This is a genomic window from Arcticibacter sp. (assembly GCF_045629565.1).
Taxonomy (GTDB): Bacteria; Bacteroidota; Bacteroidia; order Sphingobacteriales; family Sphingobacteriaceae; genus Arcticibacter.
In genome coordinates this window covers 1-90168 of record NZ_JAZQRL010000093.1, presented here as the reverse complement: position 1 = coordinate 90168, position 90168 = coordinate 1, and the positions used below count along the sequence as shown (strand labels likewise).

Genomic DNA, 90168 nt, shown 5'->3' with positions numbered 1-90168 from the left:
GAATAATGCTGCAGGAAGACGGTTCAAATCAGCGATACCTCCAAGAAGGGTCTCTAATTTAATACGCTCACGCTGAATCATTAATTTCTCTTTCTTTGATAATACATCGTATGTACCGTCTTTAGTCATCTTGTCGATGTTAGACATCTTCTTGATTGACTTACGTACTGTAGCGAAGTTAGTTAACATACCACCTAACCAACGTTCAGTGATATAAGGCATGTTAACTGATTTTGCCTGCTCGGCCACGATATCCTTCGCTTGTTTCTTAGTTGCTACGAAAAGCACCTTACGACCAGACTTTACAATCTGTTTGATAGCTGCTGCAGCTTCTTCAACTTTTATTAAAGTCTTGTTTAAATCGATGATGTGGATGCCATTGCGCTCCATGAAAATGTACTGAGCCATTTTCGGATCCCATTTGCGGGTAAGGTGGCCAAAGTGTACACCTGCATCCAGTAAGTCCTGATATGTTGTTCTTGCCATTGTTTGATCCTCCTGAAATTAACGTTTACTGAATTGGAATTTTTTACGAGCTTTCTTACGTCCTGGTTTTTTACGTTCAACCATTCTGTCATCACGGGTCATAAGACCTTTTGCTCTTAATCCTGATTTAGCTTCCGGATCTAACTCAACAATAGCCTTAGCGATTGCTAAACGAACTGCTTCCGCTTGTCCTTTAACACCACCACCTGCAACGTTTACAGTGATATCAAACTTTCCGGCAGAACCAGAAACTTCTAAAGACTGATTAACGATGTATTGTAAGGGTAAAGTTGGGAAGTACTCTTTGTAATCTTTGCTGTTAACGGTGATGTTGCCACTGCCATCGTTTAAATAAATGCGGGCAACTGCAGTTTTTCTTCTTCCTGAAGTGTTTGTAGTCGACATTTCTTTCTTCTAATTAAAGTTTGATTTCTTTTGGACTCTGAGCGGCATGAGGATGCTCACTACCTGCATAAACATACAGATTGCCGAATAATGCACGGCCCAAACGATTTTTAGGTAACATACCACGAACCGCTTTCTCAATGATGCGGTTTGGATGCTTAGCTAACAACTCCTTAGGAGAAATAAAGCGCTGACCACCTGGATAACCAGTGTAACGAACATAAGTCTTGTCACTTAGTTTGTTTCCTGTCAGTTTTACCTTGTCTGCATTGATAACAATAACGTTATCACCGCAGTCTACGTTTGGGGTGAAAGTAGGCTTGTGCTTACCACGGATCATCATCGCGATCTTAGTAGACAAGCGCCCCAAAATCTCGCCTTGTGCGTCAACAACTACCCATTCTTTGTTAACGGTTTTTTTGTTGGCGGAGACAGTTTTGTAACTTAACGTATTCACTTGCTTGATATTAAATTAATTAAACAATATACTATACCCCTAAAAAGGGTCTGCAAAGATAGAGTAAAATGTTTAATTATCAAAGGGTTGCTAAGAATTATTCAGTTTAGGAGATTTTATTCCAGTGGATACCGGGCTGGCGCACCTGAAAGTATTCCCTGAGCAGCTGATTTTCTTCCGCTTCAAGCCCCGGGTCAGCTTCAAAAATCGCGATAACTTCGTTTCTGGCAACCTGAAGAATCTGCTGGTCCTGAGCCAGATCGGCCAGCTTTAGATCCAGCACACCACTCTGCTGGGTACCCTCAATATTACCCGGCCCCCGGAGCTTCAGGTCTGTTTCTGATATCTCAAACCCATCATTGGTGCGCACCATCGTCTCCAGACGTACTTTCCCGTCGGCGCTAAGCTTGTTCGTACTCATCAGGATACAGTATGACTGTTCCGCACCCCGGCCTACCCGGCCCCGCAACTGGTGAAGCTGCGACAAGCCAAAGCGTTCCGAATTTTCAATGATCATCACACTTGCATTCGGCACATTTACGCCGACTTCAATAACGGTTGTCGCCACCATAATCTGCGTTTCATGCTTTACAAATCGCTGCATCTCAAATTCTTTGTCGGCTGCGCTCATCTTTCCATGAACAATACTGATCCGAAACTCCGGTAGCGGAAAAGCCCTCGAAATGGCTTCAATACCCGCCTCGAGGTGCAGCAGGTCCAGCTTCTCACTCTCTTTAATCAACGGATAAACAACATATACCTGCCGCCCCTTCGCTATCTCCTGACGCATAAAACCGAACATACGCAGTCGTTGGTTTTCATATAAGTGCAAAGTCTTAATAGGCTTTCTGCCGGCGGGAAGCTCATCAATAACCGATACGTCAAGATCTCCATATAAAGTCATTGCCAGTGTTCTTGGAATAGGCGTAGCTGTCATGACCAGCATGTGAGGCGGAACACTGTTCTTACGCCACAGCTTAGCCCGCTGCTCCACGCCGAAGCGGTGCTGCTCGTCGATGATAGCCAGTCCCAGATTCTGAAATTGTACCGGATCCTCAATCAGCGCATGTGTTCCTATAAGAATATTCAGGCTGCCATCCAATAACGATTCATGTATCCGCTTCCGGTCTTTCTTCTTGGTAGAACCGGTAAGCAGCTCTACCTGAACAAAGTCGACGCCCACTAACTGCTGAATAGACAGATAATGCTGGCGGGCCAGGATCTCCGTAGGTGCCATAATACAAGCCTGATAGCCATTATCAACTGCCAATAACATCGTCATCAGGGCCACAACTGTTTTGCCGCTCCCTACGTCCCCTTGCAGAAGACGGTTCATCTGCACCCCGCGCTGGGTATCGATCCGGATTTCCTTCAAGACCCGCTTCTGAGCATTGGTCAGATCAAATGGCAGCTTCGAAGAATAGAATTCATTGAACTTCTCACCCACCTTGCCAAAGACGCAGCCCCGGAACTTTTCTGTACGAAGCAACTTATTGCGAAGCAGTTTCAGCTGAATAAAAAAGAGTTCCTCAAACTTCAATCGCCTCACAGCCGCATCAAGCTCTTGCTGATCAGTAGGGAAATGCACTCCCCTTATAGCTTGAGCCCTCGATATTAAATGATACTTATTTAAGATATATTCAGGGATAGTCTCCCTAATCAGCGAGACCGGGAACCCGGTCAGATTTTCGAGTAACTTCTGAATTCCCTTGCTGTCCAGCTGATTCTGCTTCAGCTTCTCGGTAGAATTATATACAGGTTGAAGGCTCAGATTACCCAGCTTCTTTGCAGCCGGATTATAAATTTCTACCTCAGGATGAGATATAGACACCTTGCCATTAAAATCGGTTGGTTTTCCAAACACAACGATAGCTAGCCCTGGATGCAAAATGCGATCGATCCATTTCAGCGCACGAAACCATACCAGCTCCATACTCCCTGTATCATCCCGTAGCTGCACAACCAACCGCCGCGCCTGCTTTTCGCCGACTATTTCCTTGGATACCACCCTTCCTATGATCTGTATAAGAGGCAGGCTTCCGTTTACTTCTCGTATTTTATAAAATCTGGTGCGATCGATGTATCGAAAGGGATAGTGATACAAGAGGTCTTGAAACGTAAAAATGGAAAGCTCCTTTTTTAACAGTTCAGCTTTATGCTGACCGACACCTTTCAGATACTCTACAGGAGTAATTAAACTAATTTCTGCCACAGGGCATCACATTAGGCTTTCGTAGCAATTACAGAAATTTCCACATTTACCCCTTTGGGCAGTCCTGCAACAGCCACTGTTTCCCTGGCAGGAAACTCATCAATAAAGTAAGACCCGTATATATCATTTACTATAGGAAACCAACTCATATCAGATAAGAAGATCGTTGTCTTAACAATGTCTGAAAAGCCAAAACCTGCTTCGTCCAATATGGCAGTCAGGTTCGCCATCACCTGTGTAGTCTCCTGTTCAATAGATGAAGTGACCAACTGATGGGTAGCTGGGTCTATTGCAATCTGGCCTGATACATATAAAAAACCATTTGCCAGCACAGCCTGATTATAAGGACCTATAGGAGCGGGCGCCTTGTCTGTATTAATTATCTGCTTCATACTATAATATATACCAGTCAATAATCTTATAAAGTATTCCCAATGCAAACAACAGAATAGCAGTCGCATTAATAAAATGCATTACCTTCAAATTGAAACTCTGAGGCCGGTCCGGATCATTTTTCCTAAAGAAATACATAAAGCAAATTTAATAAAAATATAAGCGAAACCTACTCCACAAAAAAAGAGGGTCCTTAATGGGACCCTCTTCCGATAATATGCTTAAATACTATATTATCAAAGATTATTTAATCTCAACACGACGATTCTGCATGCGGCCTTCTTCAGTTGTGTTTGAAGCAATTGGACGGCTTTCACCGTAAGCCTTAACAGTTAAACGGTTTGCGTCAACACCAGAGTTTACTAAGTAAGTTTTTACAGAGTTAGCTCTGTCTCTTGATAAGCTCATGTTGTACTCGTCAGAACCTTCAGCTGAAGCATGACCTTCTAAAGATAATACTATAGAAGAGTTAGCTCTTAAGTCAGAAGAAACCTTATCCAAAGTAGGGTAAGAAGAAGTCTTCAATACTGAGCTATCAAACTCAAACTGGATAGTTCCATACTGTCCTGCAGCTGCAGTATCAGCAGTAGGAATTACTAGAGGACAACCAGCTCCGTCAACAACAGTACCTGCAGGAGTTCCTGGGCATTTGTCGAATCTGTCAGATACGCCATCACCGTCAGCATCAGCAGAAAGTTGGTTCACAGTGTTCTCTAAAGTGCTTACGCGAGTCTTTAAAGCTTCAACTTCCTGACGTAATGTAGGATCTTTCAATTCATCATACATTAAAGCAACAGGGTTTGACCACTGAAGGCTTGGTTTTGATTTGTTACCTAAAGTAAACTCAAGACCAGCATATCCATAAGACCATTTGTCTTTGTTAGATGCACCGTTAGCCCAAGTTCCGTCTAAGTTGTCAGCATCAAGGAAGTTCATGTCATATCCTAAGTTGAAGGCAACAACTTCTCCTAATTTGAAGTTAATACCAGCACCTACAGGGATAAACAATTCAGTTCTGTCATTTGCATCAGGAGAATAACCTGTCAAACCAGCACCCGCCTGAACGAAGAATCCAACATTTTTCTGTCTGCTTAAGAAAGAAACTGTTCCAACGTTAACAACACCTTTTAAAGATACTGCATAGTCTAAATCAGTTTCAAACTCTGGAGATCTTCCGCCAATTGGAGTTCTTCCGTCGTTAGTATCATAAGTTCCGCTCAATTTACCTCTGTGCGCATCTAATTTCAATGCGAAAGAAGGAGCTAATTGTTTCTTAATGAAAAGACCGTAACCGAAGTTAGCGTCCCAGTCATTGTAATCGTTGGTTCCGAAAGGAATAACTGGTGCTAAAACACCGCCGTTAACTCCGATTGACCATGTTCTGTACTGAGATCTCCCGCCAAACACCGTGGCAGCAGATGTTGAAGTAGTCGTAGTTTCCTGTGCAGTAGCTGCTAATGTAGCAACTGACAACAGCGAACTAGCAACAACTTTCTTAATTGTAGAATAATTCATGTTTTTAGTTTGTTTTAAGGTTAAACAAATTTTTAATTGTGCAATTTTAACAAAAATAAATATAAAGCCAAATAGTCAAACTCTATACCACTTTGTCCAATTAAAACAGAATTATGTGCATTTGGTTTGCTTGAGTTTCCAAAAGACCCATCAGCTAATGCTAAATTAGCACTATACTCACACAATAATATCACGTACAACACGTTGACAAACAGATAAATACACCAACATTAACAACATTCTAAGATTATTGTAAATATTTTTTCGTTCTAGGGTAAATAATATTTCACACTCCATACTGACGATCGAATCTCTGCCTGACATGCCATACGGTCACTCAGACAGTACTTTTTTTAAGACAGATTTCGTAACGCTACAAATAAGTTACTTGAAATTAAGGTGTTTTACTTTGAAACAGAACGCATGCCTGACCTATTATCAGGACATGTTATAATATTTCCTCACATACCTTAGATTTTATTTACTTTCGCATAACATACATCTCCAAGGCCTCGCCTTATATTATATTAATCAAAACAGGCGTAAGTGAGGCCACTAACTGTAGCGTTTATTAAAAATAGCCCGTACTGTTCATATCTGTGGAAATTAACTACAAATTGCTTTTAGATGCCACTACCGTCGTCTTCATTAATTATATCTACATACAACTGGCCTGAGGCTTTAGAATTATGCCTGCTTAGTGTAGCACATCAGAAAATGCTGCCCACTGAGGTCATAATCGCCGATGATGGCTCTGGGGAGAACACCCGAAAAGTTATCGAAAGGTTTAAGAAGACACTTCCGGTCCCAGTTATACATGTGTGGCATAATGATAGAGGATTCAGGAAGACAGAAATTTTAAACAAGGCTATAAAAGAAAGCTCGTCCGTCTATATCATACAGGTAGATGGCGATGTTATCCTCCATCCATGCTTTATATCGGATCACCTCGAGATAGCCGAGAAAAACGCGTTCGTCAGAGGGACCAGAGCGCGTCTTACCAAACAGATGACTGAAGAAACTATTCGTTCCGGAAAAACAGGCTTCCATGCTCTTTCAAAAGGAGTATACCACAGACTGAATGCGATACGGTTACCCATTTTCAAAACTCTGGGTATTCGTAAGGAAATGCGCAGCAGAAGCGTACGCGGGAGCAACCTCGCTTTCTGGAAGTCAGACTTTGTTTTGGTCAATGGCTACAATAACGACCTGCAAGGATGGGGGCATGAAGACGAAGAACTCGCTGCACGGTTCATTAATAACCGGATAATAAAGAAAATCGTTAAACTTAGCGCTGTACAGTACCATCTACATCATGAAGAAAGCGCAAGAGATCAAGAATCTTTTCATTCAACAACATTAGATAACACCGTAAAGAATACCCTTAAATTCTGCGCTAACGGATATAGCTGCAATTAATATGAGAAAAGAAGCAATCAAAACATCCCTAATTATCTCAACTTACAACTGGGCCGAAGCACTTAATTTGTGTTTATTAAGTGTATCCAGGCTGTCTGTACTTCCCGACGAAGTGATTATTGCCGACGACGGTTCCAGAAGGGATACTTATGAGTTAATCAAACTTCATCAGCAATCTTTCAAAGTTCCCCTAATTCACGTTTGGCATAAAGATGAAGGATTTCAGCTGGCCAAAATCAGAAACAAGGCAATTGCCAAGGCAAAATATCCGTATATCATCCAGGTGGATGGAGATCTTATATTACATAAACATTTTATTAAAGACCACATACAGATCGCCAGGAAAGGCACCTTCGTCACAGGCAGTCGCGTTTTGATGAACGACGAACTCTCAGTCATGATGATGTCCAGCGAAAAAACCACCGCAAACATCTTTACTCCCGGAATCCGCAACCACTTCAATAGCCTTAGAATTAAACCCCTGAGAAACTTTTTAGCAAATCGTTATCACCAAAAAGACATCGATTCCATTCGCGGATGCAATATGGCTTTCTGGAAAAGTGACATCATCAGGGTTAACGGTTATAACGAGGAATTCGAAGGATGGGGCGGAGAAGATCAGGAGATCGCCGTGCGCATGCTTAACGCCGGGATAAAAAAGAGAGTACTAAAAATGGGTGGCGTAGTGCTCCATATCGCACATACTCAATACTGCAGATCCAAACATGCCGAAAATGATCATCGCATGCTGAAAACGCTGAGAGAAGAAATCACCTATTGCCGCCAGGGCATTAGCCAGTACTTGAATAACAACCGCATTCCGAGATTGGGTAATCTAACCTAGAAACGCATTAGTACTAGCTGCGATGAGTTCAGCTAGTACTCTTAAAAGATCCGCTAAAATAACATAAGCAATAACAGCATCGTCACCGTAAGCTTCACAATCTTCCATCTGTTCAGTCGAAAAGGACTTGGATAGGCCTTTTTAAAACCAAAGTCGATCATTCTACACATCGACAGAAATCTCCTTTGCCTCAACAGCGCATAAAAGAAACCAAGCTCTTGCGCATTCTTGTGCAGCATCATTTGCCAAATCAGCGCAGGACTAACTTTTTGCGAAACGGTTATTGATCGGGCCGCATTTGTAATAAGTTCTGCTGCTAGAACGATCCCAAAAAGAGTTAAAACCGTTCCGAAATGAATTCCTCCGATTAGCATAAAAGGGGTTAGGAGCACCAAGCCAAAAAGCGTCTCAATGGTAGTGGAAAAGTCGAGACAACTATACGTTCTAATATGAGGCAGCTGCAGAATAGTTGCGTTACCGTAACCATATCGAAACATTCTTCTAACCTGGCTTTTTCCTTCATTCCACCATGGATGGCAAACGACAGCATCGGGCAAACTAAGGTAACGCTTACCATTATCCTGACTATTCCTTGTCATCAGCTCCACATCTTCACCTCCAAGAGTCAACTCCTCACGAAAACGCCGATCTCCGAGCAAAGACCTGTTAAGCATCAAATTCGCAGTCGGAGCCCAGGCTTGTTCTTTTTTAAACCTGCTCATTTTGAAGAAGCCAACAGCACCATTTAAATCCAGTGCATTGGTAACGTCATTAAACGGTTCCGGAAACTCCGTAACGCCTACAAAACCCAGGCAGTCGGGATGAGCTTTAATTGCCTGGGAGTAAGCACTCAATAAATCCTGTGACGGCACGATATCATCATCCAGAAATAAGATCCATTGACTTTTGCCTTCCTCTATCCCCCTATTACGTGTATAAGAGGGGCCTCTATTAACTTCGTTCACCAAAAGCCTGATACTCCCCTCATCAGCCAAACTTTGTATAGCAGGAGGAACCTTCACCTGCGGGTTGTCACAGATTAAAATATAATTTGCCCTGAAGCCAGCTGGAGAAGGCAAATTTAAAATCTGCATAAGCAAATGCTCCTCCATCCGAAAGGAGGGAATAATAATATCTATTCGCTTCGTAAGATCAGCTGGCATGTGTGGGGGAATTCGAATTTTATTTTACCGTTGTGAGCCAAATATACTTATAACCGTAGAATACTTAATTTTGCGCTTATTCAATGTACTTATGATTACATATCCAACAGGAGGAAGCCGGGAGCAACATTACCCATCTGATCCAGCAAAACCTCTCGTCAGCATTGTCATTGTCACGCTAAACGCAGAAGCCTGTTTACGCACCTGTCTGCTTTCGATTATCAATCAGCAGTATAAAAATATAGAACTTTTAGTCTTTGATGGCTTAAGCGGAGATTCAACCCTTAAGATTATAAAAGAGTATGACACTCACATTAGCTACTGGCAAAGCAGTCCGGATCAGGGCATCTATGACGCCATGAATAAAGCCATACAGAAGGCCTCGGGTGACTGGATCTATTTTATTGGTGCAGACGATAAACTATTAAAAGGGTTTTCCCAAATGTGTATGAGACTAGTAAACCCATACTCCATCTATTACGGGGACATGGCTTATAATGGAAAAGCAACCAGCAGAAAAGAATATACCACATACAGACTTTCGAAAGAAACAATCTGTCACCAAGCTATTCTTTATCCAAAAAAGGCCTTTAAAAAGTACAATTATAATTTAAGATATCCTTTGGCAGCAGATTGGGTACTGAACATACAACTATGGTCTGACAAACAATTCAGTTTTCAGTTCTTCCCATATGTAATTGCAGACTTCTCCCTCGCCGGTGCTTCTTCCAGTGCCATAGACGTAAACTTCTATCTCGACCAAAGCAAACTGATCAAGCGTAATCTGGGATTCACTACATACGTACGTTTTCTGGTAAAAAAGCTCAGAAATAAACTTTCACATAACATCTAATGGAAAAAAAGAGTCAGAGATTTAATTTATACAAGCTTTCCATCGACATCCCCCAGCACTTCAATCCGGCTCATTTTTAACACTTTGCAGATAAGCCGAATAGATGAAGACATATTTCCTCCTACTATCATTCGTAGCATTCAACACACTGAACCTTGCGTTGATCGTACCTTCACTGACGTTCCTTTTCAATACCTCCGGCAGCTCAGAAGTATATGCCAAGCCTGATAGCCTTTGGAACGTGATGGGCAACTTCAACTACTACTCGCAGGACATTAACAGAGCGTATCAACCTACGGAGCCTTTCTGTTTATCTGTGTTGTGATCGCTGTATCGATTCTTCCTGAGTAACGTATTTAAATACCTCTCACAAAGGATCATGGAAAATGATCCATACGCTATCGAACATCCGCAAAGCTGTATTCAATAATGTAGTGGACATGCACCTTGGTTTTTTTAACAACGAAAGAAAAGGACACCAACAATGTTCAGGTTGTGCAGTTTACCGTCAATGGCACGCTCCAGGTGATCTTCGGGAGCCGTTCTAGCTTATTGCATACCTTGTGACTTTGTTTTACATCTCTAAACTGGCATTCTTTTCGATGCTATCTATTCCTATATCAGCAATTTTATTGAGCGTCTTGTAAAACAGTTGCCGGCCCTTCGGGGGGGCAAATCAACCGTGATGGACTTGATTCGCCGTTTTCATCGAACCACAGAGCAAAACCATCAATTTTCGATGACGTCGATATTAAAAAAACAAACGTGGACTTCTTACGCACACGACCTGGCTTTGTCAACCAGAAATCCATCCTCTTTAAGGATTCCATCTTCAATAACATCGCCTTCGGAAAACCAGACGCTACTTCACAAGCCGTGGAAGCCACAGCACGCATTGCTATTCCCACGATTTTATCATGAATACCGAAAATAACTATCAAACCAATATCGGGGATAGAGGGAATAAACTTGTCAGGAGGCCCTAAAAAAATCAATAGCCGACGCTGTTCTGAAGATTTCATCAACCATGTTGCTTGACGAAGCGACCTCAGTTCTTGATACCGAATCTAAAAAGCTGGTACAGGAAGCTCTGAATAACCTTATGGAGAACAACAGAACTACCCTCGTTATCGCGCACCGCCTCACACTATTCAAAATGCTGACCTAGTTCTGGTATTAGATGCGGGACGACTTATAGAGAAGGGCCCCCCGCGGGGTTAATTGCAAAACAACGGTGTCTATAGATGTTCGGTAGAAATGCAGACATTTATGGAATAAAAATGCCGATCGTCTCTACATCAATATCTTAAATTAACTTAAATTCCCTATAATCACTTACCAAGTTGGGCATTCCGGAGAAATATCTTCCGGAATACCAACAGGTAACAACATCGTCAAGCCATCAAGAAGGAAAACATTTTAAAAAAGAGGGCAATCATATTTATGATAAACCTCCTTCCGCCATTGAAATCAGTTCTCGCAAGAGAATCCGCTTATACTTGTTCAGCTGAGAGTCCCCTACCAATCTAATTAGTTGGGGTATGCATAAAACAGTACCCCCTCATTTACCCATCCTTTTGTCCTGTTTAGATAACTTATAAGTTCGATATTTGTGGCTGCAGCTAAGATGTGATCTCTGCCTTTATCGTCGTAGTATTGATAGACCGGAATTGTACCTGAAACTTGGTTTGGATATACATAAAAAACTATCTCGCCTCCGTCATTCCAATAAGACGGATTCTGCAGCGGATGTGTTAGATCTACCAGAATCACATGATCCATAACCTTTGTTGCATAGTACCGATAAGCGGGAATCGATCCGGGAGCTTGATCTTTAAGTGCTCTAAACTTCTCGCCTTGAAATCTCCACCAAGAGTCGCTGTCAAGATATCTCCCAGTCGTAAAGTAGTGATCATTATTTCTTTGATGATAATATTCATAAACATTCAAGAGTTCCCATCCCATTACAAGTTGGTTATTTATGATATACTGAGTAATATAGGCCTCTACGGCATTTCTCTTAGCTGGATCAGAAATAAATTCCCACAAAGGAATAAAGCCATTCTGACCTATTTCAATTAGCGCAACATTGGAATCATTGAGGCCACTTTCCCAGTTGGCGATATTAATGGCAGGTACAGAATTATCGAGATTTATTTCTCCGTTTAAACTGCGGGAGATGTCCCCACCTACAGTACTGTATTGCAGCGTTTGATTAAAGTTCGAAAGGAGCTCTTCATGCTTGTAATTAACATCAACATCTAACGAGAATGTCTTCCACATCCCGTTGACAACAGCACCTGCGATAACAGCGTCTAGTCTCCGAGAACTATTAGTTTCTGATCGGTATTGTACGTCCAGCTTCCCCCCCAACGTGATATCCGCTAACACGTGAGTACCGTACAGTGCCACGAGATCTGCGGGTGTCCTTGTTTCTACATCTTGTATGAATTTGTCGTTCAAATATTGTGATCTTAACAACTCTGTGCTCACCGTAAAGGCAAACTGCTTTCTGCGAATATTCTTAGAAATTTTCGCGTAAGCATGCTTAGAGGTGACTGAATCATTGTTTGTAAATGTACTTTTAACTTCAGCTTTAAAACCTACCCACTTAGCGATACCAGAAACATTCAAATTGTATTTTTGAGTTAAGTTGTTTATAAACTCAGAAGCATTGCTACCGAAGAATTGTTCATAATCCGTACTAGATGATAGGTTTCGCCTAATATTATCGTTATTATCCGCAAATAATCTCTCTGTATTAACAACTTCTGATCGTCCTGAGATCGGATGTGCAAACCTGCCTGTTATATCATATCCACATCCAAGTAGGTCAAACCTCCCATCTCCAGCAAATTTCATTGGCGATAGGCCTTTATTAGTCGCAATCTTATCGACGTCGACTGCCTCTTTGAATTCGTCTTTTTTACAGCTAGACACCATTGTTGTTCCGAAAGCTAGGAGCACGCCTGCTAGTAGCATTTTAATGTTGAAATATTTCATTATGTATTAATAAGTGATTCGCAGAAAACGTCTCTTCAACACTGGATTCTGGCCTTTTTTATAATTAGGGCTATAAGTAACGATAAAAAAGATAAGGCGACGATATTTTCAATAACTTGACGAATGTACAAGTATTTCTCAAATCCTGTAATAAATTGCACGTATTTTCACATAACTAACTAGAATAGACGATCTTCATTTTGATGCCGATCATAACTTAAAACCCTCTTCGAGATGAGATAGCAAACAATAAGATTCATAGACAGGCCGCCGATCCTTTGCGTAGTCAATAATTGTATCGCCTATTTCCGGAGGAGGAAACAGGAATGCCAACATCTCGGTTGGCTCACTTACATCCGTTACCTATACAAAAGAAACAGAGAGCTGCGCAAGCCGGGAAGCACGTTCTTCTAACATTTAAACCCATAGCTACCGGCAATTTTAATACTTTTGCAGATTGATTTATTAGATGAAGACATATTTCCGATTACTATCCTTTGCAAAGCCGATCGAAAAGTTTGCAATTCCCTACGTCATCACCACATTACTTGCTGTATTTTTTAATACGCTGAATCTGGCATTGGTTGTCCCTTTACTTACATTCCTTTTTAACACCACCGGCTCAGCCGAAGTAGTTTCTAAACCCGATAGTATCTGGAAGATGATGGATAACTTTAATTACTATTCGCAGGTAATTAGGGAAGAATATGGAATGTATGGCGCCTTACAATTCATATGTGTAGTGATAGTTGCTTCTGTTTTGTTAAGTAATGTCTTTAAATATATCTCCCAACGCATTATGGAGAACTTAAGAATACATACACTTCTAAACATCAGGAGATCCGTATTCAACAATGTGATGGACATGCACCTGGGTTTTTTTAACAACGAGAGAAAAGGCGACATTTTATCAAAGATCACCAACGATGTTCAGGTGGTGCAGTTTACGGTAACCGGCACACTCCAGGTTGTATTTCGTGAGCCCTTCCAGCTGATAGCTTACCTTGTCACATTGTTTGCCATTTCTTATAAACTCACCTTTGTATCCATTCTGTTCATTCCCATCTCAGCAATTTTCATCGCCAGACTGGTAAAAAGTCTAAAAAATGTAGCCTCTAATTCGCAGTCGTCATTTGGAGTGATGGTAAGCAACCTTGAGGAGGCTCTATCCGGAGTTAAGATTATCAAAGCATTCAATGCTTCTTCATTCATTAAGCAGAAATTCAATGCTGAGAATGAAAACTTTTCAGAGATTGGCCGCCAGATTGCGAAAAAACAACAGCTAGCCTCCCCCATTTCAGAATTCCTTGGAGTCCTCATGGTAGCATTTATCGTATTGTACGGAGGTAGTATTGTACTAAGCGGCGACGCCAGCTTAACAGCTCCTATGTTCATTGGGTATATCGCCATTTTCTCCCAACTAACACGCCCGGCGAAAGCGCTCTCAGATTCTTTTACAGGCGTTAACCTTGGCTTAGCGGCTGGAGAGCGTATTCTTGAACTCATCGATATGAAGCCAGGCATTCAGGATAGCCCGAACGCGAAAGAAGTAACAGGATTTAAGGAAAAGATAGTTCTAGACGATGTCGTATTCGCATATGGTGACAGAACCATCCTCAATCATGTATCACTTGAAATCCCGAGAGGAAAGACCGTTGCCCTTGTTGGCCCTTCAGGCGGTGGAAAATCAACCTTAATGGACCTCATACCTCGATTTATTGAACCCCAAAGCGGGACCATCTATTTCGACGGAGTTGACATCAAGGAGATAAAGATTGACTCTCTTCGTGCGCAGCTCGGCTTCGTTAATCAGGAGTCCATCTTGTTTAATGACACGATTTTTAACAACATCGCTTTCGGCAAGCCTGATTCTACACCTGAGGACGTAGAAGCAGCCGCACGCATCGCGAATGCCCATGACTTCATTATAAATACCGAGGAAGGGTATCAAACGAACATTGGTGATCGTGGGGTGAAGTTATCAGGCGGACAAAAGCAACGCATCAACATTGCCAGAGCAGTTCTGAAGAACCCTCCAATCATGTTATTAGATGAAGCAACCTCAGCACTTGACACAGAGTCGGAAAAGCTTGTACAAGACGCACTGAATAAACTCATGAAGAACCGAACTACCCTTGTCATCGCTCACCGTCTCAGCACCATTCAGGACGCAGATCTCATTCTGGTACTGGATTCAGGGCGAGTAGTAGAGAAAGGAACGCATTTTGAACTAATGGCAAATAATGGAGTGTACCGCCGTCTTGTGGAAATGCAGACGTTTGCTGAATAAACATTATGCGATTGCCTATGCTACCGAATTATCAATAGAATTGATGTCGTTGATATCGTAACCAAATGACTTTATAATCGGGATATAAAATCCTTTGTTTCCCTCATATTCATTTGCATCTCTAAACCAGCCGTGGCAACCGAAGGGCAAAGTATGATTATTTAATTGATAATACATCTCCGGTGATGTGTCTAAGGAAAACAAGCTCGCCTGCTTTACGGACGGGATTGAGAAGAAAGGATTAAATATAGGTAGACAATGGCTAATGAACGTATCCTCGTTATGGTCCCAGTTTTTAACCGAATACCTGAATAAGGAAAGATTTTTTATGAAACTACTAACCTTTCTCAGGGAAAGGCCTCCATTTCCAACATTAGGAACTCTATTCTTTCCTATCGTACGATAGTACTTTCTCGCAAGCCACGGATAGTGGTGGCCGATCCAGATACCTGTATCAAATGGCCATGGAGCGCCCACATAGTCGTAATTCTTATCACACCACTGCTCAAGCTCATCTTTAAAAACAAAGCAATCTGTTTGATAAATCAAAATGAACTTGTCAGAGGAGAAACGTCTGTAAAAGTCAACATTAAGCATCAGTTTATTATACCCACTAATACTTGCAAAAAAGACAGGATCAAATCTCTCGACGTCCAACTCAACACTATATTCAACAGCTATATTTCTATAATCATTGACGTCAAATACCTTTGAACAGATGAGGGTAATGGGATAGCCTTTTAACACTCTCAAACATTGCCGAAAAGAAATACATTCCAAATGGTTCGGCGATTTGTAAACGGGAATAACAACCCTTACTTGATCTTTAAAATGCATATTCAACAAATGTATTACCTTTGAACATGATATCGATCATCATATCGACCGTAAATGAGAATCATTTAAATGCAGTAAGCAAGAACATAGAAGCTACAGTTGGTGTCCCATACGAAATCATAACTATTAGTAATCATGCTGGCTTGCGAGGACTATGTGAAGCGTACAATTTGGGTGTTTCACAGTCCAAATTCGATATCCTTTGCTTCATGCATGAGGATATCGAATTGAAGACATTCGACTGGGGGAAAAATGTAATTAAGCACTTCAGCGACGATAAAGCATTAGGATTGCTCGGCGTCGTTGGTAGCACCTACAAATCCAGTATCTTCTCAGGTTGGGCTCCGTATGGTAGTCGAAAAAGAGTGGACTATGCAAATCTACTGCAGGCATATAAGTTCAAGAAAGCACCCACCAATCACTATTATCATAATCCAGAAAACAAGACTCTAAAAGAAGTTGCAGTCCTTGATGGCGTTTTTTTATGTTCAAGAAAACAGATAATCAAAAAACACCCGTTTGATCAAGAAACTTTCAAACGATTTCATTGCTATGATATAGATATTAGCTTAAATATCGGAAGATACTACAAGGTTGCAGTAACTTACGACGTCTTGTTGGAGCACCTTTCTGAAGGCCGCTTCGAGAGAGAGTGGGCAGACGCCACTATGGCTCTCCATAAAAAGTGGAGAAATGAACTCCCTGTTAACAAAGCCGGATTTTCGAAGAGTGATATCATATATTCTGAGAAAAACTCCTTTCGCAATCTTCTTCCACAGCTGATTGAACAAGGATACTCTCTCAAACAATTATTAATAATTCTTGATCTTTCAAAGCTTTGGGAACTCAGTCGTTTCGTATATATAAAACTATATATAACGGCCATCAAAAAGTTTGTCTTTAACAGATAAAATAGACGTTAACGGCGCCCGCCCAGGTATATAACTTCTATGTAATCTACTGTTAGAGTAAGAGACCTGCCTAATTTCAGTGAAAGCAAATGAATATGTAGCGTCTAAAAGATTACTATCGTACTTATATAAGTCGTGCCTCCAAAGGCATATTATTATTATTATTATTATTATCAAAATGGTATTCGTCAAGAAAGGTCCGATCGAAAAACTCTATCTTAAATTATCGAACTATAACGCCTATCGTCAATACAAACAGGAGCTTAGAAGCTATGAATTAAAAAATCAAAAGAAAAACAATAGCAGAAGACCTGTTAAAAATATTCATGTTGTAAAAAGTTTAAAAGAAAAGGCGGAGCTGCGAGTACTTCATAGTGGACATGCAGGTGACATCATTTATGCATTACCAACATTAAAGAAGATTGCGGAACTTAAGACAGCACGTATCAATGTATATCTAAAAGTAGGTCAAGCGGCCGCTCTACCATCTCATTATCATACTCATCCTCAAGGCATGTTTCTTTTAAACGACAACATGGCTAATAATCTCATTCCGCTTATCCAAGATCAACCATATATACAACATTGTAGTGTATATAATAATGAAGAAATTGATATTGATTTAGACGCTTTTAGAGACGGAATTTTCAATGTAAGCTCCGGGAGTATTCCAAAGTGGTACGGATATGTAACAGGGGTAAATCCAGACCTATGGAAAAAATGGATTTTCGTTGAGCAAGATAACGTCGCAAAAGATTCCATTATTATTTCCAGAAGTGCGAGGTATCTCAACCAAAATATAGATTTCTCTTTTTTAGACAAATACGATCGTATCAAGTTCATTGGTTTGCAAAGTGAATATGATACGATCTCTAAAGCAATTAAGAAGGTTGAATGGATACAAATCAAAGATTTTGCTGAAATGGCAAGCATCATCTGCGGATGTAGGCTATTTATAGGAAATCAGTCACTTCCATATGCACTCGCAGAAGCCTTGAAGGTGCCTAGAATTTTAGAAGTATTTCCGGATGCTCCAAATGTTGTCCCTGAAGGACCAAATGGATACGATTATTATCTACAGGAACATTTAGAGCTTCTTGTTGATAGGTTGTATAGTTGATTTATACCAAATGCATAAAAATAAAGTTGCCATAACCATCCCATTTTACAAGGAGACACTTTCCGATTTTGAAGAGATTTCATTGAAGCGCTGTTTCGAGGTTTTAGGAAAGTACCCTATAATAATATTCAAACCTGCTTCGTTAGATCTATCGTGGCTCGTCTCAAAGAATTCACACATAAGGCTTCTGAATTTCCATGACTCCTATTTTAGTGATATTCAAGGGTACAATAGATTGATGTTATCGGAGCACTTCTACCATCAATTTCTAGAGTTTGAATACATTTTAATTTATCAACTTGATGCCTTCGTATTCAAAGATGAGCTTATGTATTGGTGCTCGAAGAACTTTGATTATATTGGTGCTCCCTGGCTAACCGACTATAAGTATCCGGACATTTTTAAAAGAATGAAAGAACACATATTGCAGATTATTCATATCTACTTCAACATAAAAGAAAAGAGCAATAGTCTTTATCCAAGTCTAAGACAGTTCCGTAATTCGGTAGGAAATGGCGGATTTTCATTGAGACGAGTAAAGAAGTTTTACGACGTTTGTAAGAATCAAAAAGAATTGATTGACTACTATAATCAAAACGATCATCACTTCTTTAATGAAGATGTTTTCTTCAGTCTTGAAATCAATCGAAAGATCAAACATCTCAGAATTCCAAACTATAAATTAGCTGCAAAATTTGCTGTTGAAACCTTTCCCCAAGTCGGATTACAAATAAACAACCATGATCTCCCGTTTGGTTGTCATGATTGGGATAGATTTTCAGACTTCTGGAGACCCCATTTTAAACGAGCTGGATATCACATTTAAGGACTTAAATGTACACAATCTATTTAAGATCTTGATGTAACTGAGATATCTCCCGGTAGCAAAAAACATTTATAGCCATGTCATATGTGTCACAAATCAGTTCATCATCAACGAACGGTCGTTGCCGGGTACCTGACTCTTTGATATAATAGTGAAAGCCTTCCGACTGTGCTAAGTGAAGCAATTCATGCAGAGTTTGCTTCTTAGCAATGTCATTATGATATTCAAAAAAAATGTGTTTAGCAAGTCTAAGGCTGCCCAAACAAGACTTCAACACCCTGTCTTCCGCACCCTCTATATCTATCTTAAGGAAGTCGACATCTTCTGTAAGAAAATCCATCAATCGCACTGCTTCTACAGACCTCGACTCTTGATTTGCATATACATTAAGAACCCTGCCGCCCATTCCTCCATCTGTATAGAACGTTAATACTTCATCTCTCTCCCAAACGGCCTTGTTAAACAGTTTAACATTTCTCAAATTGAAAGATCTTACGTTCTCATCAAGCAATCTAAAAATATCAGGATCTGGCTCAAACGCTAAAATATTATGATGGCTATAATTAACCGCGAAATACAATACACTTAATCCTATATTTGCTCCACAATCGAGTATGGTTCTCGCATCCCCGGACTGGTTGAATCGGTATATTTCCCTCTCAAAGATCTCTTTATATGTTACAACAAAGCTCAACCCGTCATGAAACTTGAAGGGGATTCCCAAGATGTTTGTTTGACCTGCCGAAAAACGTGGCAATGACGCTATTCGCTCAAGTTCATCACGAGTAACGCATTTCAAACCATCGCCGGCACATAAGGCTTTCCTTTTAGCTCTATCTAAACCTATTATTTTTTTATATAAAGAGTGGAAGTGGAAATTTTTCAAACTATCATTCCTCCATTTGTTTTAGTATGTTAGTCAACTTTTCCGTATCAATAGTCAGATTGCATCCGTTTCCCTCTAATACAAGGTCATCGTCATCAGGCGAACCAAATAAGTAAAAGTAGTTAAGGTTTAGTGCATCAGCCAAATGCCAGTAACATTGATTATGATAAATTCGATCTCTCCTAAATTCCAATACATTGCTACCTTCCAGCATAAAAACAATATTTGTCAGCCCCGCTCCATGTATCGAAACAATTGATTTCGCAGAGGCCGTTATTCTAATTTGTTCCATCAGGCTCATGTCTTCATATCGGATAACCTCATAACCGTAACTTTTAACAACCTCTTGCACCTCATCTTCATTTAATACCTTCCGATAACCTGCCCCCTCCCGAGATATATAAAGCTTACGAAAAGGTTCAGCTCGCTTTATTCCCGAGCCATGAATAATATCTTCAGAAATCTTCTTCAATATCCTGTCATTAACATAACCTGACTTACAGGTTTGGGTAACTATTGACAGGTTCTCAACACGCAGAAGTTCGTCATCGTCGATAAACTCAATACCTTTTGGACGTAACCCTAATAAGTCTAATGTTTCTGTTGCAACACTCTTAATATAAGGAAAATTTCCCGGAAGCAACAAGTAGTAATCCTTAAGAAGATCTTTTACACTATAGATGCGGGGAAGGGTATCACAGAACCAGTGATAATGTGTATGCCCCCACTCGTCGAACGCAAGCAAATACTTATGGTCATGATTAACAGTCCTCTTGCTCTTGAAAAGCACCTTCTTTAGGTAATGCTTGATATTGAACTGACCGGCATAATAGGCAGGACTAAGCAACGACTTTTCATTTATTCTAAAATACCCGTCATAAACAAATCCTCTATGGTTCACGAAACAGTTCCTACATTCAACTAAACTTACGTCTAGAGTATCGTAGGAAAACTCAGAACTACAGAAATCCAATTCGCCTTCTGTATAATTCTTCGGAGGGTTTCTCTGCACCAGATAAGATTCAAGAAGTGCCTTGTTTGATTTCATCTAAAGTTAAATTCATTGTTTGCTACGGATACTGCTTCTAGTAAGATCAAGCATACTGAGCCCTTTCCTCCTTGCCTATCCTTTTAATCTACGGACATAAAACAGATGCTCTTGCAAACATAGCGATACATTAGCTTTATACATAATCTTCCAAAAAAGACCCAGAAATGCCGTATGGATAAAGCAGATTCATGAACGATTTAACAAGTAGGAGTTAGCAGTCTAACTGTACAACAAACCAGCCCTGCACATGTCATTACTTTAGAATCATGAACCTATCGCTTAGCCTTGTGTAAGGCTAAAACTTGCAGTACCTTTGTCACATGCTTTTTCAAGAGTTGATCCACAAGATCAGAAGAAATAAGGTATTTTACTATGCGAAGCACTATCTTCTGCTAGCAGTTCCTCCGACTTTATTTAGAAGAACCCTTTCCCGTAAAATGGCGAGCCTTCGCGAATTTGATAAGACATCTATCATTAAGCGAGTAAACTACTACAATAAGCTGAATACGTTCAGCGAGGCCAGTGACTTAGACACCTTTCTGAAGGACATCCCGTCTATCAAAACCAACAGTGCATACCGCGTTGACACACTAGAATACAGCCGGTATTTCAGCCCTAACTTCAAAGCGAACTTCCTTTTTGGTGATGTAACCACGGTTGCAGACGTACCATCCATACAAAAAAGCAGGCCGATCAACGGAGACAACACCAATGCCGTGATATTGAAGCTTGATAAAAAACGTCACTTCTTTTTCTTAAAGGATCACAAAAAGTTCTCAGAAAAAAAAGACATGCTAATTGGCAGAGCCTACATCAGCCAGCCTCACAGAATGAAGTTCATGGAGATGTACTTCGATAATCCATTGTGCGACCTGGGCCAGGTGAATACAAACTTAGGAAACCTCAAGTGGCTCAAACCGAGAATTTCTATTGCAGCCCACCTGGACTATAAATTCATTCTCAGCCTGGAAGGAAATGACGTAGCGACAAACTTAAAATGGATCATGTCATCCAATTCAATTGCCGTCATGCCTAAACCAAAATACGAGACCTGGTTTATGGAAGGAACCCTGATCCCCGACTTTCATTACATTCAGATTAAGGATGATTATACGGATCTTGAGGAAAGGTTACAGCATTACATTGACCATCCGGGAGAGGCCCAGAATATCATAAACAACGCTCAACAATATATAAAGCAGTTCCTGAACCCCGAACAGGAAGACTTGATATCTCTGCTTGTCTTGCAAAAATATTTCTACTACACGTCGCAGACGAACGACAATCCATTAGACTAGCTAACTCTCAGAGCTTTCAGCTATAAAGTTTAAATAGTTAATACGCAAAAAAGGCGGCCTTTAGGGCCGCCTGTATAGTTATCATGAAGACAATCAATTGTCGTCACTTAAAGAACGTTGTAAGACCTTACAACTTCCTCTTTACCTCAACATTTTCGTATGCCTCAACAATATCACCTTCTTTAATATCATTAAAGTTGTGAATGTTCAGACCACACTCGTAGCCCTTAGTAACTTCCTTCACGTCATCTTTATAACGTTTCAATGAAGCCAGCTCACCAGTGTAAACAACCACACCGTCTCTTACGATACGAACCTTGCTGTTACGGGTGATCTTTCCATCAAGAACCATACATCCTGCGATAGTACCCACTTTGCTGATCTTGAATGTCTCACGAATCTCAACGTTCGCAACGATCTTCTCTTCAAACTCAGGAGCAAGCATACCTTCCATCGCTGCTTTCACTTCGTTGATCGCATCGTAGATGATTGAATACAGACGGATGTCTATCGCTTCCTGCTCAGCCAGCTTACGCGCACTTGCAGAAGGTCGAACCTGGAAACCGATGATGATCGCATCAGAAGCAGAAGCCAGCAATACGTCTGATTCTGAAATCTGACCTACTGATTTATGAATGATGTTCACCTGGATCTGCTCAGTCGACAGCTTCAATAATGAGTCAGATAATGCCTCAATAGAACCATCCACGTCACCCTTAACGATGATGTTAAGTTCCTTGAAGTTTCCGATAGCCAAACGACGGCCGATCTCATCCAGTGTAATATGTTTCTGTGTACGAAGACCCTGCTCACGCTGTAACTGCAAACGTTTGTTTGCGATGTCACGTGCTTCACTTTCAGTCTCCATTGCGTTGAACTTGTCACCCGCAGTAGGAGCGCCCGACATACCCAACACCTGAACCGGCGTTGACGGACCTACTTCAGTTACACGCTGTCCGCGTTCGTTGGTCAATGCTTTTACACGACCGCTATAACTTCCTGCAAGGATTGGATCACCGATCTTCAGCGTACCCGCCTGGATCAATACCGTAGTGACAATACCACGTCCCTTATCAAGTGCTGCCTCGATAACCGTACCTGTAGCACGTTTATTCGGATTTGCTTTCAGATCAAGTAATTCAGCTTCCAGCAATACCTTCTCCAGAAGAAGATCCACGTTCATACCCGTCTTACCGGATATTTCCTGGCTCTGGTATTTACCACCCCAGTCTTCAACCAGAATGTTCATCTGAGAAAGCTGCTCACGGATTCTGTCAGTATTAGCCCCCGGCTTATCTACCTTACTAAAGGCAAATACAATCGGAACACCTGCTGCCTGAGCGTGGTTGATCGCCTCGCGAGTCTGAGGCATCACGCTGTCGTCAGCTGCGATCACAATGATCGCGATATCTGTGATCTGAGCACCACGGGCACGCATCGCCGTAAAGGCCTCGTGACCGGGAGTATCCAGGAATGTTACCTTACGACCGTCTTCGAGGCTCACTGCATATGCACCAATGTGCTGCGTAATACCCCCTGCTTCACCACCTAGTACGTTCGTTTTACGCACAAAGTCAAGCAATGATGTTTTACCGTGGTCAACGTGACCCATAACGGTAACGATCGGAGCACGAGGAACCAAGTCAGCCGGATCATCTTCAATCTCCAGACTTGCCTCTTCATCCTCAGGTTTTATAAATTCAACGTTATATCCGAATTCATCAGCAACGATAGTCAGCGTTTCCGCATCCAGACGTTGGTTGATCGACACGAACATCCCCAAGCTCATACAAGTGGAAATAATCTGTGTCACCTGCACATCCATCATGCTGGCTAACTCATTCGCCGTAACGAACTCGGTAACCTTAAGCACCTTAGACTGTGCTTCTTTCTCCATTGCTGCCTCTTCAGCTGATTGCGCAACATCGTCACGTTTCTGACGGCGGAATTTAGCCCGCTGAGCAAATTTGCCCGACTTACCTGCACCACTTAAGCGGGCAAGCGTTGCTTTGATCTGATCCTGGATTTCTTTCTCTGTTGGCTCCTCCTTAGGACCCGATGAAGCTCCATGATTTCTGGAACCACCTCTGAAGTCTGGCCTTGCACCTCCCTGGTTCCGGGCACCGCCACGAAAATCGGGTCTCGGTCCGGTATGTGGAGCTGGAGCTGGACTTGCAGCACGTGGCTGACCAGTTCCCTGCTGTCCCTGCCCAGGCTGACCCGGAGCATCTTTGCGCTTTCTTTTACGCTTATGATCATTGCTGGCTGCACTTGACGACGACGCTACAGGTTGATCCTTGCGGCGCGGCGGCTGTTGGGCAGACAAATCGATTTTACCGATAACATTTGGTCCGGTAAGTCGTTGCGCCCTGGCGCGTATGACTTCATTTTCCGGGGCATCTTCTGCCTTGGGACGTTGCTCAACAGACGGAGCAGCTGGAGTTTCCATATTCTGACTAGCAGAAGCAGCTGGTTTTGCGGCTTCTATATTTTCTTCTTTAACCGGAGCAACGCTCTCTGGAGCTGCTGCCGTTTCTGCCTGCTTTTCAACAGGTGCAGGAGTAGTGACCGCAGCGGGTTCAGCTTTCGCTTCTTCCACCGGTGCAACTTCAGCAGCCTTTGGCTCTTCCTTCACTACCGGAGTTTCAACCACAGGACTTACTTCCTTAACTTCTTCCTTCGGCTCTGGCTTAGGACCTTCCTGTTGCGGCGCTACAGGTTCAGGCACATCCTGCTTAGGCTCTGGCTTGATTTCTTCAGGCGCTTTCGCTTCCTGCTTAGGTCTGCGGTTTAGCGCATCAAGATCAATCTTACCAACCACCTTTACACCCGAAACAGGCTTTTCTTCCTTCGGTGCTTCCGGAGCTGGTTTTTCTGCCGGAGCCTCTTTTGGCTTCTCAGCAGCTGGCGTATGCCCAAACGATGATCCTGTGTTCTTTATAAGAATCTCTTCCTGTTCGAATTCCTTTTCTCTACGAGGTTCCTGTCTTTCGGGAGCCGGAGATGCAGCGTCATCACGACGTATCTTCCCTATTACAATTTGCCTTGCTTCCTCCCGGACAATCTTGTCGCCCTGATACTCCTGCAATAAAGCACCATACATTTCTTCTGAAAGCTTTGTATTGGGCTTTGCATCAACCTTAAAGCCTTTTTTGCTCAAAGATTCGACCGCAGTTGACAAACCAATATTAAGCTCCTTTGCAGCTTTTAGTAAATTTATACTTTTACCTTCTGACATTTAAAAAAATTACCTCACTAAAAATTTTAACAAAAATACGACATTTATCCCGTATTTAATAGAAGGAACCCGAATTCAGTCTTATCTTATTCAAATTCCGCTCTTAATATACTTAACACTTCTTTTACTGTGCTATCTTCCAAATCAGTACGCTTAACCAGCTCTTCAACACTCAATTCAAGTACTGATTTTGCTGTATCAAGTCCCACTCTTTTGAACTCATCAATAATCCAGCCATCTATTTCATCTGAGAATTCTTCCAGATCCACATCCTCGTCATCAGCGTCAGCTTCACGATACACATCAATCTCATAACCAGTAAGTTTACCGGCTAATTTGATATTGTGCCCGCCACGTCCGATTGCCAGAGAAACCTGGTCAGGTTTCAGATATACAGCCGCACGTTTATCCGCTTCGTCTAACTTGATCGTAGTGATCTTAGCCGGACTTAATGCACGCTGAATGTATAATGACGCATTATTAGTGAAGTTAATCACATCAATGTTTTCATTTTTCAACTCTCTTACAATACCATGTATACGGGATCCCTTCATACCTACGCAGGCACCAACCGGATCGATACGATCGTCGTAAGATTCAACAGCAACTTTTGCTCTTTCTCCTGGCTCGCGAACAATCTTCTTGATGGTGATCAGACCGTCGAAGATTTCAGGAACTTCCAGTTCAAACAAACGCTGAAGGAACTCAGGAGCAGTACGGGAAATGATGATCTTTGGATTGGTATTCATCATATCCACCTTCAACACTACAGCTCTTACTGTATCACCTTTCTTATAATAATCCGCAGGGATCTGCTCTGTTTTAGGAAGCAATAACTCATTCCCTTCGTCATCCAGCACAAGGGTCTCTTTCTTCCATACCTGATAAACCTCACCGGTTACAATCTCGCCAACGCGGTCTTTGTACTTACGGAAGATCTCATCCTTTTCCAACTCAAGCACTTTCGAAACCAGCGTTTGTCTGGCAGCGAGAATAGCCCGGCGACCAAACGTCTCCAGCTGAATTTGCTCGATAAAGTCGTCTCCAACCTCCAGATCAGGATCGATCTTATGTGCGTCAGCCAACTCAATTTCCAGGTCGTCATCTTCTGAAAAACCGTCTTCCATCACGGTACGGGTTCTCCAGATTTCAAGGTCACCGTTATCGGGATTCACAATCACGTCACAGTTCTCATCTGTTCCGTACTTTTTACGGATCATACTCCTGAACACTTCTTCCAACACACTGATGACGGTAGGACGGTCAATGTTCTTAAATTCTTTAAATTCCTGAAAAGAATCAATTAAATTGATATTGCTCATTTCTACTTAAATGAAATTAAAACCTTTGTTTCTGTTATCTGGTCAAAGGGAATGAGGTTCTGTTCCAAAACCGCCTTCTTTCCTTTTTCCTTTATGCTTTCTTCTATTAAAATCCCTTCTTCCTGCACTTCAAGAAGCTTACCTTCTCTTTTATTTGGCACATCTGCAAGTTTGACCGACAAACTGCGACCAACATTTTTCTGATACTGTCTCCTTGTACTAAGCGGATAATCCAAACCTGGAGATGATACTTCAAGATGGTAAGCCTGCTCAATTACATTTTCCTCTTCCAGGTGAAACCCTACAGTTCTGCTTATCGCTGCACAATCTGCTATTCCGATGCCGTTATCTCCGTCCATCAGAATAACCAACCTGCCGTTCGGGTGCATCTTTATATCCACTATAAAGAGTTCCGGGCGGTCGGCTATTTTTTCTTCAACTAATTCTCGTACCCTTTGCTCTACATTCATAACTACCGGTAAAAGAAAAGAGGGGACGTACTGCCCCCTCTTTCGATTTATGCAAATATAGTAATATTTATAGATTTTGCAAATAGGAATGTTACAAATGCTTTATTACTAATGAGTTTTGAACCTGACCCAATACGGATCTGGTATCGTGAGGGCATGAACCAGAAGGATACTTAGCCTGTACTCCTCCCGGACTCCGTTTGGGCAGGCAGGGACTAGCTTCAAAACAGCGCCGTATCAGACTCGGACTTTGTTCGCATTTTCTCGAAGCTGGTACGAAGCTGGTACGTAGTTGGTACGTAGTTGATAGGGCGTTGATAGAAGGATGATAGAAGGATGGGGTGGCTCTCTTTTGTTCAGCGTGCGATCAGTACAAACCCAGAAATCCTCTTCGTTCCATCCATGACTGAAGTATGATGGTAGCCGCCACCGTATCGACCAAAGCCTTGTTTTGCCGGTCAACTTTCTTTAATCCGCTCTGGGATATAGCCGCTGAGGCCATTTTAGATGTGAAGCGTTCATCGATCTTCTCAACTGGAATCCCCGGGAAGGCCTTCTTCAGAATGGTGATAAAGCCTTTTACATGAGGCGCAGACTGCGAAGCCGTACCGTCCATTTGCCGGGGCTCGCCTACAATGAAGAGTTCTACCTGCTCGGTCTGCATGTAGTTTTTCAGAAACTCGACGACATCCTTGGGATGAACGGTAGTTAATCCGGTTGCTATGATCTGCAATGGATCAGTCACGGCAATTCCTATTCTCTTGGTACCGTAATCAAATGCTATAACTCTGGCCATTGCGCAAAGCTATTCATATTCTCATATTTGCTATCTATTTCTTAATTTGCACGATGCTGTTTAGTGAAATTGTAGGACAGAAAGACATTAAGCGTCAATTGATTCAGACCGTTACTGAGCAAAGGATCAGTCACGCACGCTTGTTTCTTGGCCCCGAAGGCTCAGGAAGTCTTGCCCTTGCTCTGGCCTATGCACAGTATATCTCCTGTGAAAACCGCAATAAGGAAGACAGTTGTGGCGAGTGCTCGTCATGCCGAAAATACAACCGTCTGATACACCCGGATCTTCATTTCTCCTATCCTTTCTTTGCCAAGCACAGGGATGACACCGCCCTTACCTTCATCGAAGAGTGGAGAGAGGCGTTTCTGAAAAACCCATACTTAAATTTGGATGAATGGCGCCTTCAGCTGGATGCTGATAACAAACAGGCCAACATCAATATCGCGGAGTGCCACCAGATTATCCGAAAGCTTAGCATGAAACCGTTTGAGTCAGAATACAAGGTGCTGATCATGTGGTTGCCTGAATACCTGGACAAGGAGGGAAATACACTGCTGAAGATTATCGAAGAACCTCCTCAGAAGACACTTTTTCTTCTTGTGGCTCAAAATCAGGATCAGATCCTGAATACTATTCTTTCGAGAACTCAGCTACTGAAGATCAACCGGCTGAAAGATGAAGAAGTGAAACAGCACCTCATCGATAAAATTCATGTGCCTTCATTACAGGCTGCCCGCATTTCTTACCTGAGTGAGGGAAATATCCAGATGGCCATCCAGCTCAGCCGTGAGGAAAGCGATAATACATTCGGCAAATTCACGGAATGGCTGAGAAACAGTTTCGGCAACAAGGGACTGCAGCTGATCGAATTTTCTGAAGCAGCATCGAAATGGGGCCGCGAAAACCAGAAGAACTTTCTGCGTTACGGGTCCAAGCTGCTGAGGGAGGTAATGATGGTACTTTCGGGTGCTGAAAACCTGATTCACCTTCCGGAGAATGAAAAAGAATTTGTCGTCAAGTTTAGCCGGTCTGTAGATTTAAACAAAACGGAGGCCCTTATTTCGGAGATCGAAAAGGCACATTATCATATTGAGCGCAATGCAAACCCTAAAATTTTATTTTTAGACGTATCTTTGCAATTTACAAGAATTCTGAAGTTTAATACGCTCCCCAAGGGGACTCACTATATATATCAATAAATGGGATGTGGATCATGTTCGACCGGCGGCGGCTGTACGCCGGCAGGCTGCAAAAGTAATGGCTCGTGCCTTACTGGTGGATGCAGCAAATTAGATGTTTACGATTGGTTGGCCCATATGGACCTTCCAACTAACTATAAGCCTTTTAATGTCATTGAGGTTAAGTTCAAGGGATCGCGCAAAGATTTTTACATTAATCATGAGCATGCGTACCTGGAGATGGGCGACCTGGTAGTTGTGGAAACCACAACAGGCGGATATGACATCGGCCATGTTTCGCTTACCGGCGAGCTGGTCAGGATGCAGATTAAAAAGAAGCATCAGAAACTGGATGATATTACCAGAAAGGTGATCAGAAGAGCGACACCTGCTGATGTCGATAAATGGAAAGCGGCAAAGGATATGGAATGGGAGACGATGCATAAAGCACGTACTCTTGCCTTAAACCTGGGCTTATCTATGAAGATCAGCGACGTGGATTATCAGGGTGATAAAACCAAGGCAACTTTTTACTATACCGCTGAAGGGCGTGTGGATTTCCGTGAGCTTATCAAGAAAATGGCGGAAAGTTTCCGTATCCGTATTGAAATGCGCCAAATCGGGATGAGGCAGGAAGCCAGCAGATTGGGCGGATTAGGATCATGCGGCCGCGAATTATGCTGCAGTACCTGGCTTACCGACTTTAAAACGGTTTCTACGTCAGCAGCAAGGTATCAAAATCTTTCTTTAAATACGCTGAAACTGGCTGGACAGTGTGGTAAGCTGAAGTGTTGCCTGAACTACGAGCTTGACACGTATATGGATGCGCTGAAAGATATTCCGGATGATGTGGATCGCCTGGAGACGGTTATTGGTATGGCTCGTCTTCAAAAGACTGACATTTTCAGAAAGCTTATGTGGTTTAGTTATCCAAATCAGGAAAACTGGATTCCTATTGAGATTTCGAGGGTTAAGGAAATCCAGAAATTGAACAAGGAAGGCATCAAGCCTGAAGACCTGAAGGATGAAGCGGCTGAACTAGAACCGGTACAACCTACGAAGATCCTGGATTATGAAAACGTTGTTGGGCAGGATAGTATTACCCGGCTAGACGAGCGTCAGAATAATAAAAAGAAGAAGAAGCGCAGTGGCAAGAGCAGACCTAAACAGGATGGTGCTGCGGTTGCTGTCGCGGCTCCCGCTCCGGCGGCAAAGCCGGCGAGACCTGCTGGCAATAATCAAAGAAAAGAACAGAATGCTGCGCCTCAGGCTGCCAATAACCAAAAGAGGGAACAGAACGCGGCTGTTCATGCTGCAAACAAGCAGAAGAGAGAGCAGAAAGCTGATGCGCAAGGCGAAGGTGCAGAATCTGCAAACAAAAAACCTAATGGAAACCGTCATTTCCGGAGGAACAAGAATAGCAACAAGCCTAAACCTAATGCAGAATAAGTACCGGCATTTATTTACCGCAATACTTTTGCTTTGTATAGGCCTGCAGAGTTGCAATGAGACTGCGATTGTCGATGTGAATTTACCCATCGACAATCGTTCCTGGTCTTATGCAGGCAAGGTGAGAATTCCTGTCATTATTGAAGACCCTGATAAATCGTACAACCTGTATCTTAACCTGCGCCATACTGCCGATTATAAGTATTCCAACATATTTGTGCTGATTCATCAGTCGGCTACAGGCTACGAAACGATAACGGAACGCAAAGAATTTAAGCTTGCTTATCCTGACGGCGAATGGCTGGGTAGCGGAGCGGGCAATTTCTATTCTTATCAGATTTTGTTCCGTAAGGGGTATAAATTCCCAGCTAAGGGCAGTTACATCTTCGAGATTGAACAGAATATGCGAGATAACCCGCTGCCCGAGATAACAGACGTAGGTCTGCGGGTAGAACCGGTACAGGAGAATTAAAACATTCTCTACCATTGTGATACCTGTCACTTTTCGTCCAGAAACAAGAGTGTAGATTTACAGGTATATCCAGTTAACCAATGCCTATCAAAACCTTTTCAAGTGCTGTCTTTGGAATAGAGGCAACAACCATCACTATTGAAGTAAATATTACGAGCGGTACGCGGTACTATATCGTTGGCTTGCCCGATACGGCGGTTAGGGAAAGCCTGCTCCGCATAGAAAGTGCTATTTGCAACTCCGGATACCGCATGCCCAGACAAAAAATTTTGGTAAATATGGCCCCCGCAGACATACGCAAGGAGGGGTCTTCGTTTGATCTGGCCATTGCCGTGGCAATTCTTTGTGCTTCGGAGCAAATCGATGCAACGCAGATCAGTCAATATATGATACTGGGCGAATTATCGCTGGATGGTACAATACAGGCTGTTAAGGGGGCGCTTCCGGTATCCATTCAGGCGAGGAAGGAGGGATTCAAAGGGCTTATCGTTCCGGTATTGAACGCTCGGGAAGCGGCGATCGTTAATGATATTGATGTTTTAGGCGTTCGGACGCTGACAGAGGTTCTGGATTTCTTCAAGGGAACGACAGAGGTCAGGCCTACGATGGTTGACACCCGTGCGGAATTCTATTCAAACATTTCCAACTATCCGACAGACTTCTCCGATGTAAAAGGTCAGGAGAACATCAAACGGGCACTGGAGATTGCAGCTGCAGGAGGACATAATGCTATTTTGATTGGTCCGCCGGGTTCTGGCAAAACTATGCTGGCAAAAAGATTGCCGAGTATCCTGCCACCGCTTAATTTACAAGAAGCATTGGAGACCACTAAGATCCACTCCGTAGCAGGAAAGTTGGCCGCGGCGGATTCACTGATGACGGCCAGACCGTTTCGCTCTCCACATCATACGATAAGTGATGTGGCCCTTGTGGGAGGCGGAGCCTCTCCACAGCCAGGGGAAATATCGCTTTCTCATAACGGCGTACTTTTCCTCGACGAGCTGCCTGAGTTTAAGCGCTCGGTACTTGAAGTGATGCGTCAGCCCCTGGAGGAACGGAGAGTGACGGTATCGCGGGCCAGGCTTTCTGTGGATTATCCCGCGAGCTTTATGCTCATTGCTTCCATGAACCCTTGTCCTTGTGGCTTTTATAACCACCCGGAAAAAGACTGCAGCTGCCCCCCAGGTGCTGTTCAAAAATACTTAAGCAAGGTATCGGGTCCGTTGCTCGACCGCATCGATCTTCACGTAGAAGTAACCCCGGTCAACTTCACAGAATTGGCTTCTGCAGGCAAGTCGGAAAGCAGTGCCGATATACGGGCCCGCGTGATTAAAGCACGTGAACGGCAAAGTGAACGCTTCAGCGCAAGCAAAGACGTTTATTGCAATGCACAGATGAGCTCCAAGGCAGTTCGTGATGTTTGCTGTATTAACGAGGCGGGACAAATGCTGTTGAAAAAGGCGATGGAAAAACTGGGACTATCGGCCCGTGCTTACGACCGCATTCTGAAGGTATCGCGGACTGTTGCTGACCTGGCAGATTCTGAAGAGATCCGCATCGAACATCTGGCAGAAGCGATACATTACCGGAGTCTGGACCGCGACGGCTGGGCAGGATAATGTTTTGAGGCTGTTTACGTTATTGAAACATGAACAGCATTAAAGTGGTGGTTGCGGGATTGGGGATGAGCGTGCTTTTAGCATGTAATTTATCCGGGCAGCAGAAGGGAACCAAGGAAATAAACGTGAAGTCGGATAAGGGCAAATCTATCGCAGCATTTGCTGAGGGCTGTTTCTGGTGCTCTGAACATATCTTTGAGGAGCTCGCAGGGGTAGATTCTGCGGTGTCGGGCTATGCCGGCGGACATACCAAGAATCCAACGTACGAGGAAGTATGCACAGAAACGACGGGGCATGCAGAAACCATATTGGTGTATTATAATCCTGAAGTGATCAGCTATGAGCAGTTGCTGGAGGCATTTTTTAGTTCTCATGATCCTACCACCTTAAACAGACAAGGGCCAGATGAAGGGCCTTCTTATCGCTCAGCCATTTTTTACGTGGATAAGGAGCAGGAAAAGCTGGCTACTGAGGCGATTAAGAAATGGACTCCAAAGTTTGAGATGCCTATCGTAACAGAGGTAGCGCCGCTCAATGCCTTTTATCGTGCTGAAGAGTATCATCAGAACTACACCACCGAGAACCCCTATAATTCATACGTGAGAGCCGTTTCCTTACCCAGATTTGACAAGTTTCAGAGAGCCTGCAAGCTCAAAATGAAAAACTAGGCATTTTATTTTCTTACCTTTGCCTTTTAAATGGATTACGAGGTCTTCACACTGCCTAACGGCATTCGGTTATTATTTAAGCCATCAACTTCTTCTGTATCACATGCCTGCATTGTTATTAATACAGGTTCCAGAGATGAGCCTGAAGGCAAGGATGGCCTGGCACATTTCATCGAACACCTGCTGTTCAAGAAGACGGAAAGAAGAAGTACCAGTCAGATTCTGAACTACCTTGAAGCGGTAGGAGGGGATTTGAATGCTTATACCACTAAGGAGTATACTTGCATCCATGCCTCTATCTTAAATCCTTACCTGAGGAAGGCACTTGATCTGTTTGAAGACCTGGTCTTTCACTCACAGTTTCCTGTAAAGGAGATGGACAAAGAGAAAGGCGTTGTTCTCGACGAAATAGCATCCTATCAAGATCAGCCTGAAGAAGCGATTCAGGACGACTTTGAAGACCTTCTTTTCTCTGGTCATGCTCTGGGGCGGAACATCCTTGGTACACCTGAATCGGTGATGGCTTTTGAGCAGCAGGATATATTTTCCTTCCTTGCAGCGAATTATAACACTGAAGAAATCGTCATCGGCGTTAACGGAAGCTATACTTCGAAAGAGATCAGCAGACTTTTTACGTCTATCTTTGAGAAGATACCAGCCAACCTGAATAAGCCTGTCAGAACTGCACCGCAGTATACTCCGGTAACACGTTCAGTGGACAAGGCCATTTCGCAGACGCATTGCGTAATCGGGAATCAGGCTTATTCTATATACGACGAAAAGAAAACGGGGCTTCTCCTGTTGAACAATATTCTGGGAGGAAATGGCATGAGTTCTATACTGAACCTAACCATCCGGGAGAAATATGGTATCGCCTATACCATTGAATCCAATTTTACGCCGATGTGCGACAGCGGAATCTTTTCCATCTACTTTGGTACTGATGCTGAAAAGTCTGATCGCGCGTTGAAGCTGGTGCATAAACAACTTAGGCTCTTAAGGGAGAATAAGATGAGCGATATTACGCTGGACAGGGCAAAGAAGAAGATAAACGGTCAGATTGCATTGGGTGAGGACAACAGAATGGGTCTAATCATCGGTATGTGCAAGAGTTTGATCGACCATAGCCGCGCAGAGTCCCTGGAGGAGATTTTCGCAAGGATTAACGCTATCACTCCCTCCTCGGTTCGGGATATAGCAAACGAGATTTTTGATCCGGCCAGCATCAGCACGCTTACTTTTGTGCCGAATGAGGCTGAATAATTTATTAAATTTATAGTATGAAGTTACCAATAGTAGCATACGGTGATCCTATCTTAAGGAAGAAGGCGGAAGACATCTCTGCTGAGTACCCTGAGCTGCAAACACTTATTTCGAACATGTTCGATACGATGTACAATGCGAGCGGTGTGGGCCTGGCTGCGCCACAGGTGGGTCTGGCTATCCGGTTGTTTGTTATTGATCTTTCAGACAAAGATGAGCCTGGATATGAGAATTTTAAAAAGGTATTTATAAATGCCCGCATTCTGGAAGAAAAGGGTGTATTATGGGATTTCAATGAAGGCTGCCTGAGCATACCAGACATCAGAGAAGACGTAAGAAGGCTTGATACCATAGTAGTTTCTTACTATGACGAAAACTGGGTACAGCATGAAGAGACGTTTGATGGTATGGCTGCCCGTGTGATCCAACATGAATACGATCACATTGAAGGTAAATTGTTTACTGATAAATTGAGCCCGCTTAGAAGAGCTATGCTAAAAAGCAAATTTGAGGCTATTAAGAAAGGGGCTGTAAACGTAGATTACAAGATGAAGTTCCCTCAGGCTAACAAGGGCAAGAAGAAGTAAAGATTAATTGCTCTTACTTTTATCTCCGTTGATAATTTGTTGAATAAAGGAACCCCAGGCGAAGGGATTTAAAAGCGGATTAGCCATCCGCTGATTTATTGCCTTGTTGGTCAGGGCAATATGGTTGTTCTGGAAATTAACTCCCCTCATCTCCTGTCCGTCTCTCGGCAGGTCGCGCGCCATGGCCAGCAACGAAGATCTTGCCACATTCTTTTTAGCGATTTCGAGATCATCATCTGCGAACTTCATAGACATGAACTCCTTGGTAAATTCGTCGACACTGGCCCACGGCAGTACGGATACCATCGGGAGGTTGACAACAATTGGTTTCATTTTAACAACTACGGTATAGCTTTTTTCACCTTCCATGTCTGGAATGACGAGAGCCTCCCGGCGATAACCAACTGAACTAAATAGGATGGTGTCGCCCTGAGCGGCTACGAAAGAGAAGTATCCCTGAAAATTGGCTGATACCGTTTTGTTGTTTTTATTTTTATTGGTAACGGTAACGTAAGGCACCACAACGTTTGAGTCGACATTATATATTATCCCTGAAAATTGCACAAGCGGCTTTTCCTGAGCCTGTGCAAAACCAGTTGCAAATATCATGATCAATGCTGTGATAACTATTCTCATCGACGTAAACCTATCAATAATTGTGCTATTATTTAGTTAAAATCTGTTAAAAGCCAAAAAAGCGAAACATGTTACATGATTCGCTTTTTTGGGTATGTTAGCTGTTTTTATTGTGCTACATTCGGCATAACTGCATTGGGGTCGTCCATATCCGTGAGGTTAATGGCCTCAATTCCCTCAATTTCAGGAACTGACCTTTTGATGGCCTGTTCAATCCCTGCTTTCATCGTCATCACGCTCATGGGACAAGATCCGCATGCGCCCAGCAATCTGACTTTAACTATATTTTCAGGAGTTATTTCTTCCACCGACACATTGCCACCGTCTGCTTCCAGGTACGGCCGAATGCTATCTAACGCACTTTCCACTCTTTGCAACAAATCCATAATAATCTTTTTATAAAATTACACAATAATCTCCAATTATACAGAAGCCGGCTTGGCATTATGGATAGCAACCTGCTGGGCAACCCGCTCCGCAACACTCATGAATGCCGCTGACATCGGGTTTTCGTCCTGCAATATCACGGGTTCGCCACCGTCTCCCGCCTCACTGATGGCTTGCACCAGGGGAATCTCTCCCAGGAACGGTACATTAAACTTCTCAGCCAGCGATCTGCCTCCGCCTTTCCCAAAAATATAATATTTATTCTCAGGAAGCTCAGCAGGCGTGAAATAGGACATATTCTCAACAATTCCAAGAACCGGAACATTGATGGCATTCATCATGAACATACCGATGCCTTTTTTAGTATCTGCCAAAGCAACTTTCTGTGGGGTAGTTACGATCACTGCTCCTGCTACCGGATAGGTCTGCGTCAAAGTGATGTGTATATCGCCAGTTCCCGGAGGAAGGTCTACTACTAGATAATCCAAATCCCCCCAATCAGCGTCATTGAATAGCTGTTTGACAGCGTTTGAAGCCATTGGTCCTCTCCATGGAATGGGCTGTTCGGGATCGGTAAAGAACCCGATAGAGAGCAGTTTGATCCCAAACTTCTCTATTGGCTGAATACGGGTCTTGCCCTCGGGAGTCTGGATGGCCTCCGGCTTGGCATCTTCTACTCCGAACATGATCGGGATGGAAGGGCCGTAGATATCCGCATCAATTAAACCGACTCTGGCACCCTTCTTAGCTAATCCAAGAGCTATATTGGCTGATACAGTTGATTTACCAACACCGCCTTTACCTGACGCTACAACGATGATGTTACTGATGTTATTAAGGGGCTGGTTCTTTTGAGTGGTTACACGGGATGTCATCTTTACGTCGACTTTAGCGTTGGGACTAATAAAGTGAGCGATGGCATTGCGACAAGCGTTCTCAATCAAGCCTTTTAGCGGACATGCTGGTGTGGTGAGTATAACCGTAAATGTAACATGGTCACCTTCTATAATTATATCTTCAATCATGTTGAGGGTTACCAGGTCTTTTTTGAGATCCGGTTCTTCAACATGGCTTAAGGCATGTAATACCTTTTCCTTTGTAATCATCTGATGAATATTAAAAAACAAAATTAATGAAACCTACCCGCTTAACTGCCTGTTTCTTTATGTTTTTACAGATATTTACACTTTGGAAACTAATCTTTTCCGATTAGCGTTTCCTTTATGCGTCTAATAATTAAATATGTCCGGATACATGCGTATTCCTACGAACTATAAAAAGTACTTAAAAATTTCGGGTATTGTTCTGCTGATCTTACTGGTAATTGCCGGAATCCTCGGTTTTATTGCATATTCAAAGCGGGAAAGTTTGCTGAAGCAGATGGTTGCTAAGGCGAAAGCCAAAGCGAAAAGGGACTATAACTTAAATTTGAACATCAATAATCCGAGATTTGAAGGGCTGCGGACAATCGCTTTCTCGGACATTTCCATCGTACCAGAAAACCGGGACAGCCTCCTCTCCGTTCAGGATCTGCATGTGGGGGTTAAACTTATGCCCCTGTTATTCGGCGACATAAAGCTGCTCGGGCTCCGGGTGAACAAAGCATATATCCATCTTATCAAGCGGGATACAGTACGTAATTACGATTTCCTGTTCAAGAAGAAAAAACCCAGCTCTACTGATAAAGGCAAAGCGGATTATGCGGAACTGGCGAATAACCTGCTCAACCAGCTTCTGTATAAGATTCCTGATGAAATGGACGTAAAAGACTTCAAACTTACGATCATCAGGGATGAAGAGGAGCTGAGCTTTCATACAACTTCAGCCGTTATTGAGAGCGGAGAACTTAAATCGACCATTTTGGTTAACGGTGATGAGTCCGTCTGGCACATCGACGGAAACGTGGATGCTGATGATAAGAAACTGGATATAAAGCTGTATGCTGATAACAAGAAAGTGGAGTTGCCAATGCTCGAGAAAAAGCTGGGGGGGAAGATCAACTTTGATACTGTATATACGCAGCTAAAGAACACACGGAAGAAGGGTGATGAGTTTCATATTTACGGTTCATGGGCAATCAGCAATCTGCTGATCAATCATCCGAGGATTGCGGCTAATGACATCATACTCCCAAGCGGTTCCATTGATGCAGACATTCTGATCGGGAAAGACTTTCTTGCTATTGACAGTTCCTCAGTGATTCATCTGAAGAATATTCAGGCAAATCCTTACATCAAGTACACGATGGGCAAGAACAAGTCTTACGCTCTTAAGCTAAAAACAGGCGATATGGATGCTCAGGAATTGTTTAACTCCTTTCCTATCGGCCTGTTTGAGTCGCTTGAAGGCATTCAGGTGGAGGGTAAGCTTCGGTATGAAATGAGCTTTTTTCTGGATACCCGCCGGCCAGACAGTGTTCAATTTAGTTCATCAATGAATCCGTCAGGCTTCAGGATTGTAAAATGGGGTAAAACCAATCTTGCAAAAATCAACGCTCCGTTTGTTTATACACCTTATGAGTATGGCAAACCGATGCGAGATATCATTGTTGGTCCCGAAAATCCAGACTATACACCTATCGAGCAGATATCACCTAATTTACGTAATGCATTATTGACTGCTGAGGACCCATCCTTTTATTCTCATAACGGCTTTGTTGAGATGTCAATAAAACGGTCTATTGCTACCAACTTTAAAGAAAAAGCCTTCAAAAGGGGCGGAAGCACCATATCTATGCAGCTGGTGAAAAACGTCTTCCTGATCAGGCAGAAGACGCTTGCCCGCAAGATTGAGGAGATGTTAATTGTATGGTTGATTGAGAACAACCGCGTATCGACCAAGAAGCGAATGTTTGAAGTCTACCTGAATATCATCGAATGGGGACGTAATGTGTACGGTATAGGTGAAGCTGCACGGTATTATTTCAATAAGCACCCATCTGAACTGACATTAGGAGAAGGGATCTACCTGGCGAGCATAGTTCCGAAGCCTAAGTCGTCACTCTATTATTTTACGCATGACGGTGGTTTGCGAACGAGTTTACGAGGTTATTTTAAACTTATCGGCAATCTGATGGCACAGCGTGGATACACATCGCGTGATACCAATGCATACGGATTTTATGGTGTAAGGGTACGAGAAGCACTTCGTCCTGCAGCACCGGTCGTGGATACCATGGAAGTGGATTCACTTTTTGAGGCAGAAGACGATATGGATGGGGGAGATCTGCTCAGGGATATTTTCAAGATCCAGAAAGTGGATACTGTAAAATCGATTTCAGAAAGAACAAAGGAAATAGCCAGGGACACCACTTTGACGCGTGCCGAGAAAAGAAGGTTAAGGCGGGATCTGAAGCGGAAAGAGAAAGAAGCAAGTAACTAAATACCTTTAGGAACGTAAAATGATTAGGGTGTATGCCACCGGGCTGCCGGCAATATGCGGAGCATGGAAGGCGCCTTTGTTAACCTATTGAAAACTAACGAATAGCCAGATGAAAATTGAAATTGAAGATAAAGAATTTACCTGCTTCCTGGAGTATGAGCAGATAAGGAAGCGCACACGCCTCCTGGCCATTCAAATGAACGTAGACTACGATAACCGGTTGCCTGTTGTGATCGCTGTACTGAACGGAAGTTTCCTGTTCATGGCCGACCTGATGAAGGAGGTGAGCATCCCGGTTGAAGTAGCATTTGTAAAGCTTGCCTCCTATCATGGTGGCGAATCGACTTCGGGAACTGTAAAAAAGATGATCGGGTTGGAGATAGACCTTAAAGGCAGAGATGTTATCATTGTGGAAGACATTGTAGATACAGGCATAACACTTTCATACCTTCTTGCCCAGGTTAAAGAACAGAACCCTGCATCAGTGGCCGTATGCACGCTTCTTATTAAACCAGACTCGCTCCAGAAAGAATTTGATGAGATTGCCTATGTCGGTTTCGAGATCGCTAATGAATTTGTTGTGGGCTATGGCCTTGATTATAAAGGACTGGGCCGGAATTTGAAGGATATCTACCGGGCAATTTCCGTTCCCTCGGAAACTTAATAACATTTTTAGCATATTTGCGGTTAAAATTTATTTTAAATGACAATCCACAAAGAAGGCTATACGTCAATAGCGCTTTCCATTTTGCTGATCTTTATAATGAACGCCGTTGCTCACTATTACTGGCCGGATCAAAGTGTAGTCAAGTGGATTATCTATATCGTTTCTTTTCTAATCTTTATTACGGTGCTTCAGTTTTTCAGGCACCCAACACGGAAGACGGTTTTAAATACAGAACATATAATATGTCCTGCCGACGGCAAAGTTGTTGTTATAGAAGAGACGGAAGAAGGTGAATACTTCAAGGACCGCCGCCTACAGGTCTCTATCTTCATGTCGCCTATAAACGTGCATGTCAACCGCAATCCGATTTCAGGAATTGTAAAATACTTTAAATATCATCCAGGCAAATATCTGGTGGCATGGGATCCTAAGTCGTCTACAGACAATGAGCGGACAACCGTCGTTGTTGAACATGAAAATGGCATCGAAATACTCTTCAGGCAGATTGCCGGAGCATTGGCCAGAAGAATTGTTTGGTATATAAAAGAAGGTGATCAGGTTCAGCAGGGCGAACAGTTTGGATTCATCAAGTTTGGTTCGCGTGTGGACGTTTATATGCCCATTGGAACAGATGTTAAGGTTGCCCTGGGCCAGGTGGTTACAGGCGGCGTTACTGTCCTTGCTGACGTCACAAAAGCCGTTGAAGTAAAAGAAAGTTAAGCTTATCGGGAAAACTATATCCCGGCAATTGATTGAACATACAGAAAAGGCTTCAAGGAATGGTGTAATAACATTCCTTGGAGCCTTTTCTTTTATACGCCCGTACACGCTGTATACGTTACCCTAAAGCATTCCCCCAATACAGGGACATAAAAAATCCCGTTCATGGGAATGAACAGGATATGAATTTCTTTAACCGAAGAAGAATTACTTGGTAACTCTCTTAGATTTGATTCTGGCAGCTTTACCAGTTAACGCACGTAGGTAGAACAATTTGGCTCTGCGAACTTTACCAACGTTGTGAACCTCTATTTTGGCAATGTTAGGTGAGTTAATTGGGAAAATACGCTCAACACCAACACCATTAGACATTTTTCTTACAGTAAAGGTTTCGTTATTTCCAACACTATTGCGCTGAAGAACAACTCCCTGGTAGATCTGGATACGCTCTTTGTTTCCTTCGCGGATTTTATAGTGAACGCTTACTGTATCGCCAGATTTGAATGCAGGCACTTCTTTCCTGGCTACAGCCTGCTCTTCAACAAATTTTACTAAATCCATGATTTTATTTATTAAAACGGCATTAAACCTTAATATCCGCCCCTTTTTTCGGAGTGCAATATTAGGCATAATAATTAACATTTGAAAGAATGATTTTCAAATAATTGCAAATTATTCAAATCATTCTTTACCTATTCCATCGAATAGTATATCACTGAACGTAAGATGTTTCAGTTTTACAACGACCTTTTTATTCTAAAAGGTCAGGGCGACGCTGCTTAGTGCGCTCCAGAGCCTTCTCATGCCGCCAATTGTTGATCTTCGCCTGGTCACCACTTAAGAGAATTTCGGGCACCCGGATACCTCTCCATTCGGCTGGCCGGGTATAAACAGGTGCGTCAAGGAGTTCACCCTGAAATGAATCTGAGAGAGCGGACGTTTCATCAGACAGTACTCCCGGAATAAGCCGAACGATAGAATCTACCAGGACAGCGGCGGGAAGTTCTCCGCCGGACAAGACATAGTCTCCTATGGAAATCTCTTTGGTTACGTAGAGATCGCGAATTCTTTGATCGATTCCTTTGTAGTGACCACAAAGAATCATCACGTTCTCGCCGAGAGAGAGCTGGTTGGCTATGGTCTGGCTGAGGGTTTCTCCGTCAGGAGTCATAAAGATAACTTCGTCATATTGACGTTCCGACTGCAGCTTTTCGATACATGCCGCAAACGGCTCAATCGACATCACCATTCCGCTTCCCCCCCCGTAAGGGTAGTCGTCCACATTCTTATGCTTATTGCTCGAATAGTCTCTCAGGTTATGCACCTGGATTTCGACTATACCTTTCTTTTGGGCCCTTTGCAAAATGGAATGGGCAAAAGGACTATCCAATAAACCGGGAAGTACTGATATTATATCAAATCGCATAGTTACTAAGCTAAATATACGTCCAAAAGCCCGTCGGGCAGCCTTACATGTAAGTTTGATTCTTCCTCGTCAATTGATACAATCATATCGTCATTAAGCGGGAACATGATCTCTCGGAACTTGTAAGATACCACTGCGATGAACTGCTGCGGATATTCATGAACCTCCATGATTTCTCCAAGTTCTCCCAGCTTCTCGTCGTGAGCAATATACCCCTTGAGGTCTGTGTAATAAAACTCGTCATCTGATCTTTCAGGTTTCTTTGAAAGAGGCAGATAGAGTTTCTTCTTGAGTAACTTTTCTGCCTTTTCAATGACATCAATGTCTTCGAAGTAGAAATAGCCGGTGGAGTTTGAATGCAGCTTGTAGGAGGCAGAAAAAAATGGGATAAGCTTCTTATTGATTTCGATGAACACCGAATCTAATTCGAGATCTTCATAATCGTCGAATTCAAAGTACACCTGCACTTCGCCCTTAAGCCCTTTAGTTTTAGTAATATATCCGATGTAAAAGCTTTCTTCTAACGTCATAGCCTTGAAATAAAAATGTCATTTCAACAAAAAGAATTGCCTGAATCAGGGAACTCAATCTGCCAAAATGACATTTGATGTTTTTGTAAGAAAAACTATTCAGCGTTTTCTGAAGTTTCTTCTGACGCAGCCTCTTCAGAAGCAACTTCTTCTGCAACTTCTTCTGCTGGAGGAGTGTTCTTTGCAGCGATTGCAGCAGCTCTTTCTTCCTTTTTCTTCGCTTCAGCAGCTAAAGCGGCTTTTTTAGCAGCATCTTTAGTTTGGTTGAAGTTCTCTTTCTTTCCAAGAGCTTTATCTTCTTTGCTCTGAACCCACTCGTTAAATTTAGCTTCAGCTTGTTCAGCAGTCAACGCGCCTTTCTTTACACCACCGTTGAGATGTTTCATGTAAAGGACACCTTTATCTGAAAGAAGTGTACGAACAGTATCGGTTGGCTGAGCACCTTTGTCCATCCAGTCCAATGCTTTATCAAAGTTCAGATCGATTGTCGCTGGATTGGTGTTCGGGTTGTAAGAACCTAAACGCTCAATGAAACGACCATCTCTTGGTGCACGTGCATCTGCTACTACTACATAGTAAAAAGGCTTACCTTTTTTACCGTGTCTTTGCAATCTAATTTTAGTTGCCATTTTTTTAATTTATATTTATGTATACAACATAGTTCCCGGAGTATCCTTCTGCGGGGTCGCAAATGTAGTGATATTTAGTTACATTTAAAACATATTGGGCTGTTTTTTAGGCAACAAGAAGTGATAACTAAAGAAGACTAACCAAATACTATAGGCTGCGATTAACTTTGATAGCTCCTTGTGTGTGAATAAACAAATATAGACCATTTAGAAATAGAAATTTCAGGACTTAATAACAGCGGCATGGATCGGCGAGCATTGGAAACCTTGACAACAGTCCTTGATAACTTAAGAGATGCAATCTGGAGCTTTGATCTGATCAAGCAACAATACATTTATGCAAACCGGCGATTCAATGAAATGTACGGCGCTTCTCCGGATCAATTGCTGGCTGAGCCCTTTAAATGGAGAACTACAGTACATCCTGAAGACTATGCTTTTGTGAACAGGGAAACACAGCGGCTATATCATGGTGAGAGTGTGGAACTGGAATTTCGAATCGTCGTCAACGGGCAGATAAGGTGGGTAAGCGATCGTAAGTCGCCTGTTTTCGACTCGGGAGGTAAGCTTTTCGCCGTCGTAGGAATCACCACAGATATTACGGATAAAAAACATGCGGAGCTCGTTCTGAAAGACTCCGAATATACGTACCGGTATCTTTTCCTCAACAATCCTAATCCTTTATGGATTTATGACCGGGAGACCCTTGCTTTTATGGCTGTGAATAACGCTGCTATTTCTGAGTATGGATTTACGGAAGAAGAGTTTCTTTCTATGAAAATCACCGAGATCAGGCCGGAAGAAGAAGTGCCCAGACTGCTTTCATCTATTGTCGGGGTTAAAGGAGTGCACAGTCGCACTAAAGGCTGGAAACATCGTACGAAAAACGGAAAGCTTCTGGATGTGATTATATCAGGACACGGTATCGTTTACAATGGCCGGGAATGTGAGATCATCATGGTGCATAATGTGACGGAAATGATGAGGGCACGCGAGGAAGTGATCATTGCTAAAACCAACCTGGATGCGTCTATCAATAACATCAATAATCTAATCTGGTCTGTCGACTCCGAATACCGAATCCTTTCAATGAACACGGTTTTTAAAAGGCAGATTAAAGCAAGTTATAATCTGGAACTTTCGGCAGGGGACTCCATTTTGCTGGAGGCCCTGGACCCCGAACAGATCAAAAAATGGAAGACTCTTTACGACAAAACTCTGGCCGGAGAAGTAATCGTATTTAATACGAGCGTGATTGGACTAAAAAACACCTATGAGATTAAGATGAATCCTATATATCATGACGATAAGATCATCGGCGTTGTAAGCCAGGGCCGTGACATTCAGGATGCTTTGAATGAGGCGATTCGTGCGCAAAAGCAAAACGAAGAACTACGTCAGATAGTTGAACTTGCTTCTCATGACATCAGAGGACCGGTAGCATCTCTGATGGGAATCGTACCCCTGTTCAATGAATCGCAACCTGATGATCCCTTCAATGCTGACATCATTAATCATGTAAGGACCCTGGCCACTCAGTTGGATGATATCCTTCACAAGATCGTAGATAAAAGTTATCTGCTTCAGCAGGAAAATGACCTTACAGATGTCTCTCCACAAAGTCGATCAGGGAATGAATGACTTTTATATGGATTTCCTGGGCATGATCAGCGTATTCTGACCAGGGAGCCCTGATCTCGACATCGCAAAGCGCAGCCATCTGTCCACCATCTTTTCCTGTCAGTCCGATGATTTTCATTCCACGATCTTTAGCCGCGACGATCGCTTTTAGTACGTTTTCGGAATTTCCGCTTGTACTGATCGCCAGTAAAACATCATTCCGGTTTCCGATTGCTTCGATCATGCGGGAAAAAACATGCGCATAGCCATAGTCATTGGCGACACAAGATATATGGGAGGGATCAGATATAGACAGGGCTGCCAGGGCTTTTCGATCATCTCGGTAACGTCCGCTCAGCTCTTCAGCGAAGTGCATGGCGTCAGACATGGAGCCTCCATTGCCGCAAGACAAGACCTTGTTCCCAGAAGCAAAGGCTTCGGAAAGCAAACGTCCTGCAGCTTCAATTTTCTCAAAGTTCGATTCATCGCCTAGAAAAGTGCTTAGCACCGCATGAGCTCCTAGAAAGTGCTGTTTAACTGATCCCATTTAATATCCGGAAGTTAGGTGTTACAATGAAAGTATGTTTACAATCTTCAGAAGTCGTGGGTCTGCTTCTGAAAGATGTTTTACTGCATTGTAAAATGGTGTATAATGAATGTTATGATTAACTAAACCAACCATCATACTTTTTTGCCCGTTCAGAAGGGCTTCAACTGCTGCTACTCCGAGGCGGCTGGCCAGAACCCTGTCCATACAACTAGGCCTTCCCCCGCGTTGAATGTGTCCGAGGATAGAAAGTCTCGTATCGTAGTTAGGAAATTTTTCCTTGATTAACTCGGTAATTTCGAAACCGCCAATCTCGTCTCCCTCTGCTACAATTATGATTTTTGATGACTTGTCTTTACGACCACTGGCCAGTCTTTTAAATAACTGATCGACATCAGTACGCGACTCGGGAATAAGAATGGCTTCGGCACCAACGCCGATACCACTTCTTAAAGCGATCAGGCCTGAGTCTTTTCCCATAACTTCAACGATGAATAGCCTGTCATGCGATTCGGCAGTATCTCTGATTTTGTCTACTGCATCAATAACAGTATTAATAGCTGTGTCATATCCGATTGTAAAATCGGTGCCAATGAGGTCATTGTCGATCGTTCCAGGCATTCCGATAACGGGAATATCAAACTCCTTACCAAATATATTCGCTCCTGTAAAAGTACCCTCTCCGCCAATAGCTACCAGAGCATCAATATTGTTTTTCTTCAGGTTATCATAAGCCTTTTGTCTTCCTTCTTTCGTATAGAAAGAATCACTTCTGGCCGTTTTAAGGATGGTACCTCCGCGTTGAATGATATTCGCCACCGACTTCCGGTTCATGGGAATAAACTCGCCGCCGATAAGGCCTTCGAAACCTCTCATAATACCCGTAACCTGGATATCATAATAAAGGGATGTTCTTACAACTGAGCGGATCGCCGCATTCATTCCTGGTGCATCACCTCCTGAGGTGAAGACCCCGATATTTTTTATTGTATTCTTGTCCATTGTAGTCTCTAAAATTCCGCTGAAAGTTTAAACCAATTCAGGCGATGTAAAATTTTATATAAATATCGCTCAAATATACTTAAGCTCCTTCAATCCAAAGCACCTTAACCCATCCTTGGTTTTAAGTTCGAGCAGCCCGGCCTCTGTAACTCCTGTAATTTCAGCATCAAAGCGTACTCCTTCCCGTTCGAATGCAGCAAGAGTATTCAGACGGTATAGCTTGGTTGTGTACTCCTCGCGTTGTAGAACCAGCTCGCCATTCTTCAACTGACCGAATCTCTTTTCAATAGCGGTGCAAAGGTGCGTTAATACATCGTTAAGAACCAATTCTCTCTTGGTTATGAGCGCAGTGGACGTAATATTTTTGATACTGCCAGGGAAGCTGGTCTGATTGACGTTCAAGCCGATTCCGACTATGGAGTACTTCCAGTTTGCACCGCGCACAATATTCTCAATCAGCACACCTCCGAGTTTTTGATCATGGAAAAAAATATCATTTGGCCACTTAATCTTACATTCTGATCCAATAAAAGAACATAAAGCATCGTTAATAGCTAAACTTATGGCTATATTAAGAGAAAACTGCTGCGAAAGCGGTAAGAAAGTGGGAGATAAGAGAATGCTGAATGTTAAATTTTTACCTGGCTGGCTCACCCAGTTGTTGTTAAACTGGCCCCGGCCTGCGAATTGGTCTTCTGCCAATATAACAGTTCCTTCGGGCAATGGCTTGGAATTTGCCACTTGTTTTTTAAGATAATCATTTGTTGAATCAACGCGCTTTAATGAGACAATATTTTGACCGACAAATAATCCTGAAAATGTTTTATTTTGCAAAGCGTTAATTGACTAATTTTAGCCAAACATAATTTTTTTTAATGATAAAAAACCAAGGACGTAATGAATCCGCTTACATTTCTGAATTAGCCATATATGGAATTCAGGAAAAAAAAGGAAACGAGATTGTAAGGCTGGATTTAAGAAATATTCATAGTTCTGTAGCAGATTATTTCGTTATCTGCCATGCAGAATCTACCACTCAGATCCGGGCAATTACCAGGAGCATTGAAGAAGAGGTCCACAAGGCTACAGGCGAATGGCCTGCCAGAGTAGAGGGTCTCGAATTTGCAGAGTGGATCCTTCTTGACTATGTTGATGTCGTTATCCACGTCTTCAAAACAGATAAACGTGAGTATTACGGTATTGAAGACCTGTGGGGCGATGCTGAAACGATGCACTACCAGAGTGCATAAAAAAGTTAAATAAAACTGATAATGAAAGACGTAAATACCGATAATAAAAAAGGGTTTATCAAGAAAACAGGGAAGAAGATGGTTCCCAAACCTCCAAGATTCAATATCATGTGGGTGTATGCGGGAATTATTCTGCTCCTTTTTGTAGTGCAATGGTTTTTCAATAACCAGACTATAAAAAAGATCACCTATCAGCAATTCGAAACCGAATATCTGCGGCCGGGAGACGTAGAAAAGATTGTCGCCTATAAAAGCAATGATTTAGTAGTTGCTGAGGTGTATATCAAAAAAGACAGGCTGAAGGATCCTAAATACAAAGATGTCCGCACAGAAGACAACTTGAACATGGGCAACGCTGCTGGTCCTCAATTCCAATTCACTGACGGATCATTTGACGGGTTGGAGGCTAAAATAAAAGAGGCCGAGAAAGATCTGCCAGCAAATCAGCGCACACCTGTAACTTTTGATACACGCGAAAATTTCTGGGCGAGCTGGTTTATGTCAATTATCCTTCCTGTGCTGTTGCTTATTGGATTCTGGGTGTTTATTATGCGCAGAATGGGCGGCGGAGCCGGTGGTGGTGCGGGAGGCCAGATCTTCAATATTGGAAAGTCTAAGGCTACTCTTTTCGACAAAGAAGCGCAGGTATCTGTAACGTTCAATGACGTAGCGGGACTTGAAGAAGCCAAGCTTGAGGTAATGGAAATTGTAGATTTCCTTAAGAATCCTAAAAAATATACCAATTTGGGAGGAAAGATTCCAAAGGGAGCACTGCTGGTCGGTTCGCCGGGAACTGGAAAGACTTTGTTAGCTAAAGCCGTCGCAGGTGAGGCACAGGTACCTTTCTTTTCACTTTCAGGATCTGACTTTGTCGAGATGTTTGTAGGTGTCGGAGCTTCCAGGGTGAGGGATTTGTTTAAGCAGGCAAAAGATAAAGCTCCCTGCATCATATTCATCGATGAGATTGATGCTATCGGACGTGCAAGAGGCAAAAACAATATTGTAGGAGGAAACGATGAGCGGGAAAATACGCTCAATCAGTTGTTGGTGGAAATGGATGGTTTTGGTACTGACTCCGGTATCATCATACTTGCCGCAACCAACAGGCCAGATGTTCTTGACTCTGCACTATTGCGCCCGGGACGTTTCGACAGACAAATTTCTATTGACAAACCAGATTTGGTTGGTCGTGAACAAATATTCAAAGTTCATCTTCAACCAATCAAACTTGCAGAAGAGGTTGACCCTAAGAAGTTGTCTGCGCAGACTCCTGGTTTTGCCGGCGCTGAAATTGCCAACGTATGTAATGAGGCTGCTTTGATAGCTGCCCGTCGGAACAAAGAGGCGGTTGACATGCATGACTTCCAGGACGCCATTGATCGTGTTATTGGCGGATTGGAGAAGAAGAATAAGATTATCTCTCCCGAGGAGAAGAAAATCGTTGCTTACCATGAAGCTGGGCACGCTATAGCAGGTTGGTTCCTGGAACATGCTGATCCTCTGGTTAAAGTGTCGATTGTTCCACGTGGAGTAGCTGCACTGGGGTATGCACAGTACCTTCCTAAAGAGCAATTTTTGTATACCACTGAACAGTTAACGGACAGTATGTGCATGACTCTTGGTGGACGAGTTGCAGAGGATATTGTTTTTGGTAAGATCTCTACCGGAGCTCAGAACGACCTGGAACGTATTACAAACCTGGCATACGGGATGGTGTCTGTATATGGTATGAATGATAAAGTTGGAAACATCTCATTCAATCAGCAGGATCAGTTTACGAAGCCTTATTCGGAAACGACCGGTGAGTTAATTGACTCGGAAGTACGGGTTCTGATTAAGTCAGCTTACGATCGTACGAAACGCTTGTTAATTGAAAAACGAGATGGCTTAGAAAAACTTGCTGCCAAGCTTCTTGAGAAAGAGATTTTGTTTCAAAGCGACCTGGAGGAGATTCTTGGGAAAAGGCCTTTCAGTCATCGGACAACTTACGATGAGTTCGTTAACGGCGATGATACAGGCAACCAGAAACTGGCTGCGGAGAACCTGCACCCTGAACCTTTCGGGGATTCTACGGAACCTCTCCAAAAGAACGAATCAAACAATTAAATATGAAAGCTCCGGTAAACGGAGCTTTTTTTTTCAAAAGGATAATGCATATCTTCGGTTTTTGCTGATCGCCAGTACGGATAAGAATGAAAGAGACTACCTCTAAAGAAAAAATGCTCAAGAGAATACGGAAAGCCTTGCTTGAAAAGCGGGACAATCCACATCCTAACCTTGAAGAAGCACCTTTATATGAAGATTATACTGGCTACCTTGACGTTCTCTTTGCCGAGCAGCTGAGCCTTGTCGCTGGTAAGTTCATCTTTTGTGAAGATGAAATGCAATTTGTCGAAAATCTCCTCCTCCTGGCAGATGAAAAAGGATGGCGGAAAATATACTGCTGGGAGCAACCCCTTCAAGAGCTGCTCACACACTTTGAATTTCCATTTTACAGCACCGACACCGACTTTATGGATGCAGAGGTCGGAATTACATTGTGTGAGTCATTGATCGCACGAAACGGGAGCGTTCTTGTATCTAATGCCAATACAGCGGGGAGAAGATTAAGTATTTATCCGCATTGCCATATTGTTGTCGCTTACACGTCTCAACTGGTTTTGGATCTTAAAGACGGGTTTAAGCAGCTGAAACTGAAATACGACCATAAGGTTCCCTCCATGATATCTACAATTACTGGTCCCAGCAGAACGGCGGATATTGAAAAAACACTAGTTCTAGGTGCCCACGGGCCTAAAGAGTTTATCGTCTTTCTGCTTGAAGGCTAAGTATATTAAAATAGTGACTATACAAGAAATGCGGGTTAAGCCCGCATTTCTTGTATAGTCACTATTTTTCTTTGTTAGCTTAGCTTAAGCAACGCTTCTTTAATCCGTGGAAGCATCTCCTGTATATCACTTAACGAACAAGCACCAATAGAAGACCTGAACCAGTTAACCGAGCTGTCTGCGCCAAAAGCTGAAAATGGAACAAATGCAGTTTTTGCTTCTTTTATTAAATAGAAGTTGATGTCCTCGCTGTTTTGAAGAACTTGTCCGTCAGGCGTGGTTTTTCCCGAGTAATCGATCTTAATGGTCAGATAAATTGCGCCCATAGGTTCGATAACATCAACATTTAAGCCTTCTGCACGGAATTTCTTGAAGCCGTGGTAAATCGCATCAAGGCTATCCTGAATCTTCCGTTTGAAAGCGGTAAGATAGGTTTCTACCGCTGCTGAGTCCTGAAGGAACGCAGCCATGGCAAACTGCTCCGCCTTTGGAGCCCAGGCTCCCATATGCATGACGAGTGTCTTCATTTTGTCAATAATCAGCTCGGGACCGAATCCCCAACCGACACGCACCCCTGTAGAAGCAAAGCATTTAGAAGCGCCGTCAATATATACAACGTAGTCTTTGATGGCGGGGCGAAGCGATACAGGATCATAATGTCTATGCTCACCGAACGTCAGCATGGCATATATTTGATCGTATATTACATATAACGGCTTTTCAGATTCGCCGCGACGGCTATTTTCCTCAAGAACCAGGTCGCAGATTTCTTCCAGGTCTTTTTTCGAAAACATAGTACCAGTAGGGTTCAGCGGGGAACATAGTGCTATAAGACTAGCATTCTTAATATGCGGACGAAGGTCATCTGCAGTCGGCATGAAATTATTCTCCGGGTTCGTGGTAATGGGAATCCCTTTAGCGCCGGTTAAGGAGCAATAGTGATCATTGTTCCAGGAAGGAGCGGCATAGATCACCGTATCACCCGGATCGATAAGTGCAAGATAGGCTGCATAAATCAACGGACGGGAACCACATGATATCAGAATTTCGCTTGTGTTGAAATTTAATTTATAAGCATTTGCCAGGTAATCGCTTACACCTTGTCGTAGCGAAAGGATTCCGTCAGCCGGTGGATAGTTAGTCTGATGCTCGTCATAAGCCTGTTTTATGTTACTTTTCAGAACATCCGGAATTGGGAAAAGAGCAGGATCAAAATCGCCGATCGTAAGGTTTGCGATCTTTTGTCCTTGTTTTTTTAATTCGTTAATCTCTCCAGCAATCTTGATAATTTCGGAGCCTTTTAACTTTTGTGCTAAACGTGATACACTCATTTCTTCTCTTTATGGTATTAAGATACTAAAGCATCTATAGCGTCCTCTACCTTTTTAAAATTAAAATTGTTGACTACGGATTTATATGCGTCGGTGATTTGCGCATTACAAAGGTTTCCAATGCTCCCTTCATGTACGTGCTTTACCGAAGCTGGTGCTTGAAAATTCCCACTTTCGATCTCCAGTCCAACCTTCTTATATGCTTCTCTGAAAGGCAGTCCCTTAAGCACCTCTTCGTTCACTGCTTCCACACTAAACAGATACGCATATTTTGGATCATCCAATATGTCTGCTTTAATAGAAATGTGCTTCAGCATGTATGTGGTCATTTCCAGACATTCGTTTAATGAAGTAAAGGCTGGAAAGAGACTTTCTTTTAATAGCTGCAGATCTCTGTGATAACCTGAGGGAAGATTGGTGGTCATCAGTGTGATCTCATTGGGGAGGGCTTGTATTTTATTGCAACGAGAACGGATCAGTTCAAACACATCCGGATTCTTTTTATGCGGCATAATGCTTGAACCTGTGGTCAGCTCGTCGGGAAACTTAATGAATCCGAAGTTCTGATTGATGAACAGACATACGTCCATAGCCAGCTTAGCCAAACTAGCAGCAACAGACGACATGGCCTGAGCCAGGATCCGCTCCGTTTTACCCCTACCCATCTGCGCGTAGACCACATTATAATTCATGGAATCGAACCCAAGGAGCTGAGTGGTCATAGTGCGGTTGAGAGGGAAGGATGACCCGTAACCGGCAGCAGATCCAAGCGGATTTTTATTACACACCTTCCAGGCTGCCAACATAAGCTCCATATCGTCTACAAGACTTTCAGCATACGCGCCAAACCACAATCCAAAAGATGAAGGCATGGCAATCTGAAGATGTGTATAGCCAGGAAGAAGCTTGTCTTTATGTTGTTCACTGAGATTTACCAACAGCTCAAATAACGATGTTGTGTTCTGTACCAGGTTCTTTATTTCAGCCCTGAAAAAGAGCTTAAGATCTACAAGTACCTGATCGTTTCTAGAGCGTCCGCTATGTATTTTTTTTCCCGCTTCACCAATTCGCTTGGTAAGAAGCAGCTCCACTTGAGAATGTACGTCTTCAACTCCCTCTTCGATCTGGAACTTACCTTGAAGGATTTCCCCGTAGATAGACTTTAACTCTGCCTGAACTGCTTCGAGGTCTTCCGCATCCATCAGTCCTATACTAGCTAACATACGTGTATGCGCAAGCGAGCCCAGAACATCGGCTTCGGCAAGGAACTGATCTAACTCACGATCCTTTCCTACGGTAAAATGTTCGACCGAACCTGATACTTCTTTATCTTTTTGCCAAAGCTTCATTTATGATTATTTTATTCAGTAATGTGATGTAAATCGATATTGCCTCTTCTATCTCTCTAACGTAGATATACTCGTCTGCCATGTGTGATCGTCCAGAAAATCCTGGTCCCATCTTCAGGGAAGGAATATTTAGCAGGGCCTGGTCGCTTGTTGTGGGAGATCCATATGTCTTTCTGCCCATTCCAAGACCGGCAAGCACGATAGGATGGTGCTTATCTATAGAGGAGGGTTTTAGACGCATGGAGCGCGGTTGTACCTCGCTTGACACGTGTTCTCTGATTATTTGCAGGACTTCCTCCATGCTATAGGCATCAGTCAGGCGTACGTCAACGGTAAAATTACAGGTTGCAGGTACAACATTGTGCTGCGACCCGGCATTAACAATGGTAACCGACATTTTGATTGGTCCGAATACTTCCGACTCGCGGGGGAACCTGTAGGTACTGAACCATTCGATATCCTTAATAGCCTTATATATTGCGTTATCCCCCTCATCACGAGCTGCATGTCCGGCCACTCCTGTGGCGACGCAGTCAAGCACCATAAGCCCCTTCTCCGCGATCGCAAGGTTCATTTCAGTCGGCTCTCCTACTATTGCAAAGTCAAGTGTCCCCAATTCAGGCAAAATGAGTTCAATACCATTTAATCCGGATATTTCCTCTTCTGCGGTAGCGGCAAGGCAAAGGTTGTATTGAAGATCAGGGTTCGGATAAAAGTATCTGAAAGCAGCTATCAATGATACCAGTGCGCCCCCGGCATCGTTACTCCCCAGGCCAAAGAGCTTACCGTCTTCCATATCTGCAGCAAAAGGATCTCTGGTATAACCGGGATTAGGTTTCACGGTATCATGATGAGAATTCAGAAGGATTGTAGGCTTGGACGGATCGTAATGAGCATTATAAGCCCATATATTATTAGCTTTCTCGTGAAAACGAATCTGATGCGTTCTGAAAAAAGACTTCAGTAAGGCGGCTGTCTGATCTTCCTCCCGACTTAGAGAAGGTATCTTAATTAGTTCCCTCAGTAACTTAATACTATCCTCTGCAAGCTGATCAATCATCTACTTTTCTTCTGAGTATAAACCACCGGCTTTCAGTGCTGAGAGCTTTATTCCTTTTATCAGCGAGGAACTGAACCCGTGATATTCCATTTCATTCAGGCCTGCAATAGTACAACCTTTAGGTGATGTGACTTTATCAATTTCGCTTTCAGGATGGCTCTCGTGTATCAATAGCAGATCTGCCGCTCCTTTAGCTGTCTGTACAGCCATCTTAAGTGCATCCTCTGCATGAAAGCCTATCTCCACTCCACCTTGCGAGGCGGCACGGATAGCCCTGAGGAAAAACGCAATACCACATGCACAAAGTGCAGTTGCTGATGTCATCAGCTCTTCGTTTATGACGACTACAGAACCAACCGTCTCAAACATTCCTTTTACCAGATCAACATTTTCAGCTGTGGCATTTTCTGAAGCTATGCAGGTCATGGACTGACCGATCGAAATAGCTGTGTTAGGCATCGCCCTTACCACCTGCACATCCTCTCCAAGCTTGGATTTAATATCATTACAGGAAACACCGGAAATGACCGAAATTACAGTATGTTTCTTTGCTTCGATAACCGGTTTAATTTCGTTAAGCAAGCCATTCAATTGCTGGGGCAATACAGCTAAAATAATGATAGAAGCGTTTGAAACTGCTTCGCTATTATCGCGTGATACCTGGTAACCAAGCCCTGACTGCTCAGATAATCCAGAGACATTCCGTCGAGTTAATATGATAGACGAAGCGGTCTGGTAATTTGACTTTACCAATCCATAGGCTAACGAAAGCCCTATATTTCCGCTTCCGAGGATAGCGATATTACCGATTATACTTTTCATCAATATATGGTTATAAATAGCGATGCATCATACATGCAGTTCTCCATGGATTGCAATCACTTCGTTTAAACTTTTGCTAAGCAAATAGTCGCGTACCAAATTGTGCTATACCTAACATCTCAAGTTCTTCAGACTTACCGATATAAACCTCGCTAACCCCGCTATTTATTGCCTGAAAAGCATTCTGAAGTTTAGGTAGCATTCCACCTGCAATAATATTATCCGCTTTAAGGCGGTCAAATTCCGAAGAGCTTATCTCTCTTATAACTGAGCTGTCGTCAGTAACATCTAAAAGTACTCCCTTTTTTTCAAAGCAGTAGACAAGACTCACCTGATAAAGAGAGGATAGCGCAATGGCAAGAGTTGATGCGATTGTATCTGCATTCGTATTGAGAAGTTGCCCCTGTCCGTCATGGGTAATAGCCGAAAATACAGGAACGACGCCTGTCTGCAGAAACCCTCGCAGTTTATCCCGATCTACTGACAATGGTGTTAGATCACCCACAAAGCCGTAGTCTATATCATTTACAGGTCTTTTGATAGCCTTAATGAGGTTTGCATCAGCTCCGGTTAGCCCGATTGCATTACAATTGTACCTTTGCAGTTGAGCAACTATGTTCTTATTGATAAGACCAGCATAGACCATAGTTACTACTCTTAACGTGTCTATGTCAGTAATCCTCCTGCCATCAATCATCTTGGGTTCAATTCCCATCGTATGAGACAGATCAGTTGCAATCTTGCCGCCACCATGGATAAGTATTTTATCGCCTGGCAGAGCGGAGAAGTCTTTTAAAAAATAATGAAGGTTTTCTGAATTGTCAATGACATTTCCTCCGATCTTAATGACATATAGCGGTTTCTTATTATCCATCATCTCTCTATATTGATGAAAGCAAGTTCTTTAGAACTGTTTGAGCTGCCCAGAGACGATTTGCGGCTTCCTGTATGACAATGGACTCCCCGCTATCCAGTATCTCCGAAGAAAGTTCAAGATCTCTCCGAACCGGAAGGCAGTGCATAACTTTGGCTTCATTAGTAATTTTCAATCTTTCAAGGTCAAGCATCCATCCATCTCCTGAGGAGATAATTTTCCCATAGTCCTGATAGCTCGACCAATTCTTAACATAGACAAAATCTGCATTCTTTAGCGCCTCATTCTGATCGTACGTTATCTGCGCACCGGAGGTAAACTCGTCAGCAAGCTCATAACCTTCGGGATGCGTAATAACAAAGTCAAGCAAACCTTCAGCCTGGGCACGGCACATCCACTCGGAAAATGAGTTTGGAACTGCTTGAGGCAAGGGCTTTATATGGGGAGCCCAGGATAATACCACTTTCGGCCGGGCTATCTTTTTATGCTCCAGAATAGTGATCAAATCGGCAAAGCTCTGCAGCGGATGCCGGGTCGCGCTCTCCAGACTTACCACAGGAATGCCACTGTACTTGATGAACTTGTTGAAGATTTCTTCGCTGTAATCCTCCTCCCTGTTTTTTAACCCAGGAAAAGAGCGGATTCCCAAGACATCGCAATACTCACCAATTACCGCTGCCGCTTCGCGAATATGCTCCACAGTTGTACCGTTCATGATCACCCCATCGCGCGTTTCAAGAGCCCAACCTTCCTTATCCATGTTCATCACCATTACATTCATACCCAGATTAAGAGCCGCTTTTTGGGTACTTAAACGAGTACGGAGGCTGGGATTCAGAAAGATAAGTCCTAAAGTCTTATTCTTTCCGAGACTTTGGTCAGCATAAGGGTTTGCTTTAATTGCAAGAGCTTTCTTTACCAGCTCACTTACATCAGCAACGTCATTAACAGAAGTAAATAGATTCATCTTTGGGTGTTCTCTCCCTTTAGGGATTTAAAGTTCTATTGAATGCCTCCAGAAACCTGTCAGCATGTGCTTTATTTAAATTCAGCGCAGGAAGCAAGCGAATAACATTCGGCTTGGCTTCCCCCGTAAAAATATGATGTTTAAATAATAAATCCTTCTTAACGTGAGAAAGTTCTTCAGGAAGATCGATCCCGATCATTAACCCCTTGCCCCTTACTTCGCGCACCTGTTGAAACTTTCTCAGTTCTTCCATCAGGTATTTACCTACTGTCGATGCATTTAAAAGTAAATTTTCGTCCTCCATAACCTCTAACACAGCAAGCGCAGCGGCACATGCCAGATGGTTTCCGCCAAAAGTGGTGCCGAGCATTCCATGCCAAGGCTTAAATTTGGCTGCTATGGAGATCCCTGCTACTGGAAAACCATTTCCCATACCTTTTGCCATGGTGTATATATCTGCATCTACCCCGGCGTGGTCATGAGAGTAAAATTTGCCAGATCGGGCGTAACCGCACTGAACGGAATCAGCTATATAAACAGCGTTATAGGTGTCACACAAAGTCCGTATGAGCCGCAAAAAATCATCATTTGCCGGCTTAATTCCTCCAACGCCTTGAATTCCTTCGATAATAACCGCAGCTATCTCATTACCATAAGACTGAAAAGCTTCATTGAGCGCATCAAGATCATTGAAGGGAAGGAATACTATATTAGACGTTTCATTAACGGGAGCAACGATTTTAGGATTGTCTGTAGCTGCGACAGCCAAAGATGTGCGCCCGTGAAAAGCACCTTTGAAAGCGATGATCTTCTTTCGTCCATTGTAGAAAGAAGCAAGCTTCAGGGCATTTTCATTTGCCTCCGCTCCTGAATTGCAAAGAAACAATTGGTACTCCGATTTTCCCGAGCTTTGCCCAAGTTTCTCCGCTAGTTCTTCCTGCCCCTTTATACGAATCGAATTTGAGTAAAAACCGATTTTATTTAGTTGCTCAGTTAGCCTCTTAACATAATGAGGATGGCTATGACCTATCGATATAACAGCATGGCCTCCATAGAGATCCAGATATTCCTGACCATTGTTATCCCAAACAAGGCTTCCCTCACCTTTTACGATCTCGATTGGATTTAAGGGATATACATCAAATAATTTCATTGGCATTATCTATATAATTACTCCTCCGATAAGCTTTTGCTATTCGGTCATTAGAAAGCTGCTGCTTTCAGCCTTAATCCGGCTTGCTCATCAAATCCAAAAAGCAAGTTCATATTCTGTACTGCCTGCCCGGAAGCACCCTTAAGAAGATTATCAATTATGCTGATGATAAGCAACTTATTGTCGTGTTTCTCCAGATAAAGGAAGCACTTATTGGTATTGACAACCTGCTTAAGATCAATGTTCTTTTTAAGAACATGTGTGAAAGGATGATCCTCGTAATATTTTGAGAAAAGTTCTGAAGCCTGCTCTAAACTAAGGTCAGACTCCGTATATAAAGAAGCGATAATGCCCCTGGTAAAATCCCCTCTGTAGGGGATAAAGTTCATATCGTCCCTGGTAATTAATGAGCCTGCCTGGTTCAGCGACTGAGTAATCTCTTTCAGGTGCTGATGGGCAAACGGCTTATATACAGATGAGTTGTTATTTCTCCAGCTGAAATGAGAAGTGGGTGATAAGCTCTGCCCAGCTCCCGTCGAGCCTGTGGTCGCAGAGATATGGACTTCTTTATTCAGATTACCAGATTGCGCCAGAGGCAGCAAAGCTAATTGTATGCAAGTAGCAAAACAACCCGGATTAGCAATATTACGGGCCGTTTTTATTTTCTCCTTTTGAAGTTCCGGCAAGCCATAGACAAAGCCACCTCTAAAATCAGCATTCTCTTCTAATCTGAAATCCTGACTCAGATCGATTACTCTGACTTTGGGGTCTACTGGATTTTTATCCAGGAACTTTTTCGCATCCCCATGTCCGACACAAAGAAACAGCACATCTATATCCTGAGATAAAGTGTCAGTGAAAGCGATAGAAGTTTCGCCTGTAAGGTCCGTATGAACGTCAGAAACCAGATTTCCTGCGTTGCTATTACTATGAACGAAATGTATATCCACATGAGGGTGATTTACCAGCAGGCGAAGCAATTCACCTCCCGTATAACCAGCGCCGCCAATAATTCCAGCCTTAATTTTTTGCATAATATAATTTATGTAAACTTTTCTTCATAACGCGTCAACCTTCCGGCAGCCCGTTCACTATATGATAACGAAAGATTACGAGATCCCTTCATTAACCTTATGCCAGATAGAAACCTGGTTTCCGAAAATCTTAGAGAAGCCTTTCACATCCTCTCCAGTATAGCCTTCGTTCATTTCTCCATAGCTACCAAACTTGCTGCTCATCAGATCATTTTCAGATTCGATACCGATAACAAGGAAACGATAAGGAAGTAACTGAACAAACACTTTTCCATTTACCGTTTTCTGAGCACTTGTCATGAATGCCTCAATGTCCCGCATGATCGGATCATGAAACTGACCCTCATGCATCCAGTTTCCATAAAACATTGCCAACTGATCTTTCCAGCTCAATTGCCATTTGGTTAAAGTATGCTTTTCTAAAGCATGGTGAGCTTTGATAATGACCATTGGAGCTGCAGCCTCAAAGCCTACACGACCCTTAATCCCAATGATGGTATCGCCTACATGTATATCCCGTCCAATTCCGAAGGGAGCTGCGATCGCTTGAATTGCTTGTATCGCCTCCACCGGATGTTCATACCTCTGCCCGTTAACTGCTACGAGCTCCCCCTGCACAAATTCAAGCTCCAGATCTTCTGCTATACTCTTGGTAACCTGTGTAGGCCAGGCTTCTTCAGGAAGCATTCCTTTTGAGGTAAGCGTTTCCTTTCCACCTACTGATGTTCCCCAAATACCCTTATTTATGGAGTATTTTGCTTTCTCCGCATTAATTTCCACACCATGCTGATGTAAATATTCGATCTCGGCTTCGCGACTAAGCTTCTGGTCCCGTATAGGTGTTATTATGCCGACCTTGGGAACAAGGATATTGAAAATCATATCAAAACGCACCTGATCGTTACCTGCGCCAGTACTTCCATGAGCAACAAAATCTGCGCCTATTTCTTTCGCATAGTTGGCGATAGCAGTTGCCTGAGTAACTCTTTCGGCACTTACAGACAAGGGATAAGTATTATTTTTAAGTACGTTTCCGTAGATCAGATAACGTAAAGAACTGTCGTAATAGCCTTTAACTGCGTCAACAGCATGATGAGAAGCAACTCCTAACTCATATGCTCGTTTTTCAATTTGTCTAAGTTCTTCCTCACTGAACCCACCGGTATTTACAATTACGGAATGAACTTCAAGATCAAGATCTTTTGACAAGTAAATCGCACAGTAAGAAGTATCTAATCCACCACTGAAGGCTAAAACAACTTTCTTTTTCATTTAATATTCATTTAGTAACAGGAAGACGGTCAAAGAGCCCGGATCTTCCAGATTGTTATATATAAACGGGTCGCATTGCCCGCGTTGATTGTCAGTTTATTACGAATGAACGGCTGCTAAAAGCACTTTCGCAGAACCTTTAAGCTTAGCCTCAATCCGTTCGAACAGTGAGGCCTTTCGAGTCACCTTACTGAGCTTTTCGTTCTGTATACGCTGCTGCTCTTCTAACTCTTTCATCTTCTCCACCGGATCATAGAGCATGGCGGTGCAGAGACAATTTTTGCGCTCCTTCATGGTAAGGATATCATAATTCACACAGCTTTTGCACCCCTGCCAAAACTTATCATCCTGCGTAAGCTCTGAATAGGTGACTGGTTCATACCCAAGTTCAGAGTTTATCTTCATTACGGCCAGACCCGTAGTTAAGCCAAATATTTTCGCTTCAGGATATTTCTCCCGGGAAAGTTTAAATATCCTGTTTTTGATTGCTTTTGCCAATCCGCATTTTCTAAATTGCGGATTCACGATTAGACCCGAATTCGCAACAAAGCTTTCATGCTGCCAGGTCTCTATATAGCAAAATCCTGCCCACGTGCCATCCTGGTGAAGCGCAATCACAGCCTTCCCTTCCCGCATTTTGGTGGCCACATACTCCGGACTTCTCCGTGCAATCCCGGTTCCACGAGCTTTGGCAGATTCTGCCATCTCATTACAAATTTGCTCTGCATAACCAGTATGGATATCCGAAGCTACTATTACAGAAAAATCTTTTTCGTTCATTTTAAAGAAATCCGCTCTTAACGGACGAAGACTCCGCGTCTTGACAATTTTCCAGAAAAATTATTGATTTGACTCTGACGATACCAAGAGCCTTTAAGGGGAGGAATGCCGGCAGTTATCAAACTCTCGGCATAAATGGTCGTCGGTGCCTGAACACCAATTTCCCATTGATATTCTTTTCACCTATCACTACAGGAACATGCCCGGATAACGAGGGACATGCTGAAGTAATGTTAAAAAGAGAATTGTTCATTTCAGTTAACTTACGATATGTAAAACCTATAATTACAATACAAAATTATTGAATTAAATGTAAGTATTGCAACATCAATAAACATTTTTATTCATCTGTGAGTCAAGATATAAGCAATTCACTTTTTATTTTGCGTTCCGCGGAGAAGGATTTAATCATAGGATAGCGTATCACCCGAACTTAGAATGGCAAATCATCTGAGGAATCAGCAGAATAATCTACCTGCGGTTCCTGATAATCAGAAGCACTTTTGTGGCTCGAAGTATCAGTGCCTTCATCGCCTGATGCTCCCCTCCTTCCTAGCATATTGAAATTATCCGCCACAATCTCCGTCACATATCTCTTCGTGCCGTTTTTATCATCATAGCTGCGCGTCCGAAGCTTCCCTTCAACGTAGACTAGCTCGCCTTTTTTCAGATATTTTGCGGCTACATCGGCAAGTCCCCGCCAAACAACGATGTTATGCCACTCGGTCTGTTCAACTCTTTTACCATCTCTGGTATACGTTTCTGACGTGGCTAGCGTAAAATTAGCAACGCTGGCGCCGCCTTCTAAGTGTCGGATCTCAGGATCTTTGCCCAAGTGCCCAACCAAAATGACTTTGTTAACTCCTGCCATAATTTAACTTTTTAATTATGAAGTCAATGTAGGAAGTTTCTAAGAAATGAGAAAATTATTTTTGGCTGTGCTAGCATCTGAAGCTCATCCAACCCTACAAATTGCCAGCCCTTTTCAGCTATTAGTCCAGGCTTATTCGTTTCTATTACCACAAACTGTGCATGGATCGTCTGATGACTTAACTGATGCTTCGTCGGACCATGAACCGAAAGAACAGTAACCCCTTCGCCGAAAGCCCTTACAAAATCTGGTAACACAAGCACCTCCGATACATCAAGTGGTCTTTCCGATTCAAAAAGAGGGAACTCATATAAATTTTCCCAAATATCTTTCGGCCCGCGCTTATTTAACAATATCAAATCACCCGACAGAACAACTGCATAGTTGAAATGCCTCGGTCTGGGAGGCTGTGCTTTCTTCTTGACGGGTAGTTCGGCAATCCTATCATTTCGCAAGGCAAAACATTGCTGGCTTAACGGACATACACGGCAGTCAGGATTACGAGGTTTACAAACCATGGCACCGAACTCCATCATAGCCTGATTGCTGGTTCCCGGATCATTCTTATCGATGACGCTGTTTGCAAGTTCAGTAAACGCTCTCTTTCCTTGCGGACTATTGATGATTTCCTGAAGCCCAAAAAAACGTGACAACAATCTGAAGACATTTCCGTCGACTACCGCCCTTTCCTCATCAGCAGAAAACGAAGCAATCGCAGCGGCAGTATACTCGCCTACTCCCTTCAACCTTAAAAGGTCGTCGTACCGGTGCGGAAAATATCCTCCATGTTCTTCCATCACTATTTTTGAGGTTTTATGCATATTCCTACCTCTTGAATAATATCCCAGACCCTGCCATAGTTTAAGTATTTCATCCTCATCTGCAGCAGCAAAGTCTGCAACAGTGGGGTACTTTTCCAGGAAGCGGTTAAAATAGGGAAGCCCTTGTTCCACTCTGGTTTGCTGTAGAATTATCTCAGAAAGCCAGATAATATACGGGTCCCGCGTATTTCTCCATGGCAGATCTCTTTTGTTCATCCTGTACCAGGCAACAACCTCGTCAATAAATTGCATATGCGAAGTTCCTAAAAACTTAAAGAATTTTGACACAGGAGACATGAATATGACGCCCAGCGCGCCCACGAAAGAATAAGAACGAGCTTCAACAGAAATCATAAGCGGCATTTGAGAACTCGCAACAATGATACATAAGGCCAATTCGCTGGCTCAGAAAATGCATTTAAACCACTGCAGAACGCAGATTTTCAGACTATTTACACTATTTTAACAAAATAAAAAGACCATTTTTTCGTGCTATCTATCTGGCATTTCAGAAGTTAAAAGAAAAATAAACGGATTTATTTTACGAATTCGAATTAAACCAATACTTTTGCAACCCCAAAACAATTAAGAGTTTACGAAAAAGTTTAACCCAATAAGATATGACTAAAGCAGAAATTATCGCAGAGATATCCACCAAAACAGGAATCGAAAAGCTAGATGTGCAGGAAGCGGTAGAAGCATTTTTTAAAGTAATTAAAAACTCAATGGTTAGTGGCGAAAATGTCTACGTGAGAGGTTTTGGGAGCTTCGTTGTAAAGAAAAGAGCAACAAAGACGGCACGTAACATTTCAAAAAACACTGCTATCATCATCCCTGAGCATTTCGTTCCAAGCTTTAAACCAGCAAAGGTTTTCGTTGAAAAAGTAAAGAACGGCAATGTAACAAAACTGGCTGCAGCAGCCGAAGAAGCAAAAACGGCAGCAGAAGCATAATCTCTGAATATGATCAATGGTAAGCAAATAGCAGTAATCGGACTCGTTGTTGTTCTAATGGGACTTCTGTTTTCATTAGACATCAAAGGTTTGGTTAAGGATGGCCAGCACTCGGGGGAAGCTGCCGAAAACGCCTCACAAGCCTCTTTAGTGACAGTTCAAACTGTTTCTGAAACGGCTAAACTAACGCTAAATGCTAACTTATCTGCTCAGATATCCTCTCTGGAAACTCAGCTCAAATCAGCAGGAGAATCAGAGAGGCTACCTCTTTTAAAAGAACTTGCTCAGAAATGGGATGATGTTAATCAACCAGCTCCCAGCGCGTTTTATAATGAAGAAATCGCTGAAAAAGAAAACACATTGTCTGGATGGCTGAAAACAGGAGACCTTTACACAAGTGCTTACAGCACCACTAAAGATTCACTGATACAGCCGACACTTGTTGCTAAGTCTATCGTGGCCTACCAGAAAGCACTGGACCTCGATGCCAACAATCTGAATGCAAAAACAGGGCTAGGCGTAGCATATGTCAGCGGAACACCTGAACCAATGAAAGGGATCACTCTCTTACTTGAAGTTGTCAAACAAGATCCTAAAAATATCAAGGCCAATATGAACCTTGGTTTGTTTTCGATTAAGTCAGGCCAGTTTGATAAAGGAATCAATCGCTTTAAGACTATCATCGAGCAGGAGCAAATGCCCGAAGCTTGGTTCTATCTGGCAACATGTTACGAGAATATCGGACAAAACGCGGAGGCCATACATGCCTATGAGCAAAGCAAGATACTTGCTGCTGACCCTGGCTTCAGTTCCTACATTGATCAGCGTATCAACACATTAAAAAGTAATTAATTAACAATAAAAACATTTAAAAACTTAAAATTATGCCAAGCGGTAAAAAAAGAAAAAGACATAAAATGGCTACCCACAAACGTAAAAAACGTTTAAGAAAGAACAGACACAAGAAAAAGTAGTCTAACTACTTAGTCAGTGAAAAAGACCTCCACGCTCATGCGACCGGAGGTTCTTGTGTTATAATCATTTCTTGTGTCAAACATTGACAGGTAAACTGTCATTAAAAAGGTAGCTGTTGGTAAAAGAATTAATAATCAATTCAGCCCCTAATGGGGTAACTATAGCTTTACTGCAAGACAAGCAACTCGTAGAACTGACCACAGAGCACATTAACAACAACTATGCTGTTGGGGACATTTACCTTGGGCGGATAAAAAAAATCATGCCCGGGTTAAATGCTGCTTTTGTTGACGTGGGCTATGAAAAGGATGCTTTCCTGCACTATCTTGACCTGGGGCCTCAGGTTCAGTCGCTGATTAAGCTGACGAAGATTGTAAAGAACGGCAGTTATAAAGAAAAATTGCTGAATAATTTTAAGCTGGAAGAGGACATTAATAAATCCGGCAAAATTTCCGAAGTGCTAAACCGCAACATGCTGTTGCCCGTTCAGATCGCTAAGGAACCTATATCAACTAAAGGCCCACGCTTAAGTTCAGACCTTTCCATTGCAGGACGATTTGTAGTATTGGTTCCATTTTCGGAGTCTATATCTATTTCAAAAAAGATCAAAAGCAATACAGAAAGAGTTCGTCTTAAAAAAATAGTTGAAAGCATTAAGCCAAAGAATTTTGGCGTTATTATACGTACTGTTTCTGAAGGCAAGGGCGTTGCAGAACTACAAAAAGATCTACTGGATCTGATATCCCGTTGGGAAACCATTTCTGCAAGATTAGAAGCCACTGAGCCTTCAAAAAAAATCCTCGGAGAAATGGGACGTACGTCTACAATTCTCCGGGACTTACTAAACGCAGACTTCACCAATATCCATGTCAATGACACGGCCATATTTGAAGAAGTCCGTATGTATGTCAGAGACATATCTCCCGAACTGGAGAAGATCGTAAAACTCTACAAACACAAAGAGCCAATATTCGAGCACTTTGGGGTAGAGAAGCAGATCAAATCAACCTTCGGCAGAACTGTCAACCTCCCGGGTGGTGCTTATTTGGTAATTGAGCATACCGAAGCGTTGCATGTCATTGACGTAAATAGTGGAAACCGAACGGCCAACCCTGAAAATCAGGAGGAAAACGCCTTCATGGTAAACAAGGAAGCAGCTAAAGAGATCGCCAGGCAACTGCGTCTGAGAGATATGGGAGGTATAGTTGTTGTCGATTTTATCGACATGCACAAACCCAATAACCGTAAAGATCTTTTTGACTACTTAAAGCAACAAATGGCTCTTGATCGTGCCAAACATACCATACTGCCTCCAAGTAAATTTGGACTTGTCCAGATCACCAGGCAACGGGTACGACCAGAGATGAATATTGTTACCAATGAAAAATGTCCGGCCTGTGATGGAACAGGAGAGATTAAAGCCAGTATTGTCTTGATGGACGACATCGAGAACAATCTGAACTATATCTTAAGTGAGCAGAATGAGAAAAGTGTTACGCTCACTGTACACCCTTACATTGAGGCCTACATTAAGAAGGGAATCATCTCCAGACAATGGAAGTGGTTCTTAAATTACGGCAAATGGATTAAAGTTAAATCCTCGCCATCCTACTATCTTACCGAATTCCACTTTATGAATTCAAAAGACGAAGAAATTAAGCTTTAGCTTCGAAAGGACCCGGAAACACGCCGGGTCCTTGTTTTTTGTACCTTTTCCAAGCCCGGGCCGTCTGTCTTTGACATTCTCCTGATGCGGCTCATCCGCCACACGTGACCACGCTACCAACAAATAGTAAGCAATTGCCGATACATAATGCTATTTTCGTGTGAAATAGATTATATACAATTGGCAAAAATAAAATCCGCATACTTCTGTCAAAGCTGTGGCTACGAATCAGCAAAATGGCTGGGTAAGTGTCCGTCATGCAATGAGTGGAACTCGTTTGTTGAAGAAGTGATACAAAAACCAGGCAACTCTGTGCCTGAATGGAAAGGCTCTGGAGCCCTCTCCAAAGTTGCAAAACCATCATCCATACACGAGATAACTTACAAAGAGGAGAGCAGGTGGGTAAGTCCTGATGCTGAATTCAACCGGGTATTAGGTGGCGGCATTGTACCAGGATCGCTCGTACTTATTGGAGGAGAACCAGGCATCGGGAAGTCAACCCTGATGCTTCAGCTGGCATTGCAACTGAAGATGAAAAAGATACTTTATGTATCTGGAGAAGAAAGCGAGCATCAAATTAAGATGAGGGCTGAAAGGCTTAGTCCGCAAACTCTTCCGAAAGACAAGAACGGAGTGTTCATTCTCACAGAAACATCCACACAAAATATATTCAAACAGATTGAAATATTAGAGCCAGGCCTGGTAGTAATAGACTCCATCCAAACTCTCCACTCAGCACACATCGAATCAACGCCCGGCAGCGTCTCACAGGTACGGGAATGCACTGCTGAACTCATGCGCTTTGCTAAAGAAACCTCTACCCCTGTTTTCCTCATTGGCCATATCACGAAAGATGGATCCATTGCCGGACCCAAAATCCTGGAACATATGGTTGATACCGTTTTGCAGTTTGAGGGAGACAGACATCATGTTTACCGTATTTTGCGAGCCGTGAAAAACCGATTTGGCTCCGCTTCAGAGCTCGGAATATACGAGATGCAGGGGGCAGGCCTGCGAGAGGTCTCCAATCCCTCAGAGATTCTCCTTTCTCAAAGAGATGAGGAGCTGACGGGCATCACCATCTCAGCCATGCTGGAAGGTGTCAGACCGATGCTTATTGAGACGCAGGCATTGGTCAGTCCCTCAGCCTACGGAACCCCTCAGCGGTCCGCTACAGGCTTCGATACACGAAGAATGAATATGCTCCTTGCCGTTCTGGAAAAACGCTGTGGTTTTAGATTGAGCGCGAAGGACGTATTCCTCAATATTGCCGGCGGTTTACGCGTCGAAGACCCCGCTGTAGATCTTGGAATTATCGTCGCGATAATCTCCTCTCACGAGGATATAGCAGTATCCTCTAAAACATGTTTCGCGGCTGAAGTCGGATTATCCGGCGAAGTGAGAGCCGTCAACAGGATAGAACACCGTATCGCGGAGGCAGAGAAGCTCGGCTTTGAGCGAATCTATATCTCCAAATACAATAAAAAAGGTTTGGATCTTAGCAAGTATTCGATCAAAGTAGAAACTGCTTCCAAGATTGAAGATGTATTTGCTTCCCTCTTCGGATAGAGAGCATAAAAAAGGCCGCTAAACGCGGCCTTTTAATCTATTTACTTAAGTACATCGATTTCTCTTTGTATAATTTTACGAAATACGGATCTTCCAAATCCTTTATAAACCGAATCGCTTCACCCGTAGACTTCATCTCAGGTCCCAATTGCTTTTCAACTTCCGGGAACTTATCGAAAGAGAATACTGGCTCCTTAATGGCATAACCCACCAGCTTGCGCTCAATCTTAAAGTCCTTAAGTTTATTAGCACCCAACATGATCTTAGCCGCTATATTGATATAAGGAACGTCGTATGCCTTTGCGATAAACGGAACGGTCCTTGAAGCTCTTGGATTAGCTTCAATCACATATACATCCTCACCTTTGATCGCGAACTGTATATTAAGCAATCCTCTCACATCCAGCGCCTTTGCAAGCTTAACAGTATATTCCTCCATCAGATCAGTAACCTTCTTCGGTAAATTAAACGGAGGAAGTACTGCACTTGAGTCTCCGGAATGTATGCCCGCAGGTTCGATATGCTCCATCAAACCAACGATATGTACGTCTTCACCGTCACAGATGCTATCTGATTCAGCTTCTTCTGCACGATCGAGGAAATGGTCAATCAATACTCTGTTACCCGGCAAATCACCCAGTAATTTCACCACCGCTTTTTCAAGATCTTCATCGTTGATAACGATACTCATACCCTGACCGCCCAATACATAACTCGGACGAACAAGAACAGGATATCCTACCTGGCTTGCAACCTCGATAGCCTCTTCAGCACTCTCCGCTACACCGTATTTAGGATAAGGAATGTCAAGATCCTTCAAAAGGTCAGAGAAACGCCCCCTGTCCTCAGCGATGTCCATGTTATTAAATGAAGTACCGATGATCTTGATGCCCTTTTCATGAAGCTTTTCTGCCATTTTCAAAGCAGTCTGGCCACCCAGCTGAACAATCACACCTTCGGGTTTCTCAAGGTCAATAATCTCGCGTACATGCTCCCAAAACACAGGCTCAAAATAAAGCTTATCTGCCATGTTGAAATCGGTAGACACCGTTTCAGGGTTACAATTCACCATGATCGATTCATAGCCGGCTTCTTTAGCTGCCAAAAGACCATGAACACAAGAATAATCAAACTCGATACCTTGTCCTATGCGGTTAGGCCCTGATCCAAGTACGATAACCTTCTTCTTATCAGACGGGAAAGATTCATTCTCGTCCTCGTATGTAGAGTAGTAATACGGTGTTTGTGCCTGGAATTCTGCAGCGCAGGTATCAACCATTTTATAAACACGTTTAATACCCAGCTCTTTTCTACGGTCGTAGACATCGTCTTCAGTGACAGAATTACCCAGCAACCAGGCAATCTGAACATCAGAGTACCCTTTCTGTTTTAAAGTCAGGAAGAAATCTCTTGGGATGTTAGTCAGAGAATAACGTTTGATCTCCGTCTCCAGAGCAACAAGTTCCTGAATCTGAACAAGGAACCACTTATCTATCCGGGTAACCTTACGGATCGACTCCAGCGGCACACCCATGCTCATCGCATCCTTGATCAGGAACAATCTGTTCCAGCTCGGATGCTCCAGACCATGCATGATCTCATCCAGGTTACGACACTGCCTGCCATCCGCACCTAATCCAGAACGTCCAATCTCAAGGCTTTGAGTGGCTTTCTGGAGAGCCTCGATAAACGTACGGCCTATAGCCATAACCTCACCAACAGACTTCATCTGAAGTCCTAGCTCCGTATTAGCACCCTTGAACTTGTCGAAGTTCCATCTCGGAACCTTTACAATAACATAGTCAAGCGTAGGCTCAAAATAAGCCGAAGTAGTCTTTGTAATCTGATTTTCAACTTCATCCAGATTGTATCCAATGGCTAGCTTAGCAGCAATCTTCGCGATAGGGTAACCTGTCGCTTTCGATGCAAGAGCGGATGAACGGGAAACCCGCGGGTTGATCTCAATAGCTATAATCGATTCATCTGCAGGATTAACTGAAAACTGAACGTTACACCCTCCGGCAAAATTACCGATCGCACGCATCATCTTCATCGCCTGATTACGCATCTCCTGGTAACAACGATCGCTTAAGGTCATAGCCGGAGCAACGGTAATCGAGTCGCCGGTATGTACGCCCATCGGATCGAAGTTCTCAATCGAGCAGATAATAATTACATTATCCTTGTTGTCTCTCAGTAATTCCAGCTCATACTCTTTCCATCCAAGCACTGCTTGTTCAACCAATACCTCGTGGGTTGGAGAAGCTTGCAGACCGCGGCTTAAAGCTGCATCGAAATCTTCTTTCTTGTGAACGATACCTCCTCCGGTACCACCAAGGGTGTACGAAGGACGAATGACTAAAGGAAATCCGATTTCCTGGGCAGCTTCCTTACCTTCCAGGAAAGAGTTTGCAATTTTAGATGTCGCTACCCCCACGTTGATATCCACCATTAACTGGCGAAACTCCTCGCGGTTTTCTGTCTTTTCGATCGCTGCAACGTCAACACCAATCACACGGACATTGTATTTAGCCCAGATACCTCTTTCTTCAGCCTCTTTACACAAGTTTAATGCTGTCTGTCCGCCCATAGTTGGCAAAACAGCATCAATTTGGCGTTCAGTAAGAATCTGCTCTAAACTCTCGCAATTAAGCGGTAGAAGATAAACGTGATCTCCGATCACTTTATCCGTCATAATAGTAGCCGGATTGGAATTAATGATGGAAACTTCAATCCCTTCATCTTTAAGAGATAAAGCCGCCTGCGATCCCGAATAATCGAATTCACAAGCTTGACCGATAATAATTGGCCCTGAACCGATGATCAGGACTGATTTAATGGATGGATCTTTTGGCATAGGGTTGTTAAAAGTCAAAAGTTAAATCGAAGTCTTAAGACTTCATAACCAGCGAGATTTCCTATGCTGTTTATGAAAATCCCGGCCTGATTGTCGGGATGCAAAGGTAAGGAATAATAATCCTTTTTTGATTATTAAGATTAAAAAATTAAACAACTTCTCATTCAACATAAAGCCTCAACGGAATTGCATTACCTGCATCCGGCCTGTTGCGTCCGCGTACGGTTTTTATACCTTTGCACCGTGATCGCCTATACAATGAATTTCGGAGAACTTATTCTCAATCAGCTCGTTCAGACCTCAGCGCTGGAATGGCTTGGAACAGTCACCGGATTTTTCTGCGTCTACCTCGCTGCAAAGGAAAATATCCTGAGTTGGCCTGTCTCGATTATAAGCGTGCTTGCTTACTCCGTACTCTTTTTCCAGTACCACCTGTTTGGTGACGCTGCTTTGCAAATCTATTTCCTTGGAACGGCTATCTATGGATGGTATTTTTGGAGAAAAAACAAGCAGGAAGATCACAAGCCGGTAGTTTCCCTCAAACCTCGGGAATACATACTGGTCGGAATTGCCGTGCTTATTTTATCAGGCCTGCTGGGTCTCTTCCTTGATCATTTTACCCCAACAGATGTTCCCTATATAGATGGCGCCTGCACAGCCATCAGTTTCGTTGCTCAGATATTGCTTACGCGGAAGGTATTGCAAAACTGGCTATTATGGATCATCGTTGACATTATGTATGTACCGCTATATCTGTATAAGGAACTGGCACTGACGGCCATCCTCTATGTAGTATTTTTATTTATTGCAGCAGTGGGGTATAAAGATTGGAAAAAGACATGGAGAACAGCTCAGGCATAAAGAAAATAGCAGTGGTAGGGCCAGAGTCGACCGGAAAATCTACCATTTCGGCTCAACTGGCAGATCACTATCAAACCGTATGGGTACCCGAATACTCCCGCGAGTACTGCAGCCAGCTTACCGGTCCCTGCAGTTGGGAAGATGAAATCAATATGTTTAAAGGACAGCTGGCTCTTGAAGAACAGCTTTCACCTCAGGCAAACAAATTACTCATTTGCGATACTACATTCATAACAGTGAAAATCTGGAGCGACTATGTATTTGGTAAAGCACCAGAAGAGGTCCTCAGTGAATTACCCAGGCGTCATTATGACCTGTACCTGCTGATGGACATAGACCTTCCCTGGGAAGATGACCCTTTAAGAAACTTTCCCGAGCTGAGAGAGTACTTTATGGATGTCTGGAAAAAGGAACTTCAGGCACTAAACGCCAGCTATTATATCATCAGTGGAACCCATGATGTGAGAAAAAGGAATGCAATTAATACAATAAATCAATTCTTTAACATCATTTAACAAAGATTATTCAAGATTTTTCATAGTTTTACCACTATACCAATTAGATAAAGCGATATGCTATCAAGCAGGTTCGCTTTTACGAGTTAAACGAATCTGCTTAACTAAGGCACAAATGGAGACGAGGGAAAAGACTGGGATGTATTTATTTGGTGCCAGGTACTTTTATTAATGACTTAGCTCTCCTAAGTATACGTTCTTTTTAGTTAATGATTAAAAAAGCCTTCTGCTCTTCAGAAGGCTTTTTTTTTTGCGCAACATGCTTATATTCGCTTCGTAAAAAATCATCTATGGAATTCTTATCTAACCCTGAAATCTGGGTTTCTCTCCTAACCTTAACTGTCCTTGAGATCGTCCTGGGAATAGACAATATCATTTTCATATCCATCCTGTCAGGTAAGTTGCCTGAACACCAGCAAAAGAAAGCTCGACAGATCGGACTGGCCCTGGCTATGATCACACGTATCCTTCTTTTACTGTCACTAAGTTGGGTCATGACACTTACAGATCCGCTTTTCAATATCGGCTCCTGGATTGGGTTAACAAGTCCCGACTGGCTCGAAAAACTGGCTATATCAGGCCGTGATCTTATTCTGTTAACTGGAGGATTATTTCTTATCTATAAGAGTACAGCCGAAATACACGACAAACTTGAAGGACATGAGCATGAAACCGGCGTAAAAAAAGTCTATTCTTTTACCGGCGTTCTTGCCCAAATACTAGTACTCGATGTCGTATTTTCTCTTGACTCTGTCATCACCGCAGTAGGAATGGCTGACGAGGTTCTGGTGATGATCGCAGCGGTGGTTATATCCATCATCGTTATGATGTTCTCTGCCGGTGCCATCAGCGCCTTTGTTAATAAACACCCAACGGTTAAAATGCTCGCATTGTCCTTCCTGCTGTTAATAGGCGTGTCCCTGATCGCAGAAGGCCTTGATCAACATATACCGAAAGGATATATCTACTTCGCAATGGCTTTCTCTGTGCTGGTTGAAATGCTTAACCTGAAAATGAAAGGCAGCTCCCAGTCGCCGGTAAGCCTGAAAAACTTTCCCGACGAAAGCAAACCTTAATCAAAACGAATGAGCTTATAAACTAAGAAGGAGTACCAAAGTGGTACTCCTTCTTAGTTTAAACGATCCTGCAAAACAAACCCTTCAAATACTCACCCTCAGGAAATGATGACCTCACCGGGTGATCTTCCGGCTGACAGAATTGGTATATATACTGAACTTCCTTTCCTGCGTCCAGGGCCGCCCATGCCAGTATCTGTTTAAAGTGACTGATATCAACAGCGCCGGAGCACGAAAACGTTGCCAGTAACCCGCCGCTGTTTAAAAGCCCCATTGCCATCCTGTTTAGATCCTTATACGCCCTTGAAGCTTTGTCAAGTGAAGAACGTGAAGGTGCATACTTAGGCGGGTCCAGTACGATCATATCAAACTTCTGGCCTTCCTCTTTCAAAGCACGAAGATACTTGTTCACATCTGATTGCACTGCAATATGTCTATCCTCACCAAAGCTATTCAGCACCATATTTTGCCTCAACGTTTCCACAGCGAGTGCAGAGCTGTCTACGCTTACCACTTCAGCCGCACCATTCTTTAAAGCATTTAAAGTAAATCCTCCCGAATACGAAAAGCAATCAAGCACTCTTTTGCCTTTTGCATATCCTGCAACTATTCTGCGGTTCTCCCGCTGATCACAAAAGAACCCTGATTTTTGACCCTCTGCGATGTTGATATGATATCTTAATCCGTTCTCTATCACCTCTACAAACTGAGGCGGCTCCTCACCATAGAGAATTCCGAAGGAAGCATCCATACCGTCATGTGCTCTCGCGGATGCATCGCTTCGATCAAATACTCCCTTTACTTTTAAGAGACTAACAAGCTCATCTACAATTACATCCTTCATCTTTTCAATGCCCGATGTCAGAATCTGCACCGAAAGATAGTCGGCATACCGATCCACAATCAGGCCCGGCAAAAAATCAGCCTCACTGAAAATCAGCCTGCACGTATTGGTCTCAGCCGACGCCAGCAAATCCTGCCGTGCAGAGACCGCCCTTTGAATCCTCGACCTCCACCACGACTCGTCAATTGTGACCTCTTGGTTCCACTCCAGGAGGCGCACAGCCACGCGCGACTGGTCGTTATAAAACCCTTTTGCCAGGAATTCTCCCGAATGATCCCTTACATCTACTATATCGCCGTTCTCCGGCTTTCCTTTTATATGTTCAATTGCTCCCGAAAATATCCACGGATGCAATTGACGCACTGCTTTTTCTTTTCCTTTTTTAAGACGCACTTCCGACATAGGATCAAAGGTAACACGATCACGCCAATTTATCGTAATACTACTACATTTGCCTATGGACGAGATTACCTGGAACGACTTTGAAAAAGTAGAACTCCGGATAGGGACAATCCTGGAGGCAATCCCATATCCCGAAGCGCGAAAGCCCGCTTACAAAATAAAGGCCGACTTTGGCGTTTTTGGAATCAAGTGGAGCAGCGCACAAATCACGAAACTGTATTCCCCTGAGGAGTTAACAGGCCGGCAAATCATCGGCGTAATAAACTTTCCCAGGAAGCAGATCGGCAAATTCATATCCGAATTTCTGGTCACTGGTTTTGAGAATGAAAACGGTGATATCGCTCTGGCGGCCGTCGAGAGACCTGTCCCTAACGGCTCAAAATTAATTTAAAGACCACTTTTATTATGAAATATATAAGCTTTACCGATGACCCCGTAACGGTGCCTGATGAGATCTTCATGAAGGAAGCCTTAAAAGAAGCCCAAAAAGCCCTCGAACAAGATGAGGTTCCTATCGGTGCCGTGATCGTCAGCAAAGGCAAAATTATTGGCCGGGGACACAACCTTACCGAACGGCTCAACGACGTAACCGCACATGCCGAGATGCAGGCTTTCACCGCCGCCGCCAGCTATCTGGGAGGTAAATACCTTAAAGACTGCACCCTGTATGTCACTATTGAACCTTGCGTGATGTGTGCCGGAGCATCATACTGGACACAAATCAGCCGGATCGTATATGGTGCAGAAGACGAGAAAAGAGGCTTCAGTAAGATCAACACGATCATTACACACCCCAAGACAGAGATCACCTCCGGCGTCATGCAACAGCAGTGCGCTACACTCATAAAAGACTTCTTCCTGAAGAAAAGAAAGTAAATTGACACTGCACTGAACAAAACACTTCTACAAAAGTTATATTTGTAGAGCTTAAAATTTTAACTCATAAAACGTAATATTATGGCTTTTGAACTTCCTGCGTTACCATACGCAACTGATGCCCTTGAACCAAATATCGATAAAGCAACTATGGAGATCCACCATGGCAAACATCACCAGGCTTATGTCGACAATTTGAATAAAGCTATCGCTGGTACCGAAGCTGAAGGTAAAACAATCGAAGAAATATTAGCGAATATCTCTTCTTATGCTCCTGCTGTTCGTAACAACGGCGGTGGACATTACAACCATAGCTTGTTCTGGACTATTCTAGGTCCTAATGGCGGTGGCGAACCTACAGGTGAGCTGGCTGAAGCGATCAACGAGGCTTTCGGTTCATTCGAAGATTTCAAAAAGAAGTTCGCTGAAGCCGGAGCAACCCGCTTCGGATCAGGATGGGCTTGGTTATCGATCTCTTCTGAAGGAAAACTTCAGGTTTCATCAACTCCGAATCAGGACAATCCCCTAATGGATGTTGCCGAAGTCAAAGGAACACCAATCCTTGGCCTTGACGTATGGGAGCATGCTTATTACCTGAAATATCAGAACAGACGCCCTGAATATATAGCGGCTTTCTGGAACGCAGTGAACTGGTCTGCAGTTGCTGAGCGCTTCAAAAAATAAGTTCTAAAAACATTTAATGAAAAGTAGTGTACTTAATCGTATACTACTTTTTTTATGGAAAAGAAAATAACATTCCTCTCAGCACTATTTTTTATCAGCATGCTATCAAGCTGCGAGCTTGTCGGAGACATCTTCAAAGCAGGCGCCTATGTCGGAATATTCATGGTTGTGGCCGTGCTCATCCTGATATACTGGTTGTTCAGCTTCTTCAGAAGAAGATAAAATACCGGAAGGCTGCACCATTTACATAAAGCCTTCCAGTATTTCTTTTTTGGAATTGCTTATCATCTCTTCTGGTAACGATTCTACGATTTCCTTCTCCAGAGCAGATATAATACCGCGCTTCAGGAAGTTGCGGTGAGTAACAATACTTATCTCCCTGGCAGGCACAGGATCTTTGAAGCGTCTTACCCGTTTCATCTCTTCCTTATTAAGATCCAGAATGCTAAGCTCAGGCAACACGGTTACCCCTGTGTTGATGTCCACCATTCGCTTAAGCGTCTCAACGCTCCCCGTATTGTATTCAAATGGCTTAAGCTTATTGCCTTCTGCTTTCTTACTACACAAATTCAGCACCTGGTTTCGCATGCAATGACCTTCATTAAGCAGCCAAAGATCATTCGGATCAATATCTTCCGCAGTAACGCTGCGCTTGTTCAAAACCCCATTACCCTTTGAAGCATAAACCGCGAAAGCCTCATAAAACAAGGGAAGCTCATTCAGCGTCTTATCATCCAGGGGGGTCGACAATATCCCGCAGTCCAGCAAACCCACCTTCAGTTTCTGCACGATCTGCTCTGTCGTGTACTCCCAAATCAGCAGTTGCACCTTCGGATATTTTTCAGTGAACCTGGTGATGATCTTAGGTAACAGATAAGGTGCAACTGTCGGAATCACGCCCACTTTAATGACTCCGCTCAACTCTTTCTTATAAGAATTGATGATTTCATTCAGATTATCAGCTTCCGCGAGCAATACCCTTGCCTGATCGATAACCGAAATACCTATTTCAGTAGGGACCACCGGCTGCTTGCTCCGGTCAAAAAGAATCACACCCAATGTATCTTCCAGTTTCTGAATCTGCATACTTAACGTGGGCTGCGTTACAAAGCACTTATCTGCGGCGATAACAAAGTTCCGGTAAGTATCCACTGCAACGATATATTCTAATTGAACAAGGGTCATATAAGCAAAATCTATGAAGTAATAACAAATATCGATTTTTTCCATCCATTTAAAAGGATGATCTTTATCAGACAAACAAGAAAGGACATTTCTAATACAAAGTACATGGCTAACAATAAGCAAAAACTTACAACTGCATCCGGAATACCTTATTACGAGAATGAAAACTCGATGACTGCGGGTCCAAGAGGACCAGTGCTGCTCCAGGATTTCATACTTCATGAAAAGATGGCGCACTTTAACAGGGAACGGATTCCCGAACGCGTCGTCCATGCAAAAGGCTCCGGTGCATACGGAACTTTCACTGTTACACACGATATCACTCCATATACCAGAGCGAAAGTCTTCAGTGAGATGGGGAAACAAACGCGGGTATTCCTCCGATTCTCCACTGTAGGCGGAGAGAGAGGCTCGGCAGATACAGAGCGTGACCCCCGGGGGTTCGCCCTCAAATTCTATACAGAAGACGGAAACTGGGATCTCGTGGGCAACAACACCCCCGTGTTTTTTGTTAAGGACGCCAAAAAGTTCAGCGATTTCATTCACACCCAGAAGAGAGATCCTTACACAAACTGCAAGAGCGCAACCATGATGTGGGATTTCTGGTCGCTCAACCCTGAAAGCCTTCACCAGGTTACCATCCTGATGAGCGATCGAGGAACCCCTTACAGCTATCGTCATATGCATGGATTCGGCAGCCATACCTTTTCCATGATCAACAAAGACGGCGAGCGCAATTGGGTTAAGTTCCACTTCAAAACTTTGCAGGGAATCAAAAACTTTACCGATGCTGAAGCTGCTGCCCTGCGCGGTACTGATCCGGATTGGGCACAGCGCGACCTGGTACAATCTATCGAAAAAGGCGAATTCCCGCAGTGGGCGCTTAAAATTCAGATTATGTCTGAGAAGCAAGCTGCAGCGTTTCGCTGGAATCCGTTTGACCTCACCAAAACCTGGCCTCAGGGAGACTTCCCTTTAATCGACGTAGGCATCCTGGAGCTGAACGAAAACCCCGACAATTATTTCGCTCATGTAGAGCAGGCTGCGTTTGCTCCGGCCCATGTAGTAGACGGAATTGGCTTCTCACCAGACAAAATGCTTCAGGGAAGGATCTTATCCTACACCGATGCCCAACGCTACCGCCTCGGAACAAACTATGAGCACATCCCGGTAAACCGCTGCCCCTATATGGTCAGCAACTACCAGCGTGACGGCGCCATGCGCATGGACGGAAACGGTGGATCTTCGCCTAACTATTTCCCTAACAGTTTCGACAATATAGAAGCCGACCCTGCTTACAAAGAGCCCGGCTTGCCTATCGAAGCGACCACAGCTGACTGGTATGACCGCAATGCGGAAGGAGAGAACGACCATTACACCCAACCGGGCGATCTCTACAGGCTGCTGAGCGCAACGGATAAAGCGAATCTGATCTCGAACATTGTAGGTTCTATGAGTGGCATTGAGGGGCCCAAAAGAGAGGAAATCATAAACCGACAGCTATGCCACTGGTTCAGGGCCGACATAAGCCTTGGAATTGGTGTTGCGAAAGGTCTGAAAATTGATCTGGATGCGGTGATGAAACAAATGCCGGCATAAACATAAAAAAAACCGCCTGGGTGAATCAGGCGGTTTTTTTTATGTCTTATTCTACCGTAACCGACTTTGCCAGATTACGCGGCTGGTCTACATTGCAGCCCCGCAGGACAGCAATGTGGTAAGATAATAACTGTAGTGGTATTGTCGCCAGAAGCGGCAGGTAGGCTTCATTACAAGCAGGTATTTCAATAGTATAGTCTACCATCTCCTTAACCGTCTTGTCGCCCTCTGTTACGATAGCGATGACCTTACCTTTTCTTGCTTTTACTTCCTGTATATTACTGATCACCTTTTCGTATGAAGAATTCTTTGTTGCAATAAACACAACAGGCATATCTTCGTCGATCAAAGCGATCGGTCCATGTTTCATCTCTGCCGCAGGGTAGCCTTCAGCATGTATATAAGAGATCTCTTTCAGCTTCAGTGCACCCTCGAGTGCAACAGGGAAACCGCTGCCGCGACCCAGGAACAGGCAGTTGGATGAGTCTTTAAACTTTTCAGCAATTTCCGCTATTTTCTCATCCGACTTAAGGGCCTGCTCGATAAGTGACGGTATTTCGTCCAGCTCCGTAAGCATGCTTACCAGATCCGATTGCTTAATAGTTCCGCGCTGTTGAGCCATATACAAGGCCATCAGCGTTAATACCGTAACCTGTGCAGTGAAAGCTTTTGTCGAAGCCACACCAATCTCCGGACCCGCATGCGTATATACCCCCGCATCAGTAATCCTCGGAATAGATGAACCTACTACATTACAAATACCGAAAATAGTTGCACCCCGCTCTTTCGCCAACTCAATGGCAGCCATCGTGTCTGCCGTTTCACCCGACTGTGAAATCGCAATAACGATATCCTTCTCAGAAATGATCGGGTTACGGTATCTGAATTCTGAAGCATATTCAACCTCTACCGGAATCCTTGCATACTCTTCAATCAGGTATTCACCTACCAGGCCAGCATGCCAGGAAGTCCCGCATGCGATAACCACTATGCGTTCAACATTCTTCAGTTTGTCGGCATAATCTTTTATTCCGCCAAGCTGAACTTTTCCCTCGTTCGGATAGATCCGACCACGCATACAGTCCCGTACAGAACGCGGCTGCTCATAGATTTCCTTAAGCATAAAGTGCTCAAAGCCGCCCTTCTCCAGCATCTCCAGCTGCAGTGACAGTTCCTGAATGTAAGGTGTCTGAATAATATTATCGATAGTTTTCACTACCAGCTCATCACGCTTAACCAGCGCAATCTGCGAGTCTTTCAGATAAATAACGTTCTTAGTGTACTCTACTATAGGAGTCGCATCGGAGGCAATGAAATATTCACCTTCGCCTACGCCGATCACCATCGGACTTCCCTTCCTGGCAGCAATAAGCTGATCAGGGCTATCCTGACTCATGATCACAATCGCATAGGCACCTATAACTTCATTTAAAGCCAGGCGCACAGCTTCTAACAAGTCAGTGGTATCACTATGAATGTCTTCTATCAGGTGGATAAGAACCTCGGTATCCGTATCACTACTGAATACATGGCCCTTTGCCTGCAGAGCTTCCTTAATGACAGAATAGTTCTCGATAATGCCGTTATGAATAATGGAAAGCTTTCCATCTCCCGAGCGGTGCGGGTGAGAGTTCCGGTCAGATGGCGCCCCGTGGGTAGCCCAACGGGTATGTCCCATCCCTGTTGTCCCCGACCGGTCTTCATGTAGTGTATGAGCCTCCAGATCGGAAACCTTTCCGGCCTTTTTGTGGATTTTTAACCCACCGTTCATTAACGCAATACCAGCACTGTCATAGCCCCGGTATTCTAATCGCTTAAGCCCTTTAATAACAATATCCCAGGCATCGCGATGGCCTATATATCCAACAATTCCACACATAAATAATGAATAAGATCAAGGGGAGCGAAATTATAAAAAAAAAATGCAGAACATGGCAAAGCCTGATATTAATCAGGCTTTGTGTAATAAATGTTCAGTTTTATCTTTAAATTCTCGTGGTTATTTCCTGCTAATACAGATCGTGCTGCTGTAGTGATAACAGGCGAAATATTCGCCGTTTGCGTATTGAGGAAATTCACATCCACCGGCGCTATGTAAGTGTTATATTGCTTATCTTTTCCATTCACCAGGTTTTGTATATACGAGCTGACATTGAACACATATCGCTTCTTGTCTGTATCGTATGGGGTGCCCAGAAAAGACACCTGATCGGCAACCTGACGCTGTCCGGCAATATCCGTACGGTAAAGTGTCAATCGTGGCAGCGGCTTAAATATGGTTTCGGTACCAGGCTCTACATATACCACAAGCTCAGCCTTATTAATCGCAATTTTACCAAGCGCACGCAGCGCATCCAGATTCGTAAACGAAATTTTCGTACGTAAGCCAGCAAGTGGTTGCGTGTAAACCGTACTGAAAGATTGCTCCGGATTATTCAGCTGAGCCTGCACTACAGTCCCTGCATAATTATGCCTGATCGCTGCAGAAGTTGTTGTATGCGACACGCCAAAAACCACTTTATTCGTATCAACTGTTGTGCCGGTCGTGTTCTTGTAATACAACTCCAGTCCGCTTACATTCGCCGTTGCAAGGTCAAAATAGGCGATGCCACCTCTTCCATCGGGTTGTTGTTTGCTAACCCTCACGTACAGACCTTTAATATGGCTCTGAAACGCAGCGGCATTGGCAAAGCTGGCAGATGGAGCATTCAGAAAATACGCTCTCATAAACTCGGGTGTCATCTTAATCCGGATCTGTGGAACCACCTTCAGAGCAGTATCCGGTGCCCCCTTAACAATCTGGTTAACAAATATGCTGTCGTTCCATCTGAAACGATTTACGTTCGGTGCTGATCCGATAACTGTAGTACTGTCATAGTCCCACTTCCGGTTCGTATAGTAGCCCGATGTAGGAATATAATTTTCCTTCAGCTGATGAACCGTAACACTATAAGTTGTGTTCGTTGAATCGCCAAAGAAACCCTTTCCATATTTCAAAACCAGGACACCCGAATCCAATGATGCCGTTTCACCAAAAGCAGGCGTTGCCGAAGGCAAGGATATGCCCATAGCCAAAGCCGCATCAGTAGTTCCCAGCACCGGGTCGCTCATCGATCCCGCAGGATACTGAGGCTGATTGGAAGCCAGAATACTATCCTCCCGAACGGTTACAGTGCTTATATCATAGTCTTCAATATATTTACTGTTGATCGTATCGTTAGGGTTAATGTCCAGTCCAACACTATCTGTCTTCTGGCAACTGCTAAAAGCGATAAGACTTACAAAAATGAATAAGCCCCTGCTTAAATAATTCATATGTATAAAATAATTCTTTGTCATTCAATATTTCGCGCTAAGATATAGATTTTAGTTTTCTTTTCATGCTTTGTTGAAGCTTGTCAAAGATAGGCTACACAGACCACTTCTGTTGTTAAAAACTGTTAACCAGGACTTCCGTTTTCCGCGCCTTAAGTTAAAGTCTGTTAAAGAAACGGACTTTGACGAACAAAAGTCTACACCATCTGATCATTTCCCATGGCGGTGGTGAACACAAAGTCTATAATGCAAAAAGGCTGTCACGCATTACGAGACAGCCTTTCCATTTCCTTTATTAGCTTTCTAAGCTAAAGACGCCAATTCCTCATTGTGCATCTCTTCATAGAGATTAAAGTAATTTTCAAAATCAGCCGTAGCATCATAAGTCAATACCGGCTTATCGGTAGCTTCAACCACCTTCAGTACTGCCGGGTGGGTATTAGGTCCGCCCAATACAACAGCATCCGAATAAGATATGGCACCTAAATGCATCGCTTCACAACTTCCGTCTCCGTAAGGTACCAGATGAGATGCGTCCATTCCGCTCATAATTGCCTTCTTTGCAAAATCAGCGTTTAACTTTTCGCTGAAGCAATTGTCATACACAGAATACACAATCTTAGCTGTTTTAAAAGTCGGATCGTCCTTGTAGGTCGTCTTCATGTAAACGGGAACCAGAGAACTCATCCATCCATGGCAATGTACCACATCAGGCGACCAACCTAATTTCTTAACCGTCTCCAATGCTCCTTTACAGAAAAAGATTGTACGCTCATCGTTGTCTTCGTAAAACTTATTATTATTGTCCCTGAAAACATGTTTACGCTGAAAGTATTCTTCGTTATCCAAAAAATACACCTGCATGCGAGCTGAAGGAATTGATGCGACTTTAATGATCAACGGGTTATCGTTTTCATCAATGATGATGTTCATTCCTGATAGACGGATAACTTCATGCAGACGATTACGACGTTCATTGATGTTGCCAAAACGAGGCATTAAAATGCGGATTTCAAACCCTTTGTCTTGCATCGCTTGCGGAAGTTTCCGCGTTATCTCAGAAATTTTTGTTAACTCGAGGAAAGGCGACATCTCGTGAGTAATAAACAGTAACTTCGTTTTTGCCATCTCCAAATGTTAAATTTTATGAAAGAATTTGGGACTGCAAATATACATATATATTATGACATATCAATGAATTACGCAATAGCCTTTGATATAATTGCAGGATTTCACACCTTTGCAGCGGCATTTTCATTATCGTATTAATTAAAAAAAGCTTGAATATTAAGAAATTCACAAGCCATTCAAAGGTAAATGCCAGGTCATTCTATTTTAACTCTGCCTTAACATGCTCAGCCGTTAAAATTCGTCTTAAAAAAATTGAAAATTGAAAATCTTCACCTCGAAATCCGAACTTTCAGACGCGCTTCAAGATCTTAAAGCACAGAAAAAGCAGATTGGCTTAGTCCCTACAATGGGAGCACTGCATGATGGTCATACCTCACTCATCAATATAGCCAGACAACAAACAGATGTCGTTGTCTGCAGCATATTTGTAAACCCTACGCAGTTCACAGATCCCCTGGACCTGGAGAAATATCCCCGAACTGTCGAAGACGATATCAAAAAACTGGAAGACGCAGGGTGCGACATACTTTTTCTCCCTGAAGTTGCCGAGATGTATAGTCAGAACGAAAAGTGGACGATCGACCTCGGTTATCTGGAAACCATTCTCGAGGGACAATCACGTCCGGGGCACTATCAGGGTGTCACGCAGATTGTTTACAAGCTGTTCCAGATCACATCTCCCGACAAAGCGTTTTTTGGCCAGAAAGATTACCAGCAGGTATTGGTGATTAAAAGAATGGTCTCCATCTTCCAGCTGCCTGTTGAGCTTGTGATGTGCCCTATACAACGCAGCCAGGAAGGCCTGGCGCTGAGTTCAAGAAATATTCATTTGTCGCCTGAGGAAAAACGCCAGGCTTACGCCATCAGTCGCGCGCTATTTAAAATGAAGGAGCACGCATCCGGCGCCCATCCCGAAAAGTTGAAGGAGATTGGCCTCCATGTTTTAAACCAGGAGCCCGAAATCAAGCTTGACTACTGTGAAATCCTCGATAAAGACACACTCAAACAACCAGGCGAAGGAACATCAGGTCTCGTGGCCCTCATCGCGGCATCAGTCGGACAGACACGCCTCATCGATAATATGATTTTAAATTAACACGAGGTATGATACCAAACTACAACTCTTTCAATACCTTTTGTTAATTTTGCATTATGATTATTCAAGTTTTGAAGTCAAAGATACACCGGGTGAAGGTGACTCAGGCGGAATTGAATTATGTAGGAAGTATCACTATTGATGAAGACTTAATTGATGCTGCCAATATCATTCCTAATGAGAAGGTACAGATCGTGAACAATAACAACGGCGCTCGCTTTGAAACCTATGTGATCAAGGGCGAAAGAGGCTCAGGTATTGTTTGTTTAAATGGCTCTTGTGCCCGTCTTGCTCAGGTAGGAGACATCATCATTGTGATGTCTTATGGACAGCTCAGCATAGAAGAAGGAAAAAAATACCAGCCCATTCTGATATTCCCTGATGACAATAACCGTCTGATAAAGTAATAGTCCCTAGCTTAAATAAGTACTTATGAACAATCTGGAAACCCTCAATAATAAGATACTTAGCCTGCCGGAGATCCTTAAGTCAGTAAAGATCTGGAAATTTCTGGGCAAAAAAATAGTCTTTACCAACGGCTGTTTCGATCTTTTGCATCTCGGACATATTGACTATCTGGCTCAGGCTGCCTCTTTGGGAAACAAATTGATTGTCGGTTTGAACACCGATGCTTCAGTCTCCAGAATTAAGGGACCCGCCAGGCCAATTACCGACCAACAGTCGCGTGCCTCCCTCATCGCAGCACTTTTCTTCGTAGACGCAGTCGTGTTTTTCGATGAGCCCACACCGGCGGACCTCATCTCCGCTATAAAGCCTGATATACTGGTTAAGGGCGCCGATTACACCGTAGATCAGATTGTAGGAGCTGATACCGTTCTCTCCTACGGTGGCGAAGTAAAAACCATTCCCTTGATAGAAGGTTATTCAACTACCGCTATAGAAAAGAAAATACGTAGTCAACAATAGTCTATTGATCATTAATAAGGGTTTAGATGCTTCCAAAAAACGTCCATAAGCTGGCAGTTCTGCTGTCGTTCCTGACGGTGACCATTCTCTCCTGCCGAAATAAGAACAAGGATTTTCCAGCCGGAACATGGAGAGCAACAATACAAAACGAATCCGGAACGGAAGTACCTTTCAATTTCGAAGTAACCGACTCTTCGGGAGTAAAAAAGCTCTATATTTTAAACGCAGATGACCGTCTGCTGGTCGACGATATTCAGGTCAATAACGACTCTGTAAACATCAGGCTTCCTTTGTTTGATTCAGAGATCAAGGCTGCACTTACATCGGATGGCTTCAAAGGGAAATGGATAAGACACCTCGTGGACAATGACGTCGCCATGGAGATCAAGGCCCGGAAAAATGTCAGCTATCGCTTCTTCAAAGACAATCCCGACTCCCCCAATCAGCTTAGCGGACGATGGTCTACCACAATCATCAGCCAGGATAACAGCGATACCACCATTGCTGTCGGCGAATTCCGCCAGGAAAAATCCCGTGTAACAGGCTCATTTCTCACCAGTACCGGCGACTACCGGTTCCTTGAAGGCGCTGTATCCAGCGGCCGGCTGTTTCTATCAGCCTTCGACGGATCCAACTGTATGTTGTTCACCGGAACGATAGACGGCAACACCATCACTGACGGCAAGTTCTATTCAGGCTTATCTACAGTCCGCAACTGGTCCGCCCGGAGAGACGAACAGGCCATTCTTCCCGATGCCTATACCCTGACGAACCTGAAACCCGGCTACTCAAACCTGTCGTTCCGTTTCTTTGACCTTGACGACAATCCCATATCGCTGACAGACCCACGTTATGAAGGCAAAGTTGTCATCGTTAGCTTCCTCGGTTCCTGGTGCCCCAACTGCATGGATGAGACAGCCTATCTCACTAATTTTTACAAAGCGTACAAAGACAAAGGAGTTGAAGTCATCGGACTCGCCTATGAGCGGACAAATGATATCGAAAGATCAAAAAAGAGCCTCGAACAACTGCGTAAGCGGTTTAATGTAAGCTACCCGATCCTTCTAACCGGCTATACAAACAAAGAAGTGTTAAAGAGCATGCCCGAGCTGAACGAGTTTAAAGCATTTCCTACCACCATCATCATTGACAAGCAAGGTAAAGTAAATAAAATACATACCGGATTCAGCGGACCGGGCACCGGCAAACACTATACTGAATACGTCAACGAGTTCGAAAACCATATCAACAACCTGCTTGCAGCTAAATAATACGAAGATATCATGACCGCGCTGAGCAAAAAGCGTGTATTATTGCTCATGAAAGTCTCATTACCGTTAAAAAACAAATTGTTCCGATGAAAAACAGTCTCCTGATGCGCTGTTCACTAATGGCAGCGCTCTTCCTAGGCTCTTGTTCCAGTACACAAAAAGTCTCTCTCGATCCGATCTCCGTACATGGAGCCAGACATGGTTCGAATATCTACCAGGCTAGCTATACCCGCCTGACCGACATCATCCATACCAGCCTGGACCTCAAACTGGATTGGGACAGCGCCTATGTCATGGGTCGTGCAATCATCGAGGCCAAACCATACAATTACCCCCTGTCGGAAGTTGTTCTCGACGCCAAGGGATTCAGGATCAACCAGGTATCTCTCATCGAAGGCTATGATAACAAACCGCTTAAATACACATACAACAATAAAAAGCTAACCATCAACCTGGACCAAACGTACACCGATAAGCAAAAGTTCAAGATCCAGATTGATTATGTGGCCATGCCGGAGAAGCTGAAGATCGGCAAAGATATCGACGGCCCGGGAAGTAAGGGATTTTATTTCGTCAACCGAGATAATTCCGAACCTGGCAAGCCGAGGCAGTTCTGGACCCAGGGAGAAACGCAAAACAACTCCTGCTGGTTTCCTACAATAGATGATCCGCAGGAAAAGATGACCCAGGATATCAGTATCACCCTCCCCGAAGGTATGGTTTCCTTATCAAACGGGCTTCTCGACTTCTCTACCGACAACGGTGATGGCACCCATACCGACAATTGGCGTCAGGAGCTCCCTCACTCCACCTATCTGACCATGCTCGCCGGCGGCGAGTTCCAGATTGCAAAAGACTCCTGGAGAGATAAAGAAGTAAGCTACTATATGGAACCCAAATTCGCTGATCATGCGAAACTGATCTTTGGCAAGACACCCGAGATGATGGAGTTCTTTTCCAACAAGTTGAAAATGGAGTATCCCTGGGAAAAATACGCCCAGATCGTACTGCGCGACTTCACCGGAGGAGCTATGGAAAATACCACAGCCACAACATTTTTCGAAGGCATGAACATGACTCCTGCTGAGTATCTGGATGAAAATCATGAAGACATTATTTCCCATGAGCTCTTCCATCACTGGTTTGGCAACCTGGTGACCTCCGAATCATGGGCTAACCTTCCGCTTAACGAATCTTTTGCTACCTACGGAGAATATCTGTGGAATGAACATAAATATGGCCGCGATGAAGCCGACTATAAAGGCTGGAACGACGCAAACGCTTATTTTAACACCGAACAGGCCAGGCAAGCAGATGTGATCCGCTTCAATTATCCTGACAGGGAGCAGATGTTCGACGTCGTTAGCTACCAGAAAGGGGGGCGGATCCTGCACATGCTACGTAAAACAGTTGGCGATGAAGCGTTTTTTGAAAGTCTGACGCTCTATCTGAAGCGGCATTCTTATAAAACTGCAGAAATCCATGACCTTCGTCTAGCCTTTGAGGAAGTTACGGGAAAAGACCTTAACTGGTTCTTCAACCAATGGTTTCTGGCATCGGGAAATCCCGAGCTGGAGGTTTTAACTCATTATGACGTAACGACCAGGAAAGCGACTGTAACGGTAAAGCAAATCCAGCCGCTCACCACATCGCCGATGTATCGTCTACCTGTAAAAATCGATTTCTACGTTAATGGCAAGATCGAAAGTAAGCAAGTAGTGATAGATAAGGCTGAGCAGAGCTTTTCGTTTGATATGCCACAAGAACCCGAACTGATCAATTTCGACGCTGAAAAATACCTCTTGGCCACCAGGAAAGAGAATAAAACCATCGCTCAATATGCTGTTCAATATCAACAAGCGCCTTTGTTCCTCGACAGGATGGAGGCATTGCTTGCCATAACCAAAGTACCAGGAGATAAGTTATCTGCCCCTCTTATCATCAGCGCCATGAACGATAAACACTGGGCCATCCGTCGCCTCGCGGTAAAATCGATCGCATTATTAAATAAGGAAGCACAGGCATCGGCACATGATAAAGTAAAAGATCTTGCATTAACCGATGCCCGTTCCTATGTGAGGGCTTCTGCCATCCAGGTATTGAGGAAAGTATACAAGGCTGAAAAGACTGATGAGATCCTCAGTAAAGCTCAGCGGGATGTATCACCGTCTGTAGTAAAAGCGCTATCTGAATAAAAGCACATCCCCATCCAGATAACTGTGAGCTGTCTGGACGGGGGTGTGCTTTGGCATTATTTAAGCTGCCGAGATGTGAGATATTCGGCGTCAGCGATCGCGATCACTGGTAAGTGAGCTAAAAACCATCTTGATAACAGCAAGGATGAGGGCGAAAAGCAGAGCAGCCCAGAAGCCGTCAGTTTCAAAACCTTTCATCATCGCGTCTACCAGTAACACCATTAAGACGGTGATGACAAACGACATCAGACCCAGGGTCAGAATGTTAACAGGAAAAGTAAAAATGCGAAGTAGGGTACCAACAGTCGCATTTACAAGCGCTAGCAGGATCCCGGCTATAAGAGCACTAAGAAATCCGTCAACCCTAACGCCGGGAGAGAGGAAAGCCGCTACTGAAACCGCTATTCCTGTAAGCAAAAGTTCAATGATGATTCTCATATTTTTGTAGTTAAAGTGGGTTCGGGATAAAAAAATAGAATCAAAAAGATTATAGAATCCTGCACAGATACTATTATCATACACAAAATTGATGGTGAATAAATTTTGTTAACACCTCGATCTATGCTTAAAAGTAAAAATATAGAATTTTCGTCGATGCGGATGACTTTTATAAAAGAATGTGAATCAGAGGTTAAAAAGAATCCCCGCCACGGCGGATTCTTGCATCGACGATTTTTCCTCCCTCGTTCGTGAATAATACTATTCTGAAATAATAGAAGTGAGCTCGCTTGGTCTCCGCAATGACAACGTTTATATGCAGGCGATAAGAGGCGCAGATTCTCCCGGGATCAGTCCGACCTGGGGTATGAAAAGTCGGACTTTTGACTGGCTTTTCACTGGTTGTCTCCACTTGCATACCGACGATGTATACTCCTGCATATAAAGACGTTCTATCCTGTTCCCCTTGTCTTTTTAGTGCAAAATCGGCTCAATTCCGGAAGATTTTGGAAAAAATCGCAAAAAAATCGTCACCAGCCTTTCCGCTGCTCTACCTTGTTCTGCAAAAAGAAATAGCGTTATGGCAAAAGTAGACAACAAAGGCAGGGTACGGGGCACGGCAGGTCCCGTCGTTTATCGCGGGTACCGCGGTATGACCATCATGCAGGGGAAACCCCGCACATTCAAGCAGACCAGCGCCAGCCTCCGTGCCTCCACGGAGTTCGGTCTTTCCAGCACCACGGCG

General features: G+C 43.3%; 89 protein-coding genes. 41 read left to right on the top strand and 48 right to left on the bottom strand.

All coding sequences use genetic code 11. The features are described from left to right. From rpsB to ACKI5J_RS11665, 7 genes are all read right to left on the bottom strand, one after another. Positions 1-486, bottom strand: a 486-nt coding sequence (rpsB, locus tag ACKI5J_RS11695; protein WP_407429654.1) for a 30S ribosomal protein S2, incomplete at its 3' end; no start/stop codon positions are given. 18 nt (positions 487-504) lie between these two features. Further along, entirely contained in the window at positions 505-891 is a 387-nt protein-coding gene (gene rpsI, locus ACKI5J_RS11690; RefSeq protein WP_407429653.1) for a 30S ribosomal protein S9, read from the bottom strand. A 13-nt stretch (positions 892-904) separates the two neighbouring features. Then, on the bottom strand, positions 905-1348 hold the full coding sequence (gene rplM, locus ACKI5J_RS11685) for a 50S ribosomal protein L13 (protein ID WP_106292284.1): 444 nt from the start codon (positions 1346-1348) through the stop codon (positions 905-907). Positions 1349-1454: 106 nt separating this feature from the next. Next, complete coding sequence (gene recG, locus ACKI5J_RS11680; RefSeq protein ID WP_407429652.1) at positions 1455-3560, bottom strand: ATP-dependent DNA helicase RecG; 2106 nt, start codon at positions 3558-3560, stop codon at positions 1455-1457. A gap of 11 nt (positions 3561-3571) precedes the next feature. Next, the gene (locus tag ACKI5J_RS11675; protein ID WP_407429651.1) at positions 3572-3952 is read right to left on the bottom strand and encodes a RidA family protein; all 381 of its coding nucleotides are present in this window, start codon (positions 3950-3952) and stop codon (positions 3572-3574) included. A gap of 1 nt (position 3953) precedes the next feature. Further along, positions 3954-4091, bottom strand: coding sequence for a DUF6728 family protein (locus ACKI5J_RS11670; RefSeq protein ID WP_407429650.1), 138 nt, complete (start codon positions 4089-4091; stop codon positions 3954-3956). A gap of 105 nt (positions 4092-4196) precedes the next feature. Then, positions 4197-5468 carry an OmpA family protein gene (locus ACKI5J_RS11665; protein ID WP_407429649.1) on the bottom strand — a complete coding sequence of 424 codons (1272 nt, stop codon included), beginning with the start codon at positions 5466-5468 and terminating at the stop codon, positions 4197-4199. A 627-nt stretch (positions 5469-6095) separates the two neighbouring features. Here ACKI5J_RS11665 and ACKI5J_RS11660 point away from each other — a divergent pair. Both ACKI5J_RS11660 and ACKI5J_RS11655 read left to right on the top strand, forming a co-directional pair. Continuing rightward, positions 6096-6887, top strand: coding sequence for a glycosyltransferase family 2 protein (locus ACKI5J_RS11660; RefSeq protein WP_407429648.1), 792 nt, complete (start codon positions 6096-6098; stop codon positions 6885-6887). Between the two features lies 1 nt (position 6888). Further along, positions 6889-7731, top strand: a complete 843-nt coding sequence (locus ACKI5J_RS11655; protein ID WP_407429647.1) for a glycosyltransferase family 2 protein — start codon at positions 6889-6891, stop codon at positions 7729-7731. A gap of 53 nt (positions 7732-7784) precedes the next feature. Here the strand turns inward: ACKI5J_RS11655 and ACKI5J_RS11650 are convergent, their stop codons facing one another. Then, on the bottom strand, positions 7785-8894 hold the full coding sequence (locus tag ACKI5J_RS11650) for a glycosyltransferase (protein ID WP_407429646.1): 1110 nt from the start codon (positions 8892-8894) through the stop codon (positions 7785-7787). 91 nt (positions 8895-8985) lie between these two features. On the opposite strand from ACKI5J_RS11650, the gene ACKI5J_RS11645 reads away from it, so the two are divergent. Together ACKI5J_RS11645 and ACKI5J_RS11640 are read left to right on the top strand one after the other, a co-directional pair. Continuing rightward, positions 8986-9747: a glycosyltransferase family 2 protein gene (locus tag ACKI5J_RS11645; RefSeq protein WP_407429645.1), complete on the top strand. Its 762-nt coding sequence runs from the start codon at positions 8986-8988 to the stop codon at positions 9745-9747. Between the two features lie 103 nt (positions 9748-9850). Beyond that, a complete protein-coding gene (locus tag ACKI5J_RS11640; RefSeq protein WP_407429644.1) occupies positions 9851-10072 on the top strand; it encodes a hypothetical protein in 222 nt (73 codons plus the stop codon). Between the two features lie 304 nt (positions 10073-10376). Here ACKI5J_RS11640 and ACKI5J_RS11635 read toward each other — a convergent pair whose 3' ends face one another. After that, complete coding sequence (locus ACKI5J_RS11635) at positions 10377-10769, bottom strand: hypothetical protein (protein ID WP_407429643.1); 393 nt, start codon at positions 10767-10769, stop codon at positions 10377-10379. Between the two features lie 5 nt (positions 10770-10774). Between ACKI5J_RS11635 and ACKI5J_RS11630 the strand changes: the two genes are divergently transcribed. Beyond that, positions 10775-10915 carry a hypothetical protein gene (locus ACKI5J_RS11630; RefSeq protein ID WP_407429642.1) on the top strand — a complete coding sequence of 47 codons (141 nt, stop codon included), beginning with the start codon at positions 10775-10777 and terminating at the stop codon, positions 10913-10915. Positions 10916-11277: 362 nt separating this feature from the next. Here ACKI5J_RS11630 and ACKI5J_RS11625 read toward each other — a convergent pair whose 3' ends face one another. After that, the gene (locus ACKI5J_RS11625) at positions 11278-12750 is read right to left on the bottom strand and encodes an MAC/perforin domain-containing protein (protein WP_407429641.1); all 1473 of its coding nucleotides are present in this window, start codon (positions 12748-12750) and stop codon (positions 11278-11280) included. A 469-nt stretch (positions 12751-13219) separates the two neighbouring features. Here ACKI5J_RS11625 and ACKI5J_RS11620 point away from each other — a divergent pair, with 469 nt between their 5' ends. Then, the gene (locus ACKI5J_RS11620; protein WP_407429640.1) at positions 13220-15040 is read left to right on the top strand and encodes an ABC transporter ATP-binding protein; all 1821 of its coding nucleotides are present in this window, start codon (positions 13220-13222) and stop codon (positions 15038-15040) included. Between the two features lie 15 nt (positions 15041-15055). Here the strand turns inward: ACKI5J_RS11620 and ACKI5J_RS11615 are convergent, their stop codons facing one another. Next, a complete protein-coding gene (locus tag ACKI5J_RS11615) occupies positions 15056-15787 on the bottom strand; it encodes a DUF5672 family protein (protein WP_407429656.1) in 732 nt (243 codons plus the stop codon). 116 nt (positions 15788-15903) lie between these two features. Here ACKI5J_RS11615 and ACKI5J_RS11610 point away from each other — a divergent pair, with 116 nt between their 5' ends. From ACKI5J_RS11610 to ACKI5J_RS11600, 3 genes are all read left to right on the top strand, one after another. After that, complete coding sequence (locus tag ACKI5J_RS11610; RefSeq protein ID WP_407429639.1) at positions 15904-16788, top strand: glycosyltransferase; 885 nt, start codon at positions 15904-15906, stop codon at positions 16786-16788. 178 nt (positions 16789-16966) lie between these two features. Further along, positions 16967-17908, top strand: coding sequence for a hypothetical protein (locus ACKI5J_RS11605; protein ID WP_407429638.1), 942 nt, complete (start codon positions 16967-16969; stop codon positions 17906-17908). A gap of 10 nt (positions 17909-17918) precedes the next feature. Next, a complete protein-coding gene (locus ACKI5J_RS11600; protein WP_407429637.1) occupies positions 17919-18734 on the top strand; it encodes a DUF5672 family protein in 816 nt (271 codons plus the stop codon). Between the two features lie 19 nt (positions 18735-18753). Here ACKI5J_RS11600 and ACKI5J_RS11595 read toward each other — a convergent pair whose 3' ends face one another. Together ACKI5J_RS11595 and ACKI5J_RS11590 are read right to left on the bottom strand one after the other, a co-directional pair. Next, positions 18754-19533, bottom strand: coding sequence for an FkbM family methyltransferase (locus ACKI5J_RS11595; protein ID WP_407429636.1), 780 nt, complete (start codon positions 19531-19533; stop codon positions 18754-18756). A 91-nt stretch (positions 19534-19624) separates the two neighbouring features. After that, entirely contained in the window at positions 19625-20668 is a 1044-nt protein-coding gene (locus ACKI5J_RS11590; RefSeq protein ID WP_407429635.1) for a glycosyltransferase family 61 protein, read from the bottom strand. Between the two features lie 323 nt (positions 20669-20991). Here ACKI5J_RS11590 and ACKI5J_RS11585 point away from each other — a divergent pair, with 323 nt between their 5' ends. Then, positions 20992-21969: a glycosyl transferase family 90 gene (locus tag ACKI5J_RS11585; RefSeq protein WP_407429634.1), complete on the top strand. Its 978-nt coding sequence runs from the start codon at positions 20992-20994 to the stop codon at positions 21967-21969. A 127-nt stretch (positions 21970-22096) separates the two neighbouring features. On the opposite strand, the gene infB is transcribed toward ACKI5J_RS11585, so the two are convergent. The 4 genes from infB to ruvX all read right to left on the bottom strand — a co-directional run bounded on the left by infB (position 22097) and on the right by ruvX (position 27795). Next, complete coding sequence (gene infB / locus ACKI5J_RS11580) at positions 22097-25207, bottom strand: translation initiation factor IF-2 (RefSeq protein ID WP_407429633.1); 3111 nt, start codon at positions 25205-25207, stop codon at positions 22097-22099. An 86-nt stretch (positions 25208-25293) separates the two neighbouring features. Next, positions 25294-26529 carry a transcription termination factor NusA gene (nusA, locus tag ACKI5J_RS11575; protein WP_407429632.1) on the bottom strand — a complete coding sequence of 412 codons (1236 nt, stop codon included), beginning with the start codon at positions 26527-26529 and terminating at the stop codon, positions 25294-25296. A 2-nt stretch (positions 26530-26531) separates the two neighbouring features. After that, the gene (gene rimP, locus ACKI5J_RS11570; protein ID WP_407429631.1) at positions 26532-26999 is read right to left on the bottom strand and encodes a ribosome assembly cofactor RimP; all 468 of its coding nucleotides are present in this window, start codon (positions 26997-26999) and stop codon (positions 26532-26534) included. A gap of 367 nt (positions 27000-27366) precedes the next feature. Further along, entirely contained in the window at positions 27367-27795 is a 429-nt protein-coding gene (ruvX, locus tag ACKI5J_RS11565; RefSeq protein ID WP_407429630.1) for a Holliday junction resolvase RuvX, read from the bottom strand. 53 nt (positions 27796-27848) lie between these two features. Between ruvX and ACKI5J_RS11560 the strand changes: the two genes are divergently transcribed. From ACKI5J_RS11560 to def, 7 genes are all read left to right on the top strand, one after another. Next, on the top strand, positions 27849-28994 hold the full coding sequence (locus tag ACKI5J_RS11560) for an ATP-binding protein (RefSeq protein WP_407429629.1): 1146 nt from the start codon (positions 27849-27851) through the stop codon (positions 28992-28994). Then, positions 28995-30422, top strand: coding sequence for a stage 0 sporulation family protein (locus ACKI5J_RS11555; RefSeq protein WP_407429628.1), 1428 nt, complete (start codon positions 28995-28997; stop codon positions 30420-30422). Then, positions 30412-30894, top strand: a complete 483-nt coding sequence (locus ACKI5J_RS11550; RefSeq protein ID WP_407429627.1) for a gliding motility lipoprotein GldH — start codon at positions 30412-30414, stop codon at positions 30892-30894. The genes ACKI5J_RS11555 and ACKI5J_RS11550 overlap by 11 nt, the downstream gene beginning before the upstream one ends. Before the next feature lie 80 nt (positions 30895-30974). Next, positions 30975-32513 (top strand): YifB family Mg chelatase-like AAA ATPase, encoded by a 1539-nt coding sequence (locus tag ACKI5J_RS11545; protein WP_407429626.1) that lies wholly within the window; start codon positions 30975-30977, stop codon positions 32511-32513. 29 nt (positions 32514-32542) lie between these two features. After that, positions 32543-33181: a peptide-methionine (S)-S-oxide reductase MsrA gene (msrA, locus tag ACKI5J_RS11540; RefSeq protein WP_407429625.1), complete on the top strand. Its 639-nt coding sequence runs from the start codon at positions 32543-32545 to the stop codon at positions 33179-33181. Positions 33182-33211: 30 nt separating this feature from the next. Then, positions 33212-34444: a M16 family metallopeptidase gene (locus tag ACKI5J_RS11535; protein ID WP_407429624.1), complete on the top strand. Its 1233-nt coding sequence runs from the start codon at positions 33212-33214 to the stop codon at positions 34442-34444. A 17-nt stretch (positions 34445-34461) separates the two neighbouring features. Then, positions 34462-35031, top strand: coding sequence for a peptide deformylase (gene def, locus ACKI5J_RS11530; protein WP_407429623.1), 570 nt, complete (start codon positions 34462-34464; stop codon positions 35029-35031). A gap of 3 nt (positions 35032-35034) precedes the next feature. Here def and ACKI5J_RS11525 read toward each other — a convergent pair whose 3' ends face one another. From ACKI5J_RS11525 to ACKI5J_RS11515, 3 genes are all read right to left on the bottom strand, one after another. After that, positions 35035-35667, bottom strand: a complete 633-nt coding sequence (locus ACKI5J_RS11525) for a hypothetical protein (protein WP_407429622.1) — start codon at positions 35665-35667, stop codon at positions 35035-35037. Positions 35668-35774: 107 nt separating this feature from the next. After that, the gene (locus ACKI5J_RS11520) at positions 35775-36053 is read right to left on the bottom strand and encodes a NifU family protein (protein ID WP_407429621.1); all 279 of its coding nucleotides are present in this window, start codon (positions 36051-36053) and stop codon (positions 35775-35777) included. Positions 36054-36089: 36 nt separating this feature from the next. Then, complete coding sequence (locus ACKI5J_RS11515) at positions 36090-37160, bottom strand: Mrp/NBP35 family ATP-binding protein (RefSeq protein WP_407429620.1); 1071 nt, start codon at positions 37158-37160, stop codon at positions 36090-36092. Positions 37161-37296: 136 nt separating this feature from the next. Here ACKI5J_RS11515 and ACKI5J_RS11510 point away from each other — a divergent pair, with 136 nt between their 5' ends. The 3 genes from ACKI5J_RS11510 (at position 37297) to ACKI5J_RS11500 (ending at position 40822) form a co-directional block, all read left to right on the top strand. Beyond that, positions 37297-39435 carry a transglycosylase domain-containing protein gene (locus ACKI5J_RS11510; RefSeq protein ID WP_407429619.1) on the top strand — a complete coding sequence of 713 codons (2139 nt, stop codon included), beginning with the start codon at positions 37297-37299 and terminating at the stop codon, positions 39433-39435. A gap of 109 nt (positions 39436-39544) precedes the next feature. Next, the gene (gene hpt, locus ACKI5J_RS11505; RefSeq protein ID WP_407429618.1) at positions 39545-40099 is read left to right on the top strand and encodes a hypoxanthine phosphoribosyltransferase; all 555 of its coding nucleotides are present in this window, start codon (positions 39545-39547) and stop codon (positions 40097-40099) included. Between the two features lie 39 nt (positions 40100-40138). Next, positions 40139-40822 carry a phosphatidylserine decarboxylase family protein gene (locus tag ACKI5J_RS11500; RefSeq protein ID WP_407429617.1) on the top strand — a complete coding sequence of 228 codons (684 nt, stop codon included), beginning with the start codon at positions 40139-40141 and terminating at the stop codon, positions 40820-40822. Between the two features lie 207 nt (positions 40823-41029). Here ACKI5J_RS11500 and rplS read toward each other — a convergent pair whose 3' ends face one another. The 4 genes from rplS to ACKI5J_RS11480 all read right to left on the bottom strand — a co-directional run bounded on the left by rplS (position 41030) and on the right by ACKI5J_RS11480 (position 43407). Then, entirely contained in the window at positions 41030-41383 is a 354-nt protein-coding gene (gene rplS / locus ACKI5J_RS11495; protein ID WP_106292572.1) for a 50S ribosomal protein L19, read from the bottom strand. A 190-nt stretch (positions 41384-41573) separates the two neighbouring features. After that, positions 41574-42248, bottom strand: a complete 675-nt coding sequence (trmD, locus tag ACKI5J_RS11490; protein WP_407429616.1) for a tRNA (guanosine(37)-N1)-methyltransferase TrmD — start codon at positions 42246-42248, stop codon at positions 41574-41576. A gap of 5 nt (positions 42249-42253) precedes the next feature. Continuing rightward, positions 42254-42778 (bottom strand): ribosome maturation factor RimM, encoded by a 525-nt coding sequence (gene rimM, locus ACKI5J_RS11485; RefSeq protein WP_407429615.1) that lies wholly within the window; start codon positions 42776-42778, stop codon positions 42254-42256. 95 nt (positions 42779-42873) lie between these two features. Next, entirely contained in the window at positions 42874-43407 is a 534-nt protein-coding gene (locus ACKI5J_RS11480; protein ID WP_407429614.1) for a 30S ribosomal protein S16, read from the bottom strand. Between the two features lie 243 nt (positions 43408-43650). Between ACKI5J_RS11480 and ACKI5J_RS11475 the strand changes: the two genes are divergently transcribed. After that, positions 43651-45048, top strand: a complete 1398-nt coding sequence (locus ACKI5J_RS11475) for a PAS domain S-box protein (RefSeq protein WP_407429613.1) — start codon at positions 43651-43653, stop codon at positions 45046-45048. On the opposite strand, the gene lpcA is transcribed toward ACKI5J_RS11475, so the two are convergent. The 3 genes from lpcA to ACKI5J_RS11460 all read right to left on the bottom strand — a co-directional run bounded on the left by lpcA (position 45008) and on the right by ACKI5J_RS11460 (position 47410). Beyond that, positions 45008-45574, bottom strand: coding sequence for a D-sedoheptulose 7-phosphate isomerase (gene lpcA / locus ACKI5J_RS11470; protein WP_407429611.1), 567 nt, complete (start codon positions 45572-45574; stop codon positions 45008-45010). The genes ACKI5J_RS11475 and lpcA overlap by 41 nt on opposite strands. Before the next feature lie 21 nt (positions 45575-45595). Beyond that, positions 45596-46576 (bottom strand): 6-phosphofructokinase, encoded by a 981-nt coding sequence (gene pfkA, locus ACKI5J_RS11465; RefSeq protein ID WP_407429609.1) that lies wholly within the window; start codon positions 46574-46576, stop codon positions 45596-45598. 69 nt (positions 46577-46645) lie between these two features. Continuing rightward, positions 46646-47410, bottom strand: a complete 765-nt coding sequence (locus ACKI5J_RS11460; RefSeq protein WP_407429607.1) for a biotin--[acetyl-CoA-carboxylase] ligase — start codon at positions 47408-47410, stop codon at positions 46646-46648. Positions 47411-47451: 41 nt separating this feature from the next. Between ACKI5J_RS11460 and rsfS the strand changes: the two genes are divergently transcribed. From rsfS to ACKI5J_RS11445, 3 genes are all read left to right on the top strand, one after another. After that, positions 47452-47826, top strand: coding sequence for a ribosome silencing factor (rsfS, locus tag ACKI5J_RS11455; RefSeq protein ID WP_407429605.1), 375 nt, complete (start codon positions 47452-47454; stop codon positions 47824-47826). Positions 47827-47847: 21 nt separating this feature from the next. After that, positions 47848-49932, top strand: a complete 2085-nt coding sequence (ftsH, locus tag ACKI5J_RS11450; protein ID WP_407429603.1) for an ATP-dependent zinc metalloprotease FtsH — start codon at positions 47848-47850, stop codon at positions 49930-49932. Positions 49933-50018: 86 nt separating this feature from the next. Then, positions 50019-50654 (top strand): lactate utilization protein C, encoded by a 636-nt coding sequence (locus tag ACKI5J_RS11445; RefSeq protein WP_407429601.1) that lies wholly within the window; start codon positions 50019-50021, stop codon positions 50652-50654. Positions 50655-50728: 74 nt separating this feature from the next. On the opposite strand, the gene ACKI5J_RS11440 is transcribed toward ACKI5J_RS11445, so the two are convergent. The 12 genes from ACKI5J_RS11440 to mutY all read right to left on the bottom strand — a co-directional run bounded on the left by ACKI5J_RS11440 (position 50729) and on the right by mutY (position 63342). Next, a complete protein-coding gene (locus tag ACKI5J_RS11440) occupies positions 50729-51985 on the bottom strand; it encodes a pyridoxal phosphate-dependent aminotransferase (protein ID WP_407429599.1) in 1257 nt (418 codons plus the stop codon). Positions 51986-52002: 17 nt separating this feature from the next. Beyond that, a complete protein-coding gene (gene argH, locus ACKI5J_RS11435) occupies positions 52003-53334 on the bottom strand; it encodes an argininosuccinate lyase (RefSeq protein ID WP_407429597.1) in 1332 nt (443 codons plus the stop codon). Continuing rightward, complete coding sequence (locus ACKI5J_RS11430; protein WP_407429595.1) at positions 53312-54394, bottom strand: M20 family metallo-hydrolase; 1083 nt, start codon at positions 54392-54394, stop codon at positions 53312-53314. Before ACKI5J_RS11430 ends, argH begins: the two co-directional genes overlap by 23 nt. Continuing rightward, positions 54395-55216 carry a pyrroline-5-carboxylate reductase gene (proC, locus tag ACKI5J_RS11425; RefSeq protein ID WP_407429593.1) on the bottom strand — a complete coding sequence of 274 codons (822 nt, stop codon included), beginning with the start codon at positions 55214-55216 and terminating at the stop codon, positions 54395-54397. Between the two features lie 76 nt (positions 55217-55292). Beyond that, a complete protein-coding gene (gene argB, locus ACKI5J_RS11420) occupies positions 55293-56093 on the bottom strand; it encodes an acetylglutamate kinase (protein WP_407429591.1) in 801 nt (266 codons plus the stop codon). Between the two features lie 4 nt (positions 56094-56097). After that, positions 56098-57057, bottom strand: a complete 960-nt coding sequence (locus tag ACKI5J_RS11415; RefSeq protein WP_407429589.1) for an acetylornithine carbamoyltransferase — start codon at positions 57055-57057, stop codon at positions 56098-56100. A 19-nt stretch (positions 57058-57076) separates the two neighbouring features. Next, positions 57077-58210 carry an aspartate aminotransferase family protein gene (locus ACKI5J_RS11410; RefSeq protein ID WP_407429587.1) on the bottom strand — a complete coding sequence of 378 codons (1134 nt, stop codon included), beginning with the start codon at positions 58208-58210 and terminating at the stop codon, positions 57077-57079. 50 nt (positions 58211-58260) lie between these two features. Then, complete coding sequence (gene argC, locus ACKI5J_RS11405; RefSeq protein ID WP_407429585.1) at positions 58261-59244, bottom strand: N-acetyl-gamma-glutamyl-phosphate reductase; 984 nt, start codon at positions 59242-59244, stop codon at positions 58261-58263. Between the two features lie 75 nt (positions 59245-59319). Continuing rightward, positions 59320-60516 (bottom strand): argininosuccinate synthase, encoded by a 1197-nt coding sequence (gene argG / locus ACKI5J_RS11400; protein ID WP_407429583.1) that lies wholly within the window; start codon positions 60514-60516, stop codon positions 59320-59322. Positions 60517-60615: 99 nt separating this feature from the next. Further along, positions 60616-61296: a GNAT family N-acetyltransferase gene (locus ACKI5J_RS11395; RefSeq protein WP_407429581.1), complete on the bottom strand. Its 681-nt coding sequence runs from the start codon at positions 61294-61296 to the stop codon at positions 60616-60618. Positions 61297-61729: 433 nt separating this feature from the next. Beyond that, positions 61730-62167, bottom strand: coding sequence for a single-stranded DNA-binding protein (locus ACKI5J_RS11390; protein WP_407429579.1), 438 nt, complete (start codon positions 62165-62167; stop codon positions 61730-61732). Between the two features lie 23 nt (positions 62168-62190). Further along, positions 62191-63342 carry an A/G-specific adenine glycosylase gene (gene mutY / locus ACKI5J_RS11385; RefSeq protein WP_407429577.1) on the bottom strand — a complete coding sequence of 384 codons (1152 nt, stop codon included), beginning with the start codon at positions 63340-63342 and terminating at the stop codon, positions 62191-62193. A 266-nt stretch (positions 63343-63608) separates the two neighbouring features. On the opposite strand from mutY, the gene ACKI5J_RS11380 reads away from it, so the two are divergent. From ACKI5J_RS11380 to radA, 4 genes are all read left to right on the top strand, one after another. Next, positions 63609-63941: an HU family DNA-binding protein gene (locus ACKI5J_RS11380; RefSeq protein ID WP_106292335.1), complete on the top strand. Its 333-nt coding sequence runs from the start codon at positions 63609-63611 to the stop codon at positions 63939-63941. Positions 63942-63950: 9 nt separating this feature from the next. Then, entirely contained in the window at positions 63951-64793 is an 843-nt protein-coding gene (locus ACKI5J_RS11375; RefSeq protein WP_407429574.1) for a tetratricopeptide repeat protein, read from the top strand. 238 nt (positions 64794-65031) lie between these two features. Continuing rightward, the gene (locus ACKI5J_RS11370) at positions 65032-66582 is read left to right on the top strand and encodes an Rne/Rng family ribonuclease (protein ID WP_407429572.1); all 1551 of its coding nucleotides are present in this window, start codon (positions 65032-65034) and stop codon (positions 66580-66582) included. 180 nt (positions 66583-66762) lie between these two features. Next, positions 66763-68151 carry a DNA repair protein RadA gene (gene radA / locus ACKI5J_RS11365; protein ID WP_407429570.1) on the top strand — a complete coding sequence of 463 codons (1389 nt, stop codon included), beginning with the start codon at positions 66763-66765 and terminating at the stop codon, positions 68149-68151. Positions 68152-68188: 37 nt separating this feature from the next. Here the strand turns inward: radA and carB are convergent, their stop codons facing one another. After that, positions 68189-71008 carry a carbamoyl-phosphate synthase large subunit gene (carB, locus tag ACKI5J_RS11360; RefSeq protein WP_407429568.1) on the bottom strand — a complete coding sequence of 940 codons (2820 nt, stop codon included), beginning with the start codon at positions 71006-71008 and terminating at the stop codon, positions 68189-68191. 258 nt (positions 71009-71266) lie between these two features. On the opposite strand from carB, the gene pnuC reads away from it, so the two are divergent. The 3 genes from pnuC to ACKI5J_RS11345 all read left to right on the top strand — a co-directional run bounded on the left by pnuC (position 71267) and on the right by ACKI5J_RS11345 (position 73460). Then, the gene (pnuC, locus tag ACKI5J_RS11355; protein WP_407429566.1) at positions 71267-71869 is read left to right on the top strand and encodes a nicotinamide riboside transporter PnuC; all 603 of its coding nucleotides are present in this window, start codon (positions 71267-71269) and stop codon (positions 71867-71869) included. Next, entirely contained in the window at positions 71848-72384 is a 537-nt protein-coding gene (locus tag ACKI5J_RS11350) for an AAA family ATPase (protein ID WP_407429564.1), read from the top strand. The genes pnuC and ACKI5J_RS11350 overlap by 22 nt, the downstream gene beginning before the upstream one ends. Positions 72385-72674: 290 nt before the next feature. After that, complete coding sequence (locus ACKI5J_RS11345) at positions 72675-73460, top strand: TerC family protein (RefSeq protein ID WP_407429562.1); 786 nt, start codon at positions 72675-72677, stop codon at positions 73458-73460. Between the two features lie 58 nt (positions 73461-73518). Here ACKI5J_RS11345 and ACKI5J_RS11340 read toward each other — a convergent pair whose 3' ends face one another. Next, complete coding sequence (locus tag ACKI5J_RS11340) at positions 73519-74706, bottom strand: class I SAM-dependent rRNA methyltransferase (RefSeq protein ID WP_407429560.1); 1188 nt, start codon at positions 74704-74706, stop codon at positions 73519-73521. 55 nt (positions 74707-74761) lie between these two features. Between ACKI5J_RS11340 and ACKI5J_RS11335 the strand changes: the two genes are divergently transcribed. The 4 genes from ACKI5J_RS11335 to ACKI5J_RS11320 all read left to right on the top strand — a co-directional run bounded on the left by ACKI5J_RS11335 (position 74762) and on the right by ACKI5J_RS11320 (position 76488). Further along, complete coding sequence (locus ACKI5J_RS11335; RefSeq protein ID WP_407429558.1) at positions 74762-75097, top strand: tRNA-binding protein; 336 nt, start codon at positions 74762-74764, stop codon at positions 75095-75097. 14 nt (positions 75098-75111) lie between these two features. Then, positions 75112-75582: a nucleoside deaminase gene (locus ACKI5J_RS11330; RefSeq protein WP_407429556.1), complete on the top strand. Its 471-nt coding sequence runs from the start codon at positions 75112-75114 to the stop codon at positions 75580-75582. An 81-nt stretch (positions 75583-75663) separates the two neighbouring features. Next, complete coding sequence (locus ACKI5J_RS11325; protein ID WP_407429554.1) at positions 75664-76266, top strand: superoxide dismutase; 603 nt, start codon at positions 75664-75666, stop codon at positions 76264-76266. 54 nt (positions 76267-76320) lie between these two features. Then, complete coding sequence (locus ACKI5J_RS11320; protein WP_407429552.1) at positions 76321-76488, top strand: hypothetical protein; 168 nt, start codon at positions 76321-76323, stop codon at positions 76486-76488. A gap of 21 nt (positions 76489-76509) precedes the next feature. Here ACKI5J_RS11320 and ACKI5J_RS11315 read toward each other — a convergent pair whose 3' ends face one another. Continuing rightward, entirely contained in the window at positions 76510-77451 is a 942-nt protein-coding gene (locus ACKI5J_RS11315) for a LysR substrate-binding domain-containing protein (protein ID WP_407429655.1), read from the bottom strand. A 105-nt stretch (positions 77452-77556) separates the two neighbouring features. Between ACKI5J_RS11315 and ACKI5J_RS11310 the strand changes: the two genes are divergently transcribed. After that, the gene (locus tag ACKI5J_RS11310; RefSeq protein ID WP_407429550.1) at positions 77557-79050 is read left to right on the top strand and encodes a catalase; all 1494 of its coding nucleotides are present in this window, start codon (positions 77557-77559) and stop codon (positions 79048-79050) included. Positions 79051-79096: 46 nt separating this feature from the next. Here the strand turns inward: ACKI5J_RS11310 and glmS are convergent, their stop codons facing one another. The 3 genes from glmS to ACKI5J_RS11295 form a co-directional block, all read right to left on the bottom strand. After that, positions 79097-80929 carry a glutamine--fructose-6-phosphate transaminase (isomerizing) gene (gene glmS, locus ACKI5J_RS11305; RefSeq protein ID WP_407429548.1) on the bottom strand — a complete coding sequence of 611 codons (1833 nt, stop codon included), beginning with the start codon at positions 80927-80929 and terminating at the stop codon, positions 79097-79099. 68 nt (positions 80930-80997) lie between these two features. Further along, the gene (locus ACKI5J_RS11300) at positions 80998-82365 is read right to left on the bottom strand and encodes a DUF4270 family protein (RefSeq protein WP_407429546.1); all 1368 of its coding nucleotides are present in this window, start codon (positions 82363-82365) and stop codon (positions 80998-81000) included. A 303-nt stretch (positions 82366-82668) separates the two neighbouring features. After that, a complete protein-coding gene (locus ACKI5J_RS11295; protein ID WP_407429544.1) occupies positions 82669-83493 on the bottom strand; it encodes a glycogen/starch synthase in 825 nt (274 codons plus the stop codon). Between the two features lie 262 nt (positions 83494-83755). Between ACKI5J_RS11295 and panC the strand changes: the two genes are divergently transcribed. From panC to ACKI5J_RS11270, 5 genes are all read left to right on the top strand, one after another. Further along, on the top strand, positions 83756-84592 hold the full coding sequence (gene panC, locus ACKI5J_RS11290) for a pantoate--beta-alanine ligase (protein WP_407429542.1): 837 nt from the start codon (positions 83756-83758) through the stop codon (positions 84590-84592). A 56-nt stretch (positions 84593-84648) separates the two neighbouring features. Continuing rightward, positions 84649-84999, top strand: coding sequence for an aspartate 1-decarboxylase (gene panD / locus ACKI5J_RS11285; RefSeq protein WP_407429540.1), 351 nt, complete (start codon positions 84649-84651; stop codon positions 84997-84999). Between the two features lie 25 nt (positions 85000-85024). After that, on the top strand, positions 85025-85519 hold the full coding sequence (rfaE2, locus tag ACKI5J_RS11280) for a D-glycero-beta-D-manno-heptose 1-phosphate adenylyltransferase (protein ID WP_407429538.1): 495 nt from the start codon (positions 85025-85027) through the stop codon (positions 85517-85519). Positions 85520-85545: 26 nt separating this feature from the next. Continuing rightward, positions 85546-86790 (top strand): TlpA disulfide reductase family protein, encoded by a 1245-nt coding sequence (locus tag ACKI5J_RS11275; protein ID WP_407429536.1) that lies wholly within the window; start codon positions 85546-85548, stop codon positions 86788-86790. An 86-nt stretch (positions 86791-86876) separates the two neighbouring features. Next, on the top strand, positions 86877-88985 hold the full coding sequence (locus ACKI5J_RS11270; RefSeq protein ID WP_407429534.1) for a M1 family aminopeptidase: 2109 nt from the start codon (positions 86877-86879) through the stop codon (positions 88983-88985). Between the two features lie 90 nt (positions 88986-89075). On the opposite strand, the gene ACKI5J_RS11265 is transcribed toward ACKI5J_RS11270, so the two are convergent. The 3 genes from ACKI5J_RS11265 to ACKI5J_RS11255 form a co-directional block, all read right to left on the bottom strand. Next, a complete protein-coding gene (locus ACKI5J_RS11265) occupies positions 89076-89423 on the bottom strand; it encodes a phage holin family protein (RefSeq protein WP_407429532.1) in 348 nt (115 codons plus the stop codon). Positions 89424-89616: 193 nt separating this feature from the next. Next, positions 89617-89841 carry a hypothetical protein gene (locus ACKI5J_RS11260; protein ID WP_407429530.1) on the bottom strand — a complete coding sequence of 75 codons (225 nt, stop codon included), beginning with the start codon at positions 89839-89841 and terminating at the stop codon, positions 89617-89619. A 132-nt stretch (positions 89842-89973) separates the two neighbouring features. Continuing rightward, positions 89974-90168 (bottom strand): hypothetical protein (locus ACKI5J_RS11255; protein ID WP_407429528.1); only part of this gene is annotated, 195 nt, incomplete at its 5' end.

What these genes read in the sequence shown, in the direction of transcription:
- ACKI5J_RS11440 (WP_407429599.1), bottom strand. Translation starts at nt 51,985, where the DNA reads ATGAGTGTATCACGTTTAGCACAAAAGTTAAAAGGCTCCGAAATTATC.
- ACKI5J_RS11665 (WP_407429649.1), bottom strand. Translation starts at nt 5,468, where the DNA reads ATGAATTATTCTACAATTAAGAAAGTTGTTGCTAGTTCGCTGTTGTCA.
- ACKI5J_RS11555 (WP_407429628.1), top strand. Translation starts at nt 28,995, where the DNA reads ATGGGATGTGGATCATGTTCGACCGGCGGCGGCTGTACGCCGGCAGGC.
- ACKI5J_RS11350 (WP_407429564.1), top strand. Translation starts at nt 71,848, where the DNA reads ATGGAGAACAGCTCAGGCATAAAGAAAATAGCAGTGGTAGGGCCAGAG.
- nusA (WP_407429632.1), bottom strand. Translation starts at nt 26,529, where the DNA reads ATGAGCAATATCAATTTAATTGATTCTTTTCAGGAATTTAAAGAATTT.
- mutY (WP_407429577.1), bottom strand. Translation starts at nt 63,342, where the DNA reads ATGATTTCTGTTGAAGCTCGTTCTTATTCTTTCGTGGGCGCGCTGGGC.
- ACKI5J_RS11500 (WP_407429617.1), top strand. Translation starts at nt 40,139, where the DNA reads ATGACAATCCACAAAGAAGGCTATACGTCAATAGCGCTTTCCATTTTG.
- glmS (WP_407429548.1), bottom strand. Translation starts at nt 80,929, where the DNA reads ATGTGTGGAATTGTTGGATATATAGGCCATCGCGATGCCTGGGATATT.
- argG (WP_407429583.1), bottom strand. Translation starts at nt 60,516, where the DNA reads ATGAAAAAGAAAGTTGTTTTAGCCTTCAGTGGTGGATTAGATACTTCT.
- ACKI5J_RS11645 (WP_407429645.1), top strand. Translation starts at nt 8,986, where the DNA reads ATGATTACATATCCAACAGGAGGAAGCCGGGAGCAACATTACCCATCT.
- ACKI5J_RS11325 (WP_407429554.1), top strand. Translation starts at nt 75,664, where the DNA reads ATGGCTTTTGAACTTCCTGCGTTACCATACGCAACTGATGCCCTTGAA.
- ACKI5J_RS11415 (WP_407429589.1), bottom strand. Translation starts at nt 57,057, where the DNA reads ATGAATCTATTTACTTCTGTTAATGACGTTGCTGATGTAAGTGAGCTG.
- ACKI5J_RS11270 (WP_407429534.1), top strand. Translation starts at nt 86,877, where the DNA reads ATGAAAAACAGTCTCCTGATGCGCTGTTCACTAATGGCAGCGCTCTTC.
- ACKI5J_RS11625 (WP_407429641.1), bottom strand. Translation starts at nt 12,750, where the DNA reads ATGAAATATTTCAACATTAAAATGCTACTAGCAGGCGTGCTCCTAGCT.
- ACKI5J_RS11380 (WP_106292335.1), top strand. Translation starts at nt 63,609, where the DNA reads ATGACTAAAGCAGAAATTATCGCAGAGATATCCACCAAAACAGGAATC.
- ACKI5J_RS11315 (WP_407429655.1), bottom strand. Translation starts at nt 77,451, where the DNA reads ATGACCCTTGTTCAATTAGAATATATCGTTGCAGTGGATACTTACCGG.
- ACKI5J_RS11340 (WP_407429560.1), bottom strand. Translation starts at nt 74,706, where the DNA reads ATGTCGGAAGTGCGTCTTAAAAAAGGAAAAGAAAAAGCAGTGCGTCAA.
- ACKI5J_RS11635 (WP_407429643.1), bottom strand. Translation starts at nt 10,769, where the DNA reads ATGAAATCTTCAGAACAGCGTCGGCTATTGATTTTTTTAGGGCCTCCT.
- ACKI5J_RS11300 (WP_407429546.1), bottom strand. Translation starts at nt 82,365, where the DNA reads ATGAATTATTTAAGCAGGGGCTTATTCATTTTTGTAAGTCTTATCGCT.
- ACKI5J_RS11260 (WP_407429530.1), bottom strand. Translation starts at nt 89,841, where the DNA reads ATGCAAGTGGAGACAACCAGTGAAAAGCCAGTCAAAAGTCCGACTTTT.
- carB (WP_407429568.1), bottom strand. Translation starts at nt 71,008, where the DNA reads ATGCCAAAAGATCCATCCATTAAATCAGTCCTGATCATCGGTTCAGGG.
- ACKI5J_RS11345 (WP_407429562.1), top strand. Translation starts at nt 72,675, where the DNA reads ATGGAATTCTTATCTAACCCTGAAATCTGGGTTTCTCTCCTAACCTTA.
- rpsI (WP_407429653.1), bottom strand. Translation starts at nt 891, where the DNA reads ATGTCGACTACAAACACTTCAGGAAGAAGAAAAACTGCAGTTGCCCGC.
- proC (WP_407429593.1), bottom strand. Translation starts at nt 55,216, where the DNA reads ATGAAAAGTATAATCGGTAATATCGCTATCCTCGGAAGCGGAAATATA.
- trmD (WP_407429616.1), bottom strand. Translation starts at nt 42,248, where the DNA reads ATGCGATTTGATATAATATCAGTACTTCCCGGTTTATTGGATAGTCCT.
- ftsH (WP_407429603.1), top strand. Translation starts at nt 47,848, where the DNA reads ATGAAAGACGTAAATACCGATAATAAAAAAGGGTTTATCAAGAAAACA.
- ACKI5J_RS11410 (WP_407429587.1), bottom strand. Translation starts at nt 58,210, where the DNA reads ATGAAATTATTTGATGTATATCCCTTAAATCCAATCGAGATCGTAAAA.
- argC (WP_407429585.1), bottom strand. Translation starts at nt 59,244, where the DNA reads ATGCAAAAAATTAAGGCTGGAATTATTGGCGGCGCTGGTTATACGGGA.
- argH (WP_407429597.1), bottom strand. Translation starts at nt 53,334, where the DNA reads ATGAAGCTTTGGCAAAAAGATAAAGAAGTATCAGGTTCGGTCGAACAT.
- ACKI5J_RS11600 (WP_407429637.1), top strand. Translation starts at nt 17,919, where the DNA reads ATGCATAAAAATAAAGTTGCCATAACCATCCCATTTTACAAGGAGACA.
- ACKI5J_RS11585 (WP_407429634.1), top strand. Translation starts at nt 20,992, where the DNA reads ATGCTTTTTCAAGAGTTGATCCACAAGATCAGAAGAAATAAGGTATTT.
- infB (WP_407429633.1), bottom strand. Translation starts at nt 25,207, where the DNA reads ATGTCAGAAGGTAAAAGTATAAATTTACTAAAAGCTGCAAAGGAGCTT.
- ACKI5J_RS11330 (WP_407429556.1), top strand. Translation starts at nt 75,112, where the DNA reads ATGAAATATATAAGCTTTACCGATGACCCCGTAACGGTGCCTGATGAG.
- ACKI5J_RS11430 (WP_407429595.1), bottom strand. Translation starts at nt 54,394, where the DNA reads ATGATTGATCAGCTTGCAGAGGATAGTATTAAGTTACTGAGGGAACTA.
- ACKI5J_RS11520 (WP_407429621.1), bottom strand. Translation starts at nt 36,053, where the DNA reads ATGGATTTGTTGCAAAGAGTGGAAAGTGCGTTAGATAGCATTCGGCCG.
- ACKI5J_RS11640 (WP_407429644.1), top strand. Translation starts at nt 9,851, where the DNA reads ATGAAGACATATTTCCTCCTACTATCATTCGTAGCATTCAACACACTG.
- ACKI5J_RS11675 (WP_407429651.1), bottom strand. Translation starts at nt 3,952, where the DNA reads ATGAAGCAGATAATTAATACAGACAAGGCGCCCGCTCCTATAGGTCCT.
- ACKI5J_RS11655 (WP_407429647.1), top strand. Translation starts at nt 6,889, where the DNA reads ATGAGAAAAGAAGCAATCAAAACATCCCTAATTATCTCAACTTACAAC.
- ACKI5J_RS11310 (WP_407429550.1), top strand. Translation starts at nt 77,557, where the DNA reads ATGGCTAACAATAAGCAAAAACTTACAACTGCATCCGGAATACCTTAT.
- ACKI5J_RS11335 (WP_407429558.1), top strand. Translation starts at nt 74,762, where the DNA reads ATGGACGAGATTACCTGGAACGACTTTGAAAAAGTAGAACTCCGGATA.
- ACKI5J_RS11560 (WP_407429629.1), top strand. Translation starts at nt 27,849, where the DNA reads ATGCTGTTTAGTGAAATTGTAGGACAGAAAGACATTAAGCGTCAATTG.
- pfkA (WP_407429609.1), bottom strand. Translation starts at nt 46,576, where the DNA reads ATGGACAAGAATACAATAAAAAATATCGGGGTCTTCACCTCAGGAGGT.
- msrA (WP_407429625.1), top strand. Translation starts at nt 32,543, where the DNA reads ATGAACAGCATTAAAGTGGTGGTTGCGGGATTGGGGATGAGCGTGCTT.
- ACKI5J_RS11480 (WP_407429614.1), bottom strand. Translation starts at nt 43,407, where the DNA reads ATGGCAACTAAAATTAGATTGCAAAGACACGGTAAAAAAGGTAAGCCT.
- lpcA (WP_407429611.1), bottom strand. Translation starts at nt 45,574, where the DNA reads ATGGGATCAGTTAAACAGCACTTTCTAGGAGCTCATGCGGTGCTAAGC.
- ACKI5J_RS11265 (WP_407429532.1), bottom strand. Translation starts at nt 89,423, where the DNA reads ATGAGAATCATCATTGAACTTTTGCTTACAGGAATAGCGGTTTCAGTA.
- ACKI5J_RS11515 (WP_407429620.1), bottom strand. Translation starts at nt 37,160, where the DNA reads ATGATTACAAAGGAAAAGGTATTACATGCCTTAAGCCATGTTGAAGAA.
- ACKI5J_RS11650 (WP_407429646.1), bottom strand. Translation starts at nt 8,894, where the DNA reads ATGCCAGCTGATCTTACGAAGCGAATAGATATTATTATTCCCTCCTTT.
- ACKI5J_RS11605 (WP_407429638.1), top strand. Translation starts at nt 16,967, where the DNA reads ATGGTATTCGTCAAGAAAGGTCCGATCGAAAAACTCTATCTTAAATTA.
- ACKI5J_RS11545 (WP_407429626.1), top strand. Translation starts at nt 30,975, where the DNA reads ATGCCTATCAAAACCTTTTCAAGTGCTGTCTTTGGAATAGAGGCAACA.
- ACKI5J_RS11275 (WP_407429536.1), top strand. Translation starts at nt 85,546, where the DNA reads ATGCTTCCAAAAAACGTCCATAAGCTGGCAGTTCTGCTGTCGTTCCTG.
- ACKI5J_RS11670 (WP_407429650.1), bottom strand. Translation starts at nt 4,091, where the DNA reads ATGTATTTCTTTAGGAAAAATGATCCGGACCGGCCTCAGAGTTTCAAT.
- ACKI5J_RS11320 (WP_407429552.1), top strand. Translation starts at nt 76,321, where the DNA reads ATGGAAAAGAAAATAACATTCCTCTCAGCACTATTTTTTATCAGCATG.
- ACKI5J_RS11525 (WP_407429622.1), bottom strand. Translation starts at nt 35,667, where the DNA reads ATGAGAATAGTTATCACAGCATTGATCATGATATTTGCAACTGGTTTT.
- rimP (WP_407429631.1), bottom strand. Translation starts at nt 26,999, where the DNA reads ATGAATGTAGAGCAAAGGGTACGAGAATTAGTTGAAGAAAAAATAGCC.
- ACKI5J_RS11475 (WP_407429613.1), top strand. Translation starts at nt 43,651, where the DNA reads ATGGATCGGCGAGCATTGGAAACCTTGACAACAGTCCTTGATAACTTA.
- ACKI5J_RS11590 (WP_407429635.1), bottom strand. Translation starts at nt 20,668, where the DNA reads ATGAAATCAAACAAGGCACTTCTTGAATCTTATCTGGTGCAGAGAAAC.
- ACKI5J_RS11620 (WP_407429640.1), top strand. Translation starts at nt 13,220, where the DNA reads ATGAAGACATATTTCCGATTACTATCCTTTGCAAAGCCGATCGAAAAG.
- ACKI5J_RS11295 (WP_407429544.1), bottom strand. Translation starts at nt 83,493, where the DNA reads ATGGCAAAAACGAAGTTACTGTTTATTACTCACGAGATGTCGCCTTTC.
- ACKI5J_RS11395 (WP_407429581.1), bottom strand. Translation starts at nt 61,296, where the DNA reads ATGAACGAAAAAGATTTTTCTGTAATAGTAGCTTCGGATATCCATACT.
- ACKI5J_RS11510 (WP_407429619.1), top strand. Translation starts at nt 37,297, where the DNA reads ATGTCCGGATACATGCGTATTCCTACGAACTATAAAAAGTACTTAAAA.
- ACKI5J_RS11660 (WP_407429648.1), top strand. Translation starts at nt 6,096, where the DNA reads ATGCCACTACCGTCGTCTTCATTAATTATATCTACATACAACTGGCCT.
- def (WP_407429623.1), top strand. Translation starts at nt 34,462, where the DNA reads ATGAAGTTACCAATAGTAGCATACGGTGATCCTATCTTAAGGAAGAAG.
- ruvX (WP_407429630.1), bottom strand. Translation starts at nt 27,795, where the DNA reads ATGGCCAGAGTTATAGCATTTGATTACGGTACCAAGAGAATAGGAATT.
- ACKI5J_RS11630 (WP_407429642.1), top strand. Translation starts at nt 10,775, where the DNA reads ATGTTGCTTGACGAAGCGACCTCAGTTCTTGATACCGAATCTAAAAAG.
- rfaE2 (WP_407429538.1), top strand. Translation starts at nt 85,025, where the DNA reads ATGAACAATCTGGAAACCCTCAATAATAAGATACTTAGCCTGCCGGAG.
- pnuC (WP_407429566.1), top strand. Translation starts at nt 71,267, where the DNA reads ATGAATTTCGGAGAACTTATTCTCAATCAGCTCGTTCAGACCTCAGCG.
- ACKI5J_RS11535 (WP_407429624.1), top strand. Translation starts at nt 33,212, where the DNA reads ATGGATTACGAGGTCTTCACACTGCCTAACGGCATTCGGTTATTATTT.
- hpt (WP_407429618.1), top strand. Translation starts at nt 39,545, where the DNA reads ATGAAAATTGAAATTGAAGATAAAGAATTTACCTGCTTCCTGGAGTAT.
- ACKI5J_RS11390 (WP_407429579.1), bottom strand. Translation starts at nt 62,167, where the DNA reads ATGGCAGGAGTTAACAAAGTCATTTTGGTTGGGCACTTGGGCAAAGAT.
- ACKI5J_RS11445 (WP_407429601.1), top strand. Translation starts at nt 50,019, where the DNA reads ATGAAAGAGACTACCTCTAAAGAAAAAATGCTCAAGAGAATACGGAAA.
- ACKI5J_RS11550 (WP_407429627.1), top strand. Translation starts at nt 30,412, where the DNA reads ATGCAGAATAAGTACCGGCATTTATTTACCGCAATACTTTTGCTTTGT.
- rplS (WP_106292572.1), bottom strand. Translation starts at nt 41,383, where the DNA reads ATGGATTTAGTAAAATTTGTTGAAGAGCAGGCTGTAGCCAGGAAAGAA.
- ACKI5J_RS11375 (WP_407429574.1), top strand. Translation starts at nt 63,951, where the DNA reads ATGATCAATGGTAAGCAAATAGCAGTAATCGGACTCGTTGTTGTTCTA.
- panD (WP_407429540.1), top strand. Translation starts at nt 84,649, where the DNA reads ATGATTATTCAAGTTTTGAAGTCAAAGATACACCGGGTGAAGGTGACT.
- rimM (WP_407429615.1), bottom strand. Translation starts at nt 42,778, where the DNA reads ATGACGTTAGAAGAAAGCTTTTACATCGGATATATTACTAAAACTAAA.
- argB (WP_407429591.1), bottom strand. Translation starts at nt 56,093, where the DNA reads ATGATGGATAATAAGAAACCGCTATATGTCATTAAGATCGGAGGAAAT.
- rsfS (WP_407429605.1), top strand. Translation starts at nt 47,452, where the DNA reads ATGATAAAAAACCAAGGACGTAATGAATCCGCTTACATTTCTGAATTA.
- ACKI5J_RS11610 (WP_407429639.1), top strand. Translation starts at nt 15,904, where the DNA reads ATGATATCGATCATCATATCGACCGTAAATGAGAATCATTTAAATGCA.